General features: G+C 64.5%; 80 protein-coding genes and 1 pseudogene (2 of these 81 cut by a window edge). 51 read left to right on the plus strand and 30 right to left on the minus strand.

Annotated features, from left to right (window positions below; translation table 11 throughout):
* From ACIPZB_RS19145 to ACIPZB_RS19175, 7 genes are all read left to right on the plus strand, one after another.
* Positions 1-9,756 carry the 3' portion of an amino acid adenylation domain-containing protein gene (locus ACIPZB_RS19145; protein ID WP_400642107.1) on the plus strand. It extends 444 nt beyond the left edge of the window, so 9,756 of the gene's 10,200 nt are visible here — the last part of the coding sequence; its start codon lies beyond the left edge, outside the window; it ends in the stop codon at positions 9,754-9,756.
* Positions 9,753-12,842 carry an amino acid adenylation domain-containing protein gene (locus ACIPZB_RS19150; protein WP_400642108.1) on the plus strand — a complete coding sequence of 1,030 codons (3,090 nt, stop codon included), beginning with the start codon at positions 9,753-9,755 and terminating at the stop codon, positions 12,840-12,842. Before ACIPZB_RS19145 ends, ACIPZB_RS19150 begins: the two co-directional genes overlap by 4 nt.
* Positions 12,843-13,069: 227 nt before the next feature.
* Complete coding sequence (locus ACIPZB_RS19155; protein ID WP_400642109.1) at positions 13,070-15,601, plus strand: TonB-dependent siderophore receptor; 2,532 nt, start codon at positions 13,070-13,072, stop codon at positions 15,599-15,601.
* 329 nt (positions 15,602-15,930) lie between these two features.
* The gene (locus tag ACIPZB_RS19160; RefSeq protein WP_400642110.1) at positions 15,931-17,328 is read left to right on the plus strand and encodes a PAAR domain-containing protein; all 1,398 of its coding nucleotides are present in this window, start codon (positions 15,931-15,933) and stop codon (positions 17,326-17,328) included.
* The gene (locus tag ACIPZB_RS19165) at positions 17,321-17,719 is read left to right on the plus strand and encodes a hypothetical protein (RefSeq protein ID WP_400642111.1); all 399 of its coding nucleotides are present in this window, start codon (positions 17,321-17,323) and stop codon (positions 17,717-17,719) included. The genes ACIPZB_RS19160 and ACIPZB_RS19165 overlap by 8 nt, the downstream gene beginning before the upstream one ends.
* Positions 17,720-18,680: 961 nt before the next feature.
* Positions 18,681-18,950, plus strand: a complete 270-nt coding sequence (locus tag ACIPZB_RS19170; RefSeq protein WP_400642112.1) for a hypothetical protein — start codon at positions 18,681-18,683, stop codon at positions 18,948-18,950.
* A gap of 3 nt (positions 18,951-18,953) precedes the next feature.
* On the plus strand, positions 18,954-19,226 hold the full coding sequence (locus ACIPZB_RS19175) for a DUF3077 domain-containing protein (protein WP_400642113.1): 273 nt from the start codon (positions 18,954-18,956) through the stop codon (positions 19,224-19,226).
* Positions 19,227-19,403: 177 nt separating this feature from the next.
* Here ACIPZB_RS19175 and ACIPZB_RS19180 read toward each other — a convergent pair whose 3' ends face one another.
* The 7 genes from ACIPZB_RS19180 to pvdM all read right to left on the minus strand — a co-directional run bounded on the left by ACIPZB_RS19180 (position 19,404) and on the right by pvdM (position 40,716).
* Positions 19,404-20,354, minus strand: a complete 951-nt coding sequence (locus tag ACIPZB_RS19180; protein ID WP_400642114.1) for an alpha/beta hydrolase — start codon at positions 20,352-20,354, stop codon at positions 19,404-19,406.
* Positions 20,355-20,415: 61 nt separating this feature from the next.
* On the minus strand, positions 20,416-28,953 hold the full coding sequence (locus tag ACIPZB_RS19185; RefSeq protein WP_400642115.1) for an amino acid adenylation domain-containing protein: 8,538 nt from the start codon (positions 28,951-28,953) through the stop codon (positions 20,416-20,418).
* Positions 28,953-35,336: an amino acid adenylation domain-containing protein gene (locus tag ACIPZB_RS19190; RefSeq protein WP_400642116.1), complete on the minus strand. Its 6,384-nt coding sequence runs from the start codon at positions 35,334-35,336 to the stop codon at positions 28,953-28,955. Before ACIPZB_RS19190 ends, ACIPZB_RS19185 begins: the two co-directional genes overlap by 1 nt.
* Before the next feature lie 120 nt (positions 35,337-35,456).
* Complete coding sequence (locus tag ACIPZB_RS19195; protein WP_400642117.1) at positions 35,457-37,112, minus strand: cyclic peptide export ABC transporter; 1,656 nt, start codon at positions 37,110-37,112, stop codon at positions 35,457-35,459.
* Positions 37,113-37,185: 73 nt separating this feature from the next.
* Entirely contained in the window at positions 37,186-38,067 is an 882-nt protein-coding gene (locus ACIPZB_RS19200; RefSeq protein ID WP_400642118.1) for a formylglycine-generating enzyme family protein, read from the minus strand.
* A 13-nt stretch (positions 38,068-38,080) separates the two neighbouring features.
* Positions 38,081-39,352, minus strand: coding sequence for an aminotransferase class V-fold PLP-dependent enzyme (locus tag ACIPZB_RS19205; RefSeq protein WP_400642119.1), 1,272 nt, complete (start codon positions 39,350-39,352; stop codon positions 38,081-38,083).
* A 17-nt stretch (positions 39,353-39,369) separates the two neighbouring features.
* On the minus strand, positions 39,370-40,716 hold the full coding sequence (pvdM, locus tag ACIPZB_RS19210) for a pyoverdine-tailoring dipeptidase-like protein PvdM (RefSeq protein WP_400642120.1): 1,347 nt from the start codon (positions 40,714-40,716) through the stop codon (positions 39,370-39,372).
* 210 nt (positions 40,717-40,926) lie between these two features.
* On the opposite strand from pvdM, the gene ACIPZB_RS19215 reads away from it, so the two are divergent.
* On the plus strand, positions 40,927-42,555 hold the full coding sequence (locus ACIPZB_RS19215) for a PvdJ/PvdD/PvdP-like protein (RefSeq protein WP_400642121.1): 1,629 nt from the start codon (positions 40,927-40,929) through the stop codon (positions 42,553-42,555).
* Between the two features lie 184 nt (positions 42,556-42,739).
* Here ACIPZB_RS19215 and ACIPZB_RS19220 read toward each other — a convergent pair whose 3' ends face one another.
* From ACIPZB_RS19220 to ACIPZB_RS19230, 3 genes are read right to left on the minus strand one after another with little or no spacing between them, the layout of a single operon-like run.
* Positions 42,740-44,143, minus strand: a complete 1,404-nt coding sequence (locus ACIPZB_RS19220; RefSeq protein ID WP_400642122.1) for an efflux transporter outer membrane subunit — start codon at positions 44,141-44,143, stop codon at positions 42,740-42,742.
* Positions 44,144-44,146: 3 nt separating this feature from the next.
* The gene (locus ACIPZB_RS19225; RefSeq protein WP_400642123.1) at positions 44,147-46,111 is read right to left on the minus strand and encodes a MacB family efflux pump subunit; all 1,965 of its coding nucleotides are present in this window, start codon (positions 46,109-46,111) and stop codon (positions 44,147-44,149) included.
* The gene (locus ACIPZB_RS19230) at positions 46,112-47,284 is read right to left on the minus strand and encodes an efflux RND transporter periplasmic adaptor subunit (protein ID WP_400642124.1); all 1,173 of its coding nucleotides are present in this window, start codon (positions 47,282-47,284) and stop codon (positions 46,112-46,114) included. It abuts the gene before it with no gap.
* A 198-nt stretch (positions 47,285-47,482) separates the two neighbouring features.
* Here ACIPZB_RS19230 and ACIPZB_RS19235 point away from each other — a divergent pair, with 198 nt between their 5' ends.
* From ACIPZB_RS19235 to ACIPZB_RS19245, 3 genes are all read left to right on the plus strand, one after another.
* Positions 47,483-47,959 (plus strand): sigma-70 family RNA polymerase sigma factor, encoded by a 477-nt coding sequence (locus ACIPZB_RS19235; protein WP_400642125.1) that lies wholly within the window; start codon positions 47,483-47,485, stop codon positions 47,957-47,959.
* 170 nt (positions 47,960-48,129) lie between these two features.
* Positions 48,130-48,609 carry a histidine kinase gene (locus ACIPZB_RS19240; protein ID WP_400642126.1) on the plus strand — a complete coding sequence of 160 codons (480 nt, stop codon included), beginning with the start codon at positions 48,130-48,132 and terminating at the stop codon, positions 48,607-48,609.
* A gap of 68 nt (positions 48,610-48,677) precedes the next feature.
* Entirely contained in the window at positions 48,678-50,003 is a 1,326-nt protein-coding gene (locus tag ACIPZB_RS19245; protein WP_400642127.1) for an MFS transporter, read from the plus strand.
* A 161-nt stretch (positions 50,004-50,164) separates the two neighbouring features.
* On the opposite strand, the gene ACIPZB_RS19250 is transcribed toward ACIPZB_RS19245, so the two are convergent.
* The gene (locus tag ACIPZB_RS19250) at positions 50,165-51,847 is read right to left on the minus strand and encodes an electron transfer flavoprotein-ubiquinone oxidoreductase (RefSeq protein WP_400642128.1); all 1,683 of its coding nucleotides are present in this window, start codon (positions 51,845-51,847) and stop codon (positions 50,165-50,167) included.
* A 536-nt stretch (positions 51,848-52,383) separates the two neighbouring features.
* Here ACIPZB_RS19250 and ACIPZB_RS19255 point away from each other — a divergent pair.
* From ACIPZB_RS19255 to ACIPZB_RS19295, 9 genes are all read left to right on the plus strand, one after another.
* On the plus strand, positions 52,384-53,133 hold the full coding sequence (locus tag ACIPZB_RS19255) for an electron transfer flavoprotein subunit beta/FixA family protein (RefSeq protein ID WP_167070356.1): 750 nt from the start codon (positions 52,384-52,386) through the stop codon (positions 53,131-53,133).
* On the plus strand, positions 53,134-54,063 hold the full coding sequence (locus tag ACIPZB_RS19260) for an electron transfer flavoprotein subunit alpha/FixB family protein (protein WP_400642129.1): 930 nt from the start codon (positions 53,134-53,136) through the stop codon (positions 54,061-54,063). It begins immediately after the preceding gene.
* A gap of 77 nt (positions 54,064-54,140) precedes the next feature.
* Complete coding sequence (locus ACIPZB_RS19265; RefSeq protein WP_400642130.1) at positions 54,141-54,962, plus strand: substrate-binding periplasmic protein; 822 nt, start codon at positions 54,141-54,143, stop codon at positions 54,960-54,962.
* A 9-nt stretch (positions 54,963-54,971) separates the two neighbouring features.
* Entirely contained in the window at positions 54,972-55,325 is a 354-nt protein-coding gene (locus tag ACIPZB_RS19270) for a DUF4398 domain-containing protein (protein ID WP_400642131.1), read from the plus strand.
* Positions 55,322-56,134 (plus strand): OmpA family protein, encoded by an 813-nt coding sequence (locus ACIPZB_RS19275; RefSeq protein ID WP_400642132.1) that lies wholly within the window; start codon positions 55,322-55,324, stop codon positions 56,132-56,134. Before ACIPZB_RS19270 ends, ACIPZB_RS19275 begins: the two co-directional genes overlap by 4 nt.
* Before the next feature lie 220 nt (positions 56,135-56,354).
* Positions 56,355-57,794 carry a PLP-dependent aminotransferase family protein gene (locus ACIPZB_RS19280; protein WP_008091881.1) on the plus strand — a complete coding sequence of 480 codons (1,440 nt, stop codon included), beginning with the start codon at positions 56,355-56,357 and terminating at the stop codon, positions 57,792-57,794.
* 66 nt (positions 57,795-57,860) lie between these two features.
* Entirely contained in the window at positions 57,861-58,307 is a 447-nt protein-coding gene (locus ACIPZB_RS19285) for a hypothetical protein (protein ID WP_400642205.1), read from the plus strand.
* A 121-nt stretch (positions 58,308-58,428) separates the two neighbouring features.
* On the plus strand, positions 58,429-58,683 hold the full coding sequence (locus tag ACIPZB_RS19290) for a YkgJ family cysteine cluster protein (RefSeq protein ID WP_008091885.1): 255 nt from the start codon (positions 58,429-58,431) through the stop codon (positions 58,681-58,683).
* 34 nt (positions 58,684-58,717) lie between these two features.
* On the plus strand, positions 58,718-59,323 hold the full coding sequence (locus ACIPZB_RS19295) for an START domain-containing protein (RefSeq protein ID WP_400642133.1): 606 nt from the start codon (positions 58,718-58,720) through the stop codon (positions 59,321-59,323).
* A gap of 181 nt (positions 59,324-59,504) precedes the next feature.
* Here ACIPZB_RS19295 and gltA read toward each other — a convergent pair whose 3' ends face one another.
* Positions 59,505-60,794 carry a citrate synthase gene (gene gltA, locus ACIPZB_RS19300; protein WP_008091889.1) on the minus strand — a complete coding sequence of 430 codons (1,290 nt, stop codon included), beginning with the start codon at positions 60,792-60,794 and terminating at the stop codon, positions 59,505-59,507.
* A 352-nt stretch (positions 60,795-61,146) separates the two neighbouring features.
* Here gltA and sdhC point away from each other — a divergent pair, with 352 nt between their 5' ends.
* From sdhC to ACIPZB_RS19355, 11 genes are all read left to right on the plus strand, one after another.
* Positions 61,147-61,533, plus strand: a complete 387-nt coding sequence (sdhC, locus tag ACIPZB_RS19305; RefSeq protein WP_008091902.1) for a succinate dehydrogenase, cytochrome b556 subunit — start codon at positions 61,147-61,149, stop codon at positions 61,531-61,533.
* Complete coding sequence (gene sdhD, locus ACIPZB_RS19310) at positions 61,527-61,895, plus strand: succinate dehydrogenase, hydrophobic membrane anchor protein (RefSeq protein ID WP_008091903.1); 369 nt, start codon at positions 61,527-61,529, stop codon at positions 61,893-61,895. The genes sdhC and sdhD overlap by 7 nt, the downstream gene beginning before the upstream one ends.
* Positions 61,896-61,898: 3 nt before the next feature.
* Positions 61,899-63,671, plus strand: coding sequence for a succinate dehydrogenase flavoprotein subunit (gene sdhA / locus ACIPZB_RS19315; protein ID WP_008091905.1), 1,773 nt, complete (start codon positions 61,899-61,901; stop codon positions 63,669-63,671).
* Positions 63,672-63,682: 11 nt separating this feature from the next.
* On the plus strand, positions 63,683-64,387 hold the full coding sequence (locus tag ACIPZB_RS19320; RefSeq protein ID WP_008091906.1) for a succinate dehydrogenase iron-sulfur subunit: 705 nt from the start codon (positions 63,683-63,685) through the stop codon (positions 64,385-64,387).
* A gap of 246 nt (positions 64,388-64,633) precedes the next feature.
* A complete protein-coding gene (locus ACIPZB_RS19325; protein WP_400642134.1) occupies positions 64,634-67,465 on the plus strand; it encodes a 2-oxoglutarate dehydrogenase E1 component in 2,832 nt (943 codons plus the stop codon).
* A gap of 42 nt (positions 67,466-67,507) precedes the next feature.
* The gene (gene odhB, locus ACIPZB_RS19330) at positions 67,508-68,728 is read left to right on the plus strand and encodes a 2-oxoglutarate dehydrogenase complex dihydrolipoyllysine-residue succinyltransferase (RefSeq protein WP_008091910.1); all 1,221 of its coding nucleotides are present in this window, start codon (positions 67,508-67,510) and stop codon (positions 68,726-68,728) included.
* Positions 68,729-68,821: 93 nt separating this feature from the next.
* Positions 68,822-70,258: a dihydrolipoyl dehydrogenase gene (lpdA, locus tag ACIPZB_RS19335; RefSeq protein ID WP_008091912.1), complete on the plus strand. Its 1,437-nt coding sequence runs from the start codon at positions 68,822-68,824 to the stop codon at positions 70,256-70,258.
* Between the two features lie 175 nt (positions 70,259-70,433).
* Positions 70,434-71,600, plus strand: coding sequence for an ADP-forming succinate--CoA ligase subunit beta (sucC, locus tag ACIPZB_RS19340; protein ID WP_008091914.1), 1,167 nt, complete (start codon positions 70,434-70,436; stop codon positions 71,598-71,600).
* Entirely contained in the window at positions 71,600-72,484 is an 885-nt protein-coding gene (gene sucD, locus ACIPZB_RS19345; RefSeq protein ID WP_004376004.1) for a succinate--CoA ligase subunit alpha, read from the plus strand. Before sucC ends, sucD begins: the two co-directional genes overlap by 1 nt.
* Positions 72,485-72,950: 466 nt before the next feature.
* Positions 72,951-74,264 (plus strand): branched-chain amino acid transport system II carrier protein, encoded by a 1,314-nt coding sequence (brnQ, locus tag ACIPZB_RS19350; protein WP_400642135.1) that lies wholly within the window; start codon positions 72,951-72,953, stop codon positions 74,262-74,264.
* 300 nt (positions 74,265-74,564) lie between these two features.
* Entirely contained in the window at positions 74,565-75,311 is a 747-nt protein-coding gene (locus ACIPZB_RS19355; RefSeq protein WP_008091927.1) for a DUF599 domain-containing protein, read from the plus strand.
* Positions 75,312-75,378: 67 nt separating this feature from the next.
* On the opposite strand, the gene ACIPZB_RS19360 is transcribed toward ACIPZB_RS19355, so the two are convergent.
* Positions 75,379-75,654, minus strand: a complete 276-nt coding sequence (locus tag ACIPZB_RS19360; protein ID WP_008091929.1) for a hypothetical protein — start codon at positions 75,652-75,654, stop codon at positions 75,379-75,381.
* A 154-nt stretch (positions 75,655-75,808) separates the two neighbouring features.
* Between ACIPZB_RS19360 and ACIPZB_RS19365 the strand changes: the two genes are divergently transcribed.
* From ACIPZB_RS19365 to ACIPZB_RS19380, 4 genes are all read left to right on the plus strand, one after another.
* Complete coding sequence (locus ACIPZB_RS19365; protein WP_400642136.1) at positions 75,809-76,285, plus strand: PaaI family thioesterase; 477 nt, start codon at positions 75,809-75,811, stop codon at positions 76,283-76,285.
* Positions 76,282-76,764 (plus strand): PaaI family thioesterase, encoded by a 483-nt coding sequence (locus tag ACIPZB_RS19370; RefSeq protein WP_400642137.1) that lies wholly within the window; start codon positions 76,282-76,284, stop codon positions 76,762-76,764. Before ACIPZB_RS19365 ends, ACIPZB_RS19370 begins: the two co-directional genes overlap by 4 nt.
* A 70-nt stretch (positions 76,765-76,834) precedes the next feature.
* Positions 76,835-78,739: a molecular chaperone HtpG gene (gene htpG, locus ACIPZB_RS19375; protein WP_400642138.1), complete on the plus strand. Its 1,905-nt coding sequence runs from the start codon at positions 76,835-76,837 to the stop codon at positions 78,737-78,739.
* Between the two features lie 63 nt (positions 78,740-78,802).
* Positions 78,803-79,528, plus strand: a complete 726-nt coding sequence (locus ACIPZB_RS19380; protein WP_400642139.1) for a dienelactone hydrolase family protein — start codon at positions 78,803-78,805, stop codon at positions 79,526-79,528.
* A 130-nt stretch (positions 79,529-79,658) separates the two neighbouring features.
* Here ACIPZB_RS19380 and ACIPZB_RS19385 read toward each other — a convergent pair whose 3' ends face one another.
* Complete coding sequence (locus tag ACIPZB_RS19385; RefSeq protein ID WP_400642140.1) at positions 79,659-80,525, minus strand: pirin family protein; 867 nt, start codon at positions 80,523-80,525, stop codon at positions 79,659-79,661.
* Between the two features lie 115 nt (positions 80,526-80,640).
* Here ACIPZB_RS19385 and ACIPZB_RS19390 point away from each other — a divergent pair, with 115 nt between their 5' ends.
* Positions 80,641-81,645 (plus strand): amidohydrolase family protein, encoded by a 1,005-nt coding sequence (locus ACIPZB_RS19390; RefSeq protein WP_400642141.1) that lies wholly within the window; start codon positions 80,641-80,643, stop codon positions 81,643-81,645.
* A 174-nt stretch (positions 81,646-81,819) separates the two neighbouring features.
* Here ACIPZB_RS19390 and fabB read toward each other — a convergent pair whose 3' ends face one another.
* From fabB to ACIPZB_RS19415, 5 genes and pseudogenes are all read right to left on the minus strand, one after another.
* A complete protein-coding gene (gene fabB, locus ACIPZB_RS19395) occupies positions 81,820-83,040 on the minus strand; it encodes a beta-ketoacyl-ACP synthase I (protein ID WP_008089110.1) in 1,221 nt (406 codons plus the stop codon).
* A gap of 11 nt (positions 83,041-83,051) precedes the next feature.
* On the minus strand, positions 83,052-83,567 hold the full coding sequence (gene fabA, locus ACIPZB_RS19400) for a 3-hydroxyacyl-[acyl-carrier-protein] dehydratase FabA (protein WP_008089108.1): 516 nt from the start codon (positions 83,565-83,567) through the stop codon (positions 83,052-83,054).
* 201 nt (positions 83,568-83,768) lie between these two features.
* Positions 83,769-85,701: pseudogene (locus ACIPZB_RS19405) on the minus strand (ATP-binding protein).
* Positions 85,698-86,588, minus strand: coding sequence for an ABC transporter substrate-binding protein (locus ACIPZB_RS19410; protein WP_400642142.1), 891 nt, complete (start codon positions 86,586-86,588; stop codon positions 85,698-85,700). Before ACIPZB_RS19410 ends, ACIPZB_RS19405 begins: the two are co-directional and overlap by 4 nt.
* Positions 86,588-88,735, minus strand: coding sequence for a TonB-dependent receptor plug domain-containing protein (locus ACIPZB_RS19415; RefSeq protein ID WP_400642143.1), 2,148 nt, complete (start codon positions 88,733-88,735; stop codon positions 86,588-86,590). The genes ACIPZB_RS19410 and ACIPZB_RS19415 overlap by 1 nt, the downstream gene beginning before the upstream one ends.
* Before the next feature lie 137 nt (positions 88,736-88,872).
* Between ACIPZB_RS19415 and ACIPZB_RS19420 the strand changes: the two genes are divergently transcribed.
* From ACIPZB_RS19420 to ACIPZB_RS19490, 15 genes are all read left to right on the plus strand, one after another.
* Positions 88,873-89,898: an NAD(P)H-dependent glycerol-3-phosphate dehydrogenase gene (locus ACIPZB_RS19420; RefSeq protein ID WP_400642144.1), complete on the plus strand. Its 1,026-nt coding sequence runs from the start codon at positions 88,873-88,875 to the stop codon at positions 89,896-89,898.
* A 41-nt stretch (positions 89,899-89,939) separates the two neighbouring features.
* On the plus strand, positions 89,940-90,287 hold the full coding sequence (locus tag ACIPZB_RS19425) for a DUF4389 domain-containing protein (protein WP_400642145.1): 348 nt from the start codon (positions 89,940-89,942) through the stop codon (positions 90,285-90,287).
* On the plus strand, positions 90,284-90,742 hold the full coding sequence (gene sixA, locus ACIPZB_RS19430; protein WP_400642146.1) for a phosphohistidine phosphatase SixA: 459 nt from the start codon (positions 90,284-90,286) through the stop codon (positions 90,740-90,742). Before ACIPZB_RS19425 ends, sixA begins: the two co-directional genes overlap by 4 nt.
* A gap of 100 nt (positions 90,743-90,842) precedes the next feature.
* Entirely contained in the window at positions 90,843-91,229 is a 387-nt protein-coding gene (locus ACIPZB_RS19435) for a hypothetical protein (protein WP_400642147.1), read from the plus strand.
* A gap of 94 nt (positions 91,230-91,323) precedes the next feature.
* The gene (locus ACIPZB_RS19440) at positions 91,324-92,112 is read left to right on the plus strand and encodes an alpha/beta fold hydrolase (protein ID WP_400642148.1); all 789 of its coding nucleotides are present in this window, start codon (positions 91,324-91,326) and stop codon (positions 92,110-92,112) included.
* Positions 92,109-92,963, plus strand: coding sequence for an alpha/beta fold hydrolase (locus ACIPZB_RS19445; RefSeq protein WP_400642149.1), 855 nt, complete (start codon positions 92,109-92,111; stop codon positions 92,961-92,963). The genes ACIPZB_RS19440 and ACIPZB_RS19445 overlap by 4 nt, the downstream gene beginning before the upstream one ends.
* Positions 92,964-93,072: 109 nt before the next feature.
* The gene (locus tag ACIPZB_RS19450) at positions 93,073-93,855 is read left to right on the plus strand and encodes a DUF4892 domain-containing protein (RefSeq protein ID WP_400642150.1); all 783 of its coding nucleotides are present in this window, start codon (positions 93,073-93,075) and stop codon (positions 93,853-93,855) included.
* A gap of 12 nt (positions 93,856-93,867) precedes the next feature.
* Positions 93,868-94,920 (plus strand): AI-2E family transporter, encoded by a 1,053-nt coding sequence (locus tag ACIPZB_RS19455; RefSeq protein WP_400642151.1) that lies wholly within the window; start codon positions 93,868-93,870, stop codon positions 94,918-94,920.
* Between the two features lie 238 nt (positions 94,921-95,158).
* Entirely contained in the window at positions 95,159-95,248 is a 90-nt protein-coding gene (kdpF, locus tag ACIPZB_RS19460; protein ID WP_008089084.1) for a K(+)-transporting ATPase subunit F, read from the plus strand.
* Positions 95,249-95,257: 9 nt separating this feature from the next.
* Entirely contained in the window at positions 95,258-96,952 is a 1,695-nt protein-coding gene (kdpA, locus tag ACIPZB_RS19465) for a potassium-transporting ATPase subunit KdpA (RefSeq protein ID WP_400642152.1), read from the plus strand.
* A 10-nt stretch (positions 96,953-96,962) separates the two neighbouring features.
* Complete coding sequence (gene kdpB, locus ACIPZB_RS19470; RefSeq protein ID WP_400642153.1) at positions 96,963-99,017, plus strand: potassium-transporting ATPase subunit KdpB; 2,055 nt, start codon at positions 96,963-96,965, stop codon at positions 99,015-99,017.
* An 11-nt stretch (positions 99,018-99,028) separates the two neighbouring features.
* On the plus strand, positions 99,029-99,580 hold the full coding sequence (gene kdpC, locus ACIPZB_RS19475) for a potassium-transporting ATPase subunit KdpC (RefSeq protein WP_400642154.1): 552 nt from the start codon (positions 99,029-99,031) through the stop codon (positions 99,578-99,580).
* A 142-nt stretch (positions 99,581-99,722) separates the two neighbouring features.
* Complete coding sequence (locus ACIPZB_RS19480) at positions 99,723-102,377, plus strand: DUF4118 domain-containing protein (protein ID WP_400642155.1); 2,655 nt, start codon at positions 99,723-99,725, stop codon at positions 102,375-102,377.
* Positions 102,374-103,069 (plus strand): response regulator, encoded by a 696-nt coding sequence (locus ACIPZB_RS19485; RefSeq protein ID WP_400642156.1) that lies wholly within the window; start codon positions 102,374-102,376, stop codon positions 103,067-103,069. The genes ACIPZB_RS19480 and ACIPZB_RS19485 overlap by 4 nt, the downstream gene beginning before the upstream one ends.
* A gap of 211 nt (positions 103,070-103,280) precedes the next feature.
* On the plus strand, positions 103,281-103,997 hold the full coding sequence (locus tag ACIPZB_RS19490; RefSeq protein ID WP_400642157.1) for an SDR family NAD(P)-dependent oxidoreductase: 717 nt from the start codon (positions 103,281-103,283) through the stop codon (positions 103,995-103,997).
* An 88-nt stretch (positions 103,998-104,085) separates the two neighbouring features.
* Here the strand turns inward: ACIPZB_RS19490 and ACIPZB_RS19495 are convergent, their stop codons facing one another.
* The 11 genes from ACIPZB_RS19495 to gloB form a co-directional block, all read right to left on the minus strand.
* Entirely contained in the window at positions 104,086-104,661 is a 576-nt protein-coding gene (locus ACIPZB_RS19495; protein WP_400642158.1) for a PIN domain-containing protein, read from the minus strand.
* The gene (locus ACIPZB_RS19500; RefSeq protein ID WP_400642159.1) at positions 104,658-105,125 is read right to left on the minus strand and encodes a helix-turn-helix domain-containing protein; all 468 of its coding nucleotides are present in this window, start codon (positions 105,123-105,125) and stop codon (positions 104,658-104,660) included. Before ACIPZB_RS19500 ends, ACIPZB_RS19495 begins: the two co-directional genes overlap by 4 nt.
* Positions 105,126-105,244: 119 nt before the next feature.
* Positions 105,245-105,508, minus strand: coding sequence for a DUF3077 domain-containing protein (locus ACIPZB_RS19505; protein ID WP_008091257.1), 264 nt, complete (start codon positions 105,506-105,508; stop codon positions 105,245-105,247).
* Positions 105,509-105,664: 156 nt separating this feature from the next.
* Positions 105,665-105,904: a hypothetical protein gene (locus tag ACIPZB_RS19510; RefSeq protein ID WP_400642160.1), complete on the minus strand. Its 240-nt coding sequence runs from the start codon at positions 105,902-105,904 to the stop codon at positions 105,665-105,667.
* Positions 105,905-106,190: 286 nt separating this feature from the next.
* Entirely contained in the window at positions 106,191-107,810 is a 1,620-nt protein-coding gene (locus ACIPZB_RS19515; RefSeq protein ID WP_400642161.1) for an ABC transporter ATP-binding protein, read from the minus strand.
* Position 107,811: 1 nt separating this feature from the next.
* Positions 107,812-108,831, minus strand: coding sequence for an ABC transporter permease (locus ACIPZB_RS19520; RefSeq protein WP_008091252.1), 1,020 nt, complete (start codon positions 108,829-108,831; stop codon positions 107,812-107,814).
* Between the two features lies 1 nt (position 108,832).
* The gene (locus ACIPZB_RS19525) at positions 108,833-109,906 is read right to left on the minus strand and encodes a microcin C ABC transporter permease YejB (RefSeq protein WP_400642162.1); all 1,074 of its coding nucleotides are present in this window, start codon (positions 109,904-109,906) and stop codon (positions 108,833-108,835) included.
* Between the two features lies 1 nt (position 109,907).
* Complete coding sequence (locus ACIPZB_RS19530) at positions 109,908-111,743, minus strand: extracellular solute-binding protein (protein WP_400642164.1); 1,836 nt, start codon at positions 111,741-111,743, stop codon at positions 109,908-109,910.
* Positions 111,740-113,569, minus strand: coding sequence for an extracellular solute-binding protein (locus ACIPZB_RS19535; protein WP_400642165.1), 1,830 nt, complete (start codon positions 113,567-113,569; stop codon positions 111,740-111,742). The genes ACIPZB_RS19530 and ACIPZB_RS19535 overlap by 4 nt, the downstream gene beginning before the upstream one ends.
* A 194-nt stretch (positions 113,570-113,763) precedes the next feature.
* Positions 113,764-115,182, minus strand: a complete 1,419-nt coding sequence (locus ACIPZB_RS19540) for a LysM peptidoglycan-binding domain-containing protein (RefSeq protein WP_400642167.1) — start codon at positions 115,180-115,182, stop codon at positions 113,764-113,766.
* A 100-nt stretch (positions 115,183-115,282) separates the two neighbouring features.
* Positions 115,283-115,343, minus strand: the 3' end of a protein-coding gene (gene gloB / locus ACIPZB_RS19545) for a hydroxyacylglutathione hydrolase (RefSeq protein WP_400642169.1). Its footprint extends 719 nt past the window's final position; only the last 61 of its 780 coding nucleotides appear in the window; its start codon lies beyond the right edge, outside the window; its stop codon occupies positions 115,283-115,285.

Genomic DNA, 115,343 nt, shown 5'->3' on the forward strand with positions numbered 1-115,343 from the left:
GCCGAGTCGCTGTGCCCGTTCGACCTGGAGCACGGTCCGCTGCTGCGCATTCGTCTGTTGCAACTGGCCGAGCAGGAGCACGTGCTGCTGCTCACGCTGCACCACATCGTTTCCGATGGCTGGTCGATGAATGTGCTGATCGACGAATTCAGCCGTTGCTACGACGCCTTCGCCGCCGGGGCGCAGCCGCAGTTGCCGGCCTTGCCGATCCAGTACGTCGACTACGCCCTGTGGCAGCGCCGCTGGCTCGAAGCCGGCGAACTGGAGCGCCAGCTGGCCTACTGGCAGGCCACCTTGGGTGACGAGCAGCCGGTGCTGGAGCTGCCGCTGGACCGCCCACGGCCGGCCAGCCCGAGCTTCAGCGGCGAGCGCCTGGAGCTGCAGGTGGACAGCGACCTGGCCCAGCAACTGCGCAGTTTCGCCGCGCGCCACAACCTGACCCTGTTCATGCTCCTGCTTGGCGCCTTCGGGCTGTTGCTGCAGCGCTATACCGGCCAGTCCGACCTGCGCATCGGCAGCCCGGTGGCCAACCGCAATCGCGCCGATATCGAAGGGTTGATCGGCCTGTTCGTCAACACCCAGGTGCTGCGCCTGCAGCCCGATGCCCAGCGTGATGCACTGAGCTATCTGCAGGCGGTGCGGCAGACCGTACTGGGCGCCCAGGCCCACCAGGACCTGCCGTTCGAACGCCTGGTCGATGCCTTGAAGGTCGAGCGCAACCTCAGCCACGCGCCCCTGTTCCAGGTGATGTACAACCACCAGCCACAGGTGGCCGATCTTTCGGCGGTGACCCTGGCCTCGGGCCTGGAGCTGTCGGCACTGGCGTGGCGCAGCCGCACCACCCAGTTCGACCTGAGCCTGGACACCTATGAGCAGGGCGGTGTGCTGCGCGCTGCCTTCACCTACGCGGTCGACCTGTTCGATGCGGCCACTGTCGAGCGCATGGCCGAGCACTGGTTCACCTTGCTCCGCGAGCTGGTGGCGGACGCGGCGCGGCCGCTGTGGCAACTGCCCATGCTCGACCCGGCAAGCCTTCACACCCAGCTTCATGAATGGAATGCCACAGCCACTGGCTACCCGTTGCACCAGGGCGTGCACCAGATGTTCGAAGCTCAGGCGCAGCGCACCCCGCAAGCCCCGGCGCTGCGCTTTGGCGACAGCACCTTGAGCTACGCCGAGCTGGATGAGCGCGCCAATCGCCTGGCCCATTACCTGCGTGGCCAGGGCGTGGCCACCGACACCCTGGTCGGCGTCTCGGCCCAGCGCAGTGTCGAGATGGTCGTCGCCTTGCTGGCGATTCTCAAGGCCGGTGGCGCCTACGTACCGCTGGACCCGGAGTACCCCGAGGAGCGCCTGGCCTACATGATCGAGGACAGCGGCATTCGCCTGCTGCTGACCCAGCAGGCGCTGCTCGGCAGCCTGCCGCTGCCGGCCGGCGTGCAATGCGTGGCCCTCGACACCCTGACCCTCGACGACCAGCCCGCCAACTCGCCTGCGCTGGCGCTGGAACCTGCGCAACTGGCCTATGTCATCTACACCTCTGGCTCCACCGGCCGCCCGAAGGGGGCCGGCAACAGCCACCAGGCACTGACCAACCGCCTGTGCTGGATGCAACAAGCCTACGGCCTGGATGCCAGCGACACGGTGCTGCAGAAGACCCCGTTCAGCTTCGATGTGTCGGTGTGGGAATTCTTCTGGCCGCTGATGACCGGCGCCTGCCTGGCCGTGGCGGCACCCGGCGAGCACCGCGATCCGCAGCGGTTGATCGCCAGCATCCAGCGCCATGGCGTCACCACTTTGCACTTCGTGCCTTCGATGTTGCAGGCGTTCATCCACGAACCCGGTGTCGAAGCCTGCCGCACACTGACGCGCATCGTCTGCAGCGGCGAGGCGCTGCCGGTGGATGCCCAGCGCCAGGTGTTTGCCCGGCTGCCGGGTGCTGGCCTCTACAACCTCTATGGCCCCACCGAGGCCGCCATTGATGTGACCCACTGGACCTGTGTGGAGGAAGGCAAGGACAGCGTGCCGATCGGCCAGCCGATCGCCAACATCCGCACCTATGTGCTCGACGCCGGGCTGCAGCCGGTCGCCCCGGGCGTGTCCGGGGAGCTGTACCTGGGCGGCATAGGCCTGGCCCGCGGCTACCATCGCCGGCCAGGGCTGACGGCCGAGCGCTTCGTCGCCGACCCGTTCGGCGAAGGTGGCCGCCTGTACCGCACCGGCGACCGCGTGCGCCAGCGCGCTGACGGCGTCATCGAATACCTCGGCCGCTTCGACCATCAGGTGAAGATTCGCGGCCTGCGTATCGAGCTGGGCGAGATCGAGGCGCGCCTGGCCGAACATGAATGCGTGCGCGAGTGCGTGGTGCTGGCCCTCGATGGCCGGCAACTGGTGGCCTACCTGGTGCTCAACGCGCAGCCCGAAGGCTGGCAGGCTTCGCTCAAGGACTGGCTGCTGCAGACCCTGCCCGAGTTCATGGTGCCCAGCCACCTCATGGCCCTCGACAGCCTGCCGCTGACCCCCAACGGCAAGCTCGACCGCAAGGCCCTGCCGCAGCCCGAGGCCACGGCGCAGTCTGCCTACATGGCCCCGGAAAGCGACGCCGAGCGCCAGCTGGCGCAGATCTGGAGCGAGGTACTGGGCGTGGCCCAAGTGGGGCTGGACGACAACTTCTTCACCTTGGGCGGCGACTCGATCATCGCCATCCAGGTGGTCAGCCGCGCCCGTCAGGCCGGCCTGGCGCTCAACCCGCGTGACCTGTTCCAGCACCAGACCCTGCGCACCTTGGCCCAGGCCGCAGGCACCGTGAGCAGTGTGCAGATCGACCAGCGCCCGGCTGAAGGGCTGGCATTGCTGACCCCTGTGCAACGGCAGTTCTTCGAAACACCCATGCCGCAGCGTCACCACTGGAACCAGGCCTTGCTGCTGGTGCCGCGCCAGCCATTGCAAGCCGAGCAACTGGAGCACGCCCTGGCGCAGGTGGTGGCGCAACACGACGCTCTGCGCCTGCGCTTCACCCAGGCCGATGGCCAATGGCAGCAGGCCCATGCGCCACAGGCCGCGCCCGTGCTGTGGCAGCGCCAGGCCGCCAGCGACGAAGCGCTCGCCGCCGTGTGCGATGAAGCCCAGCGCAGCCTCAGCCTCGACCAAGGCCCTTTGCTGGCGGCGGTACTGGTGGCCATGGCGGATGGCAGTCAGCGGCTATTGCTGGTGATCCACCATCTGGTGGTCGATGGCGTGTCCTGGCGCATCCTGCTCGAAGATTTGCAACAGGCTTGCCTGGGCCAGCCGCTGCCGGCCAGAACCAGCAGCTACCAAGCCTGGGCCGAGCGCCTGGCCGGGCATGCCGATGCCTGCATGGCGCAGCTCGAACACTGGCAAGCGGTAGGCCTGGGCGCAGAGCTGCCGCGTGACCGTGCGGTGACGCAAACCCGCGTAGCCGATGAGCACAAGGTCAGCGTCAGCTTCCCGCCATCCTTGACCCAGGCCCTGCTGCAGCAGGCGCCCAGCGCCTACCGCACCCAGGTCAACGACTTGTTGCTGGCGGCCCTGGCCCGTGCCTTGTGCGACTGGAGCGGCCAGCGCCAGGTACTGGTGCAGCTCGAAGGGCATGGCCGTGAAGCGTTGTTCGAAGACATCGACCTGACCCGTACCGTGGGCTGGTTCACCAGCCTGTACCCGGTCGCCCTGCGTCCGGAAACCGAGCCTGGCGCCTGCATCGCAGCAGTCAAGGAACAGTTGCGCGCCGTACCGGCCCGTGGCCTGGGCTATGGCGTACTGCGCTACCTGGGCCCTGCAGCGGTGCGCGAGCAACTGGCGCGCCTGCCGCAACCGCGGGTCACCTTCAACTACCTGGGCCAGTTCGACAGCCAGTTCGACGCCGGCGCGCTGTGGCAGCCTGACCTGCAAGGTGCCGGCCAGGGCCAGGACGGCGACGCGCCGCTGGCCAACTGGCTGAGCGTCGAAGGGCAGGTCTACCAGGGCGAGCTGGGCATCAGCTTCGGCTTCAGCCAGGCCATGTACGACACCACGACCATCGAGGCCCTGGCCGCTGATTTCGCCCACCAGTTGCGTACGCTGGTCGAACACTGCGTGCAACCGGGCGTGGCCAGCGCCACGCCGTCGGACTTCCCGTTGAGCGGCCTGGACAGCACCGGTTTGGCCGCCCTGGAACTGAACCTGGGCGAAGTCGAGGACATCCTGCCGCTGTCGCCGCTGCAGCAGGGGCTGCTGTTCCACTGCCTGCATGTGGCCGAGGCCGGCGACTACATCAACCAGCTGCGGCTGGACATCGACGGGCTGGAGCCGCAGCGCTTCGTGGCTGCCTGGCAGGCCGCGCTGGATGCTCACCCTGGCCTGCGTGCCAGCTTCCACTGGCCGGACGGTGCGCAGCAACCGCTGCAAGTGATTCACCGTCAACTGCAGCTGCCGTTCACCCAGCACGACTGGCGCGACGATTCGGCCCACGAGGCACGCCTGCAAGCCTTGGCCGAGCAGCAACGCCTGGCGCTGTCCGCGACCGACCGGGCGCCATTGCTCGGCATTGCCCTGGTGCGTTTGGGCGAGCAACGCTGGCACCTGATCTACACCCATCACCATTTGCTGCTCGACGGCTGGAGCCATGCGCAACTGCTTGCCGAGGTGATGCAGCGCTATCGCGGCCAGCTGCCGCGTCAGGCGGTGGCCCACCCACGCACTTACCTGGCCTGGCTGCAGGCCCGTGATCAGCAACTGGATCAACAGTTCTGGCAGACCCAACTGCAAGGTCTGCAGGCGCCTTCGCTGCTCGCCCGCCAACGCCGCCGCGTCGAGTCGGCCGGCCAGGGGCTCTGGCAACAGCGCCTGAGCGCCGAGGCATCGGTGCAGATCAAGGCCTCGGCGCGGGCGCGCAAGGTCACGGTCAATACCTTGGTTCAGGCCGCCTGGCTGTTGCTGCTGCAACGCCACTGCCGACAGGACGTGGTGTGCCTGGGCGCATCGGTGGCGGGGCGGCCTGCGCAGCTGCCGGGCATCGAGGCGCAGCTGGGGCTGTTCATCAACACCGTGCCGGTGGTTGCCGCGCCCCGTCTGGAGCAACGCCTGGACGACTGGCTGGCGCAGTTGCAGGCCAGCAACCTGGCCATCCGCGAGCACGAGTACACCCCGCTGGCCGACATCCAGCGCTGGGCCGGCAGGGCCGGCGAGGCGCTGTTTGATACCTTGCTGGCGTTCGAGAACTACCCGGTGACCGAGGTGCTGCAGGCCGCTGGCGACGGCCCGCGTTTCGGCGTGCCGGAGAGCCACGAGCAACCGCACTATGCGCTGACCTTGTCGGTGGGCATGGGCGATGCCCTGCAGGTCGACTACCGGTTCCGCCACGACGCCTTCGCGCCGGCCGACGTGCAGCGCCTGGCTGTGCAGTTCGCTCATCTGCTGCAGGCCATCGCAACGCCCGGCAACCCGTGCCTCGGTGAACTGGGCTTGCTCGATGCCGGCGCGCGGCTGCGCTGCCAACAGCAGTGGCAGGCCGCAGAGGCCCCAGTGGCAACGCTGGCCGTGCACCAGCAGATCGAGGCCCAGGCGGCGCGCAACCCACGGGCCACGGCGCTGATCGCCGAGGACGGCACGCTGGATTATGGCCAGCTCAATGGCCTGGCCAATGCCTGGGCGCAGCAGCTGATCGCCCGGGGTATCGGCCCGGACGACCTGGTGGGGCTGTGCAGCGAGCGCGGCCTGGCCATGGTCGTCGGCTTGCTGGCGATCCTCAAGGCCGGCGCCGGTTACGTACCACTGGATCCGCAGTACCCACGGCAACGCCTGCAGGACATCCTCGACGACAGCGCGGTGAAACTCGTACTGGCTACCCGTGCCGCCGCCCAGCCGCTGCAGCTCACCGCTTCCGACTGGCTGTGGCTGGACCAGCCGCAGGCGCCGCTGGCCGACAACCCCGCGCCGCGAGCATCCGCTGACAACCTGCTGGCATTGATCTACACCTCCGGCTCCACCGGCCGGCCAAAAGGCGTGGCCCTGAGCCACGGCGTCATCGCCGCGCACCTGCAGACCATGGCCGAGCAATACCAGGTCACGGCGCAGGACCGCTTCGTGCACTTCGCCTCGATCAACTTCGACTGGGGCACCGAGCAGTGGCTGCTGCCACTGAGCCAGGGCGCCTGCTGCATCCTGCGCGGCGACCAGATCTGGACCGCCGCCCAGGCGTTCGAGGTGATCGAGCGCGAGCGCGCCAACGTGGTCTATTTCCCTACCCAATACGCTTGCCAGCTGGCCGAATGGGCCCGCCAGGAAGGCCGGCAACTGCCGGTGCGCTGCCTGAACGTGGCGGGTGAAGCACTGCCGCGCGAGGGCTTCGAGCGGCTCCAGGCGCATGTTCGGCCGCAGCGTATCGTCAACGGCTACGGCCCTACCGAAACGGTGATCACACCGCTGCTGTGGCAGGCCGATGGCGATACCCGCATCGACACCGGCTACGCGCCCATCGGTACGCCGGTGCCGGGGCGCAGTGCCTACCTGCTCGATCCCGCCCTGCAGCTGCTGGATGCTGGCAACGCCGGTGAGCTGTACATCGGCGGCCCATGCCTGGCCCGTGGCTACTTCGGCCAGGCGGCGCTGACCGCCGAGCGTTTCGTGCCCGATCCGTTCGACCCGGTCGGCGGCGGGCGCCTGTACCGCAGCGGCGACCTGGTGCGCCAGCAGGCCAATGGCGAGCTGGAATTCCTTGGTCGCCTCGACCATCAGGTGAAGATCCGCGGCTTCCGCGTCGAACCCGGCGAGATCGAAGCCTGCCTGCTGGCCCGCACCGATGTGCGCGAGGCAGTGGTGATGCCGCGCGGGCAGGGCGCCGACTTGCACCTGGCGGCCTGGCTGGTGCCGACCGAGGATCGGGCCAACGACAGTGGCCTGCGCCAGCGCATCCTTGACGACCTGCGTGCCAGCCTGCCGGCCTACATGGTGCCGGCACGCCTGCAGTTGCTGGACCGGCTGCCGCTGAACCCCAACGGCAAGGTCGACCGCAAGGCGCTGCCAGAAATCAGCGACGAAAGCGCGGCGGCCTTCAGTGCGCCGGTGGACGCCCTCGAACAGGAAGTCGCCCAGGCCTGGGCCGAGGTGCTGGGCATGGCCGAGGTCGGACGTTTCGAGCATTTCTTCGAGGCCGGTGGCCATTCGTTGCTGGCCACCCAGGTGGTGGCGCGGCTGCACCGTGCCGGCCACACCGGCATCGGAGTGCGCGAGCTGTTCAGCCACCCGCGCCTGTGCGATTTCGCCGACTGCCTGCGCCAGGCGCAGCCGGCTGCCGTCACCGGGCCGCAGTTACGGGCCCAGGGCGACAAGGTCAGCGCGCCGCTGTCGTTGGCCCAGCGCCGGCTGTGGATCGCCGAGCAGTTCAGCCAGGGCAGCGGGGCCTACGGCATGCCGCTGGCCCTGCGCTTGGCGGGCCCGCTGCAGGTCGAGTGCCTGCACCAGGCACTGCAGGCACTGGTGCAGCGTCACGAGGTGCTGCGCAGCGCGGTCGATTGTGACGACGAGGGCGAACCGCTGCTGCTGATCCGCTCGGCGGTGAGCATCGCGCTGCCGTGTGAGGATCTGTCCCGGCTTGGCGCCGCAGAACAGCAGCTGCACGTGCTGGAGGCGCAACTGGCCAATGTGCGCCAGGCGATCCCGCTGGACCAGGCACCGATGCTGCGTGCCGGCCTGCTGCGGCTGTCCGGCGAGGCCCATGTGCTGCTGCTGAACATGCACCACATCATCTCCGATGGCTGGTCCATGGCGCTGATGGTCAACGAGCTGATCGCCAGCTACAGCGCCTTCGCCCAGGACCAGGCGCCTGCGTTGGCACCCTTGCCGCTGCAGTACTCCGACTACGCACTGTGGCAGGCCGAATGCGAGCGTGCCGGGCTGCTGCAGGCACCGGCGCAGTGGTGGCGCACGGCGTTGCACGGCAGCAGCGGGCGGCTGGCGCTACCCACCGACCTGCCGCGTCCGGCCCAGGCTTCGCAGGCCGGCGAAAACCTCAACTTCGACCTGCCGCAGGCCACGGTCGAGCGGGTGCGCGCCCGCGCCGCGCAGCTGGGCGTAACGCCCTACATGCTGTTGCTGGCGGCGTTCCAGCTGCTGATGCACCGCGTCAGCGGCCAGCACGACCTGCTGCTCGGCGCCGACGTCGCCGGCCGCGAGCACCCTGACCTGGAGGCGCTGATCGGCTTCTTCGTCAACGTCCTGCCGCTGCGTTCGCAACTGGACGAGCAGCTGGACTTCGCCGCCTGGCTGGGACGCACCCGCACTACCTTGCTCGATGCCAGCGCCCAGCAGGCACTGCCGTTCGACCTGATCGTCGAGGCCGCCGCCACGCCGCGCCACCCCGGCATGAACCCGCTGGTGCAGGTCTTGTTCGTGATGAACGACATGCCGCTTTCGCACAGCGACCTGGCCGACCTGCAGGTGCAGGTGCTGCCCCAGGCGGGCGGCTATTCGAAATTCGACATGGCGCTGTTCATCGACCCGGTCGCGGCCGGCTGGCGCGTCACCTGGCAGTACGCCACCGAGCTGTTCAAGGCAGAACGGATCCAGGCCCTGCTGCGTGGCTGGCTGGACATCCTCGACCAGGTGCTGGGCAACCCACATATCCAACTGAGAGAGATCACTATGTCGGTTCACAGTGAAATCGTCGCGGCGCCTGCAGCGGGCAGCGCGCTGCCGCGCAAGGACAAGCTGGGCAGTTTCCTCAAGCGTGGCGCTGCGGCGCCGGCGGCCAAGCCCGCCAGCGGGGTGCGCGAGCAGGCGATGGTGCCGGGCCAGGCCTTCCCGTTGCTGGTCGAGCCGGTCGACCCGGGTATCAGCCTGACCGACTGGGTGGTGGCCAACCGCGCCGAGGTCGAGCGCAAGCTGGTCAGCCATGGCGGCCTCCTGTTCCGTGGCTTCGGGCTGCAGACCCCGCAGGACTTCGAGGCCTTCGCCGAGGCGGTGCAGCCGGGCCTTTATGGCCAGTACGGCGACCTGCCGAAGAAGGAGGGCGGCAAGAACACCTACCGCTCAACGCCGTACCCGGAGCAGAAGATGATCCTGTTCCACAACGAAAGCGCCCACCAGGACCGCTGGCCGCGCAAGCAGCTGTTCTTCTGCGAGCTGCCGTCGCCGGTCGGTGGTGCCACGCCGGTGGTGGATTGCCGGCTGATGTACCAGCGCCTGCCCGAGGGCTTGCGCCAGCGCTTCGAAGACAAGGGCCTGTTGTACGTGCGCACCTTCACCGACAAGCTCGACGTGTCCTGGCAGCACTTCTTCAAGACCGAGTCGCGCGCCGAGGTCGAGCGCCGTTGCCAGGCGTCGGGTATCCAGTGGCGCTGGCTGGACAACGACGAGCTGCAGATCCGCACGCCGTGCCCGGCGGTGATCGAGCACCCGGTCAGCGGCCAGAAGAGCTTCTTCAACCAGGTGCAGCTGCACCATGTGTTCTGCCTGGATGCCGACGTGCGCGAGGACCTGCTGGCCCTCTACGGCCTGGAGCGCATGCCGCGCCATGTGTACTACGGCGATGGCAGCCCGATCGAGGATGCCGACATGGCCCTGATCGGCGAACTGTACGAGGCCTGCGCGGTGCGCTTCGACTGGCAGGCGGGTGACGTGATCCTGCTCGACAACATGCTCGCCGCCCACGCCCGCGACCCATTCCAGGGCCCACGCAAGATCGTCGTCGCCATGGGCGACATGATGACCCGCGACGACCTCGAAGCCTTCACCTTGAACCGATCTGGAGTGCAAGCATGAACATGACCGTCGAAGCCAGCGGCCTGCCGCTGTTGCCCCTGCAAGCACTCGCGCTGCCCGCGCAGCCGGCGCCTTGGCGCGAGGTGGCGCGTTGCATCGGTGTGCAGCTGAGCAGCGTGCCGGCACCCGGCGCACTGCAGGCCGCCCTGCAGCAATGGCAGGCACAGCATGCTGTGTTGCGGCTGCGCATTGGCCAGGCGGCGGGCTATCGCGGCCTGCGCCAGTTCGTCGAGGCCGAAGGCGCGGCCGTGCAAGTGACTCCGCTGGGCGTGGGCGACGAGGCCGGCCGTGAGGCCTGGTTCGAACGGTTGGTGGACGTGCAGGCCGACGCACCCGTGGCCGTGCTGCTCTGCGAACAGGCCGAGGGCCGCTGCCAGCTGGTGCTGGGCGTGCTGGCGGCGGTGGTCGACGAAGCCAGCCTGCCGCTGCTGGCGGCGAGCCTGGCGAAGATCTTCCACGGCCAGTTGGCCGATGCCGGGGAGGGTGACTTCGATCAGTACCTGCAATGGCGCAGCGAAGTGCTGGTCGATGAGGACGCCGCCACCGCCCGGGCCTACTGGAGCGCGTGCAACGCCCAGCTGGCCTGCGCCCAGCAATTGCCCTGGCGGGCGTTGCCCGATAGCGCACGCCGAGATCGCCAGCAGGCCAGCGCGGCGCTCGACCCTGCCGTCGTGCAACGCCTCGGTAACCTTGGCCTGCCATTGCCCACGGTGTTGCAGGCCGCCTGGTGGTTGCTGCTGGCGCGGCTCGATGGCCAGCCGGCGCAGGTAGTGAACTGGTGGCATGACAGCCGTGGTGACTATGCGTATTTCGCAGAAAGCGCAGGGGTGTATCACAAGCAGCTGCCGCTGCTCATCGGCTATCAGGCCGAACAGCCACTGCGTCTCTGGCTGCAGGCGCTGGCCGCGCAGCTGGAGCAGCATGCGGCCTGGCAGGAGTACTACACGCCCGAACTGACTCCGGCACTGCAGCCCGCCGCCATCGGCTTCAGCCTGGCGCCGGCACGGCCGGCACTGGCGGGTGGGTGGCAAATCCTGGCGCAACAGGCGCCAGCGTCCGCTGCCGAGCTGGCGCTGCAGGTCGATTGCGACCCGGCAGGGCCACAGGTGACGTTGCAGTACTGGGCGTCGCTGCGCAGCCCGGCACTGGTGCAGGTGCTGCTCGAACAGTACCTCACGCTGCTGGCCAGCATTGCCGCGACGCCTGACGCCAGCCTCGCCAGCCTCGACTTGCTGGGCGAGCAGCAGCGGCGCCGGGTGCTGGCGGGCAATGCCGAAGCGCCTGCGCTTGGGCCACTGTTGCCGGCACAGGTCGCGCGCTGGCTGCGCGAACAGCCGCAGGCACTGGCGATCGTCGACCAGGGGCAGGGCTGGAGCTGGCAACAGCTCGATCAACTGGCCAATATCCTGGCCGCACAGCTGCAGGCCCAGGGCGTGGGCTGTGGCAGCGTGGTCGGCCTGCTGTTGTCGCGCTCGGCGCACTGGCTGGCGGCCGTGCTGGCCTGCTGGAAGTGTGCAGCCGCCTACCTGCCGCTGGACCCCGCCTGGCCCGCCGCGCGGCGCGAGCAGGTCAGTCGCCTGGCCGGGGTGCAGGTGCAGATCGATGGGGCGCTGATCGAACGCCTCGAAGGCACTTCGCAGCCCTTCGAGGCGCGACCGCTGACGGCCGATACCGCGGCCTACGTGCTGTTCACCTCCGGCTCGACCGGCGAGCCCAAGGGCGTGGTCATCGAGCATGGCCAGCTCGCCAGCTATCTGCAGGCGGCGGAGCAGGCGCTTGGCCTGGCGGCGTGCAAACACTTCGCCTTCAGTGCCACGGTGGCAGCTGACCTGGGCCATACCAGTCTGTTCGGCGCCGTGCAGGTCGGGGCCACCCTGCATGTCGCCAGCGATGCGCAGATGCAGGACCCGGCGGCCTTCGCCGCGTTCGTGCGCGATAACGCTATCGACTGCCTGAAGATCGTGCCGTCGCACCTGGCCGCGCTGCTCGACGGTGCCGAGGCGTGCCTGCCGTCCACCGTGGTGCTGGGCGGCGAAGCCCCGTCAGGGCCATTGCTCGAACGCATTCAGCGGGTAGCGCCGCAGGCGCGGGTGTTCAACCACTACGGCCCCACCGAAGCCACCGTCGGCGTGTTGGTTCAACCGCTGCAAGCCCAGGCGCCGCAGCTGAGCCTCGGCCAGGTGTTGGCGGGCAACCGGGTGTACCTGCTGACGGCCGAGGGGCGACTGGCCGCTGTCGGCGAGCTGGCCGAGCTGCATCTGGGCGGACGCCAGCTGTGCCGCGGCTACCTGGGCGGGGACGGCGGCGAGACGCGCTTCATCGACAACCCGCTGCAGCCCGGCGAGCGGCTTTATCGCACCGGTGACCTGGGGCGCTATCAACCCGACGGCAGCATCCTGCTGCAGGGCCGCCAGGATCATCAGGTGAAGATCCGCGGTTTCCGCATCGAGCTGGCCGAAGTGGAAGCGCGCCTGCTGGAAATCGACGGGGTTGCCCAGGGGGCGGTGGTGGCACTCGAAACGCAGCCCGGGCAGCTGGAGCTGCTGGCCTGTTACAGCGTGCACGCTGATGCCCAGGGCCTCGATGAAGCGGCGCTGCGCGCACGCCTGGGCGCCAGCCTGCCGGCGGCCATGGTGCCGGCGCAGCTGCGCCAGCTTTCGAGTCTGCCGCGCCTGGCCAACGGCAAGGTCGACCGCCGCGCCCTGGCGCAGCTGCCGGCGCAGGCAGGGCAGGGCGATGAGCAGGACGCGCCACAGGATGCCTTGCAGCAACTGCTGACCCAGCGCATGGCGCAGTTGCTCGGGCGAGCGCGCATCGGTATCCACACCGACTTCTTCGCCGCCGGCGGCCATTCGCTGCTGATCATCAAGCTGGTGGCCGGCATCCGCAAATTGCTCAACTGCGAGATGGCCCCCGCGCTGGTGTTCGAGCACCCCACGGTGGCGGGGCTGGCGGCCGCGTTGCAGGCCGCCGAGGTGAACAAGGGGCAGTTGCAGAAGATCGCCCAGGCACGCCTGCAACTGGAGCGCATGAGCCCGGAAGAAAAGGCCCGGCTGCTGGCCAAGGCCAACAACGCCACGGCCTAGCGCGGCGACACGGCAGGTGAAGGAGGCAGCCCTCGGGCTGCCTTTTTCATGGCCGCGTAGACCATTTCTAAACGTTAATGAAAAAAGTTATCAGTTTTTTTTACGTTCGTGCGTCTTACTAGTGAGCCTCACCAAACGCGTTGTTCCATCCGCGTGGTTCTCACTTGAAACGGCCCCCAGAGACCGTCAACCAAACACTCATAGAACATTCGGAGTCAGTTGCGCACATGAAGTCCAAACGTATGCGAAACAAGGGGGCAGCCTTGGCCGCCGGTCCAGCGAAGTGGAGCCTGCGGGCTTCGGCTCTGGTGCTGAGCCTGGCCATGGCGCATGCGCACGCCAAGCCGGTTGCCGTGGACATTCCGGCCCAGCCGCTGGACCAGGCGCTGGTTGCCCTTGGCAAGCAGACCGGCCTGCAGATGGTCTACTCGCCCGACCTGGTCACCGGCAAGCGTGCGCCCAAGGTCAGCGGCACGATGGAACCCGACCAGGCCCTGGCGCAACTGCTGGACGGCGCTGGCCTGACCTACCGCATCGAGAACAACTCGGTGATGCTGATCAGCACCGACAGCAGCGACATCGGTGCCGGCGCCATGGTCATTGGCGAAACCACCATCATGGGCCAGGGGATGGGCCAGGCTACCGAGAACACCGGCTCCTACACGCCGGGGTTGACCAGCGTCGGCTCCAAGAGCCCGACCTCGCTGAAGGAAACCCCGCAGTCGGTATCGGTCGTCACCCGCCAGCTGATCGAAGACCGCCAGATCACCGATATCAACGATGCGATGAAGGCCGTGCCGGGCGTGACCGTGCAGAGCTCCACGTTCCGCATCCAGGACTTCTACTCGCGCGGCTTCCCGATCCAGAACATCCAGCTCGACGGCGCAGCGCCCATGGCCCTGGGCACCACTGCAGGCAGCTTCTATTCATCGAACATCTACGACATCGCCGAATTCGACCACGTCGAAGTGTTGCGCGGTTCCAGTGCGTTGTTCGGCGGCACCGGTGACCCGGGCGGCATCATCAACCTGGTGCGCAAGCGCCCGCTGGACTTCTACCAGCTCAAGTTCACCGCCTCCGCGGGCAGCTGGGACAACTACCGCAGCGAGTTGGACGTGACCGGCCCGCTGGGCTTCGATGGCAAGCTGCGTGGCCGGGCGGTGGTGGCTTACCAGGATCGTCAGTACTTCGTCGACAACCGCGCCACCGACAAGCCGTTCTTCTACGGTGTGCTCGAAGCCGATGTGACCGACGACACCATGCTCACCGCCGGCATGCGCTTCAACAAGGTGCATGAAACCGGTACCGCCTCGGCCGTACCGCGCTACAGCGACGGTGCGGACCTGGGGCTACCACGCCACACCGGGCTGTCCACCACCTGGGCCTATGCCGACGGCTATTCCCGCGAGTACTTCGCCAAGGTCGACCACCGCCTGAACGACGACTGGAAACTCAACCTCAGCTACACCAACATCTACGACACCATCGACACCAACAACGCCACCACCCTGGGCTCGGTCAACCCGGTCACTGGCAGCGGTGTGACCCGCTACGGTACCTGGGTCACCCAGTGGAGCGAGCAGAACCTGTATGACGCCAACATCTCGGGCGACTTCAGCATGTTCGGCCTGAATCACCGTCTGGTGGTCGGTGGCGATTACCAGGAGATCGACAGCCGTTGGCAAGGTACCGGCCGCTTCACCACCGCCGGTGGCCCGGTCAACGTCTTCGACCCTGATTCCACGCCTTGGGACGATCCAGGTGCGCGGCCGAACATCAGCCGTGACTACAAGCCCAACAGCCAGACCCAGTACGGCCTGTACTCGAGCCTGCGCCTGCAGGTGGCCGAGCCGCTGCACGTCATCCTCGGTGCCCGGGTACAGCGTTACAAGTTCGAACAGACTTACCAGACTGCCAACGCAGCGGGCGTCTGGACCCAGCAGTCGCGCGTCGACATGCACGAGCCGACCAAGGTCACCCCGTTCGGCGGCATCGTCTACGACCTGACAGACGAGTGGGCGGCCTATGCCAGCTACGCGGAAATCTACAAGCCGCAGCAGAACCTGCTGGCCGGTCCGGCAAACTCGGGCAGCACGCTTGACCCGATGACCGGCAAGACCTACGAAACCGGTATCAAGGGCGAGTTGTTCGGTGGCGCGGTCAACACCAGCATTGCGCTGTACTACACCAAGCGTGAAGACCAGGCCGTGCAGGACCCGAACTTCCCACCCACCCAGGTCGCGTTCGGCGGCAACTGCTGCTACCTCAACGGTGGCGAGACGATCAGCAAGGGCATCGACATGGAGATCTCCGGCGAAATCCTGCCGGAGTGGATGATGATGGCCAGCTACACCCTCAACCTGAACAAGAACCGCGACACCGACTCGGCGCTGAGCACCGTCACGCCCAAGCACATGGCCAAGGTGTTCACCACCTACCGCCTGCCGGGCGTGCTGAACGACTTCCGCGTCGGCGGTGGTGTGGATATCCAGAGCGCGACCAAGGTCAGCGGTACCGCGGCGACCTTCGACGGCCAGGGTAATGTGGTGCAAGCCAACGTACCGTTCGAGTACGAGCAGAGCGGCTACGCGATCTGGAACGCGATGGTCGACTACCGCATCGACGAGCACTGGAACGTGGCGCTCAATGCCAACAACCTGTTCGACAAGAAGTACTACCAGACGGTGGGTACCTCGACCTATGGCAACTACTATGGCGACCCGCGCAACTTCATGCTGACGGTACGGGCTACCTACTGAGTGCTGAGGGTGTGAACAGGAAAACCGGAGCTTGCTCCGGTTTTTTTTGTGGCTTGCCAGCGATGGGGCCTTTACATCCACAACTCAGCCTCCAGTAACGCCGCGGTCTGGAAGGCTTTTGGGCTGTTGATGGGAGAAGTTTGACTGTCAGGTTGGGCGTTAAAAATCTGTGGCTTAGTGAGCGACTGTCTCTTTGAAAGTGACTATTTGAGAACAGGCCTGTAGGACATTTCAGCGCGCTTTGTAGGATCGCTCTTGATGTGTTTTGGGGTGATTTTCTTGCTCTTGGCGGGTGCTAGTTTCCCGGCTTTCACTCGAGGAGATAGCGCATGGCACGTTTCAGGATCCAAGGCAGGAACCAGGCCTTGAACGGGGATCGCACCACCACAGGGGCCGTATGCCTGGCTAGCGGCACCGGATTCAAAGGGCATGGGCGTGAAGCATTGCGGGTGCAGGACAAGACCACCCCATGCCCTGTCTGTGGTGAAGTCGGAACGCTCGTGGAGGGCGTACAAAACTTCGTGATCCAAGGCCGCCCGGCGGTGGTTGATGGGGCGTTGGTGGCGTGCAAATGCCCAGCGGGGAGAAACCGCGTCATAGCCTTGGGAGGGCCTGGCGATGCGGCAAGCACCTCGACGACACAACAGGCGAGCCAGACACAAACCGCTCAGGCAGCACCTTCCCCAGCAGCACCACCGAGCCGGGCATTCAGCACCTCAGCAAGTGCCTCACCGGCTCTAGTCGAGCCCGGCTTCCACATCGTGCAACGCGGCATGTCGTTCGAGCAGGTGCTGGAGAGCCTTGGGGCAACGCATAGCCTGCTGCCCATTTCGCTTTTGCAGCGGCTCAACCCCACTTTTGCCGAGGGTTTCAAAGCAGGTGAGATCTTTGTGCTCGGCAGTCCGGGCAGCAGCTTTGCCTGCAGTGCCCAGGAAACCGAGCTGATGATGGTGGCTGAGAAGGCGAGGGAGTCGCTGGCCATTCTTTCCGATGAGGAAGCCAACTTCATGATGCGGCACATCGGTGAGATCGCCGGGGTGCTGAATGGGGCGAGTCAGTCGATGGGGGTAGGCAAGGACATGCTTGAACGAGGATTAGGACAGGTCAAGGATACGTTGAAGGGAATCGAGACATTGCATCAGCAACAATTTGCACTGCACGGCCATTTGAATAGTGCGGATTTCTTTGCAAAGCGCAAAGAACTCTACCAGCATTTGAGCGCACAGTTACGTGCCGGTTTCTTGAATAAAACCTTGAACCTAGGCAGCCACGATACGCTTCGACGCGATTTGGGTATCTCCACCAAAAGCTTGGTGCATCATTGGAAAAAGGCGGGTGGGCCAGGGCAGATACCGGGGTATGCAACGCATCTCCATGAGGTGGCAAAGATGTCTAATTACCTGAAGTATGGAGGGTACGCAGCGATAGGGCTTGGTGCTGGATCTTCTTATTTGAAGGTGCAGGAGGCATGTCGAGCGGGTGAGACGGATGCGTGTAAGAAAATCAGGATCACAGAGACAGGAAGTTTTGCAGGAGGGTTAGCAGGAGGTTTTGCGGGTGGTAAGGCTGCATCTCTTGCAGCAAAGGCTGTGTGTTCTTTCGGTGTATATGGAAAGGCTGTTTGTGGCATTGCGATGATAGCTGGCGGATCATATGGGGCTGGTGTGGTAGGGGAAGAAGCGGGTGAATGGCTCGGAGAATTGACTTACGAGACCTTCCATGATTGATCTGTCGGCCTTGCCGGCTGGCTTGAAACTGGCTTTTGTGCTTGCGCCTTTCATTATCAGTCTTACAGGGGTAGCAGTAGCCTATCATATCGCCGGCAGTCGGCACTTTTACGTTCTTTGCTCTGCTTTTAAAAATAGCCAAGGATTGCGAGATGACTTGAAATACTGGAGTGCAATTTCTCTTAGGACGAGGTCTATGGTGGTGACTGGTATAATGTTAGCGTCAGTATGGCCAAGTTTAGGAGTTCGCCAAGGTTGGTTAGATGCTGAGGACTGTAAAAACTGCCCGATCTATCTCAAGCGTCGGTTGCAAATGTCTTTTTGGTGCTTGGTCATTGGTTGTGCTTGGCTTTTCATGGCGTGGGCTTTGATCAAGCTTGATAGGATCTAATTATGATAAATCGTGTTGGTGTCTAAAATTGGAGATATGCCGAAACGGCATTTCTGGCACTGGGTGGTGGCGCTATTACTCGCCCCCATCGTCTTTTGGTATGTCGCCACGCCTCAAGTGAGTTTCCATTTCTCTGACAAAGGACAAGGGCGCCTCGGGTACATTTTGAATGTTCAGCACGCTATCTCAAAAGGTGAGATCTACCCAGGTGGAGCCACGGGGGGTGCAGGGCACATTTTCCCGAACGATCAGTTCTTCATGGAGTTCGATTGGAACAACAGGGGGAAATCGCACTGCATTCGGGTTAAGCCGAAGTGGCCGAATACCGATGTTTACATCGGGGCAGATGGTGCTGTCGATAGCCGCACTGACGGTAAGCTTATCGAAGCATGTGGGCCACTACCCAAATAGGAAACCCGCCTAGGCGGGTTTTCTCATGACTGACTCACTGCAATTGCACTTTGAATTCTGTGACTGCCTGCCGCATCGCCGCCTAACCGCTGGCACTTGACTCGCAATCGGTAAGCCGGCGTCTGATGCAATTGGAGGAGGGCCGGCATGTGACGAGGGCCGTGTAAGGCTTTGTCGGTATTTTGAGAAAACGGTTGGCTCAGCTCTAGTGCTCCGCAGGTCAGGTGTAAGACATTTCTGAATCTGAAACAAAATGCTTCGGGATTTGCATATTTGGGAATTATCCTACGAGCGCTGCTGAAGTTTCGCTGTTGTCGGGGAAATGCCTCACGGATAACGTTCTCGGGTCGCTGATGTCTGGCGACCGGGTGTGAGAACCTGAAAGGTAGATTTTGGTAGCGCCTCTATGGTGGCCGTACGTGGGCAGGCTTCTGCCTGGCCGAGTCTTTACCAATTTCTCCTCGGTTTTCTCACCCCACGTACGGCTGCCACCCAATCCGTGAGAAAGATTCAGGTGGTAGCTCCCTTTCTCGAGAATTGGAGTTTCACCATGAAGAAGATCGTCCCCGATCCTCCCCGCCGTAAGCCTCTCACTACCCCTTTCTTCACCGTCCAATCCGACATGTACCCACCCGACGCCCTGGCTCACGTCAGCGAGCTGCTACGTGGCGTCATCGAAACCCTCGACGAACACTGCCGCGCCCGCGCTGGCGAATCTGGCCTGAGCATGCTGGGCAATGCCATGCATGCCAGCGAGATTGCCTACACGCTCGTGGAGCATGTGCACACTCGGCTGTATGGCCAACAGGTGGAGGGGTGAGATATGACGGATAAACCCAGGATCATTACCACCGTCGGCGTGGAGACCTTCCTTGATGTGGGGTTCCCGCCAGCAGGCCTGCTGCGTGTGCAGCCTGGTATTCCGATCGATGATGCCTATGAGCAAGTTTCGGTGCTGCTGGGCTACATCAAGCACCTTGTGCGCGAGGGCGACATGGAGGATGACCATAAGTTGCTCGGTGCAGCAGACTACTTGAGTGCCTTGGCCAAGGCATTGATGAACGATATCGAGATGGCCAAGAACCGGTTGCATTGACCTCAAGGGCCCTATCGCCGGCAAGCCGGCTCCCACAGGTACACCACCAGTCTTAAGAACAGTGGAGGCCCTGTGGGAGCACCACAGGTACACCACCAGTCTCAAGAGCGGTGGAGTCCCTGTGGGAGCTGGCTTGCCAGCGATGGGGCCGGTTCAGGCAATGAAGCAGGCACCTGCCTAACCCAAAACCTCCTCCAACCACTGCCCAGCTGCCGTATAAACCTCGGCGCTAGCCCCCGTAATCCCCGACATCCGCAAAAAGTCATGGGTCAACCCCGCCTCGATGCGCAGCGTGGTCGGCGTGCCGCTGGCTTCCAGCTTGCCCGCATACTCCAGCCCTTCATCGAACAGCGGATCGTACTGGGCCAAATTGACGTATGCCGGTGCCATGGCCGGCAGCGCCGGATGCAGCAGCGGCGAGGCGCGCCAGTCGCCGTGTGCCTGGGTGCTGCCCAGGTAGTGGGCGTAGAACCAGTCCAACGTCGCACTTTCCAGCAGGTAACCTTCGGCATACCGTTGGTGCGAGCTGCGTCGGGTATTACTTTCCGCCACCGGATAGAACAGCAGCTGCGCCTTCACCGCCATGGTCTGCGGTCGTTCTGCCGCCGCGATCGCCAACACCGTGGCCAGCGTCGCCCCGGCGCTGTCGCCGGCCAGCACCAGGTCCGTCGCCTGCAGTCCGAGCGCGCCGGCGTTGCGCTGCAGCCATTGCACAGCATCCTCGCAGTCGTGCAGGGCGGTCGGGAACGGTCGCTCCGGCGCCAGTCGGTACTCCGGTGCGAACACCGCGTAGTCACCCAGGCAGGCCAGGCGACGGCAGACGCAATCGTGCGAATCGAGGCTGCCGACCACATAGCCACCGCCATGCAGGTACACCAGCGTGGCCTTGGGCGTGATACCCGGGCGGCGGTACAGGCGGGCGGGCAATTGCGTGCCATCGCGGGTGTCGAACTGCAGGGCGCTCACCTCGATCTGCGCGGGTGGGTCGGGGTCGAGCAGGCGTGAGGCATTTTCGAAATCCGCGCGGGCCTGGGCGACGTTCAGTTGATGCATGGGCAGGCTCTTGCCGGTCAGGCGGCCGAGTTCGGCCAATTCCAGGAACGCTTCCAGATCGCAGTCCAGGGACATTCAGGTATTCCTTGCAAATCGATGAAAAAGGCCCGGCCGCAGAGCGCGGCCGGGCGTCGGTTCAGAGCGCTGGCGCGGTCACCCTGTGCAGGCGCTCATGCAGCACGTCGAGCAGCGCGGCATGGCTGACGATGGCGTAGTGGTCCGCATCCAGGCGCTGGCTGGAGCGAACCGCGCGGTTCGCCTCGAAGGCCTGGGCAGGGCCGGCATCACCACTGTCGGCCCACCAGCAATCGAGGCGCGCGGCCACGGCGGGCAAGGCGTGCAACTTCAGCGAGAGGCGCTTGAGGGTCATGGCCGCAGTGAAGGTGCGAGCCAGTTCTTCGCTCGACGGCAGGCTGCTTGCCTCCACACCGGCCAGGCTCTGTTCGATCAGCCTCTGCAACTGTTCCGCCTCGGCATCCGCCGGTGCCGACAACAACGGCAGGCTGGCCGCAGGCCTGCCGCTGACCACCGCGAGGAAGGCCCGCAGGTCGCCGCCGCAGTCTTCTTCCAGTGCCTCGCAGGCTTCGCCCGGCAGGTACGTGTCCACCAGGCCCAGCAGCTCGACCTGTTGCCCCTGGCTTTCCAGTTCGCGACTGACCAGCATCGCCAGCGTCCCGCCCAGCGACCAGCCCAACAGGCGATACGGCCCCTGCGGCTGCTTCTGGCGGATGTACTGGGCATAGTCGATGGCCATGGCCTCCAGCGATTCATCCTGCCACTGGCGGTCGAGCAACATGCGGTTCTGCAGGCCGTAGACGCTGCACAGCCCGTCCAGCCGCTGGGCCAGCGGGCGGTAGTCGAACACCGTGCCGAACCCGGCATGCAGGCAGAACAGCGGCGCCTGCTGTTCGACCTTGCGGTTGAGCAACAGCAGCGGGTCGAGCGCGGCTTGCGGTTGGTCGCTGGCCGGGCACAGCTCGGCGATGGTCGGACGCGCGATCAGGTCGCGCAGCTTCAGGTTCAGGCCCAGCTCGGGCTGGTTGCGCAAGCGCGACAGCACCTTCAGCACGCCCAGCGAATCGCCGCCGAGTTCGAAGAAGTGGTCGGTCACGCCAACCTGCTCCAGGCCCAGGACATCGGCCCAGATGGTCGCAAGCGCTTGCTGGCGCTCGTCCGCTGGCGCCTGATAGCTGCGCTCGGCCAGGCTCGGCTCGGGCAGCGCGCGACGGTCGACTTTGCCGTTGGGGGTCAAGGGCAGGGCATCGAGCACCATCAACTGGGCCGGCACCATGTAATCCGGCAGCACCTGGCGCAGGTGGTCGAGCAGCGGCGCAGTGGCGCGCTCGCCCTCGCTGCGCACCACGTAGCCCACCAGTTGCTTGCCAGTGGCCGCTTCGCGCGCCACAACCACCGCATCCAGCACGCCGGGGAAATCCCGCAGGCGCGCTTCGATCTCGCCCAGTTCGATACGGAAACCACGGATCTTCACTTGGTTGTCCAGTCGGCCCAGATAGTCGAATACGCCGTCCGGGCGCTGGCGCACTAGGTCGCCGGTGCGGTACAGCCGCCCACCGCGGGTGCTGAACGGGTCGGCAACGAAGCGTTCGGCGCTCAGGCCAGGGCGGTTGTGGTAACCACGGGCCAGGCCTTCACCGCCGATGTACAGCTCCCCGGCAAAGCCAACCGGCAGTGGGTTGAGGCAATCGTCGAGCACGTACAGGGTGCGATTGCCCACTGCCTCGCCAATGGGTGCATACACCGCGTCGCAGTGTGCGCTGACGGGTGCCTTCCACAGCAGCGGGGTGACCACGGTCTCGGTCGGGCCATAGCCGTTGGTGAGGTACTGGGGCTTGAGCACCTGCTTGACCCGCTCGAAGTTGGCGTCGGCCACCGCATCGCCGCCGAAGCAGTAGATGCGCACCGGCGGTGGGGTCGGCTGGCCTTGGCCATACTCCGCCAGTTGCTGCAGGTAGGCCGGTGGGAAGCAGGCGATGCTGATCGCCTCGGCGTGCAGCACGTCCCAGGTTTCCTGCGGGGTCCACAGGGTGTTGCCGCGGATCACCAGCTGGCCGCCGCTGATCAGGGTCGACAACCAGCGTTCCTGGGCACCGTCGAAGGCGAACGACATGAACAGCAGTTCGCGGGTCGATGGGTTCATCTCGTAGCGTTCGATGATCGCCTGGCAGTGCATGCGCAGCGGGCCGCGCGCCACGGCGACGCCCTTGGGGTTACCGGTGGAGCCGGAGGTGTAGATCATGTAGCTGAGCTGATCGTCCAGCGCCTGGCGGCCTGGGTCGTGGTCCTTCAGGGACAGCGCGCAGTGGTCAAGGTCCAGGCGGCGCGCCGGGGCCACGCCCAGGCGCTCGCCGATGGCCTGCTCGGTCAGCAGCAGGGCCACGTCGGCGTCGCCGATGATCCATTGCAGGCGTTCGGCGGGGTAGTCGATGTCCAGCGGGACGTAGGCGGCACCGGCCTTCATCGCGGCGTAGAAGGCGACGAGGGTGTCCACCGAACGGCCCAGGGCGATGCCGACCCGGTCCTCGCGGCCGATGCCGCGCTCGATCAGGCTCCAGGCCAGGCGGTTGGCCTGCTGCTCCAGTTCGGCGTAGGTCAGCTGGCGACCGTCGCAGCGTACCGCGACTTGGTTCGGGCGCTGTTCGGCGTGGCGGCCGATCAGGGCGGCCAGGTCGGGCTGTTCGGCCGTCTCTGGTGGCAACTGCCGGGCAGCGTCCACCGGCAGGCCCAGCGTGCCGACGGCGGCTTCGGGGTTGGCCAGCAAGCGCTCCAGCAGGGACTCGAAGTGGCTGCGAATGGCCTCGACCTGGTGCGCCTGGAAGTGGTCCAGGCGGTACAGGAACTCGATGCGCAGGCGCGTGTTCAGGTGCACGGCCAGGTCCATCGGGTAGTTGGTGACATCGCGCAGCTGCGCCTCGCCGAATTGCAGGCCGGCGCTGCCGGCGCTCTGCAGGCGTTCGTCGATCGGGTAGTTCTCGAACACGATGATGCTGTCGAACAACGCCTGGCCGTTGCTTTCGGCCCAGCGCTGGATGTCCACCAGCGGCGTGTGCTCGTGGTCGCGTACTTCCAGGTTGCAGGTCTGCAGGTGCTGCAGCCAGACCTGTACCGGTTGCGCCGGGTGCGGGGCCTGGATGATCGGCAAGGTGTTGATGAACAGCCCCAGCAGGCTGTCGGCACCCGCCAGGCTGGCCGGACGCCCGGACACCGTGGCGCCGAAGCACACGGTCGGCTGCCCGGTGTAGCGCTGCAACATCAGTACCCAGGCCGCTTGCACCAGGGTGTTGGGGGTGACGCGCAGGCGCTGGGCCTGTTCGCGCAGCCAAGTGGTGCGCTGCTCGTCCCAGTGCAGGTACAGCGCGTCGTGGCCTTGCGCGCCTGACGCATTGCGGGTGCCGGCGGCACCGGCCAGTTGCGTTGGTCCCTGCAGCTCGGCCAGGCGTGGCCGCCAGAAAGCCTCGCTGGTTTGCTGGGCCGGAGCCTGAAGCCAGCGGATGTAATCGCTGTAGTGGCCCTGCTGGGGCGGCAGTGGCTGGCCGGCATAGCACTGGAACAACTCGCCGAGCAGGCGCGACTGGCTCCAGCCGTCCATGAGGATATGGTGGCTGGTCAGGATCAGCTGGTGGCGCTCATCGTCCAGGCGCACCAGCAGCAGGCGCAGCAAGGGCGGGGCGAGCAGGTCGAAGGGCCGGCGCCGTTCGCCCTCGGCGGCCGCGGCCAGGCGCGCCGGGTCGACGGCCTGGCCGCGCCAGTCCTGTTCACGGGCATCGAGCTGGCCCTGGCGCAGCACCACCTGCAGCGGTTCGCGCAGTTGCGGTGCCTGCCAGAAGGCGCTGCGCAGCATCTCGTGGCGCTGCACCAGCTGGCCCCAGGCGGCGATGAAGCGCGGCGCCTGCAGGCCCTGGACCTCGACGCTGGTCTGGTTGATGTAGAAGTCGCCACCGCCGTTGTCCTGGGTGTGGAACAGCATGCCCTGCTGCACGGTGGACAGTGGGTAGATGTCCTCGACCTGCTCGCAAGGGAAGGGCAGCAAGGCCAGCTGGGCCTGGGTCAGCCGCGCCAGGGGCACGTCCGACGGGGTCAGGCCACGGCGTGTGCCCTGGCCGCACAGGGCGACCACGGCGCGCAGCTCGCGGGCGTAGTCGTCGGCCAGTTGCTGCAGCTGCGCCGGCTCGAACATCAATGGGCTGAAACTCCAGTTCAGACGTAGCTCGCCGTCGAACACCTGGCCGTTGAGGGCCAGCCAGTTCTGCAGCGGTGCGTCCGGGCTGTGCTCACGGCCTTTGTCTGCCGGAGTCGGTCGGAACAGTGCGGCCTCATCACCATTGCCGCTGTCGAACTGGCCCAGGTAGTTGAAGGTGATGCGGGCCGCGGGTAGCACGGCCAGGGCCTCGCGCAGCGCCGGGCTGGCGTAGCGGCGCAGGGCACCGAAGAACGCGCCCTTGGCGGGCAGCGCGCGCAGGTGCTCCTTGGTCAGCATGATCGCCTCGGCCAGCGAGTCGCCGGCACTGATGCGTGCGGGGTAGAGGCTGGTCAGCCAACCGACCGTGCGGGTCAGGTCGGCTTCGTCGTCGGCGAAGGCTTCGCGGCCGTGGCCTTCGAGTTCGACCAGGTGGTCGCGGGCACCGGTCCAGCGTTGCAGCACGCGGGCCAGTGCGGCCAGCAGCAGGTCGTTGATCTGCGTGCGGTAGGCTGCCGGGCAGTCCTTGAGCAGGCGCGCGGTGGTGTCGGCATCCAGGTGGGTGGCCACGCTCTGGCTGTCACGCACGCGCAGCGGCGCGCGGCTGTCGCGTGCGGGCAGGGTGGTATCGATACCGCTGCTCTGGCCTTGCCAGAACGCGGCTTCCTGCTCGCCCGCCGGGCTCTGCGCGTGGGCCTGCAGGCGTAGGGCCCAGTCCTGCACCGACAGGGTGCGCGCCGGCAGCTCGCAGGCCTGACCGGCACTGGCCTGGGTGTAGGCGCTGTGCAGGTCTTCGAGGAGAATGCGCCAGGACACGCCGTCCACCGCCAGATGGTGGATCACCAGCAGCAGGCGCTGTTCGCCCTCGACCTCACCCTGGACTGCCCGCAGCAGGGGGCCGTGGGTCAGGTCGAGGCTGCCCTGGGCGCGGTCGCACAGTGCCTGCCAGGTTTCGCCCTGGCGGGCATCGAACTGCCAGAGCAGATCGTCTCCCGGCGCCTGCTCGTCGAAGTGCGCCTGCCACTCGCCTTGTGCCGCCTGGAACCGCAGGCGCAGGGCATCGTGGGCCACCACCAGGGCATGCAGTGCGCGGCGCAGGTGGGCCGGCTCCGGCGCCAGGTTGGCCTTGAGCATCACCGACTGGTTCCAGCGCTGCGCCTCGGGCATGGCCTGGGCGAAGAACTGTTGTTGCATCGGCAGCAGCAGGCTGTTGCCACGGGCGGGCAGGTGCGTGGCCTGGGCCTGCTGCACCTGGGTTTGCGCAACCTGGGCCAGGGTGCGCACGGTCTGGTGGCTGAACAGGTCCTTGGGGCTGAAGTGCAGGCCGTCACGACGCCCCTGGCTGACCAGCTGGATGGACACGATCGAGTCGCCACCCAGTTCGAAGAAGTTGTCGTCGACGCCGACCTGGTCACGCTTGAGCACCCGCTGCCAGAGCTGTACCAGGCGCGCCTGCAGTTCATTCTCGGCGGCCCTGTAGCGGGCCTGGGACTGGGCCATGCCGGGCTTGGGCAGGGCCTTGCGATCCAGCTTGCCGTTGGGGCTCAGCGGCATGCTGTCGAGGAACAGCCAGTGGTTGGGCACCATGTAGTCGGGCAGGTGGGCCAGCAGCGCCTGAGTCAGTTGCTGACGCTGCGGCGCTGGCTGGCCAGCCTTGGCCACCAGGTAGGCGACCAGCTGGTTGTCCACGGCCAGCACCGCCGCTTCGTGAACGGCCGGCTGCTCCATCAGCCGTGCCTCGATTTCCCCCAGCTCGATACGCAGGCCGCGGATCTTCACCTGGTGGTCGATGCGCCCGCAGTATTCGATCACGCCGTCGGCGCGGTAGCGCGCCAGGTCGCCGGTGCGGTACATGCGCGCACCGGGGTGGAACGGGCAGGCAACGAAGCGTTCTGCCGTCAGCGCCGGGCGCTGATGGTAGCCGCGGGCCAGGCCTTCGCCGCCCAGGTACAGTTCGCCGATGACCCCGGCGGGCTGTGGCTGGAGCCCGGCGTCGAGGATCCAGCAGGCCAGGTTGTCAATCGGCGTGCCGATCGGCACCGCTGTCGCGCCTTCGTCGCGGCAGGTCCAGTGGGTGACGTCGATGGCCGCTTCGGTTGGGCCGTAGAGGTTGTACAGGCTTGCCCCCGGCAGGCGTGCGAACACCTGTTGCTGGGCTTCCACCGGCAGGGCCTCGCCACTGCAGACGATGCGTTGCAGGCTGCTGCAACTGGCGACCTGATCGTCGAGCAGAAACGCCTGCAGCATCGAGGGCACGAAGTGCAGCGTGGTCACCCGATGCTGGTGGATCAACCGCACCAGGCGCGCCGGGTCGCGATGGTCGCCCGGCGAGGCGATGGCCAGGCGCGCACCGGTGATCAGCGGCCAGAAGAACTCCCACACCGAAACGTCGAAACTGAACGGGGTCTTCTGCAGCACCGTATCGCTGGCATCCAGGCCGTAAGCTGCCTGCATCCACTGCAGACGGTTGGCCAGCGCATGGTGGCTGTTGCCGGCGCCCTTGGGCCGGCCGGTGGAGCCGGAGGTGTAGATGACGTAGGCCAGTTGCTCGGGCGTGCACGGCAGCTGTGGGTCGTGCTCGGGCTGCGCTGTTTGCGCTGTGTCGAGCAGCAGCACCGGCAGGCCGGCAGGCAGCGGCAGGCTTTCCCGCAGGTGTGATTGAGTCAGCAGCAGACCGATACCGCTGTCCTCGAACATGTAGCTCAGGCGCTCGGCAGGGTATTCAGGGTCCAGCGGCACATAGGCGCCGCCGGCCTTGAGGATCGCCAGCAGGCCCACGACAAGCTCCAGGCTGCGCTCTGCAGCGATGCCGACCGGGGTGTCCTGACGCACGCCCTGGGCGATCAGGGCATGGGCCAACTGGTTGGCCTGGCAGTTGAGCTGGGCGTAGGTCAGCGTGGCTTCGCCGAACAGCAGCGCGCTCGCGTCTGGCGAACGGCGGGCCTGCGCTTCGAACAGGGCATGGATCGAAGGCGTTTGCGGGTAGTTGTGGGCGGTGTCGTTCCACTGTTCGAGCAGTTGCTGGCGTTCGTCGGTGGCCAGCAGGTCGGCTTCGCCAATGGCCTGGTCGGGCGCCGTGACCAGGTGCTCCAGCAGCCGCAGCCAGTGCTGGCCCAGGCGCTCGACGGTGGCGTGGTCGAACAGCGCGGTGGCGTAGGTGAGGCTGGCGCCAAGCCCCTGTGCATCCTCGTGGGTGTTGAGGGTCAGGTCCAGTTGCGCGGTTTCGCCGGCGAGTGTCAACGGCTCGATGTCCAGGCCGTGGTCGCTCGGCGCCTGTTGTTGGGGCGCCCCCACCTGGTGGTTGAACATCACCTGGAACAGCGGGTTGTGGCTGAGGTTGCGCTCCGGTTGCAGCGCCTCGACCAGTTGCTCGAACGGCAGGTCCTGGTGCGCCTGGGCCTGCAGGGTGGTGGCCTTGACCTGGTCGAGCAGCTGGTTGAACGACAGGGTCGGCTGGCACTGGCCATCGATGACCAGCGTGTTGACGAAGTAGCCGATCAGGTCCTCGACTTCGACCCGGTTGCGGTTGGCGCTGGGCACGCCGATGCGGATGTCCTGCTGGCGCGTGTAGCGGTGCAGCAAGGCCATGAACGAGGCCAGCAGCACCATGAACGGCGTGGCCTGGCGCGCCTGGGCGAGCCGGCGCACGGCCTGGGCCAGGTCAGGCGAGATGGCCAGTGGCAGGCGCGCCCCTTCGAAACGTTGCACGCTGGGGCGCGGGCGGTCCAATGGCAGCTCCAGCACAGGCACTTCGTTGCCCAGGCGCTGGCGCCAGTAGTCGAGCTGGCGCTCCTGTTCGCCCGCTTCCATCCAGTGGCGTTGCCAGATGGCGTAGTCGGCGTACTGCAGCGGCAGCTCGGCCAACGGGCTGTGCAAGCCCTGGCTGAAGTGGGCGTAGCCGTGGGTCAGTTCCTTGACCATCACGTGCATCGAGCGGCCATCGCTGACGATGTGGTGCTGCACCAGCAGCAGGACATGGTCGTCGCTGCCCAGTTGCAGCAGTTCGGCCCGTAGCAAGGCGCCGCTGGCCAAGTCGAAGGGTTCGCGCACGCGGTCCTGGATGTAGTCCTGCAGGGCCGCCTCGTCGAGCGTGGTCACCTTCAACGGCAGGTGCTCTGCTGCTGCAACCTGCTGCGCGACACCCAGCTCATCCTCGACGAAGCGAGTGCGCAGGCTGTCATGGCGGCGCACCAGTTGCTCAAGGCTCGCCTGCAAGGCGGCCTGATCCAACCTGCCGCGCAGGCGCAGGGCGCAAGGGATGTGGTAGGCGCTGGACTGGCGGTCGAACTGCCACAGGAACCACTGGCGCTGCTGGGCGTAGGACAAGGGCAGGCGCACGAATTCCTCGCGCACCCGCGGGATGGGCAGGCTGGCCAGCGACAGGCCTTCCTCGCGCATTTTCAACAGGTACTGCCGGCGCTTTTCCAGCGCCAGCAATACGAAGCGCTTGGCAATCCTCGAAGCGGTAGTGCTGTCCATCAGTGTTCCTCCATTTCGTCGAGCCAGGCTTCGAGGGTGTCGAGCTTGTTTTCATCGACCGCGGTTGTCGTGGTGTCCAGGTGAAGCGCCAGCGCTTCGAGGGTCGGGTGCTGGAACAGGGCCTGCGGGGTGAGTTCGCGGCCCAGTTCCAGCTGGATGCGCGAGACGGCGTTGATCACCAGCAGCGAGTGGCCGCCGAGCTCGAAGAAGTCGTCGTCCAGGCCAACGGCCTGAACCCCGAGCACCTGCTGCCAGACACCTGCCAACTGCTGTTGCAGTGGCGTCTGCGGGGCGCGGAAGGGGCGTTCGGCATTGCTGTCGGGCGGTGCCGGCAGGGCCTTGCGGTCGAGCTTGCCGTTGATGGTCAGCGGCAGCTGGTCGAGCCATACGCACTGCGCCGGGACCATGTAGTCGGGCATCTGCGCCTTGAGCGCGATACGCAGGGCTGTGCTGTCCTGGGCCTGTCCGGGGTGGGCCACCAGATACGCCAGCAGGCGGGTGCCGGACGGGCCTTGGTCGGCGATCACCACGGCCTGGGCCACCGCCGGTTGCGCCAGCAGCCGAGCCTCGATTTCGCCGAGCTCGATACGGAAGCCGCGGATTTTTACCTGCTGGTCGATCCGCCCGATGTATTCGAGGGTGCCGTCGCCGCGCCGGCGGGCCAGGTCGCCGGTACGGTACAGGCGGCTGCCGGGCTTGCTGGCGAACGGGTTGGCGATGAAGCGCGTGGCGCTGAGCCCGGCGCGGTTGAGGTAGCCGCGGGCCAGGCCCGCCTGGCCGATGTACAGCTCGCCGACGCAGCCGAGTGGCACCGGCTCCAGTTCGCCGTCGAGCAGGTAGCCGCTGAGGTCGTCGATCAGTTCACCAATCGGGCTGACGCTGCGTGTGAGGTCGTCAAGGCTGATCGGGCGGTAAGTGACGTGCACGGTGGTTTCGGTGATGCCGTACATGTTCACCAGCTGCGGGCGCTGGTCGCCAAAGCGCTCGAACCAGGGGCGCAGGGCCGCCACGTCGAGGGCTTCACCGCCAAAGATCACTAATCGCAGGGCGAGGTCCGGCGAGGTGCTGGTGCAGGCGGCCTGGGTCAGCGGCTTGAATGCAGAAGGCGTCTGGTTGAGCACGCTGACGCGCTCGTCCACCAAGAGTTGCAGGAAGCCCTGAGGGTCGCGGCTCAGGGTTTGCGGAACGATCACCAGACGGCCGCCGTGCAGCAGGGCGCCGAAGATTTCCCACACCGAGAAATCGAAGGCGAAGGAGTGGAACAGGGTCCAGACATCCTGGTGGTCGAAGCGGAACCAGCGGTCGCAGGCGGTGAACAGCCGCAGCACGTTGCGTTGGCTGAGCAGGGTGCCCTTGGGCAGGCCGGTGGAGCCGGAGGTGTAGATGATGTAGGCGAGGTTGTCGATGCCGCTGCGCGTCGGCGGGTTGTGCTCAGGCTGGTCTGCGTAGCGGGCGTCGAGGTCCAGGCGCAGCAGGCCATCGCGCCCTGGCAGCTCGGCCAGCAGGCCGGGCTGGGCGAGCAGCACCTGGATGCCGCTGTCGGCCACCACGAAGGCCAGGCGCTCGGCAGGGTGCGCAGGGTCCAGCGGGACGTAGGCGCCGCCGGCCTTGAGGATCGCCAGCAGGCCGACGATCATCTCGAAGCCGCGCTCGGCCGCCAGGCCCACCGGCACATCGGCGCCCACACCTGCGGCGATCAGGCGATGGGCCAGGCGGTTGGCGCGCAGGTTGAGCTCGGCGTAGCTGAGGGACTGCCCTTGATAGCGCAAGGCGGTGGCCTGTGGCAGGCGCTGTGCCTGGGCTTCGATGCGGGCGGCCAGGGGCTGCGTTTGTGGGTGTGAGACAGGTTCGCCATTCCACGCTTGCTGGGCTTGCAGGCGCTCGGTCGGGTCCAGCATGGCCAGGCGGGCGAGCGGCAGTTCGGGGTGTTGCAGGGCCTGTTCGAGCACGTTCAGCCAGTGTTGGGCCAGGCGTTGCAGGGTGGCCGCGTCGAACAGGTCACGGTCGTAGGTGAAGGCAGCGCTGAGGCCGTGGTCACCCTGGGCTGTGCTCAGGGCCAGGTCGAACTGGGCCTGCTGCGGCTGGCTGTCGACGGCTTCCAGGCGCAAGGCGCCGAGCTCGGCGGCGTCAGTTGCCTGATGGTGGTTGTACAGCACCTGGAACAGCGACTGCTGTGCGCCACGCTGGGGCAGCAGCGCTTCGAGCAGTTGCTCGTAGGGCAGGTCCTGGTGGTCCTGGGCCTCGATCATCGCCTGACGGGTTTGTGCCAGCAGCCCGGCGAAGGACAGGTCGGCGCTGCAATCGGCGCGCAGCACCAGGGTGTTGACGAAGAAGCCGATCAACTGCTCGGTTTCCAGGCGGTTGCGGTTGGCCACCGGCACGCCGATGCGGATGTCCGCCTGGCCGGTATAGCGGTGCAGCACGGCTTGCCAGGCGGCCAGCAGGATCATCGGCAATGTCGCTTGGCGGTCACTGGCGAACCGCTGCAGGGATTCGCCCAGCGCTGTCGGCAAGGCCAGTTGCAGGCGCCCGGCCAGGCGTTGCGAGCCGTCGCGGCGCGAGTGGTCATAAGGCAGCTCAAGCACCGGTTGCTCGCCGGCCAGGCGCGTGCGCCAGTAGGCCAGCTGGCGCTCGCGCTCGCCGGCTTCGAGCCAGCCGCGTTGCCAGGCGGCGAAATCGGCGTATTGCAGCGTCAGTGGCGGCAGGGCGTGGCCTTGGTAGAGCGCGCTCAGTTCGGCAACCATCACTTGCATCGACCAGGCATCGGAGACGATGTGGTGCTGCACCAGCACCAGCAGGTGTTCATCGGCGGCCACGCGCACCAGGCCCACACGCAGCAGGCGGCCGCTGGCCAGGTCGAAGGGCTGACCGAGCAGGCCGCTGACGAAGGCCTCGCGCGCGGCTTCATCCAGGTTCTGTGCCTGCAGGTTCAGCGACCATGGGGCGAGGATCTGCTGGCATGGCTGCTCGCCGTCGAGGGTGAAGACGGTGCGCAGGGTTTCGTGGCGGGCGATCAGTTGGTCGAAGGCCTGGTTCAGCGCGGCGACGTCCAGCGGGCCATGCAGGCGCAGCACGCTGGGGATGTGGTAGGCGCTGCTGCTCGGGTCGAGCTTCCACAACAGCCACTGGCGCTCCTGGGCGAAGGACAACGGCAGGTGCTCGCGCGAAGCCTGAGCCTGGATGGCGCTGGGCCTGGCGCTTTGCAGGTTGGCCAGCGCCTGGCAGAAATCGCCCAGGCAGGGCTGGTCGAACAGCAGGCGCAGGGGAAACTCCAGGGCCAGCTCGTGGCGCAGGCGCGAGACCACCCGGGCTACCAGCAGCGAGTGACCGCCGAGGGCGAAGAAGTCGTCCGCCAGGCCCACGCGCTCGGCCTTGAGCAGCTCGGCCCAGGTGGCCGCGACATGCTGTTGCAGGGCGCTGGTCGGCGCCAGGTACTCGGCCTGCTGAAGCGGCTCGCCCACCGGCGGCAGGGCCTTGCGGTCGAGCTTGCCGTTGGGACTCAGCGGCATGGCGTCGAGGAACAGCCAGTGGTTGGGGACCATGTAGTCGGGCAGGTGGGCCAGCAGCGCCTGGCTCAGTTGCTGGCGCTGTGGCGCCGGTTCGCCGGCCTTGGCCACCAGGTAGGCAACCAGCTGGTTGTCCACCGCCAGCACGGCGGCTTCGTGGATGGCCGGGTGCTCCATCAGGCGCGCCTCGATCTCGCCGAGTTCGATGCGCAGGCCGCGGATCTTCACCTGGTGGTCGATGCGCCCGCAGTACTCGATCACCCCGTCGGCGCGGTAGCGCGCCAGGTCGCCGGTGCGGTACATGCGCGCACCGGGCTGGAACGGGCAGGCGACGAAGCGTTCGGCGGTCAGCGCCGGGCGCTGGTGGTAGCCGCGGGCCAGGCCCACGCCGCTGAGGTACAGCTCACCGATCACCCCGGCCGCTTGCGGCTGCAGGCCGGCATCGAGGACCCAGCAGGCCAGGTTGGCGATGGGCGTACCAATCGGCACGTGGGTTTTGCCTTCGTCGCGGCAGGTCCAGTGGGTGACGTCGATGGCCGCCTCGGTGGGGCCATAGAGGTTGTACAGTCGCGCCTGTGGCAGGCGCTCGAATACCTGCTGCTGGGCGTCCACCGGCAGGGCTTCGCCGCTGCAGACGATGCGCTGCAGGCTGCTGCAGCGAGCCAGCTGGTCGTCGAGCAGGAACGCCTGCAGCATCGAGGGCACGAAGTGCAGGGTGGTGACCTGGTGCCGTTCGATCAGTTGCACCAGGCGCGCCGGGTCGCGGTGGTCGCCGGGCGCGGCGATGGCCAGGCGGGCGCCGGTCATCAGCGGCCAGAAGAACTCCCACACCGAAACGTCGAAGCTGAACGGGGTCTTCTGCAGCACCGTGTCGCTGGCGTCCAGGTCGTAGGCCGCCTGCATCCACTGCAGACGGTTGGCCAAGGCCTGGTGGCTGTTGCCGGCGCCCTTGGGTCGGCCGGTGGAGCCGGAGGTGTAGATGACGTAGGCCAGTTGCTCGGGCGTGCACGGCAGCTGCGGGTCGTGTTCGGGTTGCGCAGTCGGCGCCTGATCGAGCAGGTGCACCGCCAGGCCCGCCGGCAGCGGCAGGCGTTCAAGCAGGTGCGACTGGGTTAGCAGCAGGCCGATGCCGCTGTCCTCGAACATGTAGCTCAGGCGTTCGGCAGGGTATTCAGGGTCCAGCGGCACATAGGCGCCGCCGGCCTTGAGAATCGCCAGCAGGCCGACCACCAGCTCCAGGCTGCGCTCGGCGGCGATGCCGACCGGGGTGTCCTGACGCACGCCCTGGGCGATTAGGGTATGGGCCAACTGATTGGCCTGGCGGTTGAGCTGGGCGTAGGTCAGCGTGGCTTCGCCGAACAGCAGCGCGGTGGCGTCGGGGGTGCTGCGTGCCTGGGCCTCGACCAGGGCGTGGATCGACGGCGCGGCGGGGTAGGCGTGGGCGGTGGCGTTCCAGTGCGCCTGCAGCTGCTGGCACTGGGCGGTGGACCGCAGCTGCAGTTCGCCGAGCGCGCAGTGTGGGTGGTCGAGCATGGCCTGCAGCAGCGCCAGCCAGTCCTGGCCCAGGCGTTGGGCGCTAGCGGCTTCGAACAGCGCGGCGTCGTACTCCAGGGTGATGCGCAACTGCTCGCGCCCGGCCTGGACGTTGAGGCTGAGGTCGAACTTGGCAGTGGCGGGCGCGCTGGGCAGCGGCTCGATGCGCAAGCCGGCGAAGCCAGGCGCGGCCTGCTCGGCGTTGTCGCTGGTCCAGTTGAACAGGCAGTGGAACAGCGCGCCGCTGGCGCCCTGACGCTGCTCGCCAAGCACCTGCTCCAGCGGATGGTCGGCGTGCTCCAGGCAGGCCAGGGCATGGCGACGAACCTGATCGAGCAGGCCGGCGACGGTCTGTCGTGGGTCGAGGCGGGCGCGGTGGATCTGGCTGTTGACGAAGTAGCCGATCAGGTCCTGGACCTGGGCCTGGTTGCGTCCGGCGTTGGGCACGCCGAGGATGAAGTCGCTCTGGCCGCTGTGGCGGCCGAGCACCACTTGCCAGGCGGCCAGCAGCACCATGAACGGGGTCAGGCCATGGGTGCGGCAGGCGGCCTGCAGCTGCTCGAACAGGGCCGGCTCAACGGTCAGTTCACAGGCCCCGGCGGCCACGGGCGGGCGGCTGTCACGCGGGTAGTCGGTGGGCATTTCGAGCAGGGTGATGCCGCCTTGCAGATACTCGCGCCAGTAAGCCGCTGCCTGGGCCTGCGCCGGGCTGGACAGGTAGGCGCCGCGCTGCCAATGGGCGTAGTCGTGGTACTGCACGGCCGGGCGCGGCAGGCTTTGCCCGCTGGCGTAGGCCTGCGCCAGGTCGCGCAGCAGCAGCGGGTTGGACCAGGCGTCGCTGATGCTGTGGTGGCTGGTCAGCGTCAGTACGTGGCGGTGGCTGTCCAGTGGGTACAGGCAGGCGCGCAGCAGCGGTGCCTGGGCGAGATCGAACGGGGTGGTGGCGTCTGCATCCAGGGCGGCTTGCAGCACGTCTTGCGGCTGGCCACGCAGGTCGACGCTGCGCAGGTTCAGGCGAGCCTCGTGCTCGACCAGCAGGCGGGGCTGGCCCTGCACTTCGGTGATGCGCGAACGCAGGATGTCATGCCGATCGATGACCCGGTCCAGCGCCTGCTGCAGGTCGGCGGCGCGCAACGCGCCGTGCAGCAGGAAGGCGCGCGGCTGGTTGTAGGTGGCGGCGTCGGGGTCGAGCTGGGCGAGCAGCCACAGCTGCTCCTGGGCGAAGGACAGTGGGGCGTCGCCTTCGCCCTGGGCAACGATGCCGGCGGGGGTGGCGGTGGGCTCGTCGAGCTCGCAGAGCAAGGCCAGCAGCGCGTCATCGGTGGATTGATCGTGGGATGTCATCTCGGTCTCGCCATCACTGGAGAATTAAGCGTACTGAGAGAGACGAAAGGGCACGGGGGTGATTTAGGCGGGCGGTGCAACAGCCGCACCTGGCGCGCACAGGGGCGCGCCAGGTGGGTATCAGGCGAGAGCGGGAGCGGCTTCGACCAGCACTTTGCCAGCCTGCAGGCGTACCAGCTGGTCGGCGACGTCGAAGTAACGGTCGTCGTGGGAGATGACGATGATGGTCTTGCCCAGGCGCTTGAGGTCGGGCAACAGCTCGGTGTAGAAGATGCGCCGGAAGGTCGGGTCCTGGTCGGCGGCCCATTCGTCGAACACCAGCACCGGGCGCTCTTCCAGCCAGGCGTTGATCAGCGCCAGGCGCTTGCGCTGGCCGGTGGACAGGTCGGTGGTGCTGAAGGCGCCGTCCTGCACCTTGACCTTGTGGGCGATCTCCAGGCGTTCGAGGTAGCGGTTGGCATCCTCCGGGATGTGCGTGTCGCCCTGCACCACGTCATCGAACAGGTAGTAGTCGGCGAACACCGTGGTGAACAACTGGCGGTAGTCGTCGCGCACGGCGGCGTCGATGGCCTGGCCATTGAGCAGGATCTGCCCGTGCTGCGGTGGGTACAGACCAAGCAACAGCTTGATCAGGGTGGTCTTGCCGCAGCCGTTCTCGCCGACCACGAAGACGATATCCCCTTGGGCGATGCGCAGGTTCACCGGCCCTACCTGGAACGGCTGGGCGCCGGGGCTTGGTTGGTAGGCGTAGCTCACCTCGCGCAGCTCCAGGCTGTCGACCGCCACCGGTTTGCTGCCGTGGTCTTCCAGCAACAGGTGCGGCTCGGGTGAGGAGAACTGCTCGGACAGCTCGGCGATGCGGCGCAAGGCGATCTGCGCGCGGCTGACCACCGGCAGGGTGCCGATCAGGTGCTCCAGCGGGCCTTTCATGTACAGCAGCACCAGGACGAAACCGCTGATCGCCTTGGGGTCGGCGCTCGGCCAGAGGAACTGCAGGGTAAGGCCCAGGCCGATGACCACGAAGAACAGCATCGAGCCGAAGCTCTTGGCGATCACGAAGGTGTTGATCGAGCGCACCTGGGTGGCGCAGATCTCGTCGGCGGTGTCCTGGATGCCCTGGCGGAACATGCGCTGGCGACGTGGGCGGTGGATGCGCAGTTCCTTGGCGCCTTCGGCCACGGCATGGTAGTGCTTCTGCAGGCGGTCTTCGGCATCGCGCGCGGCCATGAAGCCCTTGATGCCACGGCCGCGGGCAATGAACTGGATGATGCTGCCGATCCCGATCGCCAACAGCATCATCAGGAACATCGGCAGCGACAGCGTGGCCAGGTAGCCCAGGCAGCCCAGGGTCACGGTCAGCGAGATGGCCAAAGGCGCGAAGGCGAAGGCGAAGTCACTGATGGTGTCGACGTCGTGGGTCAGCACCGGGATCAGGCGATGGCTGCGAAAGCGTTCGATCTGCTCGATGGGCGCCGACAGCACTTTCTCGCCCAGGGCTTTGCGCAGCTTGGCGATGATGTGCTGGCCGACGTAGTTGGTGCCGATGTCCGAGCAGATCGAGCTGGCCAGGGCCAGCGCGCACAGCCCGGCAAAGCCCAGCACCACGCTGTTGCTCAGGCCACCTTCGGCGTGCAGGCCGCTGTTGATGGTGGCCAGCAGCGCGGTGACGCTGAGGCCACCGACCATGCCCATGACAATCGACAGGGTGACGATCGGCCAGAAGGGTTTGAGCAGGGTGAACAGCTCGCTCAGGGCCCCGCGGGGTTTGGAGGTCATGTTGGATTCCTGGATCAGAGGCGTGAGTACACCGATAGGACGAGTGGCCCGAAAGGCAATTTAAGGGCTAGCCCTACAGCTCGCGGACCACCCGGAAGCCCAGCCAGTCGCCCAGGCGGCCCGGGGTATTGGTGTTGCGGTTGCCCGAGCGGGAGAACACCGGCGCCTCGCCCCAGTCGTTGCCGCGGATGCTCACCACCTTGCAGCTGTCGCCGGCACGGCTGGCCTGGCCCCAGGCGCTGCCGTCGGCGGGCGCGCCCTGGTAGCTGTCGTGGTAGCAGTCGGCGACCCATTCATAGACATTGCCGTGCATGTCGTACACGCCGAAGGCATTGGCCGCGTAGCTGCCCACTGGCGAGCTGAAGCTGAAGCCGTCCCTGGGGCCGTAGACGTTGGCGTGCTGGCTGATTTCCAGGGTGGTGTCCGGGTCGACGGGGAAGGGGAACATGCCCGTGCTGCCGCCACGGGCGGCGTACTCGCGCTCGGCTTCGCTGACCATGCGGTAGTGCTTGCCGGTCTTCTTCGACAGCCAGGCCACGTAGTCCTGGACATCGTGGTAGCTCATGCACACGGCCGGTTGCCGAGGGCCTTGCTGGTAGCTGGGCTTGCTGGCGGTGCAGCGGCGGCCGGGGCGGTTGTCGCCATCTTCAATGCGCGTGCCGGTGGCTTTGAGGTAGGCATCCCATTCGCCGGCGGTGACCTGGAAGCGGCTGATGGCGAAGGGCTTGGCGAAGGTGACCGGGTGCTGCGGGCCTTCGTCGTCCTGGCGGCCCGTCTCGTCGGCCGGGGTGCCCATGGTGTAGGTGCCGGCAGGCAGCACCACCATTTCCGGGCAGAGCGTGTCGCAGTCACGGAACACCGTGCCGGGGGTGTCGGCGCCGGGCGCGGCCAGGGCCGGCAGGCTGCAGGCGGCCAGCAGGGCGGCCAGGGTCAGGCGGTACAGGGAAGCGGTCATGGGCATGCCTTGTTCACAGGTTTCGAGTGATCAGGGCCATGGCCCGATCGATCTGCTGCTCGTCGTTGAGCAGGCTGGGGGCCAGGCGAATCACCGGGCCGACGTCGCGGTACACGGCGTCGCACATCACCTTGTTGGCGGTGAGGTCGGCGGCCACGGCGTCGGCGTCGCGGTCCTTGATACGGAAGAAGGTGAAGCCCGCCGAGTAGCGCTCGCTGCGCGGGGTCACCAGCTGGATCTGGCGGTGCTCGGCGAGCCGCTCCTTGAGCAGGCTGTTGAGCTGGTGGATGCGTTGCTGCACCTCGGCCTTGCCCAGCGCCAGGTGCAGCTTGAAGGCTTCGCCGGCGGCCCAGCGGTGCTCGAAGGCGTGGTAGCCGCCAGGGGTCATGATGGTGGCGAAGTCTTCGTCGCGGGAGAAGGTGGCGAAGGTCGGCGTGAGGTGCTCCATGCCGGTGGAGGCGGCGCAGATGATGCCGGTGCCGCGCGGGCCGAACATCCACTTGTGGGTGCCGGCGATGAAGTAGTCGCAGTTGAAGTCGGCGAAGCGCGCGTTCTCCACGCCGAACCCGTGCACGCCATCGACCACGTAGAGGATGCGCTCGGCGTCGCTGCGGTTGCGGTTGTGCTGGCGCACCAGCTCGCCGATCTCGCCCACCGGCAGCTTGACGCCACTGCCCGAGTGCACCCAGGTCATGCCCAGTACGCGGGTCTGCGGGCCGATGGCCTTGTCCAGGGTGCTCAGGACCTGGTCGGTGGAAACCGTCCAGGGGTCGTCGAACAGGCGGATCTTGCGCACCGTGGTGCCTTGGCGCTGGGTGCGGAAGGCCAGTGCCTTGTGCGCGGAGTAGTGCTCATGCTCGGTGACCAGGATCTCCTGGTCGGCGCCCACCTTGAGGCCGCCGTAGATCATCGCCAGGCCTTCGGTGGTGCTGCCGGTCAGGGCGATCTGGCGTGGCTGCACTTGCAGGTAGCGGCCGGCCCATTCGCGCACTTCGTCCTCGCGTTTCCATTCGTACTGGCTTTCCCAGTCCATCAGGGCGGCGGGGTTGCGGTCGAGGTCGGCGCGGTGGCGGTCGATGGCCGCCTGCACCGGGCGCGGGTGGGCGGTGACCAGGAAGTTGGCGAAATGCGCGATCTGCGGGTCGAGCGGGAACAGCGTGCGCAGGTTGCGCCATTTGTCTGCGCCCGTGAGCGACGTGTCGGTGCTGGCCAGGGCCTCGGGCAGCAGGGGCAGGCTGGCGGCCAGCAGGCCGGCCTGCTTGAGAAAGGTGCGGCGGTTGCTCATGGTGGGGCGGGCTCGCTTCAACGGGTGGCGACGGGGAGGGCGGCTTTTTGCACCTGGGCCCAGGCGCGCAGGAAGTTGCCGGCCCAGAGCTTGGCGATGTCGGCTTCGCTGTAGCCTCGGGTGAGCAGCTCGGCGGTGACGTTGCGGATTTCGCTGACGTCCTTCCAGCCGTCCAGGCCGCCGCCGTCGTTGAAGTCCGAAGCGATGCCGACGTGGTCGATGCCGACCTTCTTCACTGTGTAGTCGATGGCGTCGACATACTGCTTGAGGGTGGCTTTGGGCTCCTCGTCGAGGATGCTGTAGAGCGAGCTTGCGTACTCGCCGAAGCGCGCTTCCGGCCAGATGGCAATCACCGCATCGCCCGGCATCAGGGCATTGGCCAGACCCTGCAGGGGCTGCAGGTCGAAGCGCGCGCGCAGGGCGTCGAGCTTGTCCACCACGGGCTGGGTCAGGGGCTTGAGGTACTGGCCGAAGCCGACCACCTGGATCACCCCGCCGCTGTCCTTGATCAGCTGCATTTCCTTGTCCGAGAGGTTGCGCGGGATGTCCACCAATGCCCGTGGCGCCGAGTGCGAGGCGACCAGCGGCGCGCGCGACAGGCGGGCGACGTCTTCCAGCGCCAGGGTGGACATCTGCGAGACGTCGATGATCACGCCCAGGTCGTTCAAACGCTTCACGGCCTGTTCGCCTATCGGTGACAGGCCGCCGAGGGCATCGGCGCTGTCGTTGAAGAACGGCAGCGGCCGCGAGGAATCGGCCCAGTCGTTGTTGCCCACATAGCTGAAGCCGAACATGCGCATGCCGCGCGCGGCCCACAGGTCGAGCTGCGACAGGTCGTGGCCCAGCGGGTAGGCGTTGAGCATGCTGATGAAGATGGCGAACTTGCCTTCGCCGTTGAGGCGCCGGAAGTCGTCGGGTGTGTAGGCGATGCCGACCTGGTTGGGGAAGTCGCGGACCATGCCGGTGATGATCTTGTAACGCGCCTCCTGCTCTTGTCGGGCGGCGTCCACGAAGCCCGGCGTTGGGCGGTGTGGGGCGTTCGGGCCGTTCCAGATTTCCGGCCAGCCGAACACCGTCAGCGCCGCGCCCGAGAGGCGACCGCGGTTGGCCTTGACCAGGTCGAACTGGCCGGGGCCGTCCTTGTCCGCCTCGTGACCGGCGCTGCCCAGCGCCAGCGGCACGGTGAGGTGGCTGTCGAACGAGAGCATGTGATCGTGCAGCGCGTCGGCCTGCTGGACGATCTTCAGCGGGTAGCCAGCGTGCAGGTGCCGCCAGTAGAAGTAGCCGGCGGCACTCCCCAGGGCGACCGTCAGGGCCAGGGGCAGGCCGATGTACAGGGCTTTGCGGGAGCGGGTCTTGGTCATTGCCATCTCGTTGCGCGTTGATCGGGTGGGCCTTGCGCTGCAGCGGCTGTGGCGCGGCCAGGGCTTGGGTATCAGGTTGGACGAACGACGGCGGGGCAAATTTATCGTCGCTGCTGCAGGGCCCTGGGCGCTAAATTTCGCCGCGCGGGCAACGTTCTAGCCTTGGACAGGCCGTGCTCCATGGCCGCAACGAATGCTCAGGTAGTGGCAATGACGATTTCACGACGCGGGTTCATCGCCGGTGTGGCATTGACGGGGGTGGTAGTACCCGGTGCGCTGTATGCGCGGCATGTGCAGCGCCAGCAGTTCGACGAGCAGTTCCCGGAAACCCCGGGCGAGGCGGTGGTCGAGCTGGCCGATGCAACGCTGCAGCAGTTGGGCGATACCCTGCGTGGCATCTGGCGCTGGACCTTGCATGGCGAGGATGCCGGCTTGCACGGTTTGCCCGAGGGTGAACTGGAACTGTTGCTCGACGTCGCCCCGAGTGGCCGTGGCTTGCGCGGATTCCTGGACACGCCCGAGCGCCTGCGTGGTGAGCAAGAGCCGCGCTATCGGGTGCTGGGCGACCTGTTGGCGGAAAAACCGGGGACGTTGCGCTGGCGGCTGTTTTCCACCCAGGCAGGCGACTCGCAGGCGCACTACGAATGCCTGGTGGTGCTCGACGAAGTCTGGGGCGGGCTTGGCAATGCCGGGCCGGCCAGCCTCAGTGGGCGCATTGCCCGGCTCGATCGGGCCCTGACCCTGCCCGTGCAGGACAACCAGTTTCTGGCGGTCAAGCGTACCTTCCCTGAACCCCGCGAGCGCATCCCTTTGTCACCGGCCTTGCTGGCCATGTTGGTCGCGCCGGAGCACCGCTTGTTCCACCAGCTGTGGCATGCCTCGCGCGACAAGTGGCACAAGCTGGACAAGGACAAGCAGGCGGCACTGCGCGGCCTGGGCTGGCAGCCAGGACCGCGTGACCAGGAGCGTGATGCACGCGGCCGGCACAAGGATCGCAACGGTTCGGGTATCGACTTTTTCTTCATGCACCGGCACATGCTGCGCGCCGCCCGTGCCGTGCAGGACCTGCCGGCGTGGCCGCGCTTTCCGCTGCCGCAGCCGGAGCTGGAGCGCGACCGGGCCGGTTTCGTGCGCTATTTCGACAACCAGGATGGCAATGCCTTGCCGCCCACCTGGCTGGCGCCGAGCGATGCGCAGTACACCCAGTGGGTGCGCGACATCAAGACGCCTGACACCTACCACGGCAACTTCCAGGTCTGGGAGTCGCGCTACAGCGACCCGCACTACCTGAGCACGCTCACGCTTGGGCAGTTCGGCTCGGAAATGGAACTGGGCCTGCACGACTGGCTGCACATGCGCTGGGCCTCGGTGCCGCGTGACCCGTCCAATGGCATGCCGGTGCCGTTCGCGCGTGCTCCGGAAGACTTTGCCGCGCGCTGGTTCGAGGCGCAGAACGATTTTCTCGGCGACCCGTTCTCGTCCCATGTGAACCCGGTGTTCTGGCATTTTCACGGGTGGATCGATGATCGAATCGAGGACTGGTTTCGGGCCCATGAGCGCATGCACCCAGGCCAGGTGCAGCGCACCGAAGTCAACGGCGTGCCGTGGTTCGCGCAGGGGCCCTGGGTCGAGGTTGCCGATCCGTGGCTGGGGCCGGATACCCATGGCTGCTCGACGGTAGCGGGGCTGCGGCCGGGGCGCAGTGTGGAGATGGATCCGGAAACGATGAAGTTGGCGTTGCGTATCGTTTTTGGTGATGACGATCTGTTTGCCAAGTTGAAGCCCAAAGTGCCTCAGCGGCCGTGGTATGCACGCAATCTGAAGGTGGCAAAGCGCTGAGGCCAGCTGTTTTGCTCAGACTTCAAGACCCCCGCTAGCCCTGTGGCAGCAACTGTCTTGCTTAATTACTAAAAGTTGACGCGATTCCTGTGGGAGCCGGCTTGCCGGCGATAGGGCCCTGAGAGGCTGTCCAGGTTTGCCTGCACCGGCCTCATCGCCGGCAAGCCGGCTGCCACAGACGGTATCAGCGCTGGACCTGCCAACCACCTCCCAACGCCTTGTACAACGCCACGCTGCCTTGCAACCGGGCCAGGCGCAGCTGCGCCTGCTGATCCTGGGCCAGGTACAGGGTGCGCTGGGTTTCGAGCACGCTCAACAGGGTCTCGGCGCCAGCGCCATAGCGCTGCTGCGCCAGGTCGAATGCCTGACGCGCCTGCAGCACCTCCTCATCCTGCCATTGCCGTTGGCGGTCCACGCCGTGGATGGCGTTGAGGGCCTTTTCGACATCGGCGAAGCCCGCCAGGATGCTGCTGCGGTAGCTCTCCAGCAACTCGTCCTGCTCGGCTTCGGCCAGTTGCTTCGAAGCGCGCAGCCGTCCGTTGTTGAACACCGGCGCGACCAGGCCTGCGGTCAGCGTGTAGTAAGAACTGTCGAAAACCTCGGCGAACGTATTCGCGCCGGTGCCCAGGTTGGCGCCGAGGGTGACTTTCGGCAGCATCGCCGCCCTGGCCACTTGCACGTTGGCGCTGGCGGCGGCCAGGCGGGCTTCGGCGGCGGCGATGTCCGGGCGCCGGGTCAGCAGTTCGCTGGGCACGCCGCTGCCAATGGCAGGCCACAGCACGCGGGTGATCGATTGGCGGCTGGCGGGCAGTGTCTGGACCGGGTCGCCGAGCAAGGTGGCCAGGGTCACGCGGCTGTCTTGCAGCTGTTGTTCGATCAGCGGCAGCTGGCGCTGCTGAGCGGCCACCAGGCTGCGTTGCTGGGCAAGCTCCAGGCGCGTGGCGGAGCCTGCGCGCTCACGGGTTTCGACCAGGTGCAACACGCCTTGGGCATTGCTCAGGTTGAGCTGGGCGATGCGCCGTTGTTCCGCCAGGGCCAGGGCTTGCAAGTAGCTGTCGGCCACGGCGGCGACCAGGGTCAGTTCCACCGTCTGGCGGTCGAAGCGGCTGGCATCGAGGCCGTGCAGGGCGCTGGCCCGGGCTGCGCGCAGGCCACCCCAGAAGTCCAGCTCGTAGCGGGCACTGAGCTGGGTGCCGAACGCGGTGTAGGTCGGCTCGCTGCGGCTGACGTCCAGCTGGTCGGAGCCTTCGCCGTGCAGCAGGCGCTGGCGGCTGCCGTCACCGCCCACCTGCACTTCGGGCAGCAGCGGGGCGCCGGCGATCACGGCGCGGGCCTGGGCCTGGCGAACCCGCGCCGTGGCCGCGGCCAGGTCGTGGGCATTGCGCAGGGCACGTTCGATCAACTGGTCCAGTTCGGGGCTGGCGAAGGCTTGCCACCACCCAGCCGACGGCAGGTCGAGCGTGGAGGAGGCGGTATCACCCTGCCAGCGTGGCGGCGGCGCGATGTCGCTGGCGGGCGGTGGCGGCGTGCTGCAGGCGGCAAGGCCCAGGCACAGGGTCAACAGGCTGATGCGGCTTGGCAATGTCATGGGTTATTCGCTGGTAAGGGCCTTGACCGGGTCGAGTCGGGAGGCTTTGCGGGCCGGCATGAAGCCGAACACGATGCCGGTGACGACGGCGCAGGTGAACGCGCCGAAGATGGCGGGCAGGGCGAAGACCACGGCCACCTGCGCCAGGGCCAGCGCACCGCCGATCGCCAGGGCCAGGACGATGCCGGTGACCCCACCGACCATCGACAGCATCACCGCTTCGCTGATGAACTGGCGCTGGATGTCGCGCTGGCGCGCGCCGGTGGCCATGCGAATGCCGATTTCGCGGGTACGTTCGCGCACGGTCATGAGCATGATGTTCATCACCCCGATACCGCCGACCAGCAGCGAGATGGCGGCAATCGCCCCGAGCATCAGCGACAGGCTGTTCTGGGTGCGCGCCTCGGCCTGGATCAGCGCTGCGTCGTTGGTCAGCTCGAAGTCGACCTTGCCCTGGTGGCGCTTGCGCATCAGCCGTTCGATCGCCGCTTCGCTGTCGGCGACGCGGGTCGAGTCGGCGGCGGCGATGATCACGTATTCCGGGTCATGGCTGCCGAACAAGCGCGTGGCGGCGGCGGAGTAGGGCACGACGATGCGCTCGTCGCTCTTCTGGTCGCCGGAGCTGGCGCCCTTGCCGGCGAGCACGCCGACCACCTGGAACGGCACGTTGCCGATCAGCAGGAACTCGCCCAGCGCGTTGCTGCCGGGGCCGAGCAGCTTGTCGCTGACCTTCTGGCCGATGACCGCCACGGCGGCGCCACTGAGCGCGTCGGCCTCGCTGAAGAAGCTGCCTTCGACCACGGGCCAGTTGAGGATGTGCGGGAACTCGACGTTGTTGCCGCCGACATAGAACTTCTGGTTGTTGTTGCCGTGGCGCACCATCATGTCGCTGCCGATCACCGGCATCACGCGTTGCACCTGGGGCAGCTCGGCGATGGCCGCAACGTCATCGAGGGTGACGATCCCGCCCGGATCGCGCAGGGTCGGCTCGCGGCCGTTGAGGTAGAGGATGTTGGAGCCGAACGCGGCCATCTGTGCCATCACCTGGCGTTTGCTGCCTTCGCCCACGGCCAGCATGACCACCACCGAGGCCACGCCGATGACGATCCCGAGCAGGGTCAGCGCAGTGCGGAAGCGGTTGATCCACATCACCCGCCAGGCGGCCTGCAGGGCTTCGAGCAGTTCGCCTTGCCAGGCACCGTGCTGGGTGGCGCCACGGTCCAGGCGCTGGCGCAGCTCGTCGGCCTGCAGGCTCTGATTCTGGGCCTCGGGCGCCTGGTCGGCGGCGGAGTCGCTGATCATCAGGCCGTCGCGGATTTCCACCACCCGCCGGGCGCGTGCCGCTACTGCACGGTCATGGGTAATCAGGATGATCACATGGCCCTGGCTGGCCAGCTCGTCGAGCAGGGCCATGACTTCACGGCCGCTGTGGCTGTCGAGGGCGCCGGTCGGCTCGTCGGCGAGGATGATGTGGCCGCCGTTCATCAAGGCCCGGGCAATCGACACGCGCTGCTGCTGGCCGCCGGACAACTGATGCGGGCGGTTGCCCAGGCGGCTGGCCAGGCCCAGGCGCGTGAGCAGGGCAGCGGCGCGGGCATGGCGTTCGGCGGCCGGGGTGCCGGCATAGATCGCGGGCATCTCGACGTTTTCCTGGGCGGAGCCGGAGGGGATCAGGTGGTAGCCCTGGAACACGAAGCCGAAGGCCTCGCGGCGCAGCCAGGCCAGTTGGTCACCGTCGAGCTGGGCAACGTCCTTGCCGGCGAACAGGTAGCTGCCGGAGGTGGGGCGGTCGAGGCAGCCGAGGATGTTCATCAGGGTCGACTTGCCCGAACCCGAGGCGCCGACGATGGCGATGAACTCGCCCGGCTGGATGCTCAGGCTGATGCCGCGCAGCACCTCGACCTTGGGTGTGTCGTGGCCGCCATAGGATTTGCGGATGTCCTGCAGCTCGATCAGGGGAGTGGACATTCAACCTCCGCTGGCAGCTGGCGCGCCGATGACCAGGCGCTCGCCTTCGTCGAGGCCGTCGAGGACCTGTACGCGCAGGCGGTCGCTGAGGCCGATGCGCACCTGGCGCTGTTCGACCTTGCCATCCTTGCCCAGCACTTGAGCCAGGCGCAGGCCTTCGCCGGCCCCCTCGTCCAGGGCGGCCAGCGGTGCGGTCAGCACCTGGCTGGCGTGGCCTGCGACGAAAAACACCTGGGTGGTCATGTCGGCCATCAGCGCCCCATCGGGGTTGTCGACGTCCAGCAGCACGGTGTACTGCACCACCTGGCTGACGCCGGAGCCGGCGCTGATCGGGCTGCCGCCGCCGAGGCTTGCGTGTGCCAGGGGTTTGGGCGGGATCGGCAGAATCTGGCGCACCGTGCTGTGCCAGCGGCGCTTACCGCCGGACAGGGTGGTGAAATAGGCGGTCATGCCCGGCTTGACCTTGCCGATGTCGGCTTCGGAGACCTGGGCCCAGACGGTCATGGGCGACAGCCTGGCGATGCGCAGGATCAGTGGCGTCTGCTGCTGGGCGTTGAGGGTCTGGCCTTCACGGGCATCCACGGCCACCACGGTGCCGTCCATGGGCGCGTAGATGCGGGTATAACCAAGCTCGGCTTCGTCGCTGCGCAGGTTGGCCTGGGCCTGGCGGATCTGCGCCTGGTACATGTCGATGCGGGCCTGGGTCACCTTGAGCTGGGCGTCGGCGGCCTGCAGGTCTTCTGCGCGCGTGGCGCCCGCTGCGGCCAGTTCGCGCTGGCGTCGGTTCTGTTGCTGGGCCAGCAGGTACTGGGCCTGTTGCTCGGCCAGTTGGGCCTTGAGGTTGTCGATCGAGAAACGCCCGGCGTCGAGCCTGGCCTGCTGGGTCGACGGGTCGATCTCCACCAGCAGCTGCCCTTTGCGAACTTCATCGCCGGCTTCCACGTGCAAGGTGCGGATCTGCCCGGAGGCCTGGGCACCCACATCGACATAGCGGCGCGGCTGCAGGGTGCCGAGGGCGGTGACACTGCTTTCGATGTCGCCACGGGCGACGGCAACGGTGCTGACCGGCAGGGCGCCGAAGGGCAGCGCTTTCCAGGCCAGCAGGCTGCCCAGGGCAAGCAGGCCAAGGCTGCCTAGGATCATGCGGCGGCGGGTGTTGGGTAAGCGTCTCATGCGGACTTCCAGCCAAGGGTGGGCCACACGCGGCCAGAGCGGGGCGCGCAGGGAGGTGCCAGTAAGACGAAGGCAGGCGCGGCGGATTTAGATCGAGGCCCAGTGGAGTGTTGCTGAGAATAATTATAATTTGTAATATCCCACGCTGATATCACTCAGACCCTGTCCCGGCCTGTCAGGACGACCCCAGGTGCCGTCGTGGAACACTACTATCGCGAATTGGTGAGCTTCCTTTCTGCCCGCCTGGGCAATCGCCAGGCGGCCGAGGACATTGCACACGATGCCTACCTGCGGGTGCTGGAACGTACCGACACGCAGCCGATCGAGCACCCCCGCGCTTTCCTTTACCGCACCGCGCTGAATCTGGTGATCGACCGTCATCGGCGCCACCTGCTGCGCCAGTCCGAGCCGCTGGAGGTGCTGGATCAGGACGAGCGCTGGCACACGGCGGCGCCTACCCTGAACCTGCAGCTCGACCAACGCCTGGCGCTGATGCGCAGAGCCCTGGATGAGTTGAGCAAGCCCTGCCGCGACAGCTTCCTGTTGCGCAAGCTGGAGGGCCTGTCGCATCAGCAGATCGCCGAGCGCCTGGGCATCTCCCGCAGCCTGGTGGAAAAGCACATCGTCAATGCCATGAAACACTGCCGGGTGCGCATGCGCCAATGGGAATCCTGAAAAAGTCGTCGTAAGCCGGTGAAAATTCTGTGTGCTGGCAACTTGATTTCTCACTATTTCCCGACAACTATCTAATTTGACCCCTCCAGGAATTTCCTGGCGGTCGCCTGTCACTGGCGTAGTTTGGTCAGGGAGCGTGTCCCAATTCACCCGACTGCCCAGGTCCGATAATGACCAACAAGACCCTGCGCATCCTGATTGCCGACGAGCACCCGTGCCAGCGCCTGCAGCTGGAGAAATTGCTCAATGGCCTGGGCTATTACCGGATCGCTCCGGTGGAAAGCTTCGACGAATTGCAGCGCCTGGTGCATTGCGCACTGGAGCCGTTCAACCTGCTGCTTGGCAATTACGAACTGGGCAGCCACGCCGGCGTCGACCTGGCGCGCTTCTGTCGGGTCAGCGCGCAAATTCAGCATGCCCTGCTGTACCACTCCCAACATTTGAAAGTGCCTGCGGTGCCCCAGGCCGAGCGGCAGGCGGTGAACGTCAGCTTGCCGCAAGTGCCGGATAACGACGCACTGCTCTCATTCATGGCGATCATCGATGCACCGGTGGTCATCGGCAAACTGGAGCTGCCGCCTGGGATGCGCGCGAGTGGCAAGCAAGCCCCGCCACGCAGGAACTTCGCGCACACGGTGTTCAACCGCTAAGCGGGGAGGGCAGGGCCGGGCGGGGATTTGCTATCCTCTTGCCCTTTGCCGATCTGCGGACTCCTGCCATGACTGCCATCGATACCGCTCGCCCGCCCCGGTTCAGCCGCGGCGATCATCGGACCCTGGGCCTGGCGGCACTGGGCGGCGCGTTGGAAATCTACGATTTCATCATCTTCGTGTTCTTTGCCCTGACCCTCAGCCAGTTGTTCTTCCCGCCAGAAATGCCCGAGTGGCTGCGCCTGCTGCAGAGTTTCGGCATCTTCGTCACCGGCTATCTGGCGCGGCCGCTGGGCGGCATCCTCATGGCCCACTTCGCCGACCACCTGGGGCGCAAGCGGGTGTTCAGCCTGAGTATCCTGATGATGGCCCTGCCGTGCCTGCTGATCGGGGTGATGCCGACCTATGCCGACATCGGCTATGCGGCGCCGTTGATCCTGCTGGCGCTGCGCATCCTGCAGGGGGCCGCAGTGGGCGGCGAGGTGCCGAGCGCCTGGACCTTCGTCGCCGAGCACGCGCCACCTGGACGGCGCGGCTATGCACTGGGCTTCCTGCAGGCGGGGTTGACCTTCGGTTACCTGCTCGGTGCGCTGACCGCGACGGTGCTGGCGCAGGTGTTCACGGCGCAGGAGATTCTCGACTACGCCTGGCGTTATCCGTTCCTGCTCGGTGGAGTGTTCGGCGTGATCGGTGTATGGCTGCGCCGCTGGCTCAGTGAAACCCCGGTTTTCCTGGCCTTGCGCGAGCGTAAGGCGCAGCCGGTGAAGTTCCCGCTGCGGCGGGTGCTGGGCGAGCATCGTTCGGCATTGATCCCGGCAGCGCTGCTGACCTGCGTGCTGACCTCGGCGGTGGTGGTGCTGGTCGTCATCACCCCGACGGTGATGCAGCAACGCTTCGGCATGAGTGCCGGGCACACCTTCGCCCTGAGCAGTGTGGGCATCGTCTTCCTCAATATCGGCTGTGTACTGGCGGGGCTGCTGGTCGATCGCCTGGGCGCCTGGCGCACCTTGATGATCTACAGCCTGCTGCTGCCGTTGGGCATCGGTGCGCTGTATGCGAGCCTGGTCGGGCAGTGGGGCATGACCTGGCTGGCCTATGCGCTGGCGGGCTTGAGCTGCGGCGTGGTGGGGGTGGTGCCGTCGGTGATGGTCGGGTTGTTCCCGGCCGAGATTCGCGTGTCGGGGATTTCCTTCACCTACAACATCGCTTATGCCCTGTGGGCCAGTACCACACCGCTGGCGTTGATCGCGCTGATGCCCTGGAGCCCGTGGGTGTGTGTCGGGTTCTGTCTGATCATGGGCACGGTCGGGCTGCTGACGGCACTTTACTACGGGCGCCGCGAGCCGCTGGCGTTCGCGGCGGAGCCGATGCCGATCATGTGTGGTGACAAATGAGCCAGAGCATGGTTTGGGTTCTGTAGTGGGGCGTAAACCGAGCGCCGCCCGCGCGGCGCTCGATCTCATAAGCGCCAAAGACCTCAAGTCGGAAACATAGCTACAAAAAAGCCCCCGGTTCTCACAAACCGGGGGCTTTTCTTTACCGCAAGGGCAGGGGCTTACATGTTCGGGTAGTTCGGCCCGCCCGCGCCTTCAGGGGTGACCCAAGTGATGTTCTGGGCCGGATCCTTGATGTCGCAGGTCTTGCAGTGCACGCAGTTCTGCGCGTTGATCTGGAAGCGTTTGTTGCCGTCTTCCTGAGTGACCACTTCGTAAACGCCTGCCGGGCAGTAACGCTGAGCCGGCTCGTCGTACAGCGGCAGGTTGCTGGCGATCGGCACGTTCGGGTCGGTCAGCTTCAGGTGGCAGGGTTGTTCCTCTTCATGGTTGGTGCTGGAGAGGAATACCGAGCTGAGCTTGTCGAAGCTGAGCTTGCCGTCCGGTTTCGGGTAGTCGATCTTCTTCGAGTCGGCGGCAAGCTTCAGGCAGGCGTAGTCCGGCTTGGTGTCGTGCAGGGTGAACGGCAGCTTGCCGCCGAACCAGTTCTGGTCGATGTAGTTGAACGCACCACCGATCAGCGGGCCGAACTTGTGCAGGGCCGGGCCGAAGTTGCGGCTGGCGAACAGCTCTTCATGCAGCCAGCTGGCCTTGAAGGCTTCGACGTAGGTGTTCAGGGCATCGCCGCCCTCGCTACCGGCGATCAGTGCGTCGGCCACGGCGTCGGCCGCGAGCATGCCGGACTTCATCGCCGTGTGGCTGCCCTTGATCTTGGAGAAGTTCAGGGTGCCCAGGTCGCAACCGATCAGCGCGCCGCCGTTGAAGACCATCTTCGGCAGCGAGTTCAGGCCGCCCTTGCAGATGGCGCGGGCACCGTAGCTGATGCGCTTGCCGCCTTCGAGGTACTGCTTCATCACCGGGTGGTGCTTGAGGCGCTGGAACTCGTCGAACGGCGACAGGTACGGGTTGGCGTAGGACAGGTCGACGATCAGGCCAACCACTACCTGGTTGTTTTCCAGATGGTAAAGGAACGAGCCGCCGGTGTTGTCGGGGCTCATCACGTCCAGCGGCCAGCCGGCGGTGTGCACCACCAGGCCTTGCTCGTGCTTGGACGGGTCGATTTCCCAGATTTCCTTGAGGCCGATGCCGTAGTGCTGGACGTCGGACTCGCTGTCGAGGTTGAAGCGCTTGATCAGCTGCTTGCCGATGTGGCCACGGCAGCCTTCGGCGAACAGGGTGTACTTGGCGCGCAGTTCCATGCCCGGGGTGTACAGGCCGTCCTTTGGGTTGCCTTCCCGGTCGACACCCAGGTCGCCGGTGATGATGCCGCGCACCACACCGTTTTCGTCGAACAGCGCTTCTTGCGCGGCAAAGCCTGGGTAGATTTCAACGCCGAGGTTTTCCGCCTGCTGGGCCAGCCAGCGGCACAGGTTGCCCAGGGAGATGATGTAGTTGCCGTGGTTGTGCATGGTCTTGGGCACGAACAGGTCGGGGACCTTGGTCGAGCTGCCAGCATCCTTGAGCACGTAGATATCGTCGCGCTTGACCTCGGTGTTGAGCGGCGCGCCGAGTTCTTTCCAGTCGGGGAACAGCTCGTTCAGGGCGCGCGGTTCGAACACGGCGCCGGAGAGGATGTGGGCGCCGACTTCAGAGCCTTTTTCGACCACGCAGACGCTGATCTCGCTACCGGCTTCGGCGGCCTTCTGCTTCAGGCGGCAGGCGGCGGACAGGCCCGCCGGGCCGGCGCCGACGATGACCACGTCGAATTCCATGTATTCGCGTTCCACTGGTTCTCTCCTACTCATCAAGGCTCGTGCTGTTGCTTGGTCTTATTGGGGGTGCTTGCGTGCAGCGGATCGTCACGGGAGCGAAACTGTAGCTACGCAAAGGATGGACTACACCGTTTTGTCTTGGCCGCGCATTATATCTACACCACTCGGCGGGTCCAATACAAACGTTTGTTTGAATTTGCCGCAGGCCAGTAAACTCACAGGAACGCGGCTGAAGGGTGACCGATTTGCCGTATTGACCGGATTGGGTGTTACGGTCAAGATACGAGCGGTTTTACGTTCGCCGTAGCCTGACCGTCGGGCGCAGGTGCACCCCTAAAAACCAGGCGTAGCGCAGGGTTTTCGGGCCAGACCCGATTTTGTAGTGGAGTCTACACGCCACGACAGAAAATGACTCGCGGGTTTTGCCGTTAAAGCTTCTGAACAGGACTGCTTGGTCACTGTGAAGATTGCGCTTCCCGGTACGTTTTTAGAGGTGCCCTTGTACCCACGCGCATCGCCGGGCCTGGCCCCAGGCGACTATCTATTCACCGGAGAGTAACGAGGAATCCATGAAGGTTCTTGTAGCTGTCAAACGAGTGGTCGACTACAACGTCAAGGTTCGCGTCAAGGCGGACAACTCCGGCGTCGACCTTGCAAACGTCAAGATGTCCATGAACCCCTTCTGCGAAATCGCCGTGGAAGAAGCCGTGCGCCTGAAAGAGAAAGGCGTTGCGAGCGAGATCGTGGTCGTCTCCGTCGGTCCGACCACTGCCCAGGAACAGCTGCGTACCGCACTGGCGCTGGGTGCTGATCGTGCCATCCTGGTCGAAGCTGCCGATGAACTGAACTCCCTGGCCGTGGCCAAGGCGCTCAAAGCCGTTGTCGACAAAGAGCAGCCGCAGCTGGTCATCCTCGGCAAACAGGCCATCGACAGTGACAACAACCAGACCGGCCAGATGCTGGCCGCGCTGACCGGCTACGCCCAAGGTACCTTCGCCTCCAAGGTGGAAGTGGCTGGCGACAAGCTGAACGTCACCCGTGAAATCGACGGCGGCCTGCAGACCGTTTCGCTGAACCTGCCGGCGATCGTCACCACCGACCTGCGCCTGAACGAGCCGCGCTACGCGTCGCTGCCGAACATCATGAAGGCCAAGAAGAAGCCGCTGGAGACCGTTACTCCAGACGCGCTGGGCGTATCGCTCGCCTCCACCAACAAGACCCTGAAAGTCGAAGCACCGGCTGCTCGCAGCGCGGGCATCAAGGTCAAGTCGGTGGCCGAACTGGTCGAGAAGCTGAAGAACGAAGCGAAGGTAATCTAAATGACTATCCTGGTTGTCGCTGAATACGAAAACGGTGCCGTTGCCCCGGCTACCCTGAACACTGTCGCTGCAGCCGCCAAGATCGGTGGTGATGTGCACGTGCTGGTCGCAGGCCAGAACGTTGGTGGCGTCGCCGAATCCGCTGCCAAGATCGCGGGTGTGGCCAAGGTGCTGGTGGCCGATAACGCCGCCTACGCCCACGTCCTGCCGGAAAACGTCGCGCCGCTGATCGTCGAGCTGGCTAGCGGTTACAGCCACGTGCTGGCCCCGGCCACCACCAACGGCAAGAACATCCTGCCGCGCGTTGCTGCGCTGCTGGACGTCGACCAGCTCTCCGAGATCATCTCGGTAGAATCGGCTGACACCTTCAAGCGCCCGATCTATGCCGGTAACGCCATTGCCACCGTGCAATCGAGCGCTGCGGTCAAGGTCATCACCGTGCGTACCACCGGTTTCGACGCCGTTGCCGCCGAGGGTGGTTCCGCTGCCGTTGAAGCGGTTGCTGCCGCGCACAACGCTGGTATCTCTGCCTTCGTTGGCGAAGAGCTGGCCAAGTCCGACCGCCCAGAGCTGACTGCTGCCAAGATCGTCGTTTCCGGCGGCCGTGGCATGGGCAACGGTGACAACTTCAAGCACCTGTACAGCCTGGCCGACAAGCTCGGCGCTGCCGTCGGTGCCTCGCGCGCCGCGGTCGACGCAGGCTTCGTGCCCAACGACATGCAGGTCGGCCAGACCGGCAAGATCGTTGCGCCACAGCTGTACATCGCCGTCGGTATCTCCGGCGCGATCCAGCACCTGGCCGGCATGAAAGACTCCAAGGTGATCGTTGCGATCAACAAGGACGAAGAAGCGCCGATCTTCCAGGTGGCTGACTACGGCCTGGTCGCTGACCTGTTCGAAGCGGTTCCGGAGCTGGAAAAGCTGGTCTGATCCGCCTGCTTCACTTATAAAGAAGCCCGGCCCTCGCACTGAGGGCCGGGCTTTTTTTGCCGGGCAAGGAGTGATGGATGGCGTTTCGCAAAGCGAGCAGGGTGCTGGCGTGCACGGTGGCAATGTTCTCGCCGCTGGTCATGGCGGCGGGCAAGTGCGAGCGCCTGGTGGCGACCGGTAGCCCGGATGCTCCCCCTTATTCATGGCAGGATCCGAAAGACCCCAAGCACCTGATCGGCGCCAATGTCGATTTGCTCAGGCAGGTGGCCGGCGAGCTCGGTGTGCAGGTGGAAGTGCTGAATGCCGGCCGACGCGACCAGGCGCTGGAGGAAGTGCGCAGCGGGCGCATCGACCTGCTGCTCGACACACCGATGCAAGTGGAGCAACTGACCGCGCTGGACTACATTCACCCACCCTTGCAGCTCAATGAGTACCTGGTATGGACGCGCCATGACGCGGAACTGGTGTTTGACGGCCCGGCGGACTTGGCCAAGTACCGTGGCAGCCTGTCGGAGCGTGCCCGCCTGACCCCGGCGTTCAGCGCCTTCGCCGAGGCGCAGCTCAAGCTGGAGCCGGCGCAGAACCTGACCCAGGCCTTCCAGAAGCTGGTGCTGGGTCAGGTCGATTACGTGCTGGCCGGGCGCTACTCGGGCATGGCCATCACACAGAGCCTGGGCATGAGCAGCCACCTGATCGCCCGCGGCCTGCCGGTGGATCGACCAGGCCTGTATCTGGCCGTCTCGCACAACTCAGCCTGCAATGATGCCTGGCTGCGTGGGCAACTCGCGAAAAAACTGACAGAATTGCCGATCTCCGGTGCGTCCGAAGCCGTGCTGCAGCGTAATGTCGAGCGCTGGAAAGCGCAGGTACACCTGCAGGCGGATGCCCCCAAACAGTAGGAAGAGTGCGTGAAGACCCAATCACTGATCCTTGCCGTGGCTGTGCTCGGCCTGGCCGGTTGCGCCAACGACCCGGCGCCCAATGAGCAGATGCGTATTTCCGAGCAGGCGCTGGAACAGGCCAGGGCGGTCGGTGCCACCGAGCAGGTCGAGGCGCTGAAGCTGGCCGAAGGCAAGTTCGCTCGGGCCAAGACCAACATGCTGACCGAGGACTACCGGGACGCCCGCATGCGTGCCGAGCAGGCCGAGCTGGATGCGCGCCTGGCCGAAGCGCAGGTGCTGAACCAGAAGAGTGACGAGCAGCTCGAACAGTTGCAGTCGCGGGTCAATCGCCTGCGCAAGCAACTGGAGGTGCAGCCATGATGCGCAGTAAACCGATGGCCGCATTGACCTTGCTGGCGCTGGTGGCGGGATTGCAGGGCTGTGCCAGCCAGCGCAGCTCGGCGGCACTGGACGATGCCACGGCGGCGTTCCAGAAAGTGAAGGACGATTCCAATGTGCTGCGCAGTGCGCCGCGTGACGTGATCCGTGCGGGTGAGTCGCTGGCCCGTGCCGATCGGCTGTCGAGCTACATCGGCACCGGCAGTGATGTACGCCACTATGCCTACCTCAGCCAGCGCTACAGCGAAATCGCCAGTGAGCACGCCAAGTTGGCGTTGAATCAGGAGCGCCTGGCCAAGCTCGAACTCGAGCGCCAACGCCTGCAGTTGGCTTTGCGTGAGGCGAAGCTTGCCAGCGTGCAGCAGCAGGGCAAGTGGGTCGAAACGCAGATTGCCGCAATGGCCTCGGAGCAGGCCGATCGTGGTCTGGTGATGACCCTGGGCGATGTGCTGTTCGACACCGGCCGTGCCGACTTGAGGAGCTCGGCCAGTCGCACGGTGCTCAAGCTGGTGCAGTTCCTCCAGCTCAACCCGCGCCGGGTGGTGCGTATCGAGGGTTATACCGACAGCACGGGAACGCCTGAGGACAACCTCAAGCTGTCGCGCGATCGTGCCCAGGCGGTGGCAGACATGCTGGTCGATCTCGGTATCGACGAAAAGCGCTTGCAGGTCGAGGGCTATGGTGACCAGTACCCGGTCGAGGCCAATGCCTCGGAGCGGGGCAGGGCACAAAACCGCCGGGTAGAAATCGTCTTTTCCGACGAAAAGGGCAAGCTCGCGCCGGCGCGCTGACTCCCCGGGCCTCATCGCCGGCAAGCCGGCTCCCACAGGTGCTGCGCAGATTCTGAACGCTGCGCCGTACCTGTGGGAGCCGGCTTGCCGGCGATAGGGGCCTGACAGGTGCCACGCAACTGTAATGTCGACTATTCTGCAATCTGTCCCAGTACACTTTGCAACTGTTACGGTATCCTCTGCCGACAGTGAGTCGCACAAGAACAATGAGCCGTCCGCCATGACCAACCTGCTGCTGTACCAGCGTATCGCCCAGCAACTGGCCGATGACATCCGCCGTGGTGTCTACCAGCCAGGCGAGCGCGTACCGTCCGTGCGCAAGATGAGCGCCCAGCTCAATGTCAGCCATGCCACGGTGTTGCAGGCCTATGCCAACCTTGAAGACCAGGGGCTGATCCGTGCCCGGCCGCAATCGGGTTACTACGTCCACCAGACCCCGGCACTGACCGCGCAGACGCCGGACATCGCCCGAGTAGAGCGCCCAGGCCTGGTCACCCGCGCCAGCATCATCCAGCAAGTGCTGACCGAGGCGCGCCGTGACGGTGTGTTCCCCTTCGGGGCTGCCGTGCCCCACGTCGACTACTTGCCGGTGCGCGCCCTGCATCAGCAGATTGCCAAGGTCACCCGGTTCCACAGCCCGCGTGCCTTCAGTTACATGTTCAGCCCTGGCTTCGAGCCGTTGCGGCGCCAGATCGCGATCCGCATGCGCGATGCCGGTGTACTGGTCGATCCGCGTGAAGTGATCGTGACCCATGGTTGCGTCGACGCGCTGCAGATGTCGCTGCGGGTGCTGACCCGTCCTGGGGATCTGATTGCCGCCGAGTCGCCGACCTATTATGGCTTGCTGCAGTTGGCGGACTTGCTTGGGCTGAAAGTCATCGAGATCCCCAGCGATCCCTCCACGGGTATCAGCCTCGAAGCCTTGCAGCTAGCGGCCAACCAGTGGTCGATCAAGGCGCTGGTGCTGACCGCGCGCCTGAGCAATCCGCTGGGTGGCACCATCCCTGAAGAGCGGCAGAAACAGCTTTTGCGCCTGGCCTCGGACTTCGACATCCAGATCGTCGAAGACGACATCTATGGCGAGCTGATGTTCGAGCAGGGCAAGACCAAAGCGCTCAAGGCATTCGATCGGCTCGATCGGGTCATCTATTGCTCGAGTTTCTCCAAGACCCTGTCGCCCGGTGTGCGGGTCGGCTGGATGGTGGCGGGACGCTACCAGGAAGAAATCCAGCGTCTGCAGACGTTCACCACCCATTCGGCCTGCAGCGTGACGCAGATGGGTGTGGCGGCCTACCTGGAAAACGGCGGTTACGACCGCCACCTGCGCTACATTCGCCAGGAATACCGCAAGAACCTCAGTGCCTACCAGTTGGCGGTGCAGCAGCACTTCCCCGAAGGCACGCAGATGACCCGGCCTACCGGTGGCTTCATCCTCTGGGTGAGCCTGCCGGGGCGGGTCAATACCCAGGAGCTGCACGTGCGCGCGCTGGAGCAGGGGATCAGCATTGCGCCGGGGCTGATCTTCAGCAATACCGAGCAGTTCAACCACTGCATTCGCCTCAATTGTGGAATTCCCTGGAACAAGGAAGCCGAACGGGCGGTGATCACCTTGGGCTTGTTGGCTCAGCAATTGTGCAGAGAGTCTGTAACCGCGTTTTAGTGAGGCTTGCCAGGCGCCTGCGGAACGGTGAGCATACGCACCTTTCCAGTCTGCCTGCCGATGTCGATGAACCTGTTGCGTAGTTTTGCCCTGATCGTTTGTCTTGCGCCGCTGTGCCTGCCGGCTGGTGTGGCCCAGGCTGCGCAACCTGCCGCTCAGGAGCAGGGCAAGACGGCCAAGTCTGCAGCCAAGCAACCGGCCAAGCCCGTCAAGCGCAAGGCCAAGCCTGCGCACAAACCGGTCAGTCAGGAGGTGCGCCAGCCGCTACCCAAGGCCAAGCTGGATCTGAGCTTGCCTGTCGACATGGTGAAGGAGCTGGAGCCCAATGTTGGTAGCTCCACGACACGACGCAAACCTTTGCTGCCGCCCATGTTCACCGAAAAGCCGGAAACGGACGACAGCCCGTTTCAGCTCAATGGTCGCCTGATCAACAACGAGATGCAGCTGCAGTTGCGTAACGACAGCCGCCGCGAAGTGGAAGGCGCAGCCATCGAATTCGAGTTCCGCCAATAGCCCGGGCGAACTGACTGTCGAGTCATGGCAGATTTCATCGGGCCAGCAATTTCAAACGCATGTTTGAGCGGTTACTATCCAGGGACGTTCGTCCCGTTTTGTTCCAGGGAGTCCTGTTTCCATGAAGTGTCGTGAGGGTTGCGGTGCCTGCTGCATCGCCCCATCCATCAGCTCGGCGATGCCGCGCATGCCTGAGGGCAAGCCGGCCGGTGAGCGCTGCCTGCACCTGACCGTCGACAACCTTTGCGACCTGTTCGGCAAGCCCGAGCGGCCGGCGGTGTGTGGGGGGTTCCAGGCGGATGTCGAGGTGTGTGGCAGTGATCGGGAAGAGGCGATCAGGATTCTCGGTTGGTGGGAGCAGATGACGGCGGCGTGACAAGGCTGGATCTTCGACAACAAGGATAAATATGATGAGATCGTTCAAGCGTATTGCACTGCTGTGTGGCGTGGGTGTTCTGCTGTCGCCGATGGCCTGGGCTGAAAACTGGCAAGTGGCCAAGGAAGAGGAGGGGATCAAGATCTCCCTCAGCGAAGTGCCGGGCTCCAAGTACAAGGCCTACCGTGGCGTGACCCTGATCAAGGCGCCCTTGGCCAAGGTCCAGGCGCTGCAGGAAGATGTGGCTGGGGCATGCGCCTGGGTGCATGAGTGCAAATCGCAGAAGCTGCTCAAGCACGAGGGTGACCAGAGCTGGACCTACACCCAGTTCAATACGCCGTGGCCGGTGACGCCACGGGACTCGGTACTGCATATCACCACGGTCAAGGATGCTGATGGCAGCCTGACGCGAAACTTGAAGGAAGAGCCGACCTACATCCCGGAAGAGAAGGGCTTTGTACGGGTGGCGAAAGTCGAAGGCTTCTGGAAGTTGGTGCCCAAGGGGGACAGTACGGAAGTGACCTATCAGGTGCACACCGAGCCGGGTGGTAGTGTGCCGGCGATGGTGGCCAACAAGTTCGTGGTGGATGCGCCGTTCAATACCCTGAAAGGGTTGCGCGAGCGGGCTGAAAAGAACTGAGGTCGGTTTGTTGTCTGTCCTGGCCCTATCGCCGGCAAGCCGGCTCCCACAGAAACTCCACACAACTCAAGATCAGTGGCGCCCCTGTGGGAGCCGGCTTGCCGGCGATAGGGCCGGTACAGGCACACCGCAATAAAAAAGGCTGCCCGAGGGCAGCCTTTTTGCGTTCGGCTCGGTGAGCTTACTTGCGGTCCTTCAGGTCGACGATGTCGCGCTGCAGCTCGCCGGTGTACAGCTGGCGCGGACGGCCAATCTTGTACGGGCTGGAGAGCATTTCTTTCCAGTGCGAGATCCAGCCCACGGTACGTGCCAGGGCGAAGATCACGGTGAACATGCTGGTCGGAATACCGATCGCCTTCAGGATGATGCCGGAGTAGAAGTCGACGTTCGGGTACAGCGAGCGCTCGATGAAGTAAGGATCGGTCAGGGCGATCTCTTCCAGGCGCATGGCCAGTTCCAGCTGCGGGTCGTTCTTGATGCCCAACTCGCCCAGGACTTCGTCGCAGGTCTTCTTCATCACGGTGGCGCGCGGGTCGCGGTTCTTGTAGACGCGGTGACCGAAGCCCATGAGCTTGAACGGGTCGTTCTTGTCCTTGGCCTTGGCGATGTACTTGTCGATGTTCGAGACATCGCCAATTTCATCGAGCATGGTCAATACGGCTTCGTTCGCACCGCCGTGGGCAGGGCCCCACAGAGCAGCGATACCGGCGGCGATACAGGCGAACGGGTTGGCGCCCGAAGAGCCGGCCAGGCGCACGGTGGAAGTGGAGGCGTTCTGCTCATGGTCGGCATGGAGGATGAAGATCTTGTCCATTGCCTTGGCCAGCACCGGGCTGATCGGTTTGATCTCGCACGGGGTGTTGAACATCATGTGCAGGAAGTTTTCCGCGTACGACAGGTCGTTGCGCGGGTACATCATCGGCTGGCCCATGGAGTACTTGTAAACCATCGCGGCCAGGGTCGGCATCTTGGCGACCAGGCGCACCGCGGAGATTTCGCGGTGTTGCGGGTTATTGATGTCCAGGGAGTCGTGGTAGAACGCCGACAGGGCGCCGACCACACCGCACATCACCGCCATCGGGTGAGCGTCGCGGCGGAAACCGTTGAAGAACGACTTCAGCTGCTCGTGAACCATGGTGTGGTTCTTCACGGTGCTGACGAACTGAGCCTTCTGCTCGGCATTCGGCAGTTCGCCGTTGAGCAGCAGGTAGCAGGTTTCCAGGTAGTCCGATTGCTCGGCGAGCTGTTCGATCGGGTAGCCGCGGTGCAGCAGCACGCCCTTGTCGCCGTCAATGTAGGTGATCTTCGACTCGCACGAGGCAGTCGCCATGAAACCTGGGTCGAAGGTGAAGTGACCAGTGGCCCCCAACCCGCGGACGTCGATTACATCAGGACCAACGGTGCCGGTTAAAATGGGCAGCTCGACGGGGGCAGCGCCCTCGATGACCAACTGCGCTTTTTTGTCAGCCATGTGGCCTCCTATTAATGCTTGAAATCATCAGACAGACCCCCCACGCAGGGCCCGCACCACTATAGAGAAGTAAATTCGAATGTCAATTTGCCTAAAGGCTGCTTGAAAGCGGCCTGCAGGCCTGATTTTTCGCGAAATTCTCGCCCATTTACGCCTTTTGCTCGCTAAAGGCAATGCGCTATTTGGGCTACCCCCTCACGTTGTCATAAGCAGCCTAACTGTCTATACTCGGCACCCGACCGCCAGGGGCTTGCAAGCCCGAACTGCTGGGGGTCGCCGTTCCCTGGGTGGTGGGTACCTGACCAGTACACTTACCAACAACTTTGCCCTGATTCGCTAGGGGCTCTTCAGTGTGAAAAAAGCCGTGAAAAGCCAACGACCTGTAAACCTAGACCTAAGGACCATCAAGCTCCCTGTCACTGCGTACACGTCCATCCTGCACCGTATCTCCGGCGTCATCCTGTTCATCGGCCTTGCCATCATGCTTTACGCATTGGGCAAGTCGCTGGGTTCCGAGGAAGGCTTCGGCGAGGTGAAGGCGTGTCTGACCAGCCCGCTGGCCAAGTTCGTGACCTGGGGCCTGCTATCCGCCCTGCTTTATCACCTCGTGGCAGGTGTACGCCACCTGATCATGGACATGGGCATCGGTGAGACGCTGGAAGGCGGCAAGCTGGGCTCGAAAATCGTGATCGTCATCTCCGTGGTGCTGATCGTTCTGGTGGGAGTTTGGGTATGGTAACCAATGTCACGAACCTGTCGCGTTCGGGCCTCTATGACTGGATGGCGCAGCGCGTCTCGGCGGTCGTTCTCGCGGCTTACTTCATCTTCCTGATCGGCTACGTGGTCGCCCACCCAGGCATCGACTACACCCAGTGGCACGGTCTGTTCTCCAACAACGCGATGCGGATCTTCAGTCTGCTGGCCCTCGTTGCCCTGGGCGCTCACGCCTGGGTCGGCATGTGGACCATCGCCACCGACTACCTGACGCCGATGTCGTTCGGCAAGTCGGCGACTGCGATTCGTTTCCTGTTCCAGGCGGTATGCGGCGTTGCGATGTTCGCTTACTTCGTCTGGGGTGTGCAGATTCTCTGGGGTATCTGATCCATGGCTAGCATTCCAACCATTTCTTTCGACGCCATCATCATTGGTGGCGGCGGCGCCGGCATGCGCGCAGCGCTGCAGCTGGCCCAGGGCGGCCACAAGACCGCTGTGGTCACCAAGGTCTTCCCGACCCGTTCGCACACTGTTTCCGCCCAGGGCGGCATCACCTGCGCCATCGCTTCGGCCGACCCGAACGATGACTGGCGCTGGCACATGTACGATACCGTCAAAGGTTCCGACTACATCGGTGACCAGGACGCTATCGAATACATGTGTCAGGAAGGCCCGGCTGCGGTCTTCGAGCTGGACCACATGGGCCTGCCGTTCTCGCGTACCGAAACCGGCCGTATCTACCAGCGTCCGTTCGGCGGTCAGTCCAAGGACTTCGGCAAGGGTGGCCAGGCTGCCCGTACGTGCGCCGCTTCCGACCGTACCGGTCACGCGCTGCTGCACACCCTTTATCAGGGCAACCTGAAAGCCGGCACCACCTTCCTTAATGAGTACTACGCTGTCGACCTGGTGAAGAACCAGGAAGGCGCTTTCGTCGGTGTGATCGCGATCTGCATCGAAACCGGCGAAACCATGTACATCAAGTCCAAGGCCACCGTTCTGGCCACTGGCGGTGCGGGCCGTATCTACGCCTCGACCACCAACGCCCTGATCAACACCGGTGACGGTATCGGCATGGCCCTGCGTGCAGGCGTACCGGTGCAGGACATCGAGATGTGGCAGTTCCACCCGACCGGCATCGCCGGCGCCGGTGTACTGGTCACCGAAGGTTGCCGCGGTGAAGGTGGCTACCTGATCAACGCCCACGGCGAGCGCTTCATGGAGCGTTACGCGCCGAACGCGAAAGACCTGGCCGGCCGCGACGTTGTCGCCCGTTCCATGGTCAAGGAAATCATCGCCGGCAACGGCGTGGGCCCGAACAAGGACCACGTACTGCTGAAGCTGGACCACCTGGGCGAGGAAGTGCTGCACAGCCGCCTGCCAGGCATCTGCGAACTGTCCAAGACCTTCGCTCACGTCGATCCAGTCGTCGCGCCGGTCCCGGTCGTTCCAACCTGCCACTACATGATGGGTGGTGTTGCCACCAACATTCATGGCCAGGCCATCACCATGGACGACGAAGGCAAGGATCACATCATCCCTGGCCTGTTCGCCGTAGGTGAAGTGGCGTGCGTATCGGTTCACGGTGCCAACCGCCTGGGCGGCAACTCGCTGCTCGACCTGGTGGTGTTCGGCCGTGCTGCCGGCCTGCACCTGGAGAAGGCGCTGAGCGACGGCATCGAGCATCTCGACGCCAGCGACACCGACATCGATGTTGCCCTGAGCCGCCTGAACAAGCTCAACGAGCGCTCCACTGGCGAAGACGTTGCCAGCCTCAAGCGCGAACTGCAGAGCTGCATGCAGAACTACTTCGGTGTATTCCGTACCGGCGAATACATGCTCAAGGGTATCGAGCAGCTGGCTGGCCTGCGCGAGCGTATCGCCAACGTCAAGATCAACGACAAGTCCCAGGCCTTCAACACCGCGCGTATCGAAGCGCTGGAGCTGCAGAACCTGCTGGAAGTTGCCGAAGCTACCGCCATTGCGGCCGAAGCCCGTAAAGAGTCCCGCGGCGCTCACGCCCGTGAAGACTTCGAAGACCGTGACGACGAGAACTGGCTGTGCCACACCCTGTACTACCCGGGTGTCAAGCGCGTTGCCAAGCGTGGCGTCAACTTTGCGCCGAAGACCGTGCCGGCCTTCGAGCCAAAAATCCGGACTTACTAAGGGTGGCTGCTATGTTGAAAGTCGAAGTTTATCGTTACAACCCCGACACCGACTCGGCGCCCAAGATGGAGTCGTTCGACGTCGATACCGGCGGCAAGGACCTGATGGTTCTGGATGTGTTGGCGCTGATCAAGGAAAAGGACGAGGGTTTCTCGTACCGTCGCTCCTGCCGTGAAGGCGTTTGCGGTTCCGATGGCATGAACATGAACGGCAAGAACGGCCTGGCCTGCATCACCCCGCTGTCGGGTGTGGTCAAGGGCAACAAGCTGGTTCTGCGTCCGCTGCCAGGTCTGCCGGTCATTCGTGACCTGGTGGTCGACATGAGCATCTTCTACAAGCAGTACGAGAAGGTGAAGCCATTCCTGCAGAACGACACGCCGGCTCCGGCCATCGAGCGTCTGCAGTCGCCAGAAGAGCGCGACAAGCTGGACGGTCTGTACGAGTGCATCCTGTGCGCTTGCTGCTCGACTTCCTGCCCATCGTTCTGGTGGAACCCAGACAAGTTCCTGGGCCCCGCTGCCCTGCTGCAGGCCTATCGCTTCCTGGCCGACAGCCGTGACACCAAGACCCAGGAGCGCCTGGCGTCCCTGGATGACCCGTTCAGCGTATTCCGCTGCCGCGGGATCATGAACTGCGTGAACGTTTGCCCCAAGGGTCTGAACCCGACCAAGGCAATCGGCCACGTACGTAACATGCTGCTGCAAAGCGGCACCTGATTCAAAGCGTTGTAACTGCAGTAAGCCGAGGTGCGGGTGGTGAGCCCGCACTGAGGTAAAACCTGGGCAAGGGCCCACAAAGCCCGCGCTCGATACCTATGAAGATATGAGACCAGCAGGGGCTTTCCGGGCTGGTACCCGGAAAATCAGCAGGATCCAAGTGGCGTGGTTCAGTCGCTGTGTTCGGACTTTTCCAGGTTTGCTGTGGCTCTCGCCGATCAGTCCCCTAACCGAGGGTGACCAAGCATGCAAGAAAGCGTGATGCAGCGCATGTGGGAAAGCGCCCACCTTTCAGGTGGTAACGCTGCATATGTGGAAGAGCTCTACGAGCTCTACCTGCACGACCCTAACGCTGTGCCAGAAGAGTGGCGCACTTACTTCCAGAAGTTGCCCGCCGACGGCAGCACCGCTACCGATGTATCGCACTCGACAATCCGCGACCATTTCGTACTGCTGGCAAAGAACCAGCGCCGCGCCCAACCGGTATCCGCCGGGAGCGTGAGCAGTGAACACGAGAAGAAGCAGGTTGAAGTGCTGCGACTGATCCAGGCCTATCGTATGCGCGGCCATCAGGCTGCCAAGCTCGACCCGTTGGGGTTGTGGCAGCGCCCTGCGCCCGTAGACCTGTCGATCAATCACTACGGCTTGACCAATGCCGATCTTGATACGACCTTCCGTGCCGGCGACCTGTTCATCGGCAAAGAGGAAGCGAGCCTACGCGACATCTTCGAGGCACTCCAGAAGACATATTGTCGCACCATTGGCGCCGAATTCACCCACATCACCGATTCCGAGCAGCGCAGCTGGTTCCAGCAACGCCTGGAAAGCGTGCGCGGCCGTCCGGAGTTTTCCGCCGACGTGCAGGCTCACCTGCTCGAACGCGTGACCGCCGGTGAAGGCCTTGAGAAGTACCTGGGCACCAAGTACCCAGGCACCAAGCGCTTCGGCCTGGAGGGTGGCGAAAGCCTGATCCCGATGCTGGACGAAATGATCCAGCGCTCCGGCTCGTATGGCACCAAGGAAGTTGTCATCGGCATGGCCCACCGCGGCCGTCTGAACGTGCTGGTGAACACCTTCGGCAAGAACCCGCGCGAGCTGTTCGACGAGTTCGAAGGCAAGAAGATGAACGAGCTGGGCTCCGGTGACGTGAAGTATCACCAGGGCTTCTCCTCCAACGTCATGACCCCCGGTGGCGAAGTTCACCTGGCCATGGCGTTCAACCCGTCCCACCTGGAAATTGTCTCGCCAGTGGTGGAAGGTTCGGTGCGCGCCCGTCAGGACCGTCGCAACGATACCGTGGGTGACAAGGTGCTGCCGATCTCGATCCACGGTGACGCTGCGTTCGCCGGCCAGGGCGTGGTCATGGAAACCTTCCAGATGTCGCAGACCCGCGGTTTCAAGACCGGCGGTACTGTGCACATCGTGATCAACAACCAGGTTGGTTTCACCATCAGCAACCCGCTGGACTCGCGTTCCACCGAGTATGCTACCGACGTCGCCAAGATGATCCAGGCGCCGATCCTGCACGTGAACGGCGACGATCCGGAAGCGGTGATGTTCGTGACCCAACTGGCCATCGATTACCGCATGCAGTTCAAGCGTGACGTGGTCATCGACCTGGTCTGCTACCGCCGTCGCGGTCACAACGAGGCCGACGAGCCGAACGGTACTCAGCCTCTGATGTACCAGCAGATCAGCAAGCAGCGCACCACCCGCGAGCTGTACGCCGAGTCGCTGATCCAGGCCGGTCGCATCGACGCCGAGCGCGCCCAGGCCAAGATCGACGAGTACCGCAACGCGCTGGACAACGGTCTGCACGTGGTCAAGAGCCTGGTCAAGGAGCCGAACCGCGAGCTGTTCGTCGACTGGCGTCCGTACCTGGGCCATGCCTGGACCGCGCGTCACGACACCCGCTTCGACCTCAAGACCCTGCAGGAACTGTCGGCCAAGCTGCTGGAACTGCCGGAAGGCTTCGTCGTCCAGCGTCAGGTGTCGAAGATCTACGAAGACCGTCAGAAGATGCAGGCCGGTGGCTTGCCGATCAACTGGGGTTATGCAGAGACCATGGCCTACGCCACGCTGCAGTTCGAAGGTCACCCGATCCGCATGACCGGCCAGGACATCGGCCGTGGCACCTTCTCGCACCGCCATGCGGTGTTGCACAACCAGAAGGACGCCAGCACCTACGTACCGCTGCAGAACCTGTTCCCGGGCCAGCCGCGCTTCGACCTGTACGACTCCTTCCTCTCGGAAGAAGCAGTACTGGCCTTCGAATACGGCTACTCGACCACCACGCCGAACGCGCTGGTGATCTGGGAAGCCCAGTTCGGCGACTTCGCCAACGGTGCGCAAGTGGTGATCGACCAGTTCATCACCAGCGGTGAGCACAAGTGGGGCCGCCTGTGCGGTCTGACCATGCTGCTGCCACACGGCTACGAAGGGCAGGGGCCGGAGCACTCCTCCGCGCGTCTGGAGCGTTACCTGCAGCTGTGCGCCGAGCACAACATCCAGGTCTGCGTACCGACTACCCCGGCACAGATCTACCATCTGCTGCGTCGTCAGGTCATCCGCCCGCTGCGCAAGCCGCTGGTTGTCCTGACGCCGAAGTCGCTGCTGCGCCACAAGCTGGCCATCTCGACCCTGGAAGACCTGGCAGAAGGTTCGTTCCAGACCGTGATCCCGGAAGTCGATGCAATCGACCCGGCCAAGGTCGAGCGTCTGGTGCTGTGCAGCGGCAAGGTCTACTACGACCTGCTGGAAAAACGCCGTGCCGAAGGCCGCGAAGACATCGCGATCCTGCGTATCGAGCAGCTGTATCCGTTCCCAGAGGACGACCTGGTCGAAATCCTGGCGCAGTACAGCAACCTCAAGCATGCAGTCTGGTGTCAGGAAGAGCCGATGAACCAGGGCGCCTGGTACAGCAGTCAGCACCATATGCGCCGTATCCTGGGCCGCCACAACAAGGCACTGGTCCTGGAATACGCCGGTCGCGACGCTTCTGCCGCGCCAGCTTGTGGTTACGCATCGAAGCACGCCGAACAGCAGGAAAAACTGCTGCAAGACGCCTTCACTGTCTAACGCCTTCGCGCACCTGAAACCGAATTTAAGGAAACACTGATAATGGCTATCGAGATCAAAGCCCCAACCTTCCCGGAATCGGTCGCCGACGGCACCGTTGCCACCTGGTACAAAAAGCCGGGCGAAGCCATCAAGCGTGACGAGCTGATCGTCGACATCGAGACCGACAAGGTCGTCCTGGAAGTGCTGGCTACCGCCGATGGCGTGCTGGGCGACATCGTCAAGGGCGAGGGCGAAACCGTCCTGTCCGACGAAGTGCTGGGTTCGATCGTTGAAGGCGGCGCTGCTGCCGCTCCAGCCGCTGCCCCGGCCGCGGCTGCTCCGGCTGCCGCTGCTGCCGACGCTGGCGAAGACGACCCGGTCGCCGCTCCAGCCGCACGCAAGCTGGCTGAAGAGAACGGCATCGACCTGGCCACCGTGGCCGGTACCGGCAAAGGCGGTCGCGTGACCAAGGAAGACGTGGTTGCTGCAGTTGCCAACAAGAAATCGGCACCTGCCGCGGCGCCTGCTGCCAAGCCTGCCGCTGCCGCCGCTGCCCCGGTTGTGACCGCCGCTGGCGACCGCACCGAGAAGCGCGTGCCGATGACCCGTCTGCGTGCCAAGATCGCCGAGCGTCTGGTCGAAGCCCAGTCCAACATGGCGATGCTGACCACCTTCAACGAAGTCGACATGACCGAAGTCATGGCCCTGCGTTCGAAGTACAAGGACCTGTTCGAGAAGACCCACAACGGCGTGCGCCTGGGCTTCATGTCGTTCTTCGTCAAGGCCGCCACCGAAGCGCTGAAGCGCTTCCCGGCAGTCAACGCCTCGATCGACGGCAACGACATCGTCTACCACGGCTTCGCCGACGTCGGCGTTGCCGTCTCCAGCGACCGTGGCCTGGTGGTACCGGTTCTGCGTAACGCCGAGTCGATGAGCCTGGCTGAAATCGAGAACGGCATTGCCACCTTCGGCAAGAAGGCCCGTGACGGCAAGCTGTCGATCGAAGAAATGACCGGCGGCACCTTCACCATCACCAACGGTGGTACCTTCGGTTCGATGATGTCGACTCCGATCGTCAACCCGCCGCAGGCTGCCATTCTTGGCATGCACAACATCATCCAGCGTCCGATGGCCATCAATGGCCAAGTGGTAATCCGCCCGATGATGTACCTGGCGCTGTCGTACGATCACCGCCTGATCGACGGCAAGGAAGCGGTAACCTTCCTGGTCACCATCAAGAACCTGCTGGAAGATCCGTCTCGCCTGCTGCTGGACATCTAACCCTCTGGCTGCGTACCGTTCGGCCCCTGCCTTCGAAAGAAGCGGGGCCGCGCGGTTCGCGGCTTGTAGCTTGTAGCTGATAAGGAATCTTTTATGACCCAGAAATTCGACGTAGTGGTGATTGGTGCAGGTCCTGGCGGCTATGTAGCTGCCATCAAGGCTGCCCAACTTGGTCTGAAGACTGCCTGTATCGAGAAGTACACCGACGCCGAGGGCAAGCTGGCCCTGGGTGGCACCTGCCTGAACGTAGGCTGCATCCCGTCCAAGGCGCTGCTGGACAGCTCCTGGAAGTACAAGGAAGCCAAAGAGAGCTTCAACGTCCACGGTATCTCCACTGGTGAAGTGAAGATGGACGTCGCCGCGATGGTTGGCCGCAAGGCTGGCATCGTCAAGAACCTGACCGGTGGCGTTGCCACGCTGTTCAAGGCCAACGGCGTCACTTCGATCCAGGGCCACGGCAAACTGCTGGCCGGCAAGAAAGTCGAAGTCACCAAGGCTGACGGCACCACCGAAGTCATCGAAGCCGAGAACGTGATCCTGGCCTCCGGTTCGCGTCCGATCGACATTCCGCCGGCTCCGGTCGACCAGAACGTCATCGTCGACTCCACCGGCGCCCTGGAATTCCAGACCGTGCCACAACGCCTGGGCGTGATCGGCGCTGGCGTCATCGGCCTGGAGCTGGGTTCGGTATGGTCGCGCCTGGGTGCCCAGGTCACCGTCCTGGAAGCCCTGGACACCTTCCTGATGGCTGCCGACACCGCCGTGTCGAAAGAAGCCCAGAAGACCCTGACCAAGCAAGGCCTGGACATCAAGCTGGGCGCTCGCGTCACCGGCTCGAAAGTCAACGGCAACGAAGTCGAAGTGACCTACACCGACGCCAACGGCGAGCAGAAGATCACCTTCGACAAGCTGATCGTCGCGGTCGGCCGTCGCCCGGTGACCACTGACCTGCTGGCCGCCGACAGCGGCGTGACCATCGACGAGCGTGGCTACATCTTCGTCGACGATCACTGCGCTACCAGCGTTCCGGGCGTCTACGCCATCGGTGACGTGGTGCGTGGCATGATGCTGGCGCACAAGGCCTCGGAAGAGGGCATCATGGTCGTCGAGCGCATCAAGGGCCACAAAGCCCAGATGAACTACGACCTGATCCCATCGGTTATCTACACCCACCCGGAAATCGCGTGGGTCGGCAAGACCGAACAAGCCTTGAAGGCCGAGGGTGTTGAGGTTAACGTAGGCACCTTCCCGTTCGCGGCCAGCGGCCGTGCGATGGCAGCCAACGACACCGGTGGTTTCGTTAAGGTCATCGCCGATGCCAAGACCGACCGCGTACTGGGTGTGCACGTGATTGGCCCATCGGCTGCCGAACTGGTACAGCAGGGCGCAATCGCAATGGAATTCGGCACCAGTGCCGAGGATCTGGGCATGATGGTCTTCAGCCATCCAACCCTGTCCGAAGCGTTGCATGAAGCAGCGCTGGCAGTGAATGGCGGCGCCATTCACGTGGCCAACCGTAAGAAGCGTTAATTATAAGAAACCACGGCGGGCTGCCCGTCGTGAGTCTTGCGTGCATGACTCACCGCGGAACGTCCGCCGGACCGAATCACACGGGAAAACCCGGGGTTAACAACGGTCACAGGTGGTGCGGCGCCAGCAATGGCGCAGCGCCGAAGCGCAGTACCTAACGAAGACGGTAAAAAGCATGAATCTTCACGAGTATCAGGGTAAGCAGCTGTTCGCTGAATACGGCCTGCCAGTTTCCAAGGGTTTCGCAGTCGACACCCCTGAAGCTGCAGCAGAAGCCTGCGACAAGATCGGCGGTTCCGAGTGGGTTGTAAAAGCCCAGGTTCACGCAGGTGGTCGCGGTAAAGCGGGCGGCGTCAAGCTGGTTCGCAGCAAGGAAGACGCCAAGGCGTTCGCTGCGCAATGGTTGGGCAAGCGCCTGGTAACCTACCAGACCGACGCCAACGGTCAGCCAGTGACCAAGATCCTGGTCGAATCCTGCACTGACATCGCCAAAGAGCTGTACCTGGGCGCTGTAGTCGATCGCTCGAGCCGCCGCATCGTGTTCATGGCGTCCACCGAAGGTGGCGTGGACATCGAGAAAGTCGCTCACGAAACTCCTGAGAAGATCATCAAGGCTACTATCGATCCGCTGGTCGGCGCTCAGCCGTTCCAGGGTCGTGAACTGGCATTCCAGCTGGGTCTGGAAGGCAAGCAAGTTGCACAGTTCGCCAAGATTTTCGTAGGCCTGGCCAAGCTCTTCAAAGAGCACGACCTGGCCCTGCTGGAAGTAAACCCGCTGGTCATCAAGGCCGACGGCGACCTGCACTGCCTGGATGCGAAGATCAACATCGACGCAAACGCCATGTACCGTCAGCCCAAGCTGAAAACCTTCCACGACCCGTCGCAGGACGATCCTCGTGAAGCCCACGCTGCCAGCTTCGAGCTGAACTACGTGGCCCTGGAAGGCAACATCGGCTGCATGGTCAACGGTGCCGGCCTGGCCATGGGTACCATGGACATCGTCAACCTGCACGGCGGCAAGCCGGCCAACTTCCTCGACGTTGGCGGCGGTGCCACCAAAGAGCGCGTTACCGAAGCGTTCAAGATCATTCTGTCCGACAGCAATGTCGCGGCCGTTCTGGTCAACATCTTCGGCGGCATCGTTCGCTGCGACATGATTGCCGAAGGCATCATCGGTGCAGTGAAAGAAGTCGGCGTCAAGGTTCCGGTCGTCGTTCGCCTTGAAGGCAACAACGCCGAACTGGGCGCTAAAGTACTGGCAGAAAGCGGTTTGAACATCATTGCGGCAACCAGCCTGACCGACGCTGCTCAACAAGTTGTCAAAGCTGCGGAGGGCAAGTAATGAGCGTCCTGATCAATAAAGACACCAAAGTCATCTGCCAGGGTTTCACCGGCTCGCAGGGTACTTTCCACTCCGAACAAGCCATCGCCTACGGCACCAAGATGGTCGGCGGCGTAACCCCAGGCAAGGGTGGCACCACCCACCTGGGCCTGCCGGTGTTCAACACCGTCAAGGAAGCCGTGGAAGCTACCGGCGCTGATGCTTCGGTCATCTACGTTCCGGCTCCGTTCTGCAAGGACTCGATCCTGGAAGCGGCCTTCGGCGGCATCAAGCTGATCGTCTGCATCACCGAAGGCATTCCGACCCTGGACATGCTGGACGCCAAGGTCAAGTGCGACGAGCTGGGCGTGACCCTGATCGGCCCTAACTGCCCAGGCGTGATCACGCCGGGCGAGTGCAAGATCGGCATCATGCCAGGTCACATCCACCTGCCAGGCAAGGTCGGTATCGTTTCGCGTTCCGGCACCCTGACCTATGAAGCCGTGAAGCAGACCACCGACGCCGGCTTCGGCCAGTCGACCTGCGTCGGCATCGGCGGTGACCCGATCCCGGGTTCCAACTTCATCGACATCCTGAAGCTGTTCCAGGAAGACCCGAAGACCGAAGCGATCGTCATGATCGGTGAGATCGGCGGTTCGGCTGAAGAAGAAGCCGCTGCCTACATCAAGGCCAACGTGACCAAGCCGGTCGTTTCCTACATCGCTGGTGTTACCGCACCTGCGGGCAAGCGCATGGGCCACGCTGGCGCCATCATTTCCGGCGGCAAGGGCACTGCGGACGAGAAGTTCGCCGCCCTGCAGGACGCGGGTGTGAAGACCGTGCGTTCCCTGGCTGACATCGGCAAGGCCCTGGCCGAGCTGACTGGCTGGGAAGTCAAGAAGTAAGTAACACGCAGTACCCCCACGCGCACAGAGGCCACCTTCGGGTGGCCTTTGTCGTTTCTGGGATTTGTATTGCCTGCACTGGCCTTATCGCCGGCAAGCCGGCTCCCACAGGATCTGCGGTACTTCCTGTGGGAGCCGGCTTGCCGGCGATAGGGCCGGTGCAGACAACAATGATTTTTCGATAGGTTTGATAGGTTTTTTCACACAGACGAATTTCCCATGTCTGGGATAATTCCTACTGTCATCGGTCACGCAGACGACAAACATGTACGCACATCGGACAAGCAGCACCGTTGCAGTGCGTTTACCCGGTAAAACGGTTAATCTACGCGTTCACTCTGTGCCCGTACCCCAAAAGGGAACGACACGCTAAACGGGTCTGGCCTACCAAGCCGGGCAGCATTTCCCTCATCCATGGGGAAATCCCTTCTCGAATCCCGATTTCAGCAGTGTGGTACTACCCTAAATGAAAGTTTTAAAAGGCCAGGATATCCTGGCACTTGGCTTTATGACGTTTGCGCTTTTCGTGGGCGCCGGCAATATCATCTTCCCGCCTATCGTTGGCCTGCAATCCGGTCCGCACGTCTGGATGGCAGCCCTGGGCTTCCTGGTAACCGCGGTAGGCCTACCGGTCATCACCGTGGTCGCGCTGGCCAAGGTCGGTGGCGGTATGGATGCCCTGAGCAGCCCTATCGGCAAGTTCTTCGGTGGCCTGTTGGCGGCCGTGTGCTACCTGTCGGTCGGCCCGCTGTTCGCTACCCCGCGGACCGCGACCGTGTCGTTCGAAGTCGGTGTGGCACCGCTGACTGGCGAAAGCCCGCTGGCGCTGTTCATCTACAGCCTGGTGTACTTCCTCGTGGTGCTGGCAGTGTCCATGTATCCGGGCAAGTTGCTCGATACCGTGGGTCGCTTCCTCGCGCCGTTGAAGATCATCGCCTTGGCCGTTCTCGGCATTGCAGCTTTCGCGCTGCCAGCAGGGACCATTGGTGAAGCGCAGCCGGCCTATGCCGCCGCCGCATTCTCCAAGGGCTTCTCCGATGGCTACCTGACCATGGATACACTGGGCGCCCTGGTCTTCGGTATCGTCATCGTCAACGCCATCCGCTCGCGCGGTGTCGAGTCGCCGAAGCTGATCACCCGCTATGCCATCATCGCTGGCCTGATCGCCGGTGTCGGCCTTGCGCTGGTGTACGTCAGCCTGTTCCGTCTTGGGGCCAGCAGCCACGAGATCGCCGCGGATGCCACCAACGGTGCGGCGGTATTGCATGCCTATGTGCAGCACACCTTCGGTTCGCTGGGCAGCGGTTTCCTGGCGGTGCTGATCGCCTTGGCCTGCCTGGTGACCGCTGTTGGCCTGACCTGCGCCTGCGCCGAGTACTTCAGCCAGATCCTGCCCCTGTCGTACCGTGCACTGGTGGTGATCCTGGCGGGCTTCTCGCTGGTGATCTCCAACCTGGGTCTGACCAAACTGATCATGTTCTCGATTCCGGTGCTGACCGCCATCTACCCGCCTTGCATCGTGGTGGTGGGGCTGAGCTTCGTGAAGGAGCTGTGGCATTCGCCGACCCGAATCCTGGCACCGGTAATGGCGGTGTCGCTGCTGTTCGGCGTGATCGACGCGATCAAGGGCAGCACCATTGCCCACATGCTGCCAGACTTCATGGCGCACCTGCCGCTGAGCGACCAGGGCCTGGCCTGGCTGGTGCCTTCGGTGGTGACGCTGGCTGGCGCCGTGGTCTGCGACCGCATGCTCGGCAAGCCGCGCGAAGCGTTGGCCTGATGCGTTGAAGCCTGGGGGCGGCACCGGCCACAAGCCGTAGGGTGCGCGCCGCAGGTGGAGAGCAGAAAACCCCGCATTCGCAAGGATGCGGGGTTTTTGTTTGTCTGCACGGGCCTCATCGCCGGCAAGCCGGCTCCCACAGGGACCGCGCCGTTTTCAGGTCGCGTGTGGGAGCCGGCTTGCCGGCGATGAGGCCGGACCGGGCAAGGAACATTTTGTGCCGAATGTGTGTCTTTACCGACTTGCCGACGTCGAAACCCGGTTCCTATCCTTTATGCACCTTGCCTTCGGGAAACCTGCATGAACTTCATCCAAAACAACTTCCACAACTTGCTGGCCGTCTGCTGGTTCGCACTCTGCTGGGGTGGCTACACCCGCTACGCCATCTGGAAAGGGCGCGACACCGCGTGCCTGGCCAGCGTGTTGCACTTGTACCGCGAAGACTGGATGCGACGCATGTTGCTGCGCGACAACCGTATCGCCGATGCCAGCGTGATCGGTAACCTGGAGCGTAATGCGTCGTTCTTCGCCTCCAGTACCCTGATCATCCTGGCCGGCATTCTCACTGTGCTGGGGGCTTCGGACCGTGCACTGTCATTGCTGGCTGATCTGCCATTGGTACAGCAGGCATCCCAGGGTATGTCGGAAATCAAGTTGCTGTGCCTGGCGATGGTGTTTGTCTATGCCTTCTTCACCTTTAGCTGGTGCATGCGCCAATACAACTTCGCTGCCGTGCTGGTGGGTTCGGCACCCATGATTGGTGAGCGCCTGGTCAATGAGTTGGAGCGCAAGGCCTTTGCTTCAAGAGCGGCTCGGGTATTGTCGCTGGCGGCCAACCAGTTCAACTTCGGCCTGCGTTCTTATTACTTCGGCATGGCCATGCTCACCTGGTTCATCAGCCCTTGGCTGTTCATGGTCGTGAGTGTGGGGGTTGTGCTGGTGCTGTACCGCCGCGAGTTTCATTCCGATGTGCTCGAAGTCATGGTATTCACGCCAACCGAGAGTGCGCCTACCGAGGCCGGCAAAGAAACTATTGCTAGTACCTGAAACGTTTAATCCGAAGTTAAAGGCACAAAAAAACCCGACAGTTGTCGGGTTTTTTTGTGCGGCTCGATTACTGCTTGGCAGGCTCGGCTGGAGCAGTTTCCGGCGCCGGAGTTGCCGGAGCGGCTTCTTCGGCAGCCTTCTTCTCGGCTTCGGCCTGATCTTTGGCGGCTTCGGCGTTTTCCTTGGCGGCTTCGTTCATCTTATCCTGAGCTTCGCCCATCTTTTCCTGGGCTTGCTCGGCGTGTTGCTGTGCGTCTTGGGCTTTGTCTTCGCTCGCTTTATCGCAAGCAGCCAGGCCCATGGCAGCAGCCAGCATCAGAGCAAAAGCAAAAGGTTTACGCATGGGGGTGTATCTCCTTGGTGGAATAAGTGACTTGTTCCTTCGAGTTCATCCACAGCGGATAAGTTCCGCAGAGTTTGCACATATATAAAGCCCCGATCTATATAGACTTTTTACCGATTTTATGCCGGCGCGACAGTTATCAGGGGAAGTACGGATGATCGATTCCAGCTTGGTGGGCATGGCCGAACGCTTCTTGTCGGCGCTTAAACATTGCCAGGTGTTGCAGATGCGCGTGGTCCATGCCGATGCCGAAGGTCTGACACTGATGATGCCCTGGTCACCCGCCATTGTTGGCAACCCGCAGACCGGCGCGGTGCATGGCGGGGCTTTGACCACCTTGATGGACACCACCTGCGGCATGGCCACGCTGTGTGTGCTGCCGCGTTTCGAGGTCTGCCCAACCCTGGACCTGCGGATCGACTACATGCACCCGGCTGAAGCAGGCAAGGCCATCTACGGCCATGCCCAGTGCTACCGGGTTACCCGTGATGTCATCTTCACCCGAGGCACGGCTTACCAGGATGACCCCAACCAGCCGATCTGCCAGGTGGTAGGCACGTTCATGCGCCTGGGACAAGAGATCAAGGGCGGCATTCGCTTCGGCAACACCCTGAAGGAGGGCGGTGCATGATCCCCCAAGACGTGCGTCAACGCCTCAATGCAGCCCATGCCGTTGGCGACTACCAGCCATTGCTGGCGCTGATTCCCTATGCGTCCCTGATCGGCATCACCTGCGAGCGTCAAGGCGATGACCTGCTGTTCCTGCTGCCAGCCAACCAGGACAACATCGGCAACCCATTGCTTCCGGCCATCCATGGGGGTGTGATTGCGGGCTTCATGGAGCTTTCGGCGGCGCTTTACCTGTTGATCTACAGCGAGAGCGCGAGCATCCCGAAGATCATCGATTTCTCCATCGACTACCTGCGCGCCGGGCATTACCGCGATACTTACGCCCAGTGCCAGCTGTGGCGCCAAGGCCGTCGGGTGACCAACGTGGCGATCACCGCCTGGCAGGGTGACCGGCAGTCACCGATCGCCACCGCACGTGCGCATTTCAAGATCGAACCAGAAAAGCCCTTGAAATCACCCGGGCAGCCCCCATCTGCATGACATCCGCCGTAAACGCAGGCCGAATCGGCCGCCCGGCGCCACCAGCCATCAGATCGGAGTTTTGAAGACCATGAGTGTGGAAACACAAAAGGAAACCCTGGGCTTCCAGACCGAGGTGAAGCAACTGCTGCACCTCATGATTCATTCGCTGTATTCGAACAAAGAGATCTTCCTGCGTGAGCTGATCTCCAACGCCTCCGACGCCGCCGACAAGCTGCGCTTCGAAGCCCTGGCCAAGCCAGAGCTGTTCGAGGGCGATGCCGATCTGAAGATCCGCCTGAGCTTCGACAAGGACGCCGGTACCGTGACCCTCGAGGACAACGGCATCGGCATGAGCCGGGAAGACGTCATCACCCACCTGGGCACCATCGCCAAGTCCGGCACCGCCGACTTCATGAAGAACCTCACCGGTGACCAGAAGAAGGACTCGCACCTGATCGGCCAGTTCGGCGTGGGCTTCTACTCGGCCTTCATCGTTGCCGACAAGGTCGACGTCTACAGCCGCCGCGCCGGCCAGCCGGCCGCCGAAGGCGTGCACTGGTCGTCCAAGGGCGAGGGCGAATTCGAAGTCGCCACCATCGACAAGCCTGAGCGTGGCACCCGCATCGTCCTCCACCTGAAGAAGGACGAGCAGGAGTTCGCCGATGGCTGGCGCCTGCGCAACGTGGTCAAGAAGTACTCCGACCACATTGCCCTGCCGATCCAGCTGCCCAAGGAGCAGGCTGCCGCCGAAGGCGAAGCGCAGCCAGCCGAAGAATGGGAAACCGTCAACCGCGCCAGCGCCCTGTGGACCCGCCCGCGTACCGAGATCAAGGACGAGGAATACCAGGAGTTCTACAAGCACATCGGCCATGACTTCGAGAACCCGCTGGCCTGGAGCCACAACAAGGTCGAAGGCAAGCTCGAGTACAGCTCGCTGCTGTACGTGCCAGCCCGTGCGCCGTTCGACCTGTACCAGCGCGAAGCGCCACGCGGCCTGAAGCTGTATGTGCAGCGCGTGTTCATCATGGACCAGGCCGAGTCGTTCCTGCCGCTGTACCTGCGTTTCATCAAAGGTGTGGTCGACTCCAACGACCTGTCGCTGAACGTCTCCCGCGAGATCCTGCAGAAGGATCCGATCATCGATTCGATGAAGACCGCGCTGACCAAGCGCGTGTTGGACATGCTGGAGAAGCTGGCGAAGAACGAGCCTGAGCAATACAAAGGCTTCTGGAAGAACTTCGGCCAGGTGCTGAAGGAAGGCCCGGCCGAAGACTTCGCCAACAAGGAGAAGATCGCTGGCCTGCTGCGCTTCGCCTCTACCCATGACGACAGTGGCGAGCAGAGCGTTGCCCTGGCCGAATACCTGGCGCGCGCCAAGGAAGGTCAGGACAAGATCTACTACCTCACCGGCGAGACCTACGCGCAGGTCAAGAACAGCCCGCACCTGGAAGTCTTCCGCAAGAAAGGCATCGAAGTGCTGCTGCTGACCGACCGTATCGACGAGTGGCTGATGAGCTACCTCAACGAATTCGACGGCAAGGCCTTCGTCGACGTCGCCCGTGGCGACCTGGACCTGGGCAAGCTGGATTCCGAAGAGGACAAGAAAGCCCAGGAAGAAGTGGCCAAGGAAAAAGAAGGCCTGGTCGAACGCCTGAAGGGTGCGCTGGGTGACAGCGTCGCCGAGGTACGCGTTTCGCACCGCCTGACCGACTCGCCGGCGATTCTCGCCATCGGCGAACAGGACCTGGGCCTGCAGATGCGCCAGATTCTCGAAGCCAGTGGGCAGAAAGTGCCGGATTCGAAGCCAATCTTCGAATTCAACCCGAGCCACCCGCTGATCGAGAAGCTCGACCACGAGCAGAGCGAAGACCGCTTCGCCGAGCTGTCGCACATCCTCTTCGATCAGGCGGCCCTGGCGGCCGGTGACAGCTTGAAGGACCCGGCGGCTTACGTTCGTCGCCTGAACAAGCTGCTGGTCGAGCTGTCTGCTTGAGTTGATGCACAGAAAGCCCGCTTCGGCGGGCTTTTTTAATGGTCAGTAGCTAAGGAGTGCTTGATGAGCAAGGTAATCGTCGAATCGTTGGTTTATCACCTCTCCGGCAAAACCTATGAAAGCCGCCTGGTCTACGAGCCAGGTGCGTTGGGCCGGCCTGGCCTGGTCATGGCGCCGAACTGGATGGGTATTGGCGAAGGCGCCGAGCGCATTGCCAAGGAAGTGGCTGAAAAAGGGTATGTGGTGCTGATTGCCGACCTGTACGGGCAATCGGTACGCCCGTCCAATGCCGATGAGGCGGGGGCGGCGATGATGCCATTGAAGAATGATCGGGCCGAGCTGCGCAAACGCATGCAGGAGGCCCTGGCGCAACTGTTGGGGCAGTCCAAGGCATTGCTGGAGCCAGGCAAGGTGGCCACCTTCGGCTTCTGCTTTGGGGGTTGCTGCGCCCTGGAGTTGGCCCGTACCGGTGCCGACCTGAAGGCGGCCGTGTCGTTCCACGGGACGCTGGATACCCCGAACCCGGAAGATGCCAAGCGCATCAAGGGCTCGGTGCTGGTGTTGCACGGTGCCGCCGATCCGCTGGTGCCGAAGGAGCAGTTGCCGGCGTTCGAGGAGGAGATGAACGCGGCCAAGGTCGACTGGCAGTTGCTGAGCTACGGTGGCGCGGTGCATTCGTTCACCGACCCGAATGCCAACGTGCCGGGCAAGATGCAGTATGACCGCCGCACCGCGGAGCGGGCGTTCCGCTCGATGCACAATCTGCTCACCGAAGTGTTCCAGCGCTGATTGTGGAAGGGGGCTGCTGCGCAGCCCATCGCCGGCAAGCCAGCTCCCACAGGTAAGGTATTGCCCCTGAGAACGGCGCGCTCCCTGTGGGAGCCGGCTTGCCGGCGATTGGGCCGCAAAGCGGCCCCTGTCAGCGAGGCAACTCGATCCGCGAAGTCTCCCCAGGCACCACCGGCCAATCCCCCGCAGCCCACTTCGCCCTGGCCTGCTCGATCAATTCCGGGTCACTGGCGACAAAATTCCAGTTCATCCGCCGCGGCCCATCCAGCGGCGCCCCGCCGATCAGCACCAGATGGCATTCACCTTCGGCATACAAGGTGATCTCTTCGCCCTCCGGTAACACCAGCAGGCTGCAGGCTTCCACTTCCTCCTCGCCATCGATCATCAGCTCGCCATCGAGCAGATAGAGCGCCCGCTGATCGTGCTCGTTGGGTACCCGCAAGGTGGTCGCCGGCTGCATTCGAACCTGTGCATAGAGGGTAGGGGAGAGCACCGGCACCGGAGATTCCAGGCAGAATCCGCTACCGGCAATCATGCAGATGCGTACCCCCAGGCTGTCGCTGACCGGCAGGCTTGCCGCCGGGTGATGGCTGTAGCTCGGCGCACCCTGCTCGAGTTCGCGCGGCGAAGCCAGCCATACCTGCAGCCCGTGCAGGCGCGAACCGTGGGCCATGGCGTCCGCAGGTGTGCGTTCGACATGCGCCACGCCGCTGCCGGCGGTCATCCAGCTGACGTCACCGGGCAGCACGCGCTGCTCCGAGCCCAGGCTGTCCTTGTGCAAGATGGCCCCTTCGAACAGGTAGGTCAGGGTCGACAGCCCGATATGCGGGTGTTGGCGGATATCCATCCCATGTCCCGGCGCGTAGTCGGTTTCGAGCATGTGGTCGAAGAACACGAACGGGCCGACGCTGCGGCACTGGGCCGAAGGCAGCGGGCGCAGGATCGGTTGGCCCTCGACCGATTCGGCGCGCGGGCGGATGACCAGGGGGCTGCTCATGGTGGGCTCCAGGGGGGGAGGAAGTGCCCCCAGCATAGCGGTTTGGCGGGCAGAGCTGAACCGTCTTGCCCGGCGGCCGGTCTACCTTGCTGGTATTCGCAAAAGGAAGCTGCCCATGATCGTCAAAGCGCTGGCTTGCGTGCTGTTGTCCGGATGGCTGTGCCAGGCGGCGCAGGCGCGTGACTACCGCTACAGTGACGCCCACCTGCACTACCTGGACTTTTTCCAGGAAACCGAAGGCATGCAGGTGTTGCTCAAGGCCATGGACGCCGCCGGCGTCGAGCAATCGATGATTTCGGGGATCCCGGTGGCCAAGAAATGGCACGAGGACGAACCCAAGCGCCCCCGTTACTACGCGGGTGACGATGCCGATGCCTACTGGTACAGCGCCACCGATACCTACGTGGCGGCGGCGCTGCTGCAGCTGCCCGCTGACCAGCGCAAGCGCTTTCATCCGTTTCTCACCGGCTTCAATCCGGTGGACAAGAACGCGGTCAGCCATATCGAGCGCATGCTCGATCTCTATCCCGGGCTCTGGCAGGGCATTGGCGAAGTCTTCACCCGCCACGACGACCTTACCGCTCTGACCAGTGGCGATACGCCGCGAGCGAACAACGAGGCGATGACGCGCATCTATCACCTGGCGGCCGAGCGCGATATGCCGGTGTTGCTGCATTCCAACATCACCTCCAAGCGTGAACGCAATCCGCTGTACCTGGCTGAGATCGAGGAGCCGCTGCGCAACCACCCGCACACCCGGTTCATCTGGGCCCATGCGGGCAGCAGCGTGGAGATTCACCGGCACCAGACACAGATGGACTTTCTGCTGCCGGTGCTGACGCGCTTGCTCGGGGATTACCCGAACCTGTATGTCGACTTGTCGTGGAGTGTGCTGGAGCCTTATCTGCTGGATGAGCAGGGCGTGCCGCGCAAGGCGTGGGTCGATCTGGTGGTGAAGTACCCGGAGCGGTTCATGCTGGGGTCGGATGTGGTTGGGCGGTTTGACAGTCTGAAGGCGCAGATGCACGGGTTCAGGCCGTTTCTGGATGCGTTGCCGGAAGCCGTGGCGAAGAAGGTGGCGCGGGATAACTTTCTGGCGGTGTTGCCCAAGCAGAGGTAGAGGCTGCCTGTGCGGGCCCTATCGCCGGCAAGCCGGCTCCCACAGGGTTGCCACAGGACTTGAGCGCTGCGCAGTACCTGTGGGAGCCGGCTTGCCGGCGATAGGGCCGGTGCAGTCAGTGCAAAAAAAACGCCCCGAACCAGTCGGGGCGTTTTCATTTACTGCATCAAGGCCTTACTTGCCTTCCCAGCGCTTGAGCACCAGGGTGGCATTGGTGCCGCCAAAGCCGAAGCTGTTGCTCATGACCGTGTCGATCTTCGCGTTCTCTTCAGTCTTGCGCAGGATCGGCAGGTCGGCGACCTCCGGGTCCAGCTCGTCGATGTTGGCGGAGCCGGCGATGAAGTTGTTCTCCATCATCAGCAGGCAGTAGATCGCCTCGTGCACGCCAGCGGCGCCCAGCGAGTGACCGGACAGGCTCTTGGTCGAGCTGATCTTCGGCGCTTTGTCGCCAAATACGGCGCGAACACCCTTGATCTCGGCAACGTCACCGACTGGAGTCGAGGTGCCGTGGGTGTTCAGGTAGTCGATCGGGGTGTCGACGGTGGCCAGCGCCTGCTGCATGCAGCGGATGGCGCCTTCGCCGCTCGGGGCGACCATGTCGTAGCCGTCGGACGTGGCACCGTAGCCAACGATTTCGGCGTAGATCTTGGCGCCACGGGCCAGCGCGTGCTCCAGCTCCTCGACCACCACCATGCCGCCACCGCCAGCGATGACGAAGCCATCACGGTCAGCGTCGTAGGCGCGCGAGGCCAGTTCCGGGGTGTCGTTGCGCTTGGTCGACAGAGCGCCCATGGCGTCGAACAGGAACGACTGGCTCCAGTGCTCTTCTTCACCGCCGCCGGCGAAGACGATGTCCTGCTTGCCCCACTGGATCTGCTCCAGCGCGGTACCGATGCAGTGTGCCGAGGTAGCGCAGGCCGACGAGATCGAGTAGTTCAGGCCCTTGATCTTGAACGGAGTGGCCAGGCACGCCGACACGGTGCTACCCATGGTGCGGGTGACGCGGTAGGGTCCGACGCGCTTGACGCCTTTCTCGCGCAGGGTGTCCAGCGCTTCCATCTGGTTCAGGGTCGAGGCGCCGCCGGAGCCAGCCACCAGGCCGGTACGCGGGTTGGAAACCTGCTCTTCGGTCAGACCGGCGTCCTTGATCGCGTCCTGCATCGCCAGGTAGGCGTAGGCAGCAGCGTGGCCGACGAAGCGGAAGACCTTGCGGTCGATCAGTTCTTCGAGGTTGAGGTCGATGGAGCCGGAAACCTGGCTACGCAGCCCCTGTTCCTTGTATTCCGGGTTGTAACGGATACCCGGACGGCTGTTGCGCAGGTTTTCGGTGACGGTAGCTTTGTCATTGCCCAGGCACGATACGATGCCCAGACCAGTGATAACGACGCGGCGCATGCGAATAACCCTTAGAAATTGTCAGTGGAGGTGAACACGCCGACCCGCAGGCCTTCGGCAGTGTAGATCTCGCGGCCGTCAACGCTGACCGAGCCATCGGCGATGGCCATGTTCAGCTTGCCCTTCAGGACGCGCTTGATGTGAATGTTGTAGGTGACTTTCTTGGCAGTAGGCAAGACCTGGCCGAAGAACTTCACTTCGCCCGAACCCAGCGCGCGACCGCGGCCTGGCAGACCCTGCCAGCCGAGGAAGAAGCCGACCAGCTGCCACATGGCATCGAGGCCCAGGCAGCCTGGCATCACCGGATCACCTTCGAAGTGGCAGGCAAAGAACCACAGGTCCGGGGTGATATCCAGCTCGGCGACCAATTCACCCTTGCCGTACTTGCCACCTTCTTCGCTGATATGGGTGATGCGATCGACCATCAGCATGTTCGGCGCGGGCAGTTGCGCATTACCTGGGCCGAACAGCTCACCGCGACTGCAGCGCAGCAGATCTTCCCGAGTAAAGGCGTGTTGTTTGGTCATGCGAGCTCCTCAATAACCCCCTGTGGCAGGGGATGAATCTTCCCGGCCAACCCGGCATCTCTCCGGGCGGCAGCCTACAGGTAGACTATTGCGTTGTGGTGAAAGTCACAGCGCACCTGGCGAAAGAAGTACAGGTGTGCACTGAAACGTCTATTTTCAGGGCCGACGAGGGTCCTGTCCAGTCCTTAAGACTGCCGCACTTTAGCATTTATCGCCAGTCGCGGCTGTCTGGCCGGGTTAACCAGCGCTGCAATACCCGCTGCAGGTCCGTGCGGCGGAACGGTTTGCTCAGGTAATCGTTCATCCCGGCGGCCAGGCAGCGCTCTCGGTCGCCCTGCAACGCATTGGCGGTCAGGGCGATGATCGGTAGGTGAGCGGTGCCGGGCAGCAGGCGGATGCGCCGGGTGGCCTCATAGCCGTCCACCTGGGGCAGGCGGCAGTCCATCAGCACGGCGGAAAAGCGCTGCTGGCTGACCTGGTCGACCGCCTGTATGCCGTCATGGGCCACGCTGACTTCCAGGCCCAGGCTGCGCAACATGGCCTCGATGACACTTTGATTGACCGGATTGTCCTCCACCAGCAGGATGCGTTCGCCCTCGGCCATCGGCTCCAGCTCCAGCGCACTGCCTGACAAGGTCGCCGGCGTGGGGTTGGCCAGGGTCAGTGGCATTTCCAGGGTAAAGGTCGACCCCAAGCCTTCGCGGCTTTCACCGCGCAGCTTGCCGCCCATGCGTTCGGCCAGGGTACGGGCGATCGACAGGCCCAGGCCGGTACCGCCATAGCGGCGAGAAATCGAACTGTCGGCCTGCTGGAAGGCGATGAACATCATTTCCAGGCGTTCGTTGTCGATCCCGATGCCGGTGTCGCGCACGCTGCAGGTAAACCACAGTTGCTGGCGGTCGAGCATTTGCCAGCGTGCTTCAACCAGGATCTGGCCGCGTTCGGTGAACTTCAAGGCATTGCCGACCAGGTTGAGGAGCACCTGACGTATCCGGGTCGGATCGCCTACCACCTGCAGCCGCTCGGCGTCGGCAGGCAATTGCAGGTGCAACCCCAGGCCGCGCTGCTGCGCGCTGTGCTGGAACGACTGCACGCTGCTGGCGATCAGCTCGCCCAGGTTGAAGTCGATGTGCTCCAGCTCCAGGTTGGTGCGCTCGATCCGCGAGAAATCGAGGATGTCGTTGATCACCTTCAGCAGGTGCCCGGTGGATTCGCTGGCGACTGCCGTGTAGTCGGCCTGCTCGCTGGTCAACTGAGTGGTTTCCAGCAGTTGCAGCATGCCCAGCACACCGTTCATGGGCGTGCGCAGCTCGTGGCTCATCATCGCCAGGAATTCCGACTTGGCGCCGTTGGCCTGCTCGGCTTCCTCACGGGCCTGGATCAGTTGGGCAATCGCCTGCTTCTGTTCGGTGCTGGCCTGCTCAAGGGCGCTGGCCAGGTTGTTGATGTGGCGGGCCAGGTGGCCCAGCTCGCTGTCGTCGACCACCGGCAGCGGCGCATCGTATTCACCCTGCTGAATGGCCTTGACCGCGTGGCCCATGTCGCTGATCGGCTTGGCCAGGCTCAGTGCCAGGCGGCGGGCAAGCAGAAAGGTGAACAGCAGGGCGAACAGGGCCAGGATCCCGGCCTTGATCACGATTTCCTGTTGGCGCTGGCTGAACGCGTCATCCGACATGCCGACGATGACCCGCCCCAGGTAGTCGTCACCGATGGCCGTTGGCGGTGTCCTGCCTTGCTGCAGGAAGTCGTTGTCGAGGCGGATTTGCTGCAGCCGGATCGGGGCCTGGAACACTTCCACTCGCTGCGCCCGATTGTTGCTTTCATCGGACTGCTCGACGTACACCAGGATGTGGTTGCGGCCGTCCTGCACTTCCAGGAAGCGCACATGGGGAATGCTCAGGGTGGCGCGCATCAGGCCTTCGAGCACTTCATTGTTGCCGGAGATCACCCCGTACTCGGAGGCCGGCGCCAGCTGGTTGGCGATCAGCTGCCCAGTGTGGTTGAGCTCCTGGCGCAAATCCTGGATGCGCACGAAGGTGAAGAAGCTGATCAGCAGCAAGGTCAACAGCAGTGCAGGGCCCAGGCTGATGATCTGGGTGCGGGTATGGATGTCCCAGCTCAGGCGTTTGCTCATGGGTTGGGTTCTCCTTCTGCCAGGGCCTTGGCAGTGGCCTTCTGATCGATCGGTTCAAGGCCCAGGGCACGGGCTACCTGCTGGTTGCCGCTGACCCTGAAATGTGTCGGGTAGAGGCCGCGCGGCCAGCGTGAGGGCGCAAGGTCAAGCAACTGGTCGAGCACCCTCAGCCAGTCGTCCTGATCGCTGTAGGTGCTGGCCAGGGCGCCGGCGCGGACGAAGCCCGCGTTCGGGCCGATCAGCGCCATCTGCCGGCCGTAACTGCTGAGCAGCAGGTTTTTCGCGGTCTTGGAGTTGTACAGGTCAGGGTCGTCAAGACCAAGCAGCACATCGCTGTTGCCCAGCAGATGTTGCAGTGGCCTGCTGTCGCGCTGGTCCGGCCAGTCCTGGGCGACGATCTCCAGGCCGAGCGGGCGCGCCGCCAAGCGCAGTTCGTCGAGCAGGAAGTGGCTCTGCTCGCCATACAGGACGCCAATGCGCTGGGCCTGGGGCAGCAGGTAGCGGGCCAGGCGCAGTTGCCGGGCCAGGGGCGGGTCACTCCAGAGCAGGGTCAGGTAGGCGGGGCGCGACTTTCCCAGGCGCTGATGAGCCTGTACCCGGCTGATGCGCATGGCCAGGGCGGGGGGGCCGGCGGCTTCACCCAGGCGCCACTCCAGCGCGGCGCTGTCGAGCAGCACCAGGCGCAGGTCGGCCTTCAGCTGACTGGGGCGGGGCAGCTCGGCGACGGTCTGGAACCTCACCTTGTCATGGCTGCGACGACTTTCAAGGGCCGTGGCGAAGCTGCGTATGCCGGGCTGATCCTCGCCACCGACCACCAGGATTTCGCTGGCGGACAGCGAACCCAGTGGCCACAGGCAGAACAGCAGCAGGCACAGCAGGCGGGCCATCAGAACTCCAGCTCCGCGCTCACGCTCAGGCGGTGGCGGCTGTCGTAGAGGTTCTGCTCGGTGGTGGTCGGCTCATCGTCCAGGCGTTGCTGCCACAGGGCGGCCAGCTCCAGGTTGCTGCTCTGGATGCGAAACCGCTTGGCCAGGCGAAGGTCGAGGCGCTCGTAGCGGTACTGATTGAGGGCATCGTCGCCATAGTAGAACAGCGAGCTCGACCAGCCATCGCCCCATTCGCGCATCCAGCCAGCCGAGCCACTGTTGCGGGCGGTGTTGGCGCTGTCGGCGGGGTTGCTGGCCCAGGCGTCGACGTAGGCATAGGTGAAACGCAGGCGGTCGCGGCGGGTCGCACGCCAGTCCAGCTGGGCTTCGCTGCCGCTGAACCGGGCCTTGTTGGCGTTGCTGGCAATGTACTGGTTGTTGCGCAAGGGCTCGCTGATCATTCCGGTGATTTCGTCGTAGAACAGCTTCACATCCATGCTCAGGTCCAGTTCGCTGAACTGGCCGTTGTAGCCCAGCTCGCGAGAGCGCATGCGCTCCTGGTCGAGGTCTCCAGGGCCACGGGTCTTGACGAAGTATTCGCCATGCTGCTCGCCGAAGCGATTGGCGGTCAGGTTCTTGACCGTGTAGCTCCAGTTGACGTTGTTCTCGAACATGTCGGGCGAACGCACCGCCTCGGAGTACACCGCGCGCAAACCGTGGCGCGGGGTGATCAGGTAGTTCACCGCCATGCGCGGGGTCAGGGAGCTGCCGGACAACTTCGAGTCTTCGAGCATCGCGCCGCCCTGAAGGATCCAGTGCTCGTCGGCGCGCCATTCGAGCTGCCCGAACAGGCGCCAGGTCTGGTCGTCGAGGCTGCCGTTGAAGTAGGTCTGCGAATCGGCGCGATCATAGCGAAAGTTCATGCCGCTGAGCAGGCGCAGGCTGTCGGTGAGGCTCAGGGTGTCCTGGATCTCCAGGTCGTAGCGGGTTTCCCGGGTGCTCTGGTCGACATCGCCGCAGACGGTATCACTGCCGCCTTGGCTCCATTGCGCCTTGGCCTGTGTCAGGAGTTCGCCGAGCCTAGGGTCTGTAGTAATCGGCAAATTGCCTGTCGATAGATTGCGTGCCACTTTTTCGGCGAAGTCCGGGTTCAGCTGCCAGAGCTGCGTCAATGCCGGGCTGAACGCCATCAGGGCATCGCAGGCGCGCCAGACCTGCTGGCGGTCAAAGTGCTGGGCCGAGCCCTGGATGTACAGGCTGTGCTCTGGATTGAAGTCGACGTTCCAGCGCACTGAACCGGCGTAGTCCTTGGCGTTGACATCGGCGTCGTTGCCCGCGGCATAGCGGCCGAACACGGGTTGGTAGGTGTAGGGGCGCTGGTTGCTGCCTTCCTTTGCCGCCAGTTGCCATTCCAGGGTCTGGTTCGGCGCCAGGGTATGGCTGACGCTGAGGTTGAAGCGGTTCAGGCGGCGGCTGTCACGGTAGTCCTGGCCGAACTGGTTTTCATCGAAGCCGTCGTCCTTCTGTCCCGACACCGAAAGGCGCAGGTCGCCGCCGTCCCAGCCCAGGCCGTGGCTGAGGTAGTAGTCGTCGATGCCATTCTCACCGCGGGTCAGCTTCATGCGTGTGCCATGGCTGTCGGCCGGGTTGCGGGTCAGGATGTTGACCACCGCCATCAGCGCATTGGCGCCGTAGCTGACGGTGTTGGGACCGCGGAACACCTCGATGCGCTCGATATCTTCCAGCGCCACCGGGATGTCGCTCCAGTCCACCGTGGCCAGGCCCGCGCGATACACCGAGCGGCCATCGATCAGCACTTGCATGCGCCGTGCTTCGTTGACATTGGTGCCGTGGTAGTTGACGGTCGGCTGGTTGCCAGCGCCGTAGCCGATCATCATGCCCGGCACCAGACGCAGCAGGTCAGGGATGTCGCGGGCACCGCTGGCGCGGATCAGTTCGCTGTCCAGCACGGTCATGCTGCCCGGCACCGCTGCCGGGGATTGTTTCAGTCGCGTGGCGGTCAGAACCTGGGGCAGATCGGCGTTGTCGATGAACAAGTCGTTGGCTGCTGCCTGGCCGCCGAGCAGGGCGGTCAGCAGCAGCAGGCGAGGGTAGGGGGGCGTGCCAGGGACCACGGTACGGCCTTGTCTCAGAGTTGAAACAGGCATGTTAACTGACCATGGGGGTTTTGCCAGTGCGGCAAATCACCGTTCTGTGAAAGGGCCGGCGCTGCTACTGGTTCTGACGCAGGCGCGCCGTATAATGGCCAGGTCGCCACTTAACTTATGGCTTTAATGGATTGAATATGACTGGACAGCAACCTGTTGCAGTTCTGGGAGGCGGCAGCTTCGGCACCGCCGTGGCGAACCTGCTGGCCGAGAACGGCGTGCCGGTGCGCCAATGGATGCGCGACCCTGAGCAAGCCGAGGCGATGCGCGTCAATCGCGAGAACCCGCGCTACCTTAAAGGTATCCGTCTGCACGATGGGGTCGAGCCGGTCAACGACCTGCTGGCTACCGTGCAGGCCAGTGACTTGATCTTCGTTGCCTTGCCCTCCAGTGCCCTGCGCAGTGTACTGGCACCACACGCCGAGCTGCTGCGTGGCAAATACCTGGTCAGCCTGACCAAGGGTATCGAAGCGCAGAGCTTCAAGCTGATGAGCCAGATTCTCGAAGAGATCGCGCCCCAGGCGCGCATCGGCGTGCTGTCGGGGCCGAACCTGGCCCGCGAGATCGCCGAGCATGCGCTGACCGCCACCGTGGTCGCCAGCGAGGACGAAGCACTGTGCCAGCGCGTTCAGGCCGTGCTGCACGGGCGCACCTTCCGCGTCTATGCCAGCAGCGATCGCTTTGGCGTGGAGCTTGGCGGCGCGCTGAAGAACGTCTACGCCATCATCGCTGGCATGGCCGTGGCCTTGGGCATGGGCGAGAACACCAAGAGCATGCTGATTACCCGCGCGCTGGCCGAAATGACCCGCTTTGCCGTGAGTCAGGGTGCCAACCCCATGACGTTCCTCGGCCTGGCCGGGGTCGGCGACCTGATCGTCACCTGTTCCTCGCCCAAGAGCCGCAACTACCAGGTCGGCCATGCCCTGGGTCAGGGCCTGAGCCTGGAGCAGGCGGTCAATCGCCTGGGCGAGGTGGCCGAAGGGGTCAACACGATCAAGGTACTCAAGGCCAAGGCCCAGGAAATGCAGGTCTACATGCCGCTGGTAGCCGGCCTGCACGCCATCCTGTTCGAGGGTCGTACATTGAACCAGGTGATCGAACACCTGATGCGCGCCGAACCGAAGACCGACGTCGACTTCATTTCCACCAGCGGTTTCAACTGAGCCTGCAGCGCATTGAATTGCCTTCAGCCAAGGAGCGATACATGAACGATACCCCCGAGCGCGCGCAGCGCGAATCGATCATCCTGCGCGTGCTGTGGATGCTGGTGTTTCTGGTGGTCTGGCAACTGGCCGAGCTGTTGCTGGGCGGCCTGGTGCTGGTTCAGCTCATCTACCGGCTCATTTATGGCGCACCGAGCGCCAGTCTGATGAACTTCGGCGACAGCCTTAGCCAGTACCTGGCGCAGATCGGCCGTTTTGGCACCTTCCACACCGATAACAAGCCCTGGCCGTTCGCCGATTGGCCGGCCCCGCGCGCGCCTGAAGGTGAAGCACCGCACGCCGTGGCCCCTGCACCGCATCCGGTGCGCGACGAGGAACCGAAGCTGTGAAACTGTGGATTTTGCGCCATGGTGAAGCGGAGCCGCGTGCCAACACCGACGCCGAGCGGCGGCTGACGGCCCACGGCCGCGAACAGGTCCTGCACAGCGCCGCGCGGCTGCTCGGCCAACCGTTGCAGGCGATCATCGCCAGCCCTTACGTGCGTGCCCAGCAGACCGCGGCGCTGGTGCATGACACCTTGGGCTTTGCCGAGCCCGTGCGCACCGTGCCCTGGCTGACGCCTGACAGCGATGTGCAAGAGGTGATCGCAGAGATCGAGCGGCTGGGCCTGGAGCAGGTACTGTTGGTCAGTCACCAGCCACTGGTGAGTACGCTGGTCGGCATGCTCGAGCATGGCCACGGTCAGCAATCACCGCCCATGAGCACCGCCAGCCTGGCAGAGCTTGAGGGCGACTGGCCATTGGCCGGGCTGATGACCCTGCGCGCGGTCAGTTCGCCAGCCTGATCGGCGGCAACTGGCATTTTTGTCAGTTGTCGCCGCATCGGTACCCTTGCTAGCGTTGCCCTCAGGTCAATCCGCCGCTGAACCTGGCAGGGAGTCTTTGATGAGTGGTCTGATGCCAGAGCTGTTGCGTTCGCTGGATCTGCAGCCCATGGTGGAAAAGATCGGCGAAGGTGCCGTACTGGACTTTGTCGAGTACAGCCTGCTGCGCGAGTCGGCTGACGCCAAGCTGTATCACCTGCTGGCCAAGGTGTGCAGCGCCAGCCAGCGGGCTGAGGCGAGCAACCGGCAAGGCGAAGAGAACCTGCGCAAGCTGCAGGAAGCCTGTCTGCGTGTCACCCACCTGTTGCAGGCCAGTTGCCTGGCGTTGCGACGCCTGCAACTGGACCATCAGGACCAGCGCCTGGCTCGCGAGGCCTTGGAGAGCCAACTGGCCTACATGCAGGCCTGTTTGCAGCGCTCACTGGTCAGTTTCGACAGCAGTGCCTGACCTTATCACCCTTGGCGATGACCTTTCCGGACGTTGCCGAGTGGCGGCAGGATGCCGACAATGGGCCAACATTTCTCGGTCCGGACCAGGCGCCATGTCGCAGCAGATCTTCTTCGCCCACGCCAACGGTTTTCCCTCGGCCACCTACGGCAAGCTGTTCGCTGCCCTGGCGCCGGACTACGAGGTCGGATACCTGGCCCAACATGCCCATGACCCACGCTTCCCGGTGAACGAGAACTGGCAGAACCTGGTGGATGAGCTCCTGCACCACCTGGCCCGGCAGGAGGGGCCGGTGTGGGGTGTGGGCCACTCCTTGGGGGGCGTGCTGCACCTGCATGCGGCCTTGCGCTGCCCGCAATACTACCGGGGTGTGGTGATGCTGGATTCGCCGGTGCTGACCCGTGCCGACCAATGGTTGCTGCGTACCGCCAAGCGTTTCGGCTTCATCGACCGCATCACTGCGGCAGGGCGTACCCTGGGGCGGCGTGAGGTCTTCACCGACCGCGACAGTGCGCGCGACTACTTCGCCAGCAAGACCCTGTTCCGCCATTTCGACCCCGACTGCCTCGAAGCGTATCTGCAGCATGGCCTGGAGGAGGCGGAGCAGGGGCTGCGACTGCGCTTCGATCCGGCCACCGAAATCAGCATCTACCGCAGCATCCCCCACGCAAGCCCCGCCCCCGCGCGCCAGCTGCAGGTGCCGCTGGCGATGGTCCATGGCGATCGCAGCAAGGTGATTCGCCGCCATCACACGCTGGCCGTGCGTGGCATGCCCAAGGGCGAATACCACAGCGTGTCCGGTGGCCACATGTTCCCCCTGGAGCGGCCGACCGACACCGCCAGCCTGATCAAAGGCCTGTTCGACCGCTGGAACCAGGCATGAGCGCGCAGGTCGAGGAAATCCGCCTGAGCCTGGGTCATATCGAGCTGGCCGCTCACCTGTTCGGCCCCGACAACGGCCTGCCGGTGATCGCCCTGCACGGCTGGCTGGACAACGCCAACAGCTTCGCCCGCCTGGCACCGCAACTGAAGGGCCTGCGCATCGTTGCCATCGATCTGGCCGGGCATGGTTACTCCGAACACCGGCCGCCGGGGGCCGGTTATGCCCTGGCCGACTACGCCCACGACGTGCTGCGGGTTGCCGAACAGCTGGGTTGGCAGCGTTTTGCACTGCTCGGCCATTCGCTGGGGGCGATCATTTCGGTGCAGCTGGCCGGCGCGTTGCCCGAGCGGGTCAGCCATCTGGCTTTGATCGACGGGGTCATTCCGCCGACCGGTGCCGAGCAGGATGCCGGCGAACGCCTGGGCATCGCCTTGCAGGCCCAGTTGCGCCTGGATGGCAAGCGCAAGTCGGTCTACCAGACCCTGGAAGAGGGCGTGCAGGCGCGCATGAAAGGCATGGTCGCCGTCAGCCGTGAGGCTGCCGAGCTGCTGGCCCAGCGTGGGTTGATGCCGGTGCCTGGCGGTTACAGCTGGCGCAGCGACAGCCGCCTGACCTTGCCATCCCCGGTGCGCCTGAGCCAGGCCCAGGCGATGGCCTATGTGCGCCGGGTGAGCTGCCCGGCCAGCCTGGTGCTGGCCGCCGATGGCATGCTGGCGCGCCACACCGAGTTGCTGGAGCAGCTACCCTTTGCGCAGACCGTGTTGCCCGGGGGGCATCACCTGCACTTGAACGATGAACAGGGCGCGACCCTTGTTGCAGACTGTTTCAATCGCTTCTTTGGCTTTGCTTGACTTGCATCGGACAAGTGTCGAGGCTTGGCGGGTTGAACAGGGAGACAACCATGTACATGCCAGACATCCATCAACTTTTCATCGGCGCCGCGTGCGGCATGGGTGGCCGATGAGCATTCGAGTTCTCATCGCCGGCTGCCTGGGGCTGGCCAGCCCGTTGCTGTGGGCCGGCAGCCTGCCCGTTCCGGTGGATGGCAAGGTCGTCGACCAACGCCCTGCCGTGGAGCAGGAACGCATCTACCCCATGGGGCCGCTGCGCAAGATCAGCGGCCGCCTGCGCGTCGACGACAAGGTCGAAAGCCGTGGCCAGGTCAGTTCGGTGACCTATGAACTGCCCGTCGAGCGCACTGCGCGCGAAGCGTTCACCAGTGCCCGCGAAGAGCTGCAGCACGCTGGTGGCTACCCGCTGTTCTGGTGCCAGGGCCGCGACTGTGGCGAAGCCAGCCTGTGGGCCAACGATGTGTTCGGCAACGCCCGACTCAATGGCGGTGACGAGCAGCAAGCCTTCATCCTGCTGCGCCGCTCCGCCGAGGAGGCCGACACCCTGGTCGCGCTGTACAGCGTCACCCGCGGCAACCGCCGCGCCTACCTGCACGTGGAGGAGTTCGTCGCCGGCAGCCCGCTCGGTGACCTGCTGCCCACGGCCGCCACGGTGCTGCGCGAAATGCGCGACACCGGCAAGCTCGACTACCCTGACCTGAGCGTCCCGCAGCCGGCCTGGGTGACGTTGCTCAGCCGCAGCCTGAACCTGGACAGCACCTTGCGCGCCAGCCTCAGTGGCGCCCAGGCCGAGGCCTGGCGCGAGCAATTGGTCAAGGCCGGGGTGCGCAGCAATCGGCTTGAAGTCGGCAGCGCCCCAACCGATGGCCTGCATCTGGAACTGATCCGTTGAACGAGTGCCACCATGGCCAACAATGACCGCCTGTTGATCCAGATCGTCCTGCTGGCCTTGCTCGGCGCTGCACTCTGGGTGATGGCCCCCTTTATTTCAGCCTTGTTGTGGGGCGCCATCCTGGCCTTTGCCAGCTGGCCGTTGATGCGCTTGCTGACGCGGGTGCTGGGCGGGCGTGAAACCCTTGCCGCGAGCCTGCTGACCATGGCCTGGATCCTGATCGTGGCGCTGCCGCTGGTATGGCTGGGTTTCAACCTGGCGGACCATATCCGCGACGCCACTGCCTTCGTGCGTGACGTGCAGGTCGATGGCCTGCCTGAGGCGCCGGACTGGCTGGGGGGCATCCCCCTGGTCGGCGAGCGACTGGTGCGCTGGTGGCAATCCATGGATCAGCAGGGCGCTGCGCTGATTGCCTCGATCAAGCCTCACCTCGGCCAGGTCGGTAACTGGCTGCTGGCACGCAGTGCACAGATCGGCAGCGGGATGCTGGAGCTGTCCTTGAGCCTGGTCTTCGTGTTCTTCTTCTATCGAGACGGCCCGCGCCTGGCGGCGTTCGTCCTCCGGCTGCTGCAACGATTGGCGGGTGAGCGCGCCGAGTACTACCTGGAGCTGGTGGCCGGTACCGTGCAACGGGTGGTCAACGGCGTGATCGGCACCGCCGCGGCCCAGGCGCTGCTGGCGCTGATCGGCTTCCTGATCGCCGGGGTGCCGGGGGCCATCGTGCTGGGCCTGGTTACCTTCATGCTCAGCCTGATCCCCATGGGGCCGCCGCTGGCCTGGATACCGGCGACCGGCTGGCTGGTGTGGAAGGGTGAGTACGGCATGGCCGTGTTCCTGGGCCTGTGGGGCACCTTCGTCATCAGTGGCGTGGACAACGTGCTCAAGCCTTACCTGATCAGCCGGGGCGGCAACTTGCCGTTGGTGATCGTTTTGCTGGGCGTGTTCGGGGGGTTGATTGCCTTTGGCTTCATTGGCCTGTTCATCGGGCCGACCTTGCTGGCGGTGGGGTACAGCCTGCTGCTGGACTGGAGCCGCAACGCGGGGCAGCAGACGCCGCAGCGCTAGTCTGTACGGGCCCTATCGCCGGCAAGCCGGCTCCCACAGGAACCCCACCGGCCTTGAGAGCGGTGGAAGACCCTGTGGGAGCCGGCTTGCCGGCGATGAGGCCCGTAAACCCACCCCAAAAGCCTGATCTTTACGCTTTCTTTATCCCCACCCCCCTCCCTCGATCTCGCCCCTTTACGCCCTTCCCACGGACAATTTCCCCAAAGCGGCCCAAGCCGCACCACGGGGAGTTCCACTCATGCACATGCTCGACGGGCTGTCACTGCTTCTGGCAGTGGCATTGGCGATATACCTGCTGGTGGCGCTGCTGCGCGCCGATCGCAGCTAGGGAGCGGCCATGCACAGTTACGACTTCGCTTTGCTGTTGGCGTTCTTCGCCATCGTGCTGCTGCCGGCACCTTGGCTCGGACGGTTCTACTACAAGGTCATGGAGGGCCAGCGAACCTGGCTGACGCCACTGCTCGGCCCCGTCGAACAAGGTTGTTACCGATTAGCCGGGGTACGCGCCGAACAGGAGCAGAACTGGAAGCAGTACGCCCTGGCGCTGCTGGCCTTCAACCTGGCCGGTTTCCTCCTGCTGTTCGCTGTCCTGCTGTTGCAAGGCTACCTGCCCCTGAACCCGCAACACCTGCCGGGCCAGGAATGGTCACTGGCCTTCAACACCGCCGTGAGCTTCGTCACCAACACCAACTGGCAGGCTTACAGCGGCGAGGCCTCGGTCAGCTATCTGAGCCAGATGCTTGGCATGACCGTGCAGAACTTCGTCAGCGCCGCTACCGGCCTGGCCGTGCTGGTAGCCCTGTGCCGGGGTATCGCCCGCCGCTCGACCAGCAGCCTGGGCAACTTCTGGGTCGACATGACCCGCGCCACCCTCTACGGCTTGTTGCCGTTGTGCCTGGTGCTGGCGCTGCTGCTGGTGTGGCAGGGCGTGCCGCAAACCTTCGCCGACTACGCCCATGCCGTGACCCTGCAAGGCGCCGACCAGAGCATCCCGCTCGGCCCGGCCGCCAGCCAGATCGCCATCAAGCAACTGGGCACCAACGGCGGTGGCTTCTTCGGCGTCAACTCGGCGCATCCGTTCGAGAACCCCACAGCCTGGAGCAACCTCTTCGAAGTCGCTTCGATCATCCTGATCCCGGTCGCGCTGGTGTTCACCTTCGGCCATTACGTCAAGGACCTGCGCCAGAGCCGGGCGATCCTGGCCTGCATGCTGAGCCTGTTCCTGATGGGCGGTGCTACCGCACTGTGGTCGGAGTACCAGCCGAATCCGGCGCTGCAGAGTGCCCAGGTTCAGCAGGATGCGCCCATGGAAGGCAAGGAGAGCCGTTTCGGCACCACCGGTTCGGTGCTGTGGACGGTGACCACCACCGCCGCGTCCAACGGTTCGGTCAATGCCATGCATGACAGCCTTAACCCACTCACCGGGATGGTGGCGATGGTCAACATGATGGTGGGCGAGGTGATCTTCGGCGGCGTGGGTGCCGGGCTCTACGGCATGTTGCTGTTCGTGCTGATCGCGGTGTTCCTGGCAGGCTTGATGATCGGCCGCACCCCGGAATACCTGGGCAAGAAACTGCAGGCGCGGGAGGTGCAGCTGCTGGTGGCTACCTTGCTGGTGATGCCGGTCGGCGTGCTGGTGCTTGGCGCCATCGCCGCCAGCCTGCCTGGCCCGGCGGGTGCGGTAAGCAACCCGGGCGCCCATGGCTTCAGCCAGTTGCTGTACGCCTACACCTCAGGCACCGCCAACAACGGTTCGGCGTTCGCCGGTTTCGGTGCCAACACGGTGTTCCACAACCTGATGATCGGCCTGGCCATGCTCATTGGCCGCTTCGGCTACATCCTGCCGATCCTGGCCTTGGCCGGCAGCCTGGCGGCGAAGAAAAGCGCGCCCCAGGGGCTGAACAGCTTCCCCACCCACGGCCCGCTGTTCACTGGCCTGCTGCTGCTGACCATCCTGCTGGTCGGTGGCCTGACCTTCCTGCCGACCCTGGCCCTGGGGCCAATCGCCGAACACCTGAGCCTGGGTTTCTGAGGAGCTGACCATGAACATGCCCATTCCTGAAGTGAACGCCCAGCACAGCGCCAAGGACCAGACGCGCTTCGCCGCACTCTGGCGCCCGGCGCTGGTGCAAGCCTTCGTCAAGCTTGACCCGCGCCAGCTCAAGCGTTCGCCGGTGATGCTGGTGGTGGCCCTGACGGCCGTGTTGACCACCGTGCTGTGCTTCGCCCCCGGCAATGGCGTGAGCACGGCGGTTGCCGTGCAGATCGCGCTGTGGCTGTGGTTTACCGTACTGTTCGCCAACTTCGCCGAAGCCCTGGCTGAAGGCCGCGGCAAGGCCCGCGCCGACAGCCTCAAGGCCGGTAGCCAGGGCCTTACCGCGCAGCGCCGCCGGAATGATGGTTCGTTTGAAACCGTCGCCGCTGCCCAGCTGCGCAAGGACGACGTGGTGCGGGTCGTGTCGGGCGAGATGATCCCTGCTGACGGCGAAGTGCTCGAAGGCATCGCGGCGGTCAACGAGTCGGCCATCACGGGTGAATCTGCGCTGGTGATTCGTGAGTCCGGCGGTGATCGCTCGGCGGTGACCGGCAACACCCGGCTGGTCTCCGACTGGCTGTTGATTCGGGTCACCAGCAACCCCGGCGAGTCGACCCTGGACCGCATGATCGCCCTGGTCGAGGGCGCCAAGCGGCAGAAGACCCCCAACGAGATCGCCCTCGACATCCTGCTCATCGGCCTGACCCTGATCTTCCTGATCGTGGTGGTGACCCTGCAGCCGTTCGCCCACTTCGCCGGTGGCAGCCTGCCGCTGATCTTCCTCGCCGCGCTGCTGGTGACGCTGATCCCGACCACCATCGGTGGGCTGCTGTCGGCCATCGGCATCGCCGGCATGGACCGGCTGGTGCGCCTGAACGTGATCGCCCGCTCCGGCCGCGCGGTGGAAGCGGCCGGTGACGTGCACACCCTGATGCTCGACAAGACCGGCACCATCACCTTCGGCAACCGTCGTTGCAGTGCGCTGCATGCCGCTAGCGGCGTCACTGCCAGGGAGCTGGGAGAGGGCGCGTTGCTCGCATCGCTGGCCGATGACACCGCCGAAGGCAAGTCGATCGTCGAGTACCTGCGCCAGTTGCACGACTTCGTCGAACCAGGCGCCGAGCAGTTTGAAGCCATTGCCTTCAGCGCCGAGACGCGCCTGTCGGGCATCGACTTCCAGCAACATCGTTACCGCAAAGGGGCGGTCGACGCGGTGCTGGCCTTCGTGGGCATGCAACGCCTGGAAATGCCGGTCGCGCTGGCCCGCGAAGTCGAGCGCATCGCCCAGAGCGGTGGCACGCCGCTGCTGGTGTGCGTCGACAAGCGCCTGCTCGGCGTGATTCACCTCAAGGACGTGGTCAAGCCTGGCATCCGCGAACGCTTCGCCGAATTGCGCAAGCTGGGCATCCGCACGGTGATGGTAACCGGCGACAACCCGCTGACCGCCGCCGCCATCGCCGCCGAAGCCGGCGTGGATGACGTGCTCGCCGAAGCCACACCGGAGAAAAAACTCGCACGCATCCGCCAGGAGCAGAACGACGGCCGCCTGGTGGCCATGTGTGGCGACGGTGCCAATGACGCGCCGGCGCTGGCCCAGGCTGACGTCGGCATGGCCATGAACGACGGCACCCAGGCCGCGCGCGAAGCGGCCAACATGGTCGACCTGGACAGCGACCCGACCAAGCTGCTGGACGTGGTGCAGGTCGGCAAGGAGCTGCTGGTGACCCGGGGCGCGCTGACCACGTTCTCCATCGCCAACGACGTGGCCAAGTACTTCGCCATCCTGCCGGCGCTGTTCGCCGCCATCTACCCGCAGCTCGGTGTGCTCAACCTGATGCACCTGGCGAGCCCGCAGAGCGCGATCCTCTCGGCGATCGTGTTCAACGCGCTGATCATCATCGTGCTGATCCCCCTGGCCCTGCGCGGCGTGCGCGTGCAAGCGGCGAGCGCGGCGCACCTGCTGCGGTGCAACCTGCTGATCTACGGGTTGGGCGGCATCGTCGTGCCGTTCGCCGGGATCAAGCTGATCGACCTGCTGCTCAACGCCCTGCACCTGGTCTGAGGAGGCCAACCATGAACGCTTATGTACGTCCGGCGCTGAGCCTGATCCTGCTGATGACCGTGGTCACCGGTGCGCTGTATCCGCTGGCGGTGACCGGGATCGCCCAGGTGGCCTTCCCGGAACAGGCCAATGGCAGCCTGGTGCGCGATGAAAAGGGGGAGGTGCGTGGCTCTGCACTGATCGCCCAGGATTTCCAGGGCGATGGCTGGTTCCATTCGCGGCCTTCGGCGGGGGCTTATGCCACCGTGGCCAGCAGTGCCAGCAACCTGTCGCCGAGTAACCCGGCATTGGCCGAGCGGGTGGCCGGTGATGCCGCGAAGTTGTACCAGGCTGGGCAGGGGCCGGTGCCACAGGCTTTGCTGACCACATCCGGCAGCGGTCTGGACCCGCATTTGCCGCCGCAGGCCGTGGCCTATCAGATCCCGCGCGTGGCGGCGGCGCGGCAGGTGCCGGCAGAGAGGTTGCAAGGCTTGCTCGAAGAGGCCACCCTCCACCCATTGATCGGACCGCCTGTGGTCAATGTGCTGGCGTTGAACCAGGCGCTGGAGAAGTTGGGACAGTGACAGTGGGGCCGCTTCGCGGCCCAATCGCCGGCAAGCCGGCTCCCACAGGATCGCCACAGGGCTTGAGTAGTGTGGGGCCCTTGTGGGAGCCGGCTTGCCGGCGATGGCCTGCGAAGCAGGCCCAACCATTGAAGGATGAAACATGAGTAACGCAGCCCGCGCCGACGCGCTGTTGGCCAACCTCCCGCGCGAAGGCCGTGGCAGGCTCAAGGTCTTCCTCGGCGCTGCCCCCGGCGTCGGCAAGACCTACGCCATGCTCCAGGCCGCCCACGCCCAGCAACGCCAAGGCGTGCACGTGCTCGCCGGGGTGGTCGAAACCCACGGCCGCGCCGAAACCGAGGTATTGCTCGGCGGCCTGCTCCAGCAGCCACCGCTGCGCAGCGAGTACCGCGGTGTCACCCTTGAGGAAATGGACCTCGACGGCCTGCTCAAGGCCGCGCCCACCCTGGCCCTGGTCGACGAACTGGCCCATACCAACGCCCCCGGCAGCCGGCACGCCAAGCGCTGGCAGGACGTTCAGGAACTGCTTTCTGCCGGCATCGACGTGTACACCACGGTCAACGTCCAGCACCTGGAAAGCCTCAACGACAAGGTCCGCGACATCACCGGTGTACAAGTGCGCGAAACCCTGCCGGACTGGGTGCTGCAGGAAGCCTTCGAGCTGGTGCTGATCGACCTGCCGCCGCGTGAACTGCTCGAACGCCTGCGAGAAGGCAAGGTGTATGTCCCCGAGCAGGCGAGGGCGGCCATCGATGCGTACTTCTCGCAAACCAACCTCACCGCCCTGCGAGAGCTGGCCATGCAGACTGCTGCGGCTCAGGTCGATGCCGATCTGGCCCATGGCTACCGTCAGCGCGGCCAGGAAGCGCCCGCCCTGCGAGGGCGGCTGTTGGTCGGCGTCGACGGTGACGACCAGGCCGAGCGCCTGGTGCGCCATGCCAGCCGGGTAGCGCAGCGGCGCCACCTGCCCTGGAGCCTGGTCCACGTGGACAACGGCCGGCTGCGCGACGAAACCGCCCGCCATCGCCTGCAGGCTGCGCAACAGCTGGCCGAGCGGCTCGGGGGCGAAGTGGTGGTGTTGCGTGCCGGCGAAGTGGCGCGCACGCTGATCCAGCACGCCACCGAGCGCCGCGCCAGCCTGGTGCTGGTGGGGCAGTCCCGTGACCGACTGCGTCGGCGTTTGTTCGGCGCCGGGGTGGCGGCGCGGCTGTTGCGGGAAAGCCACGGCCTGGAAATCAACGTGCTCGACCGCGACGTTCAGCCGGTGCCTGCCAAGGCGGCGGTGCAACGGGTGTGGGTGTGGCGTCACTACCTGTTGGCATTGCTCGCGACCGTGCTGGCGGCAGGGTTGTCATGGGGCGTGTCGAGTGTGCTGGCATTGCCCAATATCTCGCTGGTGTTTCTCGCCGCCGTACTGCTGGTGGCGGTGCGCAGCAGCCTGGGCCCGGCGCTGGCCTGCGCGGCCATGTCGTTCCTGACCTACGACTTCTTGTTCATCCCGCCGAATTTCTCGTTCAGCATCCAGCGCGAAGAAGACGTGCTGACGGTGGTGTTCTTCCTGCTCATGGCCGCCCTCACCGGCAACCTGGCCGCCCGCCAGCGCAGGCAGCTACAGGCCCTGCGCGAGACCCAGGCGCAGACCAGCCAACTGCTGGACCTGTCACGCCGCCTGACCGTCGCCACCGACCGCCAGGCAGTGTTCGACGCTGCCGGCCAGCACCTCAACGGCTGGCAGGACGTGCAAGTGTGCCTGCTCGAACGCAACGCCGAAGGCCTGCTGCACCTGGCCAGCGGCGAAGCCCACGCCCTGGGCGACAACGAGCGCGCCGCCGCCGAATGGGCCTGGCAGCACGGCCAGGCCGCCGGGCATGGCAGCGACACCTTGCCCAATGGGCGCTGGTGGTGGTGGCCGCTGGCCGTCGATGACCACCCCTTGGCGCTGCTCGGCGTGCGCCCGCAATCCGGCGAACCCCTCAGCGCCCAACGCCGGCGCCTGCTCCAGGCCCTCGGCCAGCCCCTGGCCCAGGCGCTGGCCCGTGCCCGCCTGGCCGAGCAGCTGGAGGCCGCGCGTTTGCATGGTGAAACCGAACAATTGCGCAGCGCCTTGCTGGCGTCGGTGTCCCACGATCTGCGCACCCCGCTGACTGCCATGCGCGGCAGCATCGACAGCCTCTTGGCGCTGGGCGAAGCCATCCCCGCCGAAGACCGTCGCGAGCTGCTGGAAGGCACCCGCGACGAAGCCGAGCGCCTCGACCGCTATATCCAGAACCTGCTCGACATGACCCGCCTCGGCCACGGTGGCCTCAAGCTCGCCCGCGACTGGGTCGCCCCGGCCGATATCGTCGGCAGCGCCCTGAACCGCCTGCGGGTGGTGCTGGCACCGTTGCGCGTGCACACCGATGTGCCCGCCGAACTGCCACTGCTGTTCGTGCATGCCGCCCTGATCGAGCAGGCACTGATCAACGTGCTGGAAAACGCCGCGCGCTTTTCCCCCGCCCAAGGCCGACTTGAGTTGCAGGTGTCGGTGCACGACGAGCAGCTGCGTTTTGCCGTCAGCGACCAAGGCCCCGGCATCCCGGTGCTTGAGCGCGAGAAGATCTTCGACATGTTCTACACCGCTGCCCGCGGCGATCGAGGCGGGCAGGGCACCGGCCTGGGCCTGGCGATCTGCCAGGGCATGATCGGCGCCCACGGCGGGCAGATCCTGGTCAGCGAAGGCATCGATGGCCAGGGCACCTGCATCACTCTATGCTTGCCGCTGCCCCAGCAACCCGAAGACGAAGGCGAAGCCCCATGAGCCAGTCCGCCACCCTCCTGGTCATCGACGACGAACCGCAGATCCGCAAGTTCCTGCGCATCAGCCTGACTTCCCAGGGCTACAAGGTGATCGAGGCGGCCACCGGCGGTGAAGGGCTCACCCAGGCCGCATTGGCCAAGCCCGACCTGGTGGTGCTTGACCTGGGCCTGCCGGACATGGACGGCCAGCAGGTGCTGCGTGAGTTGCGCGAGTGGAGCTCGGTGCCGGTGATGGTGTTGTCGGTGCGGGCCAGTGAGGTGCAGAAGGTCGATGCACTGGATGGCGGGGCCAATGACTATGTGACCAAGCCGTTCGGCATCCAGGAATTCCTCGCACGGGTGCGCGCGCTGTTGCGCCAGGTGCCGCAATCCGGCGGGGGGGAAGTGGCGGCGAGCTTTGGGCCACTGACCGTGGACTTTGCCTTTCGCAAGGTGACCCTGGAGGGCGTGGAGGTGGCGCTGACCCGCAAGGAGTATGCGCTGCTGGCGTTGTTGGCCGGGCATCCGGGACGGGTGATTACTCAGCAGCAACTGCTCAAGGACATCTGGGGGCCGAGCCATGTGGAGAACACCCACTATCTGCGGATCGTGGTGGGCCATCTGCGGCAGAAGCTTGGGGACGACCCGACGGCACCGCGATTCATCATTACCGAGGCAGGGGTCGGTTACAGGCTCGTGGCACCGGCCGGCTAGCGCCTGCACCGCGGTGCATGGCCAGGGCTTCGCCCTGGTTCGCGGGGCAAGCCCGCTCCCACAGAGAATGCGCTGTTCTTGAGTCTTGTGATCTTCTTGTGGGAGCGGGCTTGCCCCGCGAACACCGGCGAAGCCGGTGCCATCCAGTGCTTGACCTCAGGTTAACTTGAGGTCTCAGGCTGTCGACTTCGCTTGCAAGGAAGAACACAGCATGAAGACGATGGTAGTAGGTGCCAGCAGGGGCTTGGGCCGTGCGCTGATCGAGGGGCTTGGCAAACCCGGGGACACGCTCATTGGTGTATCGCGATCGCAGCCCAAGGACCTGAAGTGCTCCCCAGGCACAAGCCTGGCGTGGATCGAGGCAGACCTGGCGGAGCCGTTGGCTGCGGTTGAACAGATCGCTGAACAGGCACCCAAAAAGCTGGATGTACTGATCTACAACATAGGCATCTGGGAAGATCTGGCATTCAGCGAGGATTACAGGTTTCTGAATGACAGCGATGCATCGATCAGCAAGCTGGTAGACGTGAACATCACGGCCACGCTACTGCTGCTCAAGCGCCTGGTGCCCAGGTTGCTCGCCTCTTCCAGGCCCCAGCTCATCCTGACCGGTTCCACTTCGGGCCTGCGCCAGAGCGGGCGCCCGGAGGTGGCATTCGGTGCCAACAAGTTCGCCCTCAATGGCATGGCCGATGCGCTGCGCGAAGGGTTCAGGCAGCAGAGCCTGGCGGTGACGGTGCTGCATCTGGGGTATCTGAATACGGATGATGCGTTGTGCATGCCGCTACAGGAGGCTGCGCAGCGAGGGGGTGGCGAGCGAGTGCCCGTGCACGATGTGGTGACCATGGTCGATGCGCTGTTGCGCTTGTCCACGGCTTCGTTCGTGCGTGAGCTGGTCATGCCGGCGATTGCAGATGAGCGGTTCTGAAAAGGGCAATCCGGGGTTCAGCGCGAATGCCGCAGCCCCTCCAGCCAGCATTTGAAAAATGCGAACGCAATCGGAACCTGTCCCCAAATCAGATGAGGAATTTAAATTCCGATAGCAGTTTTACAGACTCGGGCAGTTTCTGTTGAAGCAGTCTATCCAGGTATTCCTGCACGCTGTGAGGTGGGGTCTTCAACGACATTCGTTGCCGTTGGGCCGCTTCGAGCACTGCCGCCTTGTCCAAATCCCACAGGTCAGCGATGAAATCGTCAGGATGGAGGGGTTCGATATCGAATCTGCCAAGCACAGCGGCGGGGAAATCCTTGAGATTGAACGTGACGATTACCGAGGCGTTGCACTTGATCGCGGCAGCGAGAACATGGCGGTCATCTTCATCCGGTAAATCCAGCCCTTCGACCAGCGGTTCGTAGTCGGTGACGAGTGCGTCCGGCACCGCTGCGTCCATGAGTGCTGACGTGCGGTCCACTTGCACGCGGCTTAGGTCCGGGCGATTGAGGAGTAGGTTGCGCTTCCACTCCTCGTGGATGTTTGCCGACCAGCGTGCGCGGTACACGCCAGTCAGAGCAAGGTTCATCAGAAAATCACGCAACGGGGCGGGATACAAAACGTTCGCGTCATAGAGAGCAGTGAAGGGCGAATGCTTCATTCGTACCCCATCCGTAAATCCTGCGCCTGCGCAGCTAGAGCGTCCATTGCACTGCGGCTGGCGCTATCGCGCTTATCTTTGTAGGCCACCAGGTCAGAAAACTTGACCCGGCGATGACGGCCAGTCTTTGTGTGTGGAATGACGGCTTCATCAAGCAACTTCACCAGGTGTGGGCGGGAGACGTTGAGCAAGTCGGCAGCTTCCTGGGTGGTCAGCTCCGCGTGGATCGGAACGACCTTGACGGAATTGCCCAGTGCCAGCTCACTGAGAATTTCGCCGAACAGACGAAGTGCAAATGTGGGTACCTCAACGACCTGACGCTGGTTGTCTTCGTTGAGCAGCTCAATCCGTTGGGTTTCCGATTTTGTCGACAGGAAAGCGGCTAGCGTGCGGCTCGATTCGACTGCCACGGCAATCTCTTTCTCATCAGGAAGTACATTGCGAGAGAGGTCGGCGGTGGTCATTGGTATCTCCGAAGCGGTATCGATAGGAGGGCGTTGCGTCTGCGCAATTGCCTGGATTCGAGTTATATTCGAAATATTCGAAAATCGCAATAAACGAAACGCGCCCTCCAGCGCTGGCCTCAGTGCATCATTCCCAGCTCGGCATCATCCATCAGGGCCTTGGCCAATGCGCTCAGGTAGTGCGAGGCCCAGATCAATTGCGGGTTGTCGTCCATCAGGCCAGCGATGGTCATGTCGCGCACGTAGCCCATCAGTTCGGAGGCTTGCTCGCGGGCGTCCTGGCAGGGGATGCCGGGTTCGATGCGGAACAGGGGGTGGGTGTGGTTTTCACCTTGGAAGAAGGTGGTCTTGCCGACGGTGAAATGGGTGTCGTCTCTGGTCATTGGTCAATCTCCCTGAATTTTTCGCTGCCTGGGCTGGCCCTATCGCTGGCAAGCCAGCTCCCACAGGGATCTGCGCAGTTCTCGAGTCTTGTGCAGTACCTGTAGGAGCTGGCTTGCCAGCGATGAGGCCAGCCCAGACGACACATCACTGTTGGTCTAGTGCAGAGTCCTTGGCTCGGCCGGCACCTGCACCTGGATCAACATGGATTCGAGCATGACGCGCAGCGCCTCCATTTCATGCATCGACGCCATCATAAGAGTCGAAGCCGGTGACTTGGGCTGCAGCAGGAGTGCCTGATGGATCACGGTCTGTGCGCACAGGGCGTAGTCCGTGGCCTGGATGAGGGTGTCTTCGAGGGAGTGGTTGTGCGGTGGATCTGGGACAATCTTTAACATTGCATATGTCCTTAATGAGTGCCGCTACCTGTCTGCTGTCAAACAGAAGGGTGGCAGCTGTACGTGGGTTGACAGACCGGCGGACATAGCAAGTTCCGGCGCACGCAAGCGTGCCCGCACGTACAGCCGCCATAAAGGCACACTGTGAGCTATGATCCGTTACGGCCTGTCAAAGCCGAATGTCGTTGATATGCAACGACACACCGAGCCTAGGGCCCTGCCAGAACGACCGCAACGGAAAAATGGCGGTAAGAGTATCTTTGGGAAATGTCCTACAAGATAGAGCTTAAAACTGATTCTTTTCCCCATTCGGCTGCAAGAACGCCGCCTCCAGCAACTGCTGCGTATAGGCATGTTGCGGCGCATGGAAGATCGCCTGCGCATCCCCCTGTTCCACCACATGCCCATGCTTGATCACCATCAGCTGATGGCTCAGCGCCTTGACCACCGCCAGGTCATGGCTGATGAACAGGTAGGTCAGGTTGTACTTCTGCTGCAGATTCCTCAGCAGCTCCACCACCTGCCGCTGCACCGTGCGGTCCAGCGCCGAAGTCGGTTCATCCAACAGAATCAGCGCAGGCTTCAGTACCAACGCCCGGGCAATCGCAATGCGCTGGCGCTGCCCACCGGAAAACTCGTGGGGATAGCGATGGCGCGTGCGCGGGTCCAGCCCCACTTCCTCAAGCGCTGCAATGATCGCGGCCTCCTGCTCGGCAGGTGTGCCGATGCGGTGAATCCGCAAGCCTTCGCCGACGATATCCGCCACGCACATGCGCGGGCTGAGGCTGCCGAACGGGTCCTGGAACACCACCTGCATCTCCCTGCGCAGTGGCCGCACTTCCTTCTGGTTCATCCCTTCCAGCGATTGCCCGTGGAAGCGAATGCCGCCCCGACTTGAAATCAGCCGCAAGATCGCCAGCCCGAGGGTGGACTTGCCCGACCCGGACTCGCCGACGATCCCCAGCGTCTGCCCCTGGGGCAGGCTGAAATTGATGCCGTCCACCGCCTTCACATGGTCGACGGTGCGCCGCAGCAGGCCTTTCTTGATCGGGAACCAGACCTTGAGGTCGTTCACTTCCAGCAGTGGCGCGCCCACCGGGTTATGCGCCGGCAAGCCACTGGGCTCGGCATTGATCAGCATCTGCGTGTAGTGATGCTGCGGCGCGCTGAACAGCGTCGCGCAATCGGCCTGCTCGACGATCTGCCCGCGCTGCATCACGCACACCCGGTGGGCGATGCGCCGTACCAGGTTGAGGTCATGGCTGATCAGCAGCAGTGCCATGCCCAACCGCGCCTGCAGCTCCTTGAGCAGGTCGAGAATCTTCAACTGCACGGTCACGTCGAGCGCCGTGGTCGGTTCGTCGGCAATCAGCAGGTCCGGCTCGTTGGCCAGGGCCATGGCAATCATCACCCGCTGGCGCTGGCCACCGGAGAGTTCATGGGGCAGGGCCTTCAGGCGCTTGCGCGGCTCGGGAATACCCACCAGTTCCAGCAGTTCCAGCGTGCGTGCGGTGGCCTCTTTACCGGTCAGGCCCTTGTGGATCAGCAAGATCTCGTTGATCTGCTTTTCGATGCAGTGCAGCGGGTTCAGCGAGGTCATCGGCTCCTGGAAGATCATCGCAATGCGGTTGCCGCGGATGCGCTGCATGGTCTTTTCGTTCTGTTGCAGCAAATCCTTGCCTTCGAAGCGGATGCTGCCGCTGGGGTGGCGGGCCAGGGGGTAGGGCAGCAGGCGCAGGATCGAGTGGGCGGTCACCGACTTGCCCGAGCCGCTTTCGCCGACCAGGGCCAGGGTCTCGCCCTTGCGGATGTCGAAGCTGACGCCGTCGACCACGCGGTTGACCTGCTCGCCGGTGACGAACTCCACGGCCAGGTCGCGCACTTCGATCAGATTCTGTTCGGTCATTTCACTTCCTCGGGTCGAAGGCATCGCGGGCGGACTCGCCGATGAACACCAGCAAGCTCAGCATGATCGCCAGCACGGCAAAGGCACTGATGCCCAGCCATGGCGCCTGCAGGTTGGACTTGCCCTGGGCCACCAGCTCCCCCAGCGACGGTGCGCCGGGCGGCAGGCCGAAGCCCAGGAAGTCCAGCGCAGTCAGGGTGCCAATGGCGCCCGTGAGGATGAACGGCATGAAGGTCATGGTCGAGATCATCGCGTTGGGCAGGATGTGCCGGTACATGATCGCGCCATTGCGCATGCCCAGGGCCCGCGCCGCCCGCACGTATTCGAGGTTGCGCCCGCGCAGGAACTCGGCGCGCACCACGTCCACCAGGCTCATCCACGAGAACAGCAGCATGATCCCCAGCAGCCACCAGAAGTTCGGCTGCACGAAGCTGGCCAGGATGATCAGCAGGTACAGCACCGGCAAGCCGGACCAGATCTCCAGGAAGCGCTGGCCGGCAAGGTCGACCCAACCGCCGTAGAAGCCCTGCAGGGCACCGGCGATGACGCCGATGATAGAGCTGAGGATGGTCAGGGTCAGGGCGAACAGCACCGAAATGCGGAAGCCGTAGATCACCCGTGCGAGTACGTCGCGCCCCTGGTCGTCGGTACCCAGCCAGTTGTCCGTCGACGGCGGCGCGGGGGCGGGTACGCGCAGGTCGTAGTTGATGCTCTGGTAGCTGTACGGGATCGGTGCCCACAGCACAAAGCTGTCTTTCTTTGCCAGCAGCTCGCGGATGTACGGGCTCTTGTAGTTGGCCTCCAGCGGGAACTCGCCGCCGAAGGTGGTTTCCGGATAGCGCTTGAACGCCGGGAAGTACCACTCGCCGTCGTAGCGCACCGCAATCGGCTTGTCGTTGGCGATCAGCTCGGCGCCCAGGCTCAGGCCGAACAGGATGAGGAACAGCCACAGCGACCACCAGCCACGGCGGTTGGCCTTGAAGCGCTCGAAGCGCCGACGGTTGAGAGGGGACAAGGCCATGTCAGTGCTCCCGGCTGGCGAAGTCGATGCGTGGATCGACCAGGGTGTAGGTCAGGTCGCCGATCAGTTTCACCACAAGCCCCAGCAGGGTGAAGATGAACAGGGTGCCGAAGACCACCGGGTAGTCGCGGTTGATCGCCGCTTCGAAGCTCATCAGGCCCAGGCCGTCGAGGGAGAAGATCACCTCGATCAGCAGGGAACCGGTGAAGAAGATGCCGATGAAGGCCGACGGGAACCCGGCAATCACCAGCAGCATGGCGTTGCGGAACACGTGCCCGTACAGCACCCGCGGGCGGCTCAGGCCCTTGGCCTTGGCGGTGACCACGTACTGCTTGTTGATCTCGTCCAGGAAGCTGTTCTTGGTCAGCAGGGTCATGGTGGCGAAGTTGCCGATCACCAGCGCGGTGATGGGCAGTACCAGGTGCCAGAAGTAGTCGAGCACCTTGCCGGTGGTGGACAGCTCGTCGAAGTTGTTCGAAGTCAGTCCGCGCAGCGGGAACCAGTCGAAGTAGCTGCCGCCGGCGAACAGCACGATCAGCAGGATGGCGAACAGGAACGCGGGGATGGCGTAGCCGACGATGATCGCCGAGCTGGTCCAGACGTCGAAGTGGCTGCCGTGGCGCACCGCCTTGGCGATGCCCAGCGGGATCGACACCAGGTACATGATCAGCGTGCTCCACAGCCCCAGCGAGATCGATACCGGCATCTTCTCGACGATCAGGTCGATGACCTTGGCGTCACGGAAGAAGCTGTCGCCGAAGTCCAGCTGGGCGTAGTTCTTGACCATGATCCACAGACGCTCGGGCGCCGACTTGTCGAAGCCGTACATGCGCTCGATCTCGGCGATCAGTGCCGGGTCCAGGCCCTGGGCGCCGCGGTAATTGGAGCCGGCCACCGACACTTCGGCACCGCCACCGGCAATGCGGCTGGTGGCGCCCTCGAAGCCTTCGAGCTTGGCGATCATCTGTTCCACCGGCCCACCGGGGGCGGCCTGGACGATGATGAAGTTGATGACCAGGATGCCGAGCAGGGTGGGGATGATCAGCAGCAGGCGCCGCAGGATATAGGCCAGCATGTCAGTGGGCCTCTTGCTCAGACGCTTCGGTCACCGCCGGGGTGACGCCGGGCTTGATCCACCAGGTGTCGATGCCGATATCGTACTTGGGCGACACCTCGGGGTGGCCGATGTGGTTCCAGTAGGCCACGCGCCAGGTCTTGATGTGCCAGTTGGGGATCACGTAGTACCCCCACAGCAGCACACGGTCGAGGGCGCGGGTGTGGTCGATCAGGCTTTGCCGGGAATCGGCGTTGATCAGTTGTTCGACCAGTTGATCGATGGCCGGGTCGCGCAAGCCGATGAAGTTGCGGCTGCCGGGGTTGTCGGCGGCGGTGCTGGTCCAGTATTCGCGCTGCTCGTTGCCGGGCGAGTTGGACTGCGAAAAGCCGCTGACGATCATGTCGAAGTCGCGCGAACGCAGGCGAGTGATGTATTGCGAGACGTCGACACGGCGGATGTTCAGCTCGATGCCGAGGTCCGCCAGGTTGCGCTTGAATGGCAGCAGGATGCGCTCGAACTCGGTCTGCGCCAGCAGGAACTCGATGGCAACCGGCTTGCCGTCCTTGTCGACCATTTTGTCGTCGACGATCTTCCAGCCGGCCTCTTGCAGCAGCTTGTAGGCCTGGCGTTGCTGCTCGCGGATCATGCCGCTGCCGTCGGTGACCGGGTTGTGGAAGGCCTCGCCGAAGACTTGCTCAGGCACCTTGCCGCGCAGCGGTTCGAGGACTTTCAGCTCGCCTGGGGTAGGCAGGCCCTTGGCCGCCATATCGGAGTTCTCGAAATAACTGCCGGTGCGGGTGTAGGCGCCATTGAACAGCTGCTTGTTGGTCCATTCGAAATCCAGCAGCAGGCTCAGCGCCTGGCGCACGCGCACGTCCTGGAACACCGGTTTGCGCAGGTTGAAGATGAAGCCCTGCATACCGGTGGGGTTGCCGTTGGGCAGCTCCTCCTTGATCAGGCGGCCGTCGCGTACCGCGGGCACGTTGTAGGCGGTGGCCCAGTTCTTCGCACTGGTCTCCAGGCCATAGTCGAACTGGCCAGCCTTGAGCGCTTCGAGGGCGACGGTGTTGTCGCGGTAGGAGTCGAAGGTCATGGCGTCGAAGTTGTAGAAGCCGCGGTTGATCGGCAGGTCCTTGGCCCAGTAGTCCTTGACCCGCTCATAGCGGATCGAGCGACCGGCCTTGACCTCGGCGATCTTGTAGGGGCCGCTGCCCAGCGGAATCTCCAGGTTGCCACGGTTGAATTCGCGGCCCTCGTACCAGTGCTTGGGCAGCACGGGCAGCTGGCCGAGGATCAGCGGCAGTTCGCGGTTGTTCTTGTGCTTGAACTTGAACAAGACGCGCAGCGGGTCTTCGGCGACCACTTCGGCGACGTCGGCGTAGTACTGGCGGTACAGCGGCGCACCGTCCTTGATCAGGGCATTGAAGGTGAACACCACGTCATCGGCGCGCATCGGATGGCCGTCGTGGAAGCGTGCCTCGGGGCGCAGGTAGAAACGCACCCAGCTGTTGTCCGGGGCCTTCTCGATCTTGCCGGCCACCAGGCCGTACTCGGTGAAGGGCTCGTCCAGACTCTGGCGCATCAGGGTGTCGTAGATGGCACTTACGTTGTCGGCCGGCACGCCCTTGTTGATGAACGGGTTGAGGCTGTCGAAGCCGCCGAAGCTGGACTGGCGGAAGGTGCCGCCCTTGGGCGCGTCCGGGTTGACGAAGTCGAAGTGCTTGAAGTCGGCCGGGTATTTCGGCGCCTCGTCGTACAGGGTCAGCGCGTGCTGCGGCGCGGCCAGGGCCGGCAGGCTCAGGCAGGCGAGCAACAGGCTGCCGGCCAGCTGGCGCAGGCGGGGCATGGGCATCATTGGGCTTTCTCCGAAGGCTTTATCCACCAGCTGTTCAGCCCGAGGGTGTAGGGCGGCGTGGTGACGAAGGCGAACCGGTTGCGGTAGGCCAGGCGGTGATTGTCGAGATACCAGTTGGGAATCATGTAGTACTGCCATGAAAGCACCCGGTCCAGGGCGCGAGCGGCGGCGACCTGGTCGTCGCGGGTGCGCGCCGCGAGCAAGGTGTCGAGCAGGTGGTCGACCACCGGGTCCCTGACCCCAGCATAGTTCTTGCTGCCCTTGGTCGAGGCCTGGCTTGAATGGAAGTACAGCCACTGTTCGAGGCCGGGGCTCAAGGTCTGGTTGAGGGTCATCAGGATCATGTCGAAGTCGAACTGGTCCAGGCGCTGCTTGTACTGGGCGCGGTCCACGGTGCGCAGGCGCGCATCGATACCGATGCTCGCCAGGTTTTCGACATAAGGTTGCAGGATACGTTCGAGGTTGGGGTTCACCAGCAGCAACTCCATGCGCAGTTGCTGGCCTTTCTTGTCCACCAGGCGTTGGCCGTCGAGTTTCCAGCCGGCCTGGCCGAGCAGGGTCAGGGCCTGACGCAGGGTCTGGCGGCTGATGCCGCGCCCGTCGGTGTGGCTGACCTGGTAGGGCTGGGTGAACAGTTTTTCCGGCAGCTGGTCGCGAAACGGCGCGAGCAGCAGCCATTCCTTGCCGGTGGGTGTGCCCCTGGCTGCGAACTCGCTGTTGGGGTAGTAGCTGGTCGCGCGGCGGTAGGCGCTGCTGAACAGGGCGCGGTTGGTCCACTCGAAGTCGAGCATCAGGCCCAGCGCCTGGCGCACCCGGGCATCGCTGAAGGATGCGCGGCGGCTGTTCATGAACAGGCCTTGGGTCTGGGTCGGGATGCGGTGCGGGATCTGCGCCTTGATCACCTCGCCACGGCGCACGGCCGGGAAGGTGTAGCCGTTGGCCCAGTTCTTCGCCTGGTGCTCGATATAGATATCGAACTCGCCAGCCTTGAAGGCTTCGAAGGCCACCGTTGCGTCGCGGTAGAACTCGTACTCGACGCGCTTGAAGTTGTACTTGCCGCGGTTTACCGCCAGGTTCTTGCCCCAGTAGTCCTTCACCCGCTCGAACACCAGGCGCCGGCCTGGTTGTACCTGGGTGATGCGGTAGGGCCCGCTGCCCAGCGGCGGCTCGAAGGTGGTGGCCTTGAAGTCGCGACCTTGCCAATAGTGCTTGGGCAGCACCGGCATTTCGCCCAGGCGCAGGATCAGCAGCGGGTTGCCGGCGCGCTTGAAGACGAAGCGAATGCGCAGCGGGCCGAGCACATCGACGCGCTGAACTTCCTGCAGGTTGGTGCGGTAGATCGGATGGCCTTCCTTGAGCAGTGTGCGGTAGGAAAACGCCACATCTGCTGAGGTAATGGGCTTGCCGTCATGCCAGCGCGCCTCCGGGCGCAGGTTGAACACCACCCAGCTGCGGTCCTCGCTGTACTCGACCGTACGGGCGATCAGGCCGTAGCTGGAAGTGGGTTCGTCGCCCGACGGGTCGTACTGGCCTGTGCCGACCATCAAGGTTTCGTTCAGCTCACTGACGCCGTACTGCAGGAAGTTCGGCGTGGTCACCGGGCTGGTGCCCTTGAAGGTGTAGGGGTTGAGCGTGTCGAAGGTGCCGAATGCCATGGCCCGCAAGGTGCCGCCCTTGGGCGCTTGCGGGTTGACCCAGTCGAAGTGGGTGAAGGTGGCTGGGTACTTGAGCGTGCCGAACTGCGCGTATCCGTGGCTTTCGCTCACCATCGCGGCTGCGGGAAAGCTCAAGGCCAGGCTGAGTGACAGCAGGAGGGGACGTATCAAGTCGGCATCCGATCCAGAGGCGTTGGGCTTTGGTCGGGGTACAGTAACAGCTTGGCGGGGTTGGAAAAAGAGGATCACAAGGGGGGGATCGAGCGGGGCCGCTTCGCGCCCTAATCGCCGGCAAGCCGGCTCCTACAAAGCCTGTGGGAGCCGGCTTGCCGGCGATTAGGGCGCGAAGCGGCCCCGGCGGCGCATCAATGCCCCAGGTAGACGGTCAGCGTCTGCCCCGGCTTCAGCGCATGCCCGCTGCGCGGGTTCCAGCGCTTGAGGTGCTGCATCTCGACATTGAAACGTTTGGCAACCAAATACAGCGAGTCACCCTTGCGCACCTTGTACTGGGTCGAACGCTTCCCGGATGCCGCCACCCGGTTGCCCGCTGCACTCGGCGCGTTCCCGCCCCGCAGTGCCAGTACCTGGCCGGCCTTCACCCGGTTGCCCGACAGCTTGTTCCAGCGCTGGATGTCCTTGACCGATACCCGGTTGGCCTTGGCGATGGCGCTCAGGTTGTCGCCACGCTTGACCCGATAGCTGCGTGCCGTTGCCGGCGCCTTGGCTTCGGCCAGGGCGCGGTCGAACACCGCCTTGTTCGGCTGCAGGCTGACAATCTGCTCAGGCTTGAGGTCGGTCAGCAACTGCGCCTTGGCAGTCGGCACCAGCAGTTGCTTGGGGCCGTCCACGGTCATGCGCTTCTTGAACGCCGGGTTGAGCTGGATCAGCTCGTCTTCGTCGATGTTGGCGAAGGCGGCAACCCGCGACAGGTCGAGGCGCTCGTTGATGGCGACCGCTTCGAAGTAGGGCTCGTTGGCGATCGGGTTGAGGTTCACGCCGTAGGCCTCGGGGGTCGAGACCACCTGCGACAGGGCCAGCAGCTTGGGCACGTAGTCGCGGGTTTCCTGCGGCAGTGGCAGGTTCCAGTAATCGGTTGGCAGCCCCAGTCTTTCGTTGCGCTCGATCGCTCGGCTGACGGTGCCTTCGCCGGCGTTGTAGGCGGCCAGGGCCAGTAGCCAGTCGCCGTTGAACATGTCGTGCAGGCGGGTCAGGTAGTCCAGCGCGGCGTTGGTCGACGCGGTGATGTCGCGGCGGCCGTCGTAGAAGTTGGTCTGACGCAGGTTGAAGTGGCGCCCGGTGGACGGGATGAACTGCCACATGCCTGCGGCATGGGCGCGCGAGTAGGCCATCGGGTTGTAGGCGCTCTCGATCGCCGGCAGCAGGGCCAGCTCCAGCGGCATGTCGCGCTCTTCGAGGCGTTCGACGATGTAGTGCAGGTAGAGGCTGCCGCGCTCGCCGGCGTTCTCGAGGAACGACGGGTTGCTGGCGAACCACAGGCGCTGCTGCTCGATGCGCGGGTTGACGTCGATGCTGTCCTGCAAGGCGAAGCCCAGGCGCATGCGTTCCCACACGTCCTGCGGCGCCTGCTCGACGGGTTTGACCACGAGCGGGGCAGGCTTGTGCTTGAGGCGCGCCTGATAGTTGTGCGCGCGAACGCTTTCGGCATCGTCGAGCTGGCGGGTGCTCTGGCAGCCGACCAGGGTGGCGGCCAGCGCCAGTGCACTGATCTGGGCCAGGCGCCTCAGGGCGACTGAATGAGCGGTTCTGCGGCTTCGGGAAGACATCGGCTGGGACAGGTTTCCGGGCGAAAAATTTCGGCGATTCTAGAAACCGCTACCCGGCTGGTCAACCGTTGTTACCCCGTTGCGATATATCTTGAGGTTATCAAAATGTGTCCTTCCAAGACCTCAAGGCAGCAAAAACAGTGACCTGCGTATCGTTTGAA

The sequence above is a fragment of the Pseudomonas sp. NPDC089396 genome, assembly GCF_044749545.1.
In the GTDB taxonomy this organism is placed as follows: domain Bacteria; phylum Pseudomonadota; class Gammaproteobacteria; order Pseudomonadales; family Pseudomonadaceae; genus Aquipseudomonas.

Excerpts from the sequence above, each read along its gene's own strand:
- ACIPZB_RS19480 (WP_400642155.1), top strand. The coding sequence starts at position 99,723 with ATGAGTAACGCAGCCCGCGCCGACGCGCTGTTGGCCAACCTCCCGCGC.
- ACIPZB_RS19385 (WP_400642140.1), bottom strand. The coding sequence starts at position 80,525 with ATGAGCAGCCCCCTGGTCATCCGCCCGCGCGCCGAATCGGTCGAGGGC.
- fabB (WP_008089110.1), bottom strand. The coding sequence starts at position 83,040 with ATGCGCCGCGTCGTTATCACTGGTCTGGGCATCGTATCGTGCCTGGGC.
- ACIPZB_RS19245 (WP_400642127.1), top strand. The coding sequence starts at position 48,678 with ATGACTGCCATCGATACCGCTCGCCCGCCCCGGTTCAGCCGCGGCGAT.
- ACIPZB_RS19390 (WP_400642141.1), top strand. The coding sequence starts at position 80,641 with ATGATCGTCAAAGCGCTGGCTTGCGTGCTGTTGTCCGGATGGCTGTGC.
- ACIPZB_RS19360 (WP_008091929.1), bottom strand. The coding sequence starts at position 75,654 with ATGCGTAAACCTTTTGCTTTTGCTCTGATGCTGGCTGCTGCCATGGGC.
- ACIPZB_RS19200 (WP_400642118.1), bottom strand. The coding sequence starts at position 38,067 with ATGACCGCTTCCCTGTACCGCCTGACCCTGGCCGCCCTGCTGGCCGCC.
- ACIPZB_RS19230 (WP_400642124.1), bottom strand. The coding sequence starts at position 47,284 with ATGAGACGCTTACCCAACACCCGCCGCCGCATGATCCTAGGCAGCCTT.
- odhB (WP_008091910.1), top strand. The coding sequence starts at position 67,508 with ATGGCTATCGAGATCAAAGCCCCAACCTTCCCGGAATCGGTCGCCGAC.
- ACIPZB_RS19410 (WP_400642142.1), bottom strand. The coding sequence starts at position 86,588 with ATGGCCCGCCTGCTGTGCCTGCTGCTGTTCTGCCTGTGGCCACTGGGT.
- ACIPZB_RS19220 (WP_400642122.1), bottom strand. The coding sequence starts at position 44,143 with ATGACATTGCCAAGCCGCATCAGCCTGTTGACCCTGTGCCTGGGCCTT.
- gltA (WP_008091889.1), bottom strand. The coding sequence starts at position 60,794 with ATGGCTGACAAAAAAGCGCAGTTGGTCATCGAGGGCGCTGCCCCCGTC.
- sdhA (WP_008091905.1), top strand. The coding sequence starts at position 61,899 with ATGGCTAGCATTCCAACCATTTCTTTCGACGCCATCATCATTGGTGGC.
- ACIPZB_RS19295 (WP_400642133.1), top strand. The coding sequence starts at position 58,718 with ATGAGATCGTTCAAGCGTATTGCACTGCTGTGTGGCGTGGGTGTTCTG.
- sucD (WP_004376004.1), top strand. The coding sequence starts at position 71,600 with ATGAGCGTCCTGATCAATAAAGACACCAAAGTCATCTGCCAGGGTTTC.
- ACIPZB_RS19280 (WP_008091881.1), top strand. The coding sequence starts at position 56,355 with ATGACCAACCTGCTGCTGTACCAGCGTATCGCCCAGCAACTGGCCGAT.
- ACIPZB_RS19490 (WP_400642157.1), top strand. The coding sequence starts at position 103,281 with ATGAAGACGATGGTAGTAGGTGCCAGCAGGGGCTTGGGCCGTGCGCTG.
- ACIPZB_RS19285 (WP_400642205.1), top strand. The coding sequence starts at position 57,861 with ATGAACCTGTTGCGTAGTTTTGCCCTGATCGTTTGTCTTGCGCCGCTG.
- ACIPZB_RS19420 (WP_400642144.1), top strand. The coding sequence starts at position 88,873 with ATGACTGGACAGCAACCTGTTGCAGTTCTGGGAGGCGGCAGCTTCGGC.
- ACIPZB_RS19320 (WP_008091906.1), top strand. The coding sequence starts at position 63,683 with ATGTTGAAAGTCGAAGTTTATCGTTACAACCCCGACACCGACTCGGCG.
- ACIPZB_RS19150 (WP_400642108.1), top strand. The coding sequence starts at position 9,753 with ATGAACATGACCGTCGAAGCCAGCGGCCTGCCGCTGTTGCCCCTGCAA.
- ACIPZB_RS19160 (WP_400642110.1), top strand. The coding sequence starts at position 15,931 with ATGGCACGTTTCAGGATCCAAGGCAGGAACCAGGCCTTGAACGGGGAT.
- pvdM (WP_400642120.1), bottom strand. The coding sequence starts at position 40,716 with ATGACCAAGACCCGCTCCCGCAAAGCCCTGTACATCGGCCTGCCCCTG.
- ACIPZB_RS19170 (WP_400642112.1), top strand. The coding sequence starts at position 18,681 with ATGAAGAAGATCGTCCCCGATCCTCCCCGCCGTAAGCCTCTCACTACC.
- ACIPZB_RS19380 (WP_400642139.1), top strand. The coding sequence starts at position 78,803 with ATGAGCAAGGTAATCGTCGAATCGTTGGTTTATCACCTCTCCGGCAAA.
- kdpC (WP_400642154.1), top strand. The coding sequence starts at position 99,029 with ATGAACGCTTATGTACGTCCGGCGCTGAGCCTGATCCTGCTGATGACC.
- ACIPZB_RS19500 (WP_400642159.1), bottom strand. The coding sequence starts at position 105,125 with ATGACCACCGCCGACCTCTCTCGCAATGTACTTCCTGATGAGAAAGAG.
- ACIPZB_RS19510 (WP_400642160.1), bottom strand. The coding sequence starts at position 105,904 with ATGTTAAAGATTGTCCCAGATCCACCGCACAACCACTCCCTCGAAGAC.
- ACIPZB_RS19225 (WP_400642123.1), bottom strand. The coding sequence starts at position 46,111 with ATGTCCACTCCCCTGATCGAGCTGCAGGACATCCGCAAATCCTATGGC.
- ACIPZB_RS19275 (WP_400642132.1), top strand. The coding sequence starts at position 55,322 with ATGATGCGCAGTAAACCGATGGCCGCATTGACCTTGCTGGCGCTGGTG.
- ACIPZB_RS19165 (WP_400642111.1), top strand. The coding sequence starts at position 17,321 with ATGATTGATCTGTCGGCCTTGCCGGCTGGCTTGAAACTGGCTTTTGTG.
- htpG (WP_400642138.1), top strand. The coding sequence starts at position 76,835 with ATGAGTGTGGAAACACAAAAGGAAACCCTGGGCTTCCAGACCGAGGTG.
- lpdA (WP_008091912.1), top strand. The coding sequence starts at position 68,822 with ATGACCCAGAAATTCGACGTAGTGGTGATTGGTGCAGGTCCTGGCGGC.
- ACIPZB_RS19495 (WP_400642158.1), bottom strand. The coding sequence starts at position 104,661 with ATGAAGCATTCGCCCTTCACTGCTCTCTATGACGCGAACGTTTTGTAT.
- ACIPZB_RS19195 (WP_400642117.1), bottom strand. The coding sequence starts at position 37,112 with ATGACCTCCAAACCCCGCGGGGCCCTGAGCGAGCTGTTCACCCTGCTC.
- kdpA (WP_400642152.1), top strand. The coding sequence starts at position 95,258 with ATGCACAGTTACGACTTCGCTTTGCTGTTGGCGTTCTTCGCCATCGTG.
- ACIPZB_RS19455 (WP_400642151.1), top strand. The coding sequence starts at position 93,868 with ATGGCCAACAATGACCGCCTGTTGATCCAGATCGTCCTGCTGGCCTTG.
- ACIPZB_RS19485 (WP_400642156.1), top strand. The coding sequence starts at position 102,374 with ATGAGCCAGTCCGCCACCCTCCTGGTCATCGACGACGAACCGCAGATC.
- ACIPZB_RS19205 (WP_400642119.1), bottom strand. The coding sequence starts at position 39,352 with ATGAGCAACCGCCGCACCTTTCTCAAGCAGGCCGGCCTGCTGGCCGCC.
- ACIPZB_RS19530 (WP_400642164.1), bottom strand. The coding sequence starts at position 111,743 with ATGATGCCCATGCCCCGCCTGCGCCAGCTGGCCGGCAGCCTGTTGCTC.
- ACIPZB_RS19290 (WP_008091885.1), top strand. The coding sequence starts at position 58,429 with ATGAAGTGTCGTGAGGGTTGCGGTGCCTGCTGCATCGCCCCATCCATC.
- ACIPZB_RS19505 (WP_008091257.1), bottom strand. The coding sequence starts at position 105,508 with ATGACCAGAGACGACACCCATTTCACCGTCGGCAAGACCACCTTCTTC.
- ACIPZB_RS19215 (WP_400642121.1), top strand. The coding sequence starts at position 40,927 with ATGACGATTTCACGACGCGGGTTCATCGCCGGTGTGGCATTGACGGGG.
- brnQ (WP_400642135.1), top strand. The coding sequence starts at position 72,951 with ATGAAAGTTTTAAAAGGCCAGGATATCCTGGCACTTGGCTTTATGACG.
- ACIPZB_RS19185 (WP_400642115.1), bottom strand. The coding sequence starts at position 28,953 with ATGGACAGCACTACCGCTTCGAGGATTGCCAAGCGCTTCGTATTGCTG.
- fabA (WP_008089108.1), bottom strand. The coding sequence starts at position 83,567 with ATGACCAAACAACACGCCTTTACTCGGGAAGATCTGCTGCGCTGCAGT.
- ACIPZB_RS19415 (WP_400642143.1), bottom strand. The coding sequence starts at position 88,735 with ATGCCTGTTTCAACTCTGAGACAAGGCCGTACCGTGGTCCCTGGCACG.
- ACIPZB_RS19440 (WP_400642148.1), top strand. The coding sequence starts at position 91,324 with ATGTCGCAGCAGATCTTCTTCGCCCACGCCAACGGTTTTCCCTCGGCC.
- sdhD (WP_008091903.1), top strand. The coding sequence starts at position 61,527 with ATGGTAACCAATGTCACGAACCTGTCGCGTTCGGGCCTCTATGACTGG.
- ACIPZB_RS19435 (WP_400642147.1), top strand. The coding sequence starts at position 90,843 with ATGAGTGGTCTGATGCCAGAGCTGTTGCGTTCGCTGGATCTGCAGCCC.
- ACIPZB_RS19240 (WP_400642126.1), top strand. The coding sequence starts at position 48,130 with ATGACCAACAAGACCCTGCGCATCCTGATTGCCGACGAGCACCCGTGC.
- ACIPZB_RS19365 (WP_400642136.1), top strand. The coding sequence starts at position 75,809 with ATGATCGATTCCAGCTTGGTGGGCATGGCCGAACGCTTCTTGTCGGCG.
- kdpF (WP_008089084.1), top strand. The coding sequence starts at position 95,159 with ATGCACATGCTCGACGGGCTGTCACTGCTTCTGGCAGTGGCATTGGCG.
- ACIPZB_RS19265 (WP_400642130.1), top strand. The coding sequence starts at position 54,141 with ATGGCGTTTCGCAAAGCGAGCAGGGTGCTGGCGTGCACGGTGGCAATG.
- ACIPZB_RS19190 (WP_400642116.1), bottom strand. The coding sequence starts at position 35,336 with ATGACATCCCACGATCAATCCACCGATGACGCGCTGCTGGCCTTGCTC.
- ACIPZB_RS19250 (WP_400642128.1), bottom strand. The coding sequence starts at position 51,847 with ATGAGTAGGAGAGAACCAGTGGAACGCGAATACATGGAATTCGACGTG.
- ACIPZB_RS19175 (WP_400642113.1), top strand. The coding sequence starts at position 18,954 with ATGACGGATAAACCCAGGATCATTACCACCGTCGGCGTGGAGACCTTC.
- kdpB (WP_400642153.1), top strand. The coding sequence starts at position 96,963 with ATGAACATGCCCATTCCTGAAGTGAACGCCCAGCACAGCGCCAAGGAC.
- ACIPZB_RS19325 (WP_400642134.1), top strand. The coding sequence starts at position 64,634 with ATGCAAGAAAGCGTGATGCAGCGCATGTGGGAAAGCGCCCACCTTTCA.
- ACIPZB_RS19370 (WP_400642137.1), top strand. The coding sequence starts at position 76,282 with ATGATCCCCCAAGACGTGCGTCAACGCCTCAATGCAGCCCATGCCGTT.
- ACIPZB_RS19255 (WP_167070356.1), top strand. The coding sequence starts at position 52,384 with ATGAAGGTTCTTGTAGCTGTCAAACGAGTGGTCGACTACAACGTCAAG.
- ACIPZB_RS19515 (WP_400642161.1), bottom strand. The coding sequence starts at position 107,810 with ATGACCGAACAGAATCTGATCGAAGTGCGCGACCTGGCCGTGGAGTTC.
- ACIPZB_RS19155 (WP_400642109.1), top strand. The coding sequence starts at position 13,070 with ATGAAGTCCAAACGTATGCGAAACAAGGGGGCAGCCTTGGCCGCCGGT.
- ACIPZB_RS19445 (WP_400642149.1), top strand. The coding sequence starts at position 92,109 with ATGAGCGCGCAGGTCGAGGAAATCCGCCTGAGCCTGGGTCATATCGAG.
- ACIPZB_RS19180 (WP_400642114.1), bottom strand. The coding sequence starts at position 20,354 with ATGTCCCTGGACTGCGATCTGGAAGCGTTCCTGGAATTGGCCGAACTC.
- ACIPZB_RS19520 (WP_008091252.1), bottom strand. The coding sequence starts at position 108,831 with ATGGCCTTGTCCCCTCTCAACCGTCGGCGCTTCGAGCGCTTCAAGGCC.
- sucC (WP_008091914.1), top strand. The coding sequence starts at position 70,434 with ATGAATCTTCACGAGTATCAGGGTAAGCAGCTGTTCGCTGAATACGGC.
- ACIPZB_RS19260 (WP_400642129.1), top strand. The coding sequence starts at position 53,134 with ATGACTATCCTGGTTGTCGCTGAATACGAAAACGGTGCCGTTGCCCCG.
- ACIPZB_RS19540 (WP_400642167.1), bottom strand. The coding sequence starts at position 115,182 with ATGTCTTCCCGAAGCCGCAGAACCGCTCATTCAGTCGCCCTGAGGCGC.
- ACIPZB_RS19450 (WP_400642150.1), top strand. The coding sequence starts at position 93,073 with ATGAGCATTCGAGTTCTCATCGCCGGCTGCCTGGGGCTGGCCAGCCCG.
- ACIPZB_RS19425 (WP_400642145.1), top strand. The coding sequence starts at position 89,940 with ATGAACGATACCCCCGAGCGCGCGCAGCGCGAATCGATCATCCTGCGC.
- ACIPZB_RS19355 (WP_008091927.1), top strand. The coding sequence starts at position 74,565 with ATGAACTTCATCCAAAACAACTTCCACAACTTGCTGGCCGTCTGCTGG.
- ACIPZB_RS19525 (WP_400642162.1), bottom strand. The coding sequence starts at position 109,906 with ATGCTGGCCTATATCCTGCGGCGCCTGCTGCTGATCATCCCCACCCTG.